This window comes from Rothia sp. HMSC065C12 (assembly GCF_001812085.1).
GTDB classification, from domain to species: Bacteria; Actinomycetota; Actinomycetes; order Actinomycetales; family Micrococcaceae; genus Rothia; species Rothia mucilaginosa.
Genome location: NZ_KV807673.1, coordinates 183,194 through 298,536, shown reverse-complemented (window position 1 = coordinate 298,536; position 115,343 = coordinate 183,194). Strand labels below are relative to the sequence as shown.

The following is a 115,343-nucleotide window of genomic DNA, read 5'->3' as shown; positions in this document are numbered from 1 at the left end:
ACGTGCTATTTTACGCAGATGGGTGCGTTTTCAGGACGGTTTCAGGAATCATTCCGGGCACTTTCGGGGCGTCTTGAGCACGCGAAAACCCCCGGGAGGCGCCCGCAATTCAGCGGCGGGCGGAACCTTCCGAGGGTTTCAACGGGATATTTCTAGGGCTTTATCCGGGGCATCACTTAGGGCGGTATTACCTAGGGCAGCGGGTGGGTGTACGACTCATCAAAGAACAGCTGCTCCAGCTCCACCGCGCGGCTAAAGAACTCGCGGGCGCGCTGCGCATCCGACGGGCCCACACGGTCCAGTTCGCGGCGCAGGAAATCAACCAGCTCACGGAACTCCGGGTAGTCGTGCAGGGTAATCCACTCGTGGTGCACAAAAGAGTCGGGGCGCTTGGCGGGAGCCTTCGACGCCCAATCCAGGTACAGGCCCTCGCAAACCACCAGCACCGACAGAATCGCCGCGTAGCTACCGCTTGCCGCCGCGTCGAGGAAGAGACGCTTGAAGCCGGTAGTCGCCTCCGTATCGGGCATGGAGTCACGCTGATGCTCAGTCACGCCCAGAGTCTCAAAACAACGCAGGAAGTAGGTATTCTCGTCCCCCGCGATTTCGCCCGCAAACTTGGAGAGGCGCAGACGACCCGCGAGAGTATCGGCGTTAGCAATCGCGCCACCAATCAGGGCGAGGAAGGTATCGAGGAAACGGTAGTCCTGCACCAGGTACCCCGCCATGACCTGCGGGGCAATCGAGCCGTCAAAAAGCTCAGCAACAAAACGGTGATTCGTGGCGGCAAGCCAGGTGGCGAGGTTCTCCTGACGCAGCGTCTCCGTGAACGAATCGGTGCCGATCAAATCGGTGAAGGGTGCGGGCATGATGGGTGCCTTTCACTATGTGGCATACCGTCGCTGGTATGCGTATGTGTGCGGGTGTGTTGGTGCAGCCTCAGGCGTTGGGGCCGGCGCCTCAGCGAATATAGCACCGTGACGCCAAGGCGCGCCCGGTTTTGCGCCCCGGTGCCCACAAATTTTCGTTCTTTTCGATTTTTTGGATGGGTGAGAGCGGATGATGCCGGTCAAACTCGCACGATTGGGGTTAGATGAGAGCCCATGGGAACACGTGAGAAATCATGCGTTCGAGTGGGAGCACGAGGGCAGAGGCGCGAAAAAACGGGGTGCCACTCCCCCAGCCAGTACAACCAACCGGAGGGCGGCACCCCGCCTCATCTCTGCAACCTCAACGGGTCGCCTTAGTGATCCGCATCGTCCTCGGAATCATCATCACCGAAGAAATCATCGGTGTACGAATCGCCCAGCGGCAGACCCAGCGAATCCTCCAGCGAAGAACCCGCCGCAGACTCGCCACCCAGCTCAGCCATGATGCCGTCCAGCAGCTCATCCGGCTCAGCAGAGGCAGCCGCAGCCGCCGCGGCAGCCAGAGTCGAAGCCGACGCCGCACCCGCAGAACCCGCATAGGCACCCTCGGCGCCCAGCTCATCCGGCAGCTCTTCAGCCTCAGCGCCGGGGGTCTTCGCCTCCTCATGCGCCGCCAGCAGGGTACGCGCCTCACCAATGACCGTAATCGAACCGGTAATCAGCACGCCCGCCGACTCCTGCTCAAAGAGGGCGTTCTCCATGGCGGTGGCAATCGCCTCGTCCAGGTGCTCAAACACCTCGATCGAGTCTTCATCCAGACCCGCATCCAGCGCCAGCTCGTGCAGACGCTCCGGCGCAATCGCACGCGGCGAATCCGACGCCGCCAGGTACAGGCGGAAGGTACCGTCAGAAGCGTCAACGTACTCTTCGCGCATGGTCTCAAACATGCCCAGAGCATCCTTCTCACCCAAAATACCGACCACGGAATGCAGGTGCGACAGCTTGAACGCCTCGGTCAGCGCAGCCGCGGACGCACGCACGCCGTGCGGGTTGTGGCCCGCATCCAGGATGGTCAGCGGCTCGGTGCGCACAACCTCCAGACGGCCCGGCGAGCGCACCGTCTCAAACGCGGTACGCACCACGTCCTCGGGCAGCTGACGCTGACCGCCGAAGAACGCCTCCACGGCGGCGAGAGCCACCACGGCGTTCTGCGCCTGATGCGCACCGTGCAGGGACAGCGGCACATCCGGGTACTCGCCCGCCAGGCCGCGCAGGGTCAGCAGCTGACCGCCGACCGCAAGCTCACGGGAGACAACGCCGAACTCCACGCCCTCAAAGGCGAAGGATGCTTCCTTCTCGCGGGCGGAAGCGAGCAACACGTTCGCCGCTTCCGGGTCCTGTGCCGCAGAAATCAGGAAGCCGCCGGGCTTGATGATGCCGGACTTTTCGGTCGCGATCTCAGCGAGGGTTTCGCCCAGCATGTCGGTGTGGTCCAGACCAATCGGGGTGACCACGGAAACCACGCCGTCGGCAACGTTCGTGGAATCCCAGGTGCCGCCGATACCGACCTCGAGCACCACCACGTCCACCGGCTCATCCGCGAAAATCGCGAAGGCGAGCACGGTAACGGACTCGAAGAAGGTCAGGGCGGGCTCGCCGCGGGAGGTCATCTCCGCGTCCACAATCTGCAGGTAGGGGGCGATTTCCTCCCAAATACGCACAAAGGTGGCATCCGGTACGGGCGCGCCGTTAATGCAGATACGCTCGGTGACGCTTTCGAGGTGCGGGCTGGTAAAGCGGCCCACGCGCAGGTCGTGGCCGAGCAGCAGCGCCTCAATCATGCGGGCGGTGCTGGTCTTACCGTTCGTGCCGGTGATGTGGATGACCGGGGCGGCGCGGTGCACGTCGCCGAGGATTTCGACGGCGCGGGCTACCGCGTCCAGGCGCGGTGCCATCTTGTTTTCGGGTGCTCGCGCCAGCAGTTCACCGTAGACCCGCTCCACGCCCTCGGGGTCGGGAATTGCGGGGTAATTCTTCTCGCTCATTGTTCTCCTCACTGGGATAGCCGGCCGGTGCCGGCAGGGGCCCACCGTGCGGCGGGATAACCGTGCGGCGGGATAGACGACGGGCCGCCCCGCCCAATCAAGGGGGCGGGACGGCCGTACGGTTCAGGCGTTTTATGCCTTGGCTACGCTAATGCTCAGCTCGGCTGCTTCGCTCAGCTGCAGGGACACGGCGAGGGTTTCGCCGGTCACCAGTGCTTCGTTGGTGCGCAGAGCTGCCAGAGTTTCCTCCGGTGCCGCGATGCTCAGGTTGATGCGGTCCGCAACATTCAGGTCGGCGTCCTTACGAGCCTGCTGAATAGCGCGGATGGTATCGCGGGCGATACCCTCGGCAACCAGCTCGTCGGTCAGCTCAATGTTGAGGACCAGGAAGCCGCCGGGCAGAACCGCAGCCGCAGTGTGCTCAGCACCCTCAGCATCAGCGGCAACCACGGTTGCCAGCTCGTATTCGCCCTCTTCCAGAGCCAGGCCGCCGTCCAGAGCTGCCACGCCGACCAGGACGGTACCGTCCTCGGTCACGGTCCAGTCACCGGACTTGGATGCCTTAATGGCAACCTGCACCTGCTTGCCCAGGCGCGGACCTGCCGCACGTGCGTTGACCTTCAGCTGCTGGGAGATGCCGTAGTCGGCGGGGTCGACGGTGTCGGCGCTGACCAGCTCCACCTGGCGCAGGTTCAGCTCGTCCTCGACGATGTTCGCGAAGTACTCCGCGCCCTTCTCACCGAAAGCGGTACCCAGGGCAGCGAACTGCTCGGGTGCAATAGCCACGGTCATCTTCTGCAGCGGCTGGCGCACGCGGATCTTTTTTTCCTTGCGCAGTGCCGAACCGGCGGAGCAGACCTCACGCACGGTCTGCATGAGAGCCAGCAGGTCAGACTCATCAGCGAAAGCGGATGCCTCGGGCCAGTCAGCCAGGTGCACGGAGCGTTCACCGGTGAGGCCGCGGTAGATTTCCTCGCTGCTGAGCGGCAGCAGGGACGCGGCGACCTTCGACACGGTCACCAGTGCGGTGTAGAGGGTGTCGAATGCGTCGGTGTCTTCGTTGAAGAAGCGCTCGCGGGAGCGGCGCACGTACCAGTTGGTCAGTGCGTCGGCGTACTGGCGCAGGGATTCGCAGGCGTTCCAGATGTCGTAGGAGTCCATCGCTGCGGTGACCTGCTCGATGAGTTCGCGGGTCTTGCCGAGGATGAAGCGATCCATCACGTGCTGCGAGTCGTACTTGAGCTTTGCGCTGTAGCCTTCGCCGTTGTTGGCGGCGTTAGCGTACAGGGCGAAGAAGTGGTAGACGTTCCACAGCGGCAGCATGACCTGGCGAACACCCTCGCGGATGCCCTGTTCGGTCACGATCAGGTTGCCGCCGCGCAGGATCGGGGAGGACATCAGGAACCAGCGCATTGCGTCGGAGCCGTCGCGGTCGAGGACCTCGGAGACGTCCGGGTAGTTACGCAGGGACTTGGACATCTTCTGACCGTCCGAGCCGAGCACAATACCGTGGCTGATGACGTTCTTGAACGCGGGGCGGTCGAAGAGCGCGGTCGCCAGCACGTGCAGCACGTAGAACCAGCCGCGGGTCTGACCGATGTACTCGACGATGAAGTCTGCCGGGTAGTGGTTCTCGAACCATTCCTGGTTCTCGAAGGGGTAGTGCACCTGTGCGTAGGGCATGGAGCCGGAGTCGAACCAGACGTCGAGCACGTCTTCCACGCGGCGCATGGTGGACTTGCCGGTCGGGTCGTCCGGGTTCGGGCGGGTCAGCTCGTCAATGTACGGGCGGTGCAGGTCGGGTTCGCCGTCCTTGTTCAGGGGCAGACGGCCGAAGTCTGCCTTGAGCTCTTCGAGGGAGCCGTACACGTCCATGCGCGGGTAGTTCGGGTCGTCCGAAACCCACACGGGGATCGGGGATCCCCAGAAGCGGTTACGGGAGATGGACCAGTCGCGTGCGTTCTCAACCCATTTGCCGAACTGGCCGTACTTCACGTTTTCCGGGATCCAGTTAATCTGCTTGTTCAGCTCGTACATGCGGTCCTTGAAGTCGGTGACCTTCACGTACCAGGAGGTGATTGCACGGTAGATGAGCGGGGTGCGGCAGCGCCAGCAGTGCGGGTAGGAGTGCACGTAGGACTTCTCGCGGATCAGCACATCGTCTGCCTTGAGAGCGTTGATGATGGTGCGGTTCGCGTCGAATGCCTGCACGCCTGCAATCTCAGCCAGGGCGGTGGAGCCGGAGGCGGTAGGCTCGGCGAAGAGGTTCAGGAACTTTGCGCCTTCGTCGAGGGAGAGGATCACGGGGATGCCGTAGCCTTCACAGACCTTCTGGTCGTCTTCACCGTAGGCGGGTGCCTGGTGGACGATGCCGGTACCGTCACCGGTGGTGACGTAGTCGGCGACGAGGATCTGCCAGGAGGTTTCGGTGCCCCACTTTTCGGCGTCTGCGAAGTAGTCCCAGAGCGGGGTGTAGCGCACGTGCTCGAGCTGGGAGCCGGTGTAGCGTGCGGTGACGGCTGCGTCTGCGTCCTTTTCGGGCTGGTCGCCTTCGTAGCCGAGGTCCTTGGCGTAGGAGCCGAGCAGGTCGGAGGCGATTAGGAAGGAGCGGCCCTCGAACTTGCCTGCGCCGGGTACGACGGAGTATTCAATCTCGGGTCCGACGGCGAGCGCCTGGTTGGTGGGCAGGGTCCAGGGGGTGGTGGTCCATGCGAGTGCTTCGACGCCGTCGAGTTCTGCGGCGACCTTCTCGTCAGCACCGAGGGCGGTGTCTGCGGTGAGGCGGAATGCGACGGTGACGGTCTGGTCCTGGCGGTCCTTGTACACGTCGTCGTCCATGCGCAGCTCGTGGTTGGAGAGGGGGGTCTCGTCCTTCCAGCAGTAGGGCAGCACGCGGAAGCCCTGGTAGGTCAGGCCCTTGTCGTAGAGGCGCTTGAACGCCCAGATGACGGACTCCATGTACTCGACGTTCAGGGTCTTGTAGTCGTTTTCGAAGTCGACCCAGCGTGCCTGGCGGGTGACGTACTTTTCCCACTCGTTGGTGTACTTGAGCACGGATGCGCGGGCAGCGTCGTTGAAGTTGTCGATGCCCATTTCGAGGATTTCGCGCTTGTCGGTCATGCCGAGCTGCTTCATTGCCTCGAGTTCTGCGGGCAGGCCGTGGGTGTCCCAGCCGAAGCGGCGTTCTACCTTGTGGCCGCGCTGGGTCTGGTAGCGTGCGACGAGGTCCTTGGCGTAGCCGGTGAGCAGGTGGCCGTAGTGGGGCAGGCCGTTAGCGAAGGGAGGGCCGTCGTAGAAGACGAATTCGTTTTCTCCGTTTTCGCCTGCGGGGCGGTTCTCGACGGATGCGGAGAAGGTGTTGTCCTTCTTCCAGTAGTCGAGGACTGCCTCTTCGAGTGCGGGGAACTTGGGCGATGCGGTGACGCCGCTTCCTGCGGCTTCGAAGGCGCTCGCCTTGGGGTAAACATGGGACATGTGTTTGTGCGCCCTTATCTGTTGTTCTCAACGCTGAGAGGTTGGGGCGACAGGGTACGTAGCACTCGTCGTCCGCACCGTTTCAGCGGGTGAGGATTGACATGACGGGTGCAAGGACGCCTAGGCATCGCTGACTTGCCCGGGTTGTGCCGGGGGTCGGGATGCGGCGCGGTACCACCTTGCTTACTGATTTAACAGCTCAACGCACCGAACCCTCCCGGGGCTAGCGGGGTGTCGCGTGTCCGCGATACCTAGCCACCGGAAGAGCGGCGCGTTGGGCGGGTATCAGTCGCTTATTACAGCTATATCGGGCTTAACCGTCCGGTTCTACTGGGACTACATCTCTTCCGCTAAGACACCCTCGCCGCAGCGATTGGCGGGTGCCCGCAGGTGCGGTCCGTTCTTCCGAATTGCTCGCCGGTGATGGCCGGGTCGTTGCAAACACTAATAGTTTATGTGGCTTTTGTGCCTGTATGCAACCCCGCGGGGTGTGGGTTTGAACAGTACTATTCAGATGCGCCGATGCCGGGGACACAAAACAGAATGGTTCTTCGTTCGGCGATATTTAGAGCGAGTAGGGGGCTTAAGGGGTCTTGCCTCACCCCACGCTCGGGCGTGTTTAAGGATGTATGTTTTTGCATTCCCCCGGTGTTGCTTTAAGTGGGTTTCGATTTTTTCGTGGGAGCCCATGGGATTGCAGTCAGTGCAACCACAAGATATGGGGTGAACACCGATGTAATTCCACTAGATATTCACCCCTGCACGTTTTCATCTCTTCAACACCCCGTGTGGGAACCGGTTTTTCTGAATGATTCAGCAATGCATAGCGGGTGAATAGAGTGCATATTTGGGAATTGTTGAGCGGGTTTCCCCTTATTGAATCGGGTATTTCTTCTGGGCTTTTGAAGACTTTCTTACGACCAGAAGGTTGAGCCAACCACCCTCCTCTCCCCCACCCTTGGAAACACTGAGGCGCAGCTCTTTCATTTTCCAAGTCATAAATATGATTGAAATCACTTAGCTCAACATGCACGCAACCCTCTCACGGAACAGTTGCCTCCATCAAACAGCTCCTCACTAACAGGGTGTAGCCGCAATACTTTACAGTGATTGATATCTTGAGTGATCCATAGACTCACAGAGATTACTAAGGTGTATTTTCGTACATTTTGAGTTCAAAATAGTCTAAAATGAATCGTGCAACACATCAATGATGATTCGATAGTATTACCTACCCTCTCACCGGGGTGTGAACATAGCAGTCTCAACGATGAGTTCACCGCGTATCCGTTCGCTCCACCAGCAGCATGTACGCGCCCGAGGTCACTTCCGGATTTGGGCTGAAACCGCGGCATTTGCCCGAAGTTTTATCCCCTTTCACGGCCTCACCCAACACGCCATACAACCACGCGCCCGCCGCCGGGTGCCCCGAGCCCGCCTCGGCATAATTCAAGGAGTTCACCGATGCTCTCACCCTCTTCGAGCACCCGTTCCGCCGCTTCCCGTCTAATGAACCGCCGCGCCCTACTGCTCGGTGGCGCGGTTTCCCTCATGGCCGGTTGCGCCTCCGATATTCGCCCGTTGAGCGAAGAAGCAAAAGCGAAGGTCGGCTCCCCCACCCCTTCCGCGAGCGCGACCGCTTCTGCGTCTAGTTCGCCGTCTGCTTCACAGTCTGCTTCGGCGACCGCATCAGCAAGCGCTAAGAGCAGCTCGTCCAGCGCGGCACGCGTACCCGTATCTGAGGATGCACTCGTTGAGGGTTGGGAAAAGTACCCCGGCCCTCTGAAACTGACCGGCGAATACATGGGCGAGTACCAGTCCGCAACGGATTCTTCCCCTGCGAAGAACGTACCTAAGCCCCTCAAGACCGTTCCGCACCGTGAAGAACCGACCTTCCAGGGCGCCTACGAGACGTTGCGTGCCTACTACAGTGCTCAGATCACTGCACTCAAGGATGGCCACTATGCAGATCAGGCGATTGAGCTGACCTACCCGGCAGACAAGAGCGCCATCGACGAGGTTAAAGCAGTCAAGGAACTGTATGAGCAGAACGGCTGGTACATGGACTTCACGTGCAGCATTTCCATGCGGAATACGGAGCCTCGAACCGCTCTGAAGAACGGTGACGGCTACGTAGAAATCATGATGGACGCCAAGTATTCTGCCACCGCCATCCATCAGCCGGACGGCACCGAACGCAAGATACCGGCGATTACTCAGGTGGCTATTCCGCACGTGATGCTCTACACCGAGGGTAAGTGGTGGCGAATCGGCAACGATTATCTGAACGAGCGTCTGAATGGCGGCAAGGGCTCTTCCGACTCTTCTGGCTCCGGAGGTTCCAGTTCTGCCGGTTCTAGCGGTTCTTCGTCCTCGGGTCGCGGCTCCACTAAGGTCTAAATCCGCAGGGGTCTAATACCCTAGTCGAGAGCAGCCCGTCTCATCAATTCCATATGCACTAGCCCAAAGTCGAGGAGGCGCACCCCCCTGCACCTCACCGACTTTGGGTTATTGTGCCTTAAAGACAATGTCCAGGGTTTTTTGACGAAGTTTTAAAACCAGTCTTCTATAGTAAGAAGTGGATACTTCGTATCGCCGCAGTTCACGCTCCGGCACACCTGTATCCCGGTACCCCCCCCTGTACCGCGCACCATACAAAAACGATGAGGCGGATCCTTTCGTACGCATCACAGCGTTGTGAAGCGAGCTACCTCGATCAACCACTTTCAGGAGATACCATGTCCTTCCGGCCGAGTGCACACACCAGCTTCTCTGCTAACGACCGAAACGGATTGACCCGCCGCACCGTTCTTTTTGGCGGTCTGACCGCCGGTGCTTTGACTCTAGCAGGATGCGCCTTCAACAAGGATATTCGCCCCACCGGTAGCGGCGACACTTTCTCCGGCTCCCCGAGCGCCTCCGCCTCCCCCTCTGCGTCGGCTTCGCCTTCTGAGTCTGTCTCGGCTTCGGCATCCGCTTCGTCTTCGTCCTCGTCAAGCCGTAGTAGCGCGAAGATTATTCCGTCCGACGAGTTCTTGAAGGACTATAAGAAGTACATTGGCGACGTCAAGTACGAGTACAAGCCCGCCATTGCGCACTATGTTGAGCCGACCGACACCTCCCCCGCGAAGAACGTTCCGATCCCGGTCATTGATACGGTGGCTCAGCGTACCGTCAGTCTCGAGGGCGCCTACAAGACTCTGGCTGCTTACCAGAGCGCGTACATTGCCGCGATGTACAACGGCGACCTGCAGTACCTCAAGGGTCTGGTCCACGGCGCTGACAGCGGTCTGGTCAACAATCTGAAGGCTATTGCTAAGCTCTACGCTGCGGGTGGTTGGACTAAGGACTACGAGAGTAAGCTGAGCATCCGTGACGATCTCGATGCGAAGGCTCTTGCCTCTTCCGATTTGGCTGTTGTGGCGTTCCCCTGCCGGGATGTTGTCAAGGAGTACACCATCTACCAGAAGGGCACGGGTGAGCCTCAGAAGGCAAGCACCCTGGATGTCGTGATTTACGTGGTGTACGCCGAGGGCAAGTGGCGCGTGACCAGCCGCGAGTACTTTGTGTCGGAGTACAGCGACCGATTCCGCAAGGTCTTTGAGGGCCCCTCCTCATCGGCTTCGGCAAGCAAGTCCAGCGGTGGCGGCTCCGGCAGCTCCGGTGGCTCTAGCTCCGGTAGCAGTAGCGATTTCAAGGTCTAGGCTCTGAGATTCTAAGCTCCAAGATTAGGATTTGAGCGCAGCGCCCCTGATGAAAGCGGGGCGGGTATCAACTGATACCCGCCCCGCTTTCGTATGTTTTTGTGCCGCGGCGTTCCGGCGCAGCAATATAACCCGGCACAGCAACAGCCCCGCTCCTCGGCAACTAGGAAAACCAAGGATGCGGGGCTGTGCAATACTATCTAGCGCACCGCCTCTAGGAGGTGGAACGCTCACGCAGACGCTCGTGAACCTCGCTCACAAAGCGGTTCTGATCATCGCGAGCATAATGCACGACCTCACCGATGACGGTAATAGCCGGCGCCCTAACCGATGCGCAATCTGCCTGAGCGTTCTCAAGGGTCGTGACAGTCACGCGCTCCTTCTCAGAGAAACCGTTCTCAATGGTTGCCAGCGGCGTGTCAGCCTCAATCCCACGAGAGAGCAGAGACGCCACCGTATCGGGCAGGGTACGAACGCCCATCAGCAGCACCACGGTGCCCTGGGCGCGCAGGGTCGCCTCAACCGCCGACACTTCGGTCTCCGACAGGCCGGAGTGACCAGAAATGACGGTGAAAATCGAGGATACCTTACGCAGGGTCACCGGAATCGCCGCACGCGCAGGGACCGCGATGGCGCTGGTAATGCCGGGGATAACCTCAGCCTCCAGGCCTGCGGCGATGCACGCATCCAGCTCTTCAGCACCGCGACCGTACACGTACGGGTCGCCACCCTTCAAACGCACCACGGTCTTACCCGAAAGCGCGTAATCAATCATGAGCTGCTGAATGCGGGACTGCGGAACAGCGTGCTTACCGGGAACCTTGCCCACATCAACAATGAGGGCGTTCGGCGCGTACTCACCGTACTCCTGCGGGGCGAGGTGATCCAGAAGAACCACGTCCGCCTCACTCAGGGCACGTGCCGCACGCAGGGTCAGCAGGTCAGCGGCACCGGGGCCGCCACCCACAATGTAGACCTTGCCGGGGTTCTCAGCAGGCTCGCCGGGCAGAAGGATGCCGCGTTCCGTCACGCTATCGTCCAGGGTGTGCCCGGGCGCCCCGCCCGCGAGGATTTCGTCAATAGTGGCGAACTCGCGGGGCGGGAACGGAGGAATCTTCGGGCACATACTACGCTGCCGGGACCGGGTTGAGGTCACTGGGCTTGCCCACGGGAATCTTGGCACCGGTCAGCAGGACGGTGTTGGACTCGCCAGCTTCTGCCGCCGCAATTTCCTCGGGGGTTGCGGGGCGAATCTGCTCGCGCTCCAGCACGTACAGGTGCGAACCCTCGTCGCTGCCGTTGGGCTCGTTGATGAAGGCACGGAAGCGGCGCAGGCGGCGCTCGTCGCGCAGGGTTGCCGCCCACTCGTCCTCGTAGGAGTCAACGTGACGCTGCATGTCGCGCTCCAGGTCCTCGCACACGCCCAGGGAGTCCTCAATGAGGACGGACTGCAGGTGTGCCAGACCGTCGCCGTGCTCCTCATCCAGATCCTCGAGCCAGCGAGCGGTACGCTGCAGCTTGTCTGCGGTACGGATGTAGTACATCAGGTAGCGGTCAATGTAGCGGATGATGTCCTCGCTGGAGGCGTCCTTGACGAAGAGGCGACCGTGAGCGGGGTTCGCACCACCGTTACCACCCAAGTACAGGTTCCAGCCGTTGGTGGTTGCAATCAGACCAACGTCCTTGCCCTGTGCCTCAGCACATTCACGGTTACAACCGGAAACACCGAACTTGAACTTGTGCGGGGAACGCAGACCGCGGTAACGGTTCTCGAGCTTGACTGCCATACCGGTCGAGTCCTGAACACCGAAGCGGCACCAGGTCGAACCCATGCAGGACTTCACGTTACGCAGGGACTTACCGTATGCCTGACCGGATTCGAAGCCAGCATCCACCAGACGCTCCCAAATGTAGGGCAGCTGCTCCAGGCGAGCACCGAACATACCGATACGCTGTGCACCGGTGATCTTCACGTACAGACCGAACTCTTCAGCGACCTCTGCGATGACACCCAGCTTCTTAGCGGGAATCTCACCTGCGGGAATACGCGGAACGACGGAGTAGGTACCGTTCTTCTGCATGTTCGCCAGCGCACGGTCGTTGGTCTCCTGAATACCACCGCGGCCTGCGTCCAGGACGTAGGAGTTGCGGAAGGAGGAGAGAATCGACGCAACGGTCGGCTTACAGATAGCACAGCCGTCGCCACCGCGACCGAAGCGTGCCAGCACGGAGTCGAAGTCGTCCAGGCTGGTCAGGCGCACAGCCTCAGCCAGCTCAGCACGGGAGAAGTCGAAGTGCTCACACAGTGCCTTGGAGACGGTCAGACCCATCTTCTTCATCTGCTGTTCCAAAGTCTTCTGCAGCATCGGAACACAGGAACCACACTGGGTACCCGCGGTGGTGCAGGACTTCAGGGACGCAACATCGTGGTTGCCGTCAACGATTGCCTCGCGGACAGCACCGAAGCTGATGTTGTTGCAGGAACACAGGATTGCGTCGTCGGGCAGTTCGGTGTCGGGGATGCCGTCGCCGCCGCCAGCTGCGGTCAGGTAAACGTTCGGCTCAGCGGGCAGCTCGCGGCCAAGCAGGGGCTTGAGGGAGTCGAAGGGAGCGGTGTCACCGACGAACACGCCACCGAGCAGGGTCTTTGCGTCGCCGCTGGTCACGATCTTCTGGTACATGCCGCGTGCGGGGTCTGCGAACAGAACCTCGAGGCAACCCTCGGTGGTGCCGCGGCGGTCACCGAAGCCAGCGACCTGAACGCCAGAGAACTTCAGCTTGGTTGCGATGTCGAACTCTTCAACCTGAGCTTCTTCGTTGTCGTTGAGCAGGTTAGCTGCAACAGCGTCAGCCATAGCGTTAGCCGGTGCGACCAGACCCCAGGTGCGGCCCAGCACGCAGGCGACCTCACCGATAGCCCAAATGTGCTCGTCGGAGGAGTGGCATGCGTCGTTGACGAGAATACCGCCGCGCTCGCCCAGTGCCAGGTCGGCGTCGCGTGCCAGCTCGTCGTTGGGGCGAATACCGGCACCGAAGACCACCATGTCGGCGGGCAGGGTGCGGATTTCTGCATCCTCAGAGGGAGAATCTGCGATGGAGACGGAGACGACGTTGCCGTCAGCATCCTTGTTGATGCCGGAGATGTACACGCCGGTCTCAATCTCAATGCCGGTTGCCTTAATCTGGGCGTTCACGGCGTAACCGCCACCCTGGTCAACCTCAACGGAGAGCAGCCAGGGTGCCACGTCCAGAATGGTGGGCTCTGCGCCCAGGTCCTTCAGACCCTCAGCTGCTTCGAGGCCGAGCAGACCGCCACCGACGACGATACCGCGGGGTGCGCGGCCCAGGGTGGACTGCAGACGGTTGACCTCGGAGACCATGTTCTTCACGTCGTCAATGGTGCGGAAGACGTGTGCGGCATCCGAGTTAAGAATGGGGATACGAACCGCGCGAGAACCGGTCGCGAAGACCAGCACGTCGTAGGGGTACTCGTTGCCCTCGGTGTCGGTGACGACGCGGCGGGTGCGGTCAAGCTTCTCTGCGTGGCAGTTGTTGACCAGGTTGATGTTCTCTGCATTCCACAGTTCGGGGTCACCGAGGGTCAGGTCCTTCTCGGTGTCCTTGAAAATCTTCTCGATAGCAACGCGGTCGTAGGGGATGTAGGGCTCATCGTTGAGGACGGTGATGGTGTCCGCTGCGCGACCGGCAGCTTCAGCGCCTTCGTGGTACGCGCGTACAAAACGCCACGCAGCGGGGCCTGCGCCGACAACGAGAATGTTGCGGGGGGTGTGCGACATGGATTTTCCTTCCTAGTTGTAATGCAGGTAGTTCATGGCACTTATCTACCCTCAGTGTGCGGCTGGATCGTGCCCGGTATTGGAACTCCTAGTTTCCGTACCGTTGGGCTCGTACCTGATGCGTACCGAGTAGTTGGAGCGCCCGCTTCTTTAGAATGCATCTGAAAATTACGAAACATTTTTGTGTGGGATTATGTTGTTTTCTTCAGGCAGTCAAAAGGCGTTTTAAACTACGACTTTTATCGTACACTCTAGCGCGGGGTCGCAGCATCGAAAATCCGTATTTTTTGGGAAAATTTTCCAAAAAATCCGCGGAATACCGGGCTGGAATAGGGTATTCTTACCTTATCTAAACCTAATTTAGGTAAGGCTAATCTATGAAATTTGAGAGCATCTTTTAGGGTAAAAATAACCTTTAGCACCCTCCGCGCGCCCCATTTCCAAATGTGGGTTTCATAAGGTAAACTCCAAACAAAGAACACACGAACCGCTATTGTGTCCTGCACCCCGCGCGGCGCAGACCACCACTTCGAAAGGAAACCCCCATGGCTGAGAACTGGGTACGCATCTGCGCCGAATCTGACCTCGAAGAAAACTGGGGCGAAGTCGCCCTGGTCGACGGCTACCAGTACGCCATCTACAAGACCAAGCACGGCATCTACGCTAGCGACCACCTCGACCCGCACAGCCAGGCACTGGTCCTCGCACGCGGCATCGTCGGTGAGAAGAACGGCAACCCCACCATCACCTCCCCCCTCTACAAGGAGGTCTACGACCTGACCACCGGTGAGTGCGTCTCCGACCCCTCCTACTCCATCAAGGTCTACCCCGTAGAGGTCCGCGACGGCGACGTCTACCTCAAGACTGCCTAAGCACTCAGCTACTTCAGCTACATACAAAAAACCTCGGGAGAATCACCTCCCGAGGTTTTTTGTATGGATTTTCAGAAGCCCCTCATCAGGTGAGTGAACAGCGAGCGCACTAGCCTGATTTTAAGTCATCTAGGCGGCATCCAGCTGGGCAATAGCGGCATCCATGCGGTCAATAAAGCACTCCGCCACCACGGCAGCAGAAGCACCACCCTGCGCGTTCACCAGCGGCGCGGCAACCTTCACCGGCACACCGGTCGACTCAGCATCACGGCGCATCTTACCGGAGAAGAAACCATCCGCCAGCAGGTAAGTCGCGGCAAACTTAGGCTGATGTTCGGCAACGACCTCGTGGAACTTTGGATCGATAGCGGCAATAAAGCCGTGATGTACCGGAGCGTTCAGCTCGTCAGCCAGCAGCTCAGCGGCACGCTCCATATCGGCACGACCATCGGCGCGGGAAGAACCAGCGGCACCCTGCACCACAGGGCCGTCGCCGGGAGTCCAACCAGCCTCTTCCAGGCGGGCGCGGGTCAGAGCGGCAAGACGTGCATCCGGTCCCAGAGACTCGCCAATACTAATACGCTCAATACCGCTATTGCGTGCGGCACGACGCAAATCCACCTGAGTGTGGAAGCCGGTCGACAGCAGAATCGGCACGATCACGCAGGGCTCATCATTGGGCAGAGAGGCTGCGGCATCATCAACGCTGGGAGATTCCACATCCACATATGCGGCGTGGACACGGTACTCCACACCGTCATTACGCTGGGCAAGCAGGAACTTGATCTGCTCACGAATCAGCGTGATAGCTTCACGACCGGCGACCGAGTCAGTGCCGTGCGAAGTTGCGATTACATTCAGAATAGTCATATTTCCATTGTATGAAAGGAACACCCCGCTCCCCCACTCATGAACACGAGTGGCGAAGCGGGGTGTTGCACGAAGGCTAAATTTTAGCTCTTGCGGCGGCGAGCCACGACCAGTGCGGTACCCGCAGCCAGGGTGATAGCACCAGCTGCTGCGGCGAACATAGCGCCGGATGCGCCGGTCTGTGCCAGCTTGGAGGAGGAGCTACCGGAGGTCGAGGAACCACCTGCGGAAGAACCACCGTTAGAGGAACCGCCATTGGAGCCGCTCACACCCAAGTTGTCGGAGGCACCGGAACCAGCATCAGAACCGCCGTTGGAGCCACCCTTGTGGCCGGCTGCGTTCTGGTCTGCAGTGCTGCTCTCAGAAGCGGAAGCGCTCGCGGATGCAGACTCGCTTGCGGACATACTCGAAGAAGCAGACGCACTAGCCGATGCAGTCACCGATGCGCTGCTGGAGCTGCTTGCGGAGCTCGACGCGCTCACAGACGCGCTCGAAGAAGCAGACGCGCTAGCGGACGCCGATGCAGACGCGCTCACCGAGGGGGTCACGGCGGGAACGCTCGGAACTGCGGTCGGGGAAGCGCTCACCGATGCGCTCGGGGTTGCAGAAGCACTCGGGGCTACAGAAGGTGCCACGGATGCGGTCGGCAGAGACGGCGAGGTGGGCTCCTCCGAAGGCACTGCGGTGGGTTCTGCAGTCTTGGTGGGCTCAGCAGTCGGTTCTGCAGTCTTGGTGGGCTCAGCCGTTACCGAAGGCTCCACAGTGGGTTCTGCAGTTGCCGAGGGCTCTGCGGTCGCAGTGGGCTCAGCAGAAGGCGCGACGGTCGGTGCAACAGTCGGCTCAGCGGTGGGAGCAACAGTCGGCGCGACGGTAGGCTCAGCAGAGGGTGCCTCGGTGGGCGCGACAGTCGGCTCAGCAGGCTTAGTGGGCTCAACGCTCGGCTCTGCAGTAGGAGCAACGGTCGGCTCGGGTGCCTTAGTCGGCTCAGCAGTCGGTGCCACGGTCGGAGCTACGGTGGGAGCAACGGTAGGCTCAGCAGACTTAGTGGGCTCGGGAGCCGGGGTCGGTGCCGAGTTCGCTGCCAGGCGGTTCAGCCACAGCTGATCCTCGTAGGTGTTCGGGTTCTCGAAGCTGGTCGGGTAGATAATATCGCCGTTGGGCAGTTCGAGAGCGTTGTAGCCGCCGCTCTTGTCGGTCTTGCGCATCGAGGAGAGCACCACCTCGTTCACCTTGTTCAGGGTCTCATCCATGAACACCAGGCGGGAGCCGGATGCGTCCACCACAACCACGTTACCCGCGCGGGTCAGGAACATGGTGGCAACCTCGGTCTTCTCGAAGCCCTCAAGAGTTGCGGACTCGCGGACCACGCTGAAAGTGCCGTTCTCGTACTTGAGGATCTGCACCTTACCGCCGTACCAGTTGTTCCAACGGTAAATGTAGCCCTTGGGGCTGACCAGGGTCGAGGGCAGGGCGGTGTCGTAGCCTGCGGGTGAAGAGTTCGGCACCAGGGACACGCCGTTGCTGCTCATGTGCAGCAGGTGACCCTTCTGAACCACCTTTTCGCCGGCCGCATCGTAGATGGAAGTCGACGGCGCGTACACGAAGCTGCCGTCGGGCAGCGGTGCGAGGGTCACGGTGTTGTTGGAGAACGAGTCGCCGTAGTACTCGTCGAGCGAGTAGGCGTTCACAACCTGCGGGTCGATAGAGTCGGGCTTCGGCAGAGCCTGCGAGGTTGCCTTGCCGGATGCGTCAATGATGGTGAGCTTGCCGCCGCCCTGGCCGTCAATGCTGACGATACCCCAGGTGTTGTTGGCGGGGTTGTAGCCGATTGCCTTGACGGTGGTGGTGCCGAGGTCTGCGTTGGAGTAGGTGCCGGAGGAGACGAGCTTACCTTCAGCGGTTACGGTGTACAGCTCGGGCTTGTTGGTCTCGCTGTTGATGACGAGCATGCGGTTGCCGTCAGCATCCACCGCGAAAACGCCCTTGTTGGCCTTCAGTACGCCGGTGTCGGTCATCTTCAGGTTGGAGCTGGTCAGCACGGTGTAGGTGGTGTCGCCGCCGAAGCTCGGGGGTGCCACGTGCACGATGTGGTTCTGGCCCAGACGTGCGGTGTTCTGGGGCAGGTTCACGCCCGCACCGGTGTTGTAAGACTCAGCGACGCTGTAGGCGCTCTTGGGGGTGCTAGCTGCGCTGCCGGTGTAGGAGATGCTCAGCGGGTCGAGGCTGGCGCCTTCGTTGTAGAAGTCGGAGAAGGCGTGGTTACCGTCGGCGGTCAGGTTCGCGGAGATGCCGCTGATGCTGACCACGCCATCCTTCTCGCTCTGCTTGGCGGTGCCGGTGCTCAGGGTCGCCATCTTGACTTCCATGGGGCCCTCGAACTTGCCGGAGGCGTAGTTCTTGGTGCGCACGGTCATGTAGAGGGAGCCGGTGCCGTCAGCGAGGTTCAGTTCCACGCGGGGGTTGGAGAAGGTGAGGTTCAGGGCGCAGCCGGTTTCGGGGTCCTGACCTTCGGCGCAGTGGCCGGTGAACCAGAGGCGACCGGCAGCCTGCAGGGTGACCTGCTTACCGTCTTCAGAGACGGTGGTGGAGGTCGGGGTGAAGGTGAACTGCTTTGCAGTTGCGTCCCAGGCTGCGCCGTCGGTCATTTCGCGGGGCATACCGTTGTAGGACAGGAAGGAGGCGCGCACGCCCCAGCCGAAGGACGCGCCTGCAGTTGCCTGGTCGCCTGCAGCGACGTTCTGTGCGGCAACGTTCTGGGCAGCGATATTAATGTTCTCGGCGAGAACGGGTGCCAGGGGCAGGGCGACAGCGCCAGCGACAGCGAGGGCGCAGGCTCCCTTGGAGAGGCGGGGGCCAGATGTGAAAATCTTCATTGGTGTGTATCCATACTATCGACACTGTTAGGACAGGCTTACTATATCGATAGCGTGAGTATTTCTCAACATCAGGTTCCAAGAAACCGTTTTGTGACAAACCACCCCACAGCACACCGACAGAGCAATACCCCCTCAACAGGCACCAGGGGCCGCCACTACCCCAACCCCTACGCGACTAATCCTTCTTCGAAGCGTGCATACGTGACATACCCAAAGCACCCAGAATCAGACCGCCACCCAGGGTCACCAAAATCGGCAGAAGCGGCGAGCTCTTATCCATGGTGCGGGTAATCTGCGCCTCCGTTGCCTTCACACCATTCGGCGATCCAGAATCAGTACGAACCTGAGAGGAAGAACCGTTCAGAATCGCGGCACGGCGAGACTGAGCCGCCGAATCGGTACCCGAAGGTAGGTTAGAATCGGGGGTCGCGACCCGAACAGGCTGCGCCTCCTCAGTGCGGTACCCCAGAGCCGAGGAAGACTCGGTAGCGGAACCACCCGAGGGGCGCGGAATAGAAATCGTGGCGTCATTAGTACCCGGAGCCATGGCGGTATCAGCCTGAATACCGCGGGTCCTAGACTTAGAACCCGCAGCGGGTGCCTTCGCGCCGGATGCGTTCGCAGTCTCAGAGGCAGTCGAAGGAGAGGCGGAAGAAGCCGCAACCGGCTTCCCCTCACTCTTAGACGAAGGACCGGACGACGACCCGCCATTCTCAGAGGATGCCTGAGTCACCGTAAAACGCACCGTATTGAGCTGAAGGTTACCGTCACCGGCAGCATCAAAAGCCGCCACCAGGTACGTCTTACCAATCTGTAGGGACGCACCGGGCACACCAATCACCGCTTCGAAAGCGCCCGCAGAAATCGATTCCGGACTAACGTGCACAATGGCGAGCGCGTCACCCACAGTGTTGCCGTTGGAGTCGATTTCCATGACGATCAGGTCGTAACCCTTGTCATTCTGGGGGAAGTTCGTGGCACGGACCGTAACAGGCTTCGTATCATCCCGAGAGTCACCCTGCGAGTCCTGAATGGACAGGTACGCCTTGCCCTTGCGCTGATTCATCGGGTCATACACGCTATTGTCTTCGGAGATAACGTACTGGCCAGAATCCTTGTTCTGCGGGTTGTCTACGGTACGGCGGACCGTGTCAGTAGCGGTAGGCGAAGGCAGGCTCACTGCCCCGGGGCTGGGGGTGGCAGTCTCTTCGGGGGCTCCTCCCTCTTCACGCTCAATATCGACCGGCGGCTGGGTGGGCTTTACCTTACCGTTGCGCGGGTCAGCAGCCTGGACCAGGCGGTTCCCCTGCTCGGTCACAAAAAATTCGTAGGAGGCGCCGTGGACCGTATCCTCCAGAACGATCACGTACACGACGTTCGAGTCCGTTGCCGGGCTCATCAGGAGGTTCAGCTCCCCTTCCTTGGTTCCTTCAGAGAGGGCCGGGTTCTCCAGGACGGAGCCACCGTACTCACCGGAAGGGGTGTAAAAGTTCACGTCAACTAGAACGCTGGAGGCCTCCAAATCTTCGGGGAAGCCTGTCCAGCGTAGCAGGTAACCATCATCCTTGAGCTGCGCCTTCATGGTGATTGTGGAGGCGGCACCCTGAACCTCCGGGTTCTGTTCAGTTTGATTCGGGGTCGCGTCCAGGGTCGTAGTTTTTTGCACGGCAGAGTGCGTCGTGACGGGCGCTTCCGTTGCGACAGAGGGTACAACAAGCCCGCACTGAAGCCCCGCAACCAAAATGGTTGCGGTGACAATACGGTGCTTCGCTGAATAAATACTCATGCAATGCGTCTTTTCATGGTGGAAATGTGCGTGCTACTGCCCGTTCCTCATGTGCCGCGCGGACCCCCGAGTGCGCCATGCACCCGGATTCGTCGTACCACACTCCGCTTCATATTTCAGGTGAAGAAGACCTGACAACAGCTCGCATCTATTTATCGGTTATTTCAACCCTATCACGAACCTTAAGGTTCATTCACGCGAGGGTAGAGTTTTTTTGAACACCCTGAATGCACGACTCGCCCCCTGGAATCTGCACCAACAGATAGCGGGGGTGAGTGTCCCTCATGAAACAACGAACATACTATGCGATGCCGTCAAAAAGCACGGATTAGGGGCGTTAGCCGCCGAGGACTCCCCTGCGGTGAGCCAGCCACGCGGCACCAACCACCAGCGCCAAACCGGTGCCTCCAAGAGCCCAGAAAGCTACACCGTGCTGCGCGACCTCTTCACTAGCGGGAGACTCCGCCGAAGCTGCAGCCTTCACGCCATCCTGACGCTCAGCATTCGCGGTGGAGTGCACCTGAGTGGTATTCGAGTTCACCGTAGCTGAACGATTATTAGACTCCGAATGAACCACGGAAGGGAAACTCTTATTGCCATTACCAGAAGCTGCCGACGCTGCCTTTTCTTCATCCGTCAAAGCATCCAGCTTCGCGGTAGCAGCGATAGATGCCGGATCAGAACCCGAACTGTACGCCGAAATCTGATTGGTGCGAGTCGGCTCAAAAGCCGAACGCGGAGCCATCGTACGTGCCTGAGCCAAAGCCTGCAGAGCCTGACGCTGACGCTCAGCCTTTGCTTCCTTTGCCTTGGACATGGCGCTCACCGCATCCAGAGTGGAGCGGGGTGCGCTCGCGGCAGACTGACCCGAGCCCGACTGGGTGTCATCAGAACGAGTCGAGACGGCGCTAGTAGCAGCCGAGGGGCTACCCTGAGTGGTACCGGTCGCCTCGGCCGCATTGGTGCTGGACGTGAGCGATGCGCTTGCATCCTGGCGGGGCAGCTCATCCTTCGTCAAGGAGGATGAGTTGCCGGTCGCCTCACCACTGACCTTGAATCGCACCGAGACAACTTCTTCCGCGTACTCAGTATCGTCCGCATGCACCAGGTAGGCGGTGTACACCGAGCCGGTCTTCAGAAGAGAGCCGGGCATGCCGACCTCTTCCTTGAACGCGCCATTCATAATGCGATCAGAGCTGATGTGTGTAATGGACAGCGCATCACCCTTATGGTTGCCACTCATATCGGTTTCAACCACGATCAGGTCGTAGCCAGCCGCATTCGCGGGCAGACGCGCTGCGCTGATAGTCACCGGCTTGGTTTCCTTATCAGAGCGAACCTCAGCATAGGCGACCTTCAGTTCCGCAACACTCAGGGTCTGAGTATCGCGAGAAGAGGTCAATCCGCCGGAGACCTGCTCCAGCTTCTGCGTGTGGGTTTCGAGGTTCGGGTTTTCAGCAGACTCGGAAGGCACCTCAGTCTTAACCTTATCCTTGCTACCCTTCTGATCTGCAGCCTGCTGGTTCTTCTGCTCCTCTTCACGAAGCTTTTCCATCGTCTTTAGCTCGTCAATGGTCGGCACCTGGTGGGCGTTTTCCTTCTTGTCCACCATCACCTCGTCAGAGTCATCCTCAATCGGGATAGCGTGCGGAACGAGGGAACCCTCAGAAATCATGAATTCGCCATAGCCCGCGTCGGAGGTCGTCAGGTCCATGACGCTCATGGAGTAGTAGCCCTCCTGGGGCATCTGCGGCATCTCAAAGGTGACGAGCATCGAGCCGTCGTCCGCACGCTCAACCTGCATTGCGGAGGGCTCGTAAGTGTCAGACCCAAGCAACGTGCCAGTGGCGTCGTAGTACTGCATTACCAGGTACACCCTAGAGGCATCGCCCACGTAGCCGCCCTCATAGAGGGGGGCGAGCTTAATGGTTGCCTGACCGTCCTTGATGGACTGAATCTGAATCTCAATAGTGTCGACCTCAATTTCGAGGTCTTCATAGGGGCAACTCGATTCAAATTCGCTATTAACCAGAGCCGCCAGGCAATCATTCACGTTAATTGCTTCAGCCTCTACTGCGGAGGCGCCAGGAAGCACAAAAGCGCTTGCACCTAAAGCGGCTGCAAGCGAAAGAGCATGAATGCGTTTCGGAAGTCGAGTGATAGTCATGTGCGCCATTTCGATCGATGTAGGCGCAAAGCCTGGACTAGGGAAGGCTCACCACAAGCCCGGTGTTTCTATCCAAGTATTTGCGCACCAGTACGTCGGTTACACCCTAGCCTAACACGGATATTGCACTTAATGTTGCATTGCATTCATGTGCTAAAACTTTATGTCGCAATAATTACCGAAATAAAAGGGAATTAATTACTTTACTGAGATATAAATAACGCAAAATTCGAATGTCAAAATATATTCTCTAAAGTGCACCAAAAAGAGATTTTTACACCGCCCCAAGGCGCACCAGACCACCGCGCAATAGAGTCAAACATCCGGGCACGCAGAAGGCGCCCCACCGAACACGCACCCATACGGCACGCACCCGACAGAGCGCCTCCCACTCAACAACTCCCCTACAGAGAGCCACGCCTCACAGCGCTAAGCAACAAATAGCTGACCTACTCAGCACCCAGCTCCTCAGCACCCTCAAGGCGGCGACGATACACATTAACCGCAACAGCAGTACCCACAAAGGCAACCGAACCCAGCAGAGCAATACTCAGCGGCAAGGTACCCTCCGGCAGCGGGCCATTATCCTGAGCGCTCGCCTCCAGCTTCGAACCGGCAGAATCACCGCGCGACTTCGAGCTACGCGTATAGAAACTACCCGAACCTGCAGCACCCACATTCTCCTGAGGCGAAGCAACAGTCACCGTCTCCCCCTCAGCAGACTGGTAACCCAACAGGTTCACCACGGTACGCCCCGGCAACATCACCGCATAACCAGACATCACCATCGTCGAAGGAACCACCGCAGTCTCAGCCACAGAACTACGAGCCTGCGCGGTAATCGCACGCGCCGACTGCTGCGTCTGCACAATATAGCCCAGAGCGCTATCCACCGACGGGATCTTAGCAACAGAATCAGTCACCAAATCTTGAGCATCCGCAGAGGCATCTGAAGAATCCACAGTGCTCACGCGACCCGAAGGGGCCGATGGGCTCACACGCTGATTCGCATCAGAAATCATCGGAATCTGCGGGTGAACAACAGTATTCGTAGGCTTCGGAGCCGGATCAACAGGAACCGCACGCTGAATCACACTCACACCAAAAGCACTGGTCGCCATGAGCTGCAGCTCCTCAGTGGAGTTACCACCCACCACAACCACACGGTAGCGCTTACCCGCATTCAAAGAGGTACCGGGAACCTTCAAATCAGCAGAGAAAGAAGCATCAGTCACCTGCTGAGGGCTCACATGCGTGGTCGCCAGCGGTGAACCCACGGCACCGCCGTCAGCAGGCATTTCAAAGACCATCACGTCATAGCCCAGGCCGCTCTCCGCAACGTTCCTAGCGCGCACGCTAATCGGCTGCAGCTCATCCGATCCGCGCAGCTCTGCGGTAGAAATTTCCAGGGTCGCCTCACGGGTCTCCGCAGGAGCCCGATCGGAGCGGGAGTGCACCAACAGACGATCCTCGGTCACCTCAGCGGGTGCCGCATCATTGGTAGAAGAACTCACCGAAGCAGAAGCACTGGCAGACGCACTCACCGAGGCGCTAGCAGATGCACTCGCAGAAGGACGAGCCGAAACTTTCTGCGATGCAGACGGCGCTTCAGAAGGTACCGGGGCGACCGTCGGGCGCGGGCTATCCTTCGCGGCACTCGGGGATGCGCTGGGGCTCAGGGACACCTCGGGGGCAGGATTCGCCTCCACGCGGTTAGCACGGGGAACACCGGGGGTGTCCGGGAAGAAAATGTTCTGGCTGCTAGCCATAATCTCGTCGACTGTTACACCGTACTCGGGCATAAACTCAACGGAGACAGTCTCGCCGTTGCTCAGATTCTCAATTTCCACCATGTACGGCTGCTCAACGTTGAGGCGCTGGTGGATGCTCAGCTCAATATTGCCTTCTTCATTCTTTGAGGCAGTCATCTGGGCTGCGGGTACGGTCATGGTCGCCACAACGCCATCTTCAACGGAGATGGCGGACAGGCGAACCCTCAGATTCTCCAAAGAGGTTACACCGGTCAACGACAGCAGGGTGTAGTCATTGCTCTGAGCAACCAGGTCCAAGGTAATGTCGTGGCTAACCACATCGGCGGCAACGGCGATGGGAAGTTCAGGCTTCGGGGTCTGCTGAGTCTGCGCGTGAGCGGCAGAGGCAAAGGTGGCGGGGGCCAGAGTTGCAGGCGCGACGGAGCCACCCAAACCGAGGGCGGCAGACGCTACTAGCGCCGCGCCGCGAGCAGTTCGCTGCGTGGAAAACATGGTCACCTATTTTCGTGAGTGAGTGTGATGAATCGTCGTGTGACTCCTGCGCCCAAAGGTCGGAAGTAGGCGCAGAATAACGGTTCTCTGATATCGGTGACCGGAGGCGCTTCACAGCGACTCCTCACCTCGGGTGAACGAGGTGGTAAAGAGTGATAGTACCGTCTATGACAGCACTCTAAATTATAGGTATAACCTTAGAAAAAGTTAAAGATGTAGGGACGCCCGAATCTTGCATTTCGGACATCCCTACATCTATATGCGTATTTTGCCTAGTGGGGCAATAATTACCCCGTTTTAGCGGCGAGAACTGAGCTGCATCTCACTACGGCGACGGCGGCTCAAACGCATACCGGCAAGCAGTGACAGCGATCCAGCGGCACTAATGACCAACATATTGGAGGCGCCGGTAGCCGCCAACTGCTCGCGCTTCTGCTGGGCACCGGAGGCAACCTTCTGGGAGCCAGATGCCTGTGCTTCGGCCTTCTGCGCGTTGCCCTTCTGCGCTTCAACCTTCTGTGCAGAGGCGTTCTGTGCAGGGACATTCTGCGCGGGAGCACCCTGATCACTAGCCGGAGCGTCATTCTTCTGCTCAGCGCCGCTCTCCCCCGCTTTCTGCTCGGTAGCAGAAGCCTGATCAGCCGCAGGCTCAGTAGGCACCGAAGCATCGACCGCGGGAGTCTCGACCGCGGGAGTGTCGGCTGCGGGAGCCTCGACAGTGGGCGTATCCTGCTCAGGGGTAGTGGGCAGGCTATCCACGCTATCGCGCTCGACGGTAAAGCCGCCATTGACCATACGCACGGTGCCCTGCTCATCCTCAGCCACAGCGCTCACACGATAGGTGGCACCGGACTTGAGCTCCGAGCCGGGAATCTGCACCTGTGCGGTGAAAGCACCGGAGTCGTCAATCTCAGAGACGTCAGCCGACGCAATCACGCCGCCGGTAGCCACTCCGTATTCATCGATAGCGCTAACCATCAGGTGCACCGAGCTGACGCCGGTGAAGCCCTCTCCACGCAGGGTCAGGGTCTTTGCGGAATCGTTTTCGGGAACTACGGTTTCTTCTACGTGCAGGCGGGCGGTCATCACGGGGCTAGCGGTGTCGTTGGTCTGTTCTTCGGTAGTGTCTTCTTTGGTGGTGTCATGGACGCGGTCAAAGAGGGTGTTACGCGGCAGGTCGTAGTGGCGGCGCGGATCATCCTCGGGCAGCACGTGGTCGAACTGCTCGGCAGTATTCGAGGAGGCCACCTGCTCGGACTGAACACCCTGAGTCGGCTGGGTAGCCTGCTCGGGCTGCGCTTCCTCTGCAGACTGCTTCTTCTTGAACTGTGCCTGCTCCGCCATTGCACGCTCAGCGGTGGCAACCGGAGCGGAGCCATTCTGTACATTCCAACCATTCATGAAGGGAACCTCAACTTCCTGGGCGGTGTAACCATTAGCTGCAGAGGGAGCCACCTCAACGCTCAGCACGTAACGCAGATTCTCGTGGACGTTCTGAACTTCTTCCAGCATGGATCCGGGCACCTCAATGCCATCCAGGAGGGTACCGTTCACAACGTCGGCGCGCGCGGGAGAAACAGCCAGCAGCATGCGGTTACCCTGGCTATCCAAGGCGTAGACGTAGGTCATCACTTCAAATGCCTGCGCTTCACCCAGGCCGGTGACCTTGTAAACCACCAGGTTCTTCTCCTGTGGAATTTCCATCTGGCCCGAGAGAATCTGAGCATTCAGCGGCTCATCCTGAGTATTTGCGGGCAGCAGCTCCAGCGGTGCAGAGGAGTTGTAGGAGGGATCCTCCGTCGCGTAGCCCTTGGCAGGGTCAACCACGGCAGTTGCGACGACGTACTGCTGGTTGGGGTCGAGGGTACCTGCAGGCAGGGTCAACTGGGTGCTGAAACGGCCACCGTCCACATCGAGTTCGGGCACGAGGGTCATCGTCACTGCAGAGCCGCGGCCCAGTGCGTAGAGGGGGTACTGGCGGTATTCGCTCACGTACACTGCCACACCGTAACGTTCAACGGCACCGCCGGTAAAGCCTTCACCGGTGACGGTGATGCTCTGGGAACGTGCCGGGTTAATGACGACGCCCTGCTCGACGTACACCTGCGGGGAGGTTTGGGTGGCAACGTTTTCGATGGGGGTTGCGTTTGTTGCGGAGGGGGGATTGTCGGGTTCTACCGCAGTCGATGAAGCAATTCCGCCGGTATTTTGCACCTGCACATCTGCGTGCGCAGTACCAACACCGGTAACGGACAGGACGGATGCAGCAATAGCGGCTGTTGCTCGGGTTTTTGAGTGAGCGGGTTCGGGCATGGAACACACCTTTTCTGTGAGTGTGAACGATACCCTCCGGAGGGTGCCACGGATTGAAGATGGTTGGGTACCTCTTCGGGAATGAACGCTATAACGCACGGACTAGTCATAACATTCATGTAATGGTGGAAGTTGCCGCGAAGGGAATCGCTCTATTTATCGGTAATTCCACACTAACAATACTTTTTAGGTTATTGCTGTAAATACGCTTTACGTCCTGACTATTTTCTTGTGCAATAACCCACATGGAATATTTTTTACTCTCCGGAACAGTATCAAGAGCACTCAAATTGCATGGACTAGGCGAAATTTTTCAACTCTCCCTTGAGGTTCAAGGTTTTATTGCATGCATATGCAGTTTTAATGGATTTGAGATAAAAATATTCTGCACATTCATGCATTTAATTTATTTCTTTTAAGTGAAAAAATGCAGGTCACAGCGCCTTTTCCCGCACATTGATTAAAAGCGTACGTACCAATAACCACGCACAAAATAAGTCGACAAAATCATTCCGCTACACCACCCCACCCCAGCACCCTCAGTAATAAACTCCCTATGAATCGGTAATACGAACGACTCTCTTGCCACGCGTATGGCCAGCCTTCAAATCGCGGTATGCTGCACGGACGCCCTCAATCGTGAACCCGTACACGCGATCCAGCCGAATTGACACCTTTCCCTCGGTAACCAGCTCGGCTAGGGCTTCAAAATCCCCGTGTTCCGAGTGGCGGGGGCCCGTAAACTGCGCTCCCCTGATCATGACCTTGGGCGAGGGAACGAGAGTTCCAATGTCTTTACCCTTCAGACCCAGCGAGAATGCCAAGCTGACGTAGTCGCCACCATAGCAGTCCAGGAACTTCGTCACGCGGCCCTCAGCAGCCTTGAGCACACGCTCCCTAACGCCCTCACCGTAGGCAACCGGAACAGCACCCAGTGACCTAACAAATTCGGCATTCACAGCCCCCGCGATTCCGACGACCCGTGCGCCACGAGCCACCGCATACTGCACGGCGGTGGACCCAATTCCGCCCGAGGCTGCAGAAATGACCACAGTATCGCCCGCACCCACGCCAATATGGCGGAAGGCGCCTCCCACGGTCAAGGCCGCGACACCCATTGCAGCGGCATGGTCAAAATCGATGGAGGCGGGCTTAAGCGCAATATCACCGGTATTCACGCAAATTTCCGTAGCTAGAGACCCCCTCTTGGTACCCAGACCGGGGGCACTAACAATGGTTCCGAAGACCTCGTCACCCACAAGATAACCCGATACACCGGGTCCCACCTCAGTCACAGTGCCGGAGAAATCGCGCCCCACTCCGCGAGGAAACTGTGCTTTCTTCGATTCAAACCAGCGGCGGGGGTTCCTGATTTTCATGACGCGCGAGAGCATCTTGAGCTGAGGAGAACCCTCAAAGATTTTATAGTCCACAGGGTTCAGGCCGACCGCATGAACCGCAATCTTTACCTGCCCCTCTTCGGGGTTCTCCCCCGGTACGTTCGCGAGCTTCAGATTCTCCACGGGCCCAAAGCAGTCATACTGCACCGCCTGCACGCTCATCGTTTCTCGTTCCTTTCTTCCCAATTCGGGACTCCAAAACTCACAGGCTCAGGAAACCTGCAACAAACAAATCTGCACCGGCTTGTCCAACTATCGCGATTGTTACGTTCCGCAAAATACCGCTTTGCACGTTGTTCCCACTGGTCTGAACACACAGAAACGCCCCGCGGTCTCCAGGAATATTTTAATCCCAAGGAAACCACGAGGGCGTTTCATAAGACTCTATGTGAAAGGATAAACCTTAGAGGCTGCGGCGGCGCAGGAGCATCAGTGCAGCACCAGCAATCAGAGCTGCGGCACCAACGCCAGCGATACCTGCAACACCCTCAGCACCAGTGTGAGCCAGCTGCTGCTTCGAAGAGGAAGAAGAGGTCGAAGACGAACCCTGGTAACCGGAGGTGCTCAGGCCGTGACCCTTCGACGAGGTAGCAGCAGATGCGTTGCCAACCTTAGCCTTGGGTGCCTGAGAAGAAGGTACGCGGGTCTCGCTCACCACAACAGAGCCATCTTCGCGCATCTCAGCGGTGAAGACACTGGTGGTGCCGTCGCCATTATCGCGAACGGTGGTGTTGTCACCCTCGGTAGCTGCCGGCAGGGTCGGCGCCGGGTGGTCTGCATCGCTCACAACAGCAGTGGTTACTGCTACCTGGTGTACCAGACCGTTGGGGTCGCTGGTTGCCACCATTGCGTATGCGTAACCGGGCTGCAGGCGCTCGGACAGGATGCTGACCTTCGCACGGAAGGTACCCTCCATGATTTCGGAAGCAGGCACATCGTAGGTTGCCAGAGCCTCGCCGGTGATGTTGCCGTCAGCATCCAGGCGGTAGATGTTAATCTGAACGCCCTGAGCAACAGACTCGTGGGTGAAGCCGGAACCATTGATAGTCAGAACGTTGTACTGGTCGTTCGGATTCAGGGATGCATCCTCGGTGGTGAGGGTTGCGTTCTCGGGTGCTGCGGGAGCCTCAGGAGCGGGGGTCTCGTCAGCCTTGGGGGTCTCAGCCTTGGGTGCCTCCGGAGCAGGAGTTTCTTCCTTGGGGGCCTCGGTCTTGGGAGCCTCGGGTGCCGGGGTCTCGTCAGCCTTCGGGGTCTCGGGCGTCGGGGTTACGGGAGCGGGAGTCTCGTCAGCCTTGGGGGTCTCAGTCTTGGGAGAGGTGGACTCAGTGACCTTGAAGGAGGAGAGAGCCACAAGCTTCTGCTCGGGCTGACCCAGCGGGTTGCTGACAGCAACCAGAGCGTAGGATGCGCCGGCGGGCAGTTTGCTTGCCTCAACAGTGAAGGCGGTCTTGAAGGAGCCGTCCTGAATCTGGTCTGCAGACACGGAAACGGTTGCGATAGCATCGCCGGTGACCTGGTTGTTTGCATCCAGTGCGTAGATGCTGACCTGAACGCCGGGGCCAACCTTCTCGCCGTAGAAGCCGGTTGCAACAACGCTCACGGTGTTGAACTGTGCGTCACCGGGGAAGTGAGCGTTCTCAATAACGACGGAGGGGTCAGCCTGCTTTGCCTCGGGGGCCGGGGTTGCAGGGGTGGTGGGCTCGGGGGCTGCCGGAGCAGTGGGGGCAGGAGTCTCAGCCTTGGGAGCCTCGGATGCGTCTGCCTTAGGAGTCTCTGCCTTGGGTGCCTCGGTTGCCTCAGCCTTGGGAGCTTCAGCCTTAGGTGCCTCGGTAGCGTCCGCCTTGGGGGTCTCAGCCTTAGGAGTCTCTGCCTTAGGAGCCTCAGTAGCTTCAGCCTTGGGTGCTTCGGTTGCCTCAGCCTTAGGAGCTTCAGCCTTAGGTGCCTCGGTTGCCTCAGCCTTAGGAGCTTCGGTTGCCGGAGCAGTGGGGGCAGGGGTTTCAGCCTTAGGTGCCTGGGTTGCCTCAGCCTTAGGGGCCTCAGCCTTGGGGGTCTCGGTTGCGTTGCCGCCAGACAGGGAAGAAGTCTGCGCAGTTGCCTTCTGATCGACAACCTGCTGCTGCTGATCAGCGGGTGCTTCTGCCGCGAAGGTTGCCGGGATTGCTGCCACGGAACCAGCCGTAAAGGCTGCCGCTGCTGCGATCTTGTAAACGCGACGGGTAGTCTTCGACATTTTTCCTCGATCTCTGATTATCGGTGTTGAACCTACCGTGGTGCGCCCCCGTCTTTGAAGGTGCAGTAGGCCCATACATGGGTGTGACTGCTAAAAGGCTAGCATTTGCCTCTGAATGTTTAGCCCGCTTACCACCGCCTTTGCGCAACTGTAATGAAATCGTTATAAAACCACCCCTCAAGTTGAGGCTTAATGCAGACCAATTTGAAGATTTTATGGTCATCTATTGACACACGGGGGCATATAACCCTGTCTTTTGATTGCATTTGAAGAAAATATGGGGTTTTCCATAGGTATTTTTAACTCGCCATTTTCACCCCGGTGAACCTTAAAGTCTCACGTACCACTTCACAGTTCCCTCAAGTTCTCCTTCATGCCTCTCCCCTGCCCTCCAGAACCCCTTAGGTACCTCCTGTATACCTTCTATATAGGGCCCCGAGAACACAGAGAAAGCCCCGCCCACATCCAACACACGAGGATGCAGGCGGGGCTATCAAAGCCTCGCTGAGGCTCAAGCGTCACGGCGCGCCGCGAGCTTAGCCCTCCTTGCGAATCACCTTGAACTGACTCGGCTGGGCCACCGGGCGAATCGTAATACGGTCAAGGTTCACATGGTGCGGAACGTTCAACGCAAAGGTCACGGTCTGCGCCACGTCCTCTGCGATCAGCGGCTTCTCAACGCCCGCGTAGACGCGCTCGGCTGCTTCCTTGGACCCCAGGCGGTTCAGAGAGAACTCTTCGGTGTGCACCATGCCCGGGCAAATCTCAATCACGCGAATATTATTCTCCGCCTCCTCCAGGCGAAGCGCCTCGGTCAGGCCGCGAGCGCCGAACTTCGCCGCGTTGTACCCGGCGCCTCCCTCATAGCCGTGCTCGGCAGCGGTGGAGGTCAGGTTCAGGATCGTGCCGTAACCATTCTGGCGCAGCGCCTCCGCGAAGGCACGCACCATATGCAGAATGCCAAGAACATTCATCTGATACATCTTCAGATAGTCATCAGGCTTACCCTCTGCAACCTTGTCCACACCGATAGCACCGCCAGCAATATTGACCAGGGCATCAATGGTGCCCTGCTCTTCCAGAATCTGCTCGGCTACGAACTGAACGGACTGCTCATCGGTCACATCGCAGGTCACCGGATGAGCGCCGGTCTCCGCATAAAGGGTGTAAAGACGGTCGGTACGACGAGCCAGGGCGTAGACGGTCCAGCCACTTGCTACTAGCTGCTGTACGGTGGCTCGGCCAATACCGCTGGATGCGCCGGTCACCACGGCCACTTTGCCGTCACCGGTATGGGGCAGGAAAGGAGATGCAGGAATGTGGGTGTTCTCAGTCATACTTTAATCCTAGTAGAGTGATGCCCGCGGGTGCTCAGTTCGAGCAGACTCGCGGGCATATATTTTGAAATTTTCGATAGTGAGATAGGTATCCGCCGCCGTTCAGAACAAACGATACAGACACCATCACCCGTGCTACTTGCGGCGGCGCGGCAGACCCCAGCGGCTCCTGCCGCCGTCACGGAATCCGAGGCGATGCTCAAAGTACACGGGCGAGCTACTGCCGGTCTTAATCGTGTCCGGAGGGACCGTACCTTCACGCGCAGACAGCAGATAAAGAACCGCAGCGCCGGGCATGAACATAATCAGCGGTAGCACGAAACGCATACGCGCCTCACCATAGCCGCTACGCACCGTCAAATGCCAGACGCACAACGCAACCAGCACCAGGTGCAGTATCAGCAGAACAGTTTCAGACGTGCCCAAACCAAAAATACTCAGAGAACTCATTGGCAACTCCTCAAAGGTCGTGTACTTTCAGTCTACGCCGTGCCCGCGCCCCTGAGAAGGATTCGCCAACTGTTGATACTGCGGATTTTCGCGCCTACACTGCAGGTAACCGAGAGCGGCTTATTAGGGGGCTCTCTCCCCATTTCCGTTTTTCACTGAGCTCACCGCTGAATCACCGATTACTCCTCATATTGGGAACCTCCACATGACAGCAATACCGCACCAGCGCATCACCTCTCTTAAAGAGCAGCGCCAAGCACTCCAGCAGCGGGCGCGCACTATCCGTGCCGCCACCGGAACCCCCTACAGTTCTGAGGTGCATCTGCTGCTCGGGCAGAGCTACCTCGACCCCGCCAGCTGGCAGGAAATCACCGCCTCCAGAGGGGTACGCGCCGCAGTACGCAGGGCACAATTTGTGCGCCGATACAAGCCCCTCCTGGCACGTCTAGAAGCCGCAATCAAGCAGTACGAACAGGCAAGCACAGCGCAGAATTCCCCTGGAGCTGAGAGAACGCCGTGAATATGAGAAAATAGCCGTTATGGCTGAAAACATTTTGGGCTCAGACTCGCCCGTACAGATTAACGTTCCCGACCGCCCCGCCCTCGAAGGCCTCGAAGAGAAACTCTCGCAGCGCTGGGCCGACGAGAAGACCTACGCATTCGACGAGAACACCACTCGCGAACAGGTCTACTCCATTGACACCCCGCCGCCGACCGCATCCGGCTCCCTGCACGTGGGTCACATGTTCTCCTACACCCAGACCGACGTCATCGCACGCTACCAGCGCATGACCGGCAAGAACGTGTTCTACCCCCTCGGCTGGGATGACAACGGCCTGCCCACCGAACGCCGCGTTCAGAACTACTACGGCGTTCTCTGCGACCCCTCCGTGGCAGACAACGACTCTTTCCGCGACCTGATCACCTGGAAGGCAGACGGCACCCCCAAGCCCGACCGCAGCCAAGCAAAGTGGCCGCGCATTTCCCGCAACAACTTCATCGAACTCTGTGAAGAACTCGCGGTTGAAGATGAGAAGGTCTTCGAAAACCTCTTCACCACCCTGGGTCTGTCCGTTGACTGGTCGCGCACCTACCGCACCATCGACGCGCACTCCCGCAAGGTCTCCCAGCTCGCCTTCCTGAAGGACCTGGAAGCAGGCAACGCCTACATGGCTGAAGCACCGACCATGTGGGACGTCACCTTCCGCACCGCAGTGGCACAGGCTGAGCTGGAAGACAAGGAACGCCCCGGCGCGTACCACCGCATCAGCTTCCACCGCCCCAACGGCGAGAAGGTCTGGATTGAGACCACCCGCCCCGAGCTGCTGCCCTCCTGCGTGGCTCTCGTGGCGCACCCGGACGACGAGCGTTACAAGCCGCTGTTTGGCACCACCGTCACCTCCCCGCTGTTCGGCGTTGAGGTCGAAATCAAGGCGCACCCGCTGGCACAGCCCGACAAGGGTGCCGGTATCGCCATGATCTGTACCTTCGGTGACACCACCGACGTCACCTGGTGGCGTGAACTGCAGCTGGACACCCGCGCCCTCATCGGTCGCGACGGCCGCTTCTCCCGCGAAACCCCCGAGTGGATCACCTCCGCTGAGGGTCGCGAGCGCTACGAGCGCATGGCTGGCGCCACCGTCTTCACCGCACAGAAGACCGTCGTGGAAATGCTGGTTGAGGCTGGCGAAATGGACGGCGACCCCAAGCCGATTACCCACCCCGTGAAGTTCTACGAGAAGGGCGACAAGCCCCTCGAAATCGTTGCTTCCCGCCAGTGGTACATCCGCAACGGTGGCCGTGACGCTGCACGCCGCGAGAAGCTCATCGAGCGCGGCCGTGAGATGAACTGGTACCCCTCCTTCATGCGTAGCCGCTACGAGAACTGGGTTGAGGGCCTGAACGGCGACTGGCTGATTTCTCGCCAGCGCTTCTTCGGCGTTCCCTTCCCCGTCTGGTACCCGCTGGACACTGAGGGCGAGCCGGACTACGAGAACCCGATTCTGCCTTCTGAGGACATGCTGCCGGTTGACCCCGCCTCTCAGGCTGCTCCCGGTTACACCGAGGATCAGCGCGGCGTAGCGGGCGGCTTCATTGCCGACCCGGACGTTCTGGACACCTGGGCTACCTCCTCCCTGACCCCGCAGATTGCGACCGGCTGGGGCGTGGACCCGGACCTGCACGCAAAGACCTTCCCCATGGATCTGCGCCCGCAGGGTCACGACATTATCCGTACCTGGCTGTTCTCCACCGCTGTTCGTGCGGAGACCCTGGCTTCCTCCGTGCCGTGGTACAACACTGCGCTCTCCGGCTGGATTCTCGACCCGGACCGCAAGAAGATGTCCAAGTCCAAGGGCAACGTTGTGGTCCCCAACGAGGTTCTGGAGAAGTACGGTTCGGACGCTGTGCGCTACTGGGCTGCTTCGGCTCGCCTGGGTGCTGACACCGCCTACGACGAAGGCCAGATGAAGATTGGCCGCCGCCTTGCCATCAAGCTGCTGAACGCATCCAAGTTCGTACTGAACCTGGGCGCTACCGAGAAGTCCGTCATCACTTCTCAGGCTCAGGGCCGCGTGCTCATCAACGCCCTGGACCGCTCCTTGCTGGCTCGCCTGGCGTACCTGATTGAGGAAGCAACCGCCGCATTCGAGAAGTACGAGTACGCTCGTGCCCTGCAGATTTGCGAGAGCTTCTTCTGGTCCTTCACCGACGACTTCGTTGAGCTGATCAAGGACCGTGCGTACGGTGCTCGCGGCGAGCAGGAGCAGGCTTCTGTTCTGGCCGCACTGGCAACCACCCTGGATGCCCTGCTGCGCCTGTTCGCACCCTTCCTGCCGTTCGTGACCGAAGAGATTTGGTCCTGGTGGCGTGCAGGTAGCGTGCACCGCGCCGAGTGGCCGCAGGCACTGCCCATTCTGGAGGGTACCCTGCTGGCTGAGTACTCTGCACAGAACCCGACTGCTGGCATTTCTGCTCAGTGGGTCCTGGCTGACGCTGACCCGGCTCAGATTGAGTCGCTGAAGCAAATCCTGCCGGATGTTGCTGAGGCTCTGGGTGGCCTGCGTAAGGCTAAGAGCGACGCGAAGGTTAAGCAGCGCACCGAGGTTGAGTCCGCAACTATTGCGGCTCCCCAGGCTCAGCTGGATCGCATTGCTGCTGGCATGGCTGATTTGAAGGCTGCCGGTAACGCTCGTGAGCTGTCCCTGGTGGCGGCTGAGGGCGAGCTGGAGGTTCGCGATGTGGTGCTCGTTGTTGAAGAAGCAGCTGAGTAATCACGTCTTAGCGTTTATCGCTTGATTTTATGACGCCGCTTTGGTGTTGGTAACGGGGCGGTACTGGTTTTCAGTACCGCCCCGTTTTCTGTGCCTGCTGTTTGTTGCAGCTCGCCGGGTGTGAGATTCCGACTGCGGACCTATACGGTGCTGACTTTGGGTTTTATTTCTGTGGGGCCCGCAAGTACCTGCGTCTGATTCGAAGAGCTTTCCTTAGCTTCCTTCCCCAACGATGTGGGTTTAGCCTGCTAATCTGTGGGGATTCTGTGGGATTTCCAACCCCTTTTTATATTCATCAATGTGCAAAGAGCATAATCAACCTTATGAGATTGACTGTCACTTTATGTATGATTGTTGATGCGAGGGTTTTACCATCAGGAACAACCCTCTATTCAACTTCAGCAACAGACAAATTACCGGTACGAGTAACGACATACCCCGACCAACCGCACGACAGTAAACCACCCGTCAGGCGCAGCGATGCGTCCTGACTCTGACCCGCGCCAAAGTAGGCGCACCCATAATTACTATGAATTCACGTTCTTCATCTTCCGGATTACCGCAAGAGCCTCAGGCGAGGCAGAGCTCAACCCCGAGCACGCCGCCAGGAGCGCAAGCAAACATTTCCCCCGACCAGCTTCAGCACTATCACACGAGCCTGAACGAATACATCAGCCAGGCACGTGAGCACGCCCAGGCGTTGCGTGCCAGCTACACCAACGAGGTGTACGAGCTCTGGCATCAGCATATTTCCACCAGCGCCGCCACCGATGAGGCGAGCATCGCCTCCGGCTCGTTGACCGCTCAGCAGCTTGAGGAGCTGACCCGCAAGTGGGTGCGCCTCATGCGTGAAAGCCGCGACATGCTGCATCACGAAAGCACTATTGCTGCGGCACGCGCCGCGGTTGAGACTAAGCCCCTCCCCGAGTAGGAATTCTCACTGTGGGAATTCCCCACGCAGTACATGCCTGCACAGTACATGCCTGCTTTGGGAAGGTACAAATAGGGCTAGCACTCCCCCTGTTTCTTCTATTGTTCATTTCCCCCTTTATTCAACGCACTTTCAGCGCACGCTCTGTACGTTGAAGCACCCCGCGATTCCGTCGCAATTCCGTGGCGGGGCGATCGAACCAAGCGATTAAGCCCTGCCCGGAATGCGTACTTCACACAACCTGCCCCCTTGCTATAGTTATGGATATTCAAAGACCCTAACTATGTTGCAGAAAGGGCGGGAATGTCCCACCAAAAACGCGTCCTGCGGCCTATACGTAGCGATGTTGCTCCCCCAGTTACTTCCCCACCGGTTTACCGTGGTGATATTGACGCGCGCGGCACGGCGCAAGACCTCGTCCCGCGCAGCTTGTGGGTCGATTTCTGGGACACTCTCTTCTTCATCTTCGCCGGCATCGCGGCCCTCGTGCTGACCTTCATGATTCTGGCGAATACGGTTGGCCATTCTTTCTGGGGTTTCCCTATTGCCTTCATTTTCTGGGCGGTCACCGCGTACCTGACGCTACCGCGTTTTCACGCCATCATGACCCGCATCTATGTGCCCGACTACTTTATTGGGCGCACCCGCACCCCGGACGGCCTGCTCGGCGACCCGGTCAATATCGGTCTGATTGGTACCGAGGAGCAGATTCACCAGGTCATGCAGGACGCAGGCTGGACCCGCGCTGACAACGTCCCCCTCGTCTCTTCCTGGAAGATTATTCTCTCCACCGTCACCCGCCGCTCCTACGCGGAGGCGCCCGTCTCCCCGCTGAAAATTTTTGGTAAGACGCAGGCTTTCGCCTACCAGAAGGAAGTGGACGGCAACCCCGAGAAGCGCCACCACGTGCGCTTCTGGAAAACCCCGGACGGCTGGCTTCTGCCAGGCGGTCACCAGGTGGATTGGTTGGCGGCGGGCACGTACGACTCTGGTGTGGGTTTCAGCTTCTTCACCCTGCAGGTCACGCACCGCATTGATGCTGAAACCGACTTTGAACGCGACTACATTGTGGAGTCCATTCAGTACGCCCACCCGGAAACTCACGTTGAGATTCTGCACGATTTTTCCTCCGGCTACCACGCCCGTAACGGTGGCGGCGACGCGATCCGTACGGACGGCGCACTCCCGGTCATCGTCCTGAACAATGAGGGCCTGGAGCCGCAGGAGCAGGAAGAAATTCACCTCTCCAGTGCGCACGACCTGGCGTACCGCATGCCGCTGAGCCTGCTGGTTGGTTCGGGTATGCTCATCGCTGTGACCCTCGCCGACATTGTCAACAGCGTCATTTTGGCGCTCAGCCGCCCGGCACTTCGCGCCAAGCTGTTGGAGGAAGGCTCCGGCAACGATATTGAGCTGCTGGACCTCTTCGATCAGGTGGATAGCAACGTGCTGCTCACCATTACCGGCACCGTGCTGGTGGGTTTTGTAGCAATTTATTCGGCGGTGCACCTGTTCCTGCTGTGGAGCACGCTACGCGGCTCCTCGAAGGCCCGCCGTCTGGCTCTGCTGTTGACTGCGTTGAACTTCGCAGCGATTACCGGCGGTGTGCTGTGGGGCCACCAGTCCCTGCCGCTGTCCACGATTTTCTTCCAGCTGGGTGTTGCGGTGTTTGCGATGCTGGCGTTCACCTCGGATGCGGCGGTCCAGTACACGGCAACCCGCACCTTCCACATGCGCGATACGAAGATCGTGCAGCGCGCAACGCACCCGAAGGTTCTCGAGCACAGGGCACAGCGCAAGGCTCAGAAAGCCCAGAAAGCGCAGAAGACGCACAATGCGCAGAAGGCACGCAAAGCTACCTCTGCAAGCAACGCTCACCGCGCGTAGATTGCACGTTTCAGCGCAACATAGTGAATAGAAAAGTACCGCCCGGTCAGTACATGATCGGGCGGTACTTTTTTGCTCTGCAGCCGCAGACTCTACCGGGCCTGCGCGCATTGCAGGAATCTCAGCACATTGCAGGCTTCTTAGGCTTCACCCTTTTCGCCGTGGAAAATCGGGCCCACGTTACGGGGGCGCTTGAGCTCAAAGAAGCCGGGGTAGGAAGCCAGCGCCAGGGCGCCGTCGAAGAGCTTACCTGCCTCTTCACCGGCGGGGCTCGGGGAGATGACCGGGCCGAAGAAAGCGGTGCCGTTAATGGAAATCAGCGGAACACCCACATCGGTGCCGCCCACGGTCTCCAGTGCCAGATCCAGGGAGGCGCGCATCTGCTCATCGTACTGGTCGGTGAAGGCGACATCCACCAGCTCTGCGGGCAGGTTGACCTCTTCCAGCGCCTTGACGATTGCGTCGCGGTAGGAATCAGCCTTGTTGTCGTTGTGGTGAATCTGCTCGCCCAGAGCGTCGTAGAGGGGCTTGATGACCTCGTTGCCGTGCAGCTCGCGCACAGCGGTAATGAGGCGGGCAGGCGCCCAGGACTTGTTCATCGCTGCCTGGTAGCTGGCGGGCAGGTCGCGGCCCTGGTTGTGCATGGACAGGGAGAAGGGACGCCAGGTCACCTCAACATTACGGACCTTCTGCACCTCGCCAATCCAGCGGGAGGTAATCCAGCACCAGGGGCAGATCGGGTCGAACCAGAAATCAATCTGTGCGGGTGCGTTCTCAGTCATGAGTGTTCCTCTCTCATACGGTTGCGCCAGCCGCTTCTATGAGCCGGCGCTTATTCTTCGGTACACGCTCATCAGGACATGCCAGCGAGAGCAGTACCTGCTAGTGAGCCGTCACCCCGTATAACCGGGGCGACGGCTTCTTTATTCCCTAGCCTGTTCGGCTGGAAGTATTCGGTTATGCCGCCTGACGGTCCGCGGCCTTCAGGGAGGCGGTCTTCGCCTCCCCCTTCACGGTGCGGGTGGTCTCGGTTTCGGGGTCGGGCGCCTGCAGTACGTAGCGAGGCTCCGCACCGTTAAGCACGGTGTCCTCACCGATGACGATGGACACCACATCGGTGCGGTCCGGGATGTCGAACATAATCGGCTGCAGAATCTGCTCCATCATGGCGCGCAGGCCGCGGGCACCGGTGCCGCGTTCGGCGGCGAGGCGGGCAATAGCCGCGATCGCAGCGTCATCGATGACCAGGTCCACGCCGTCCAAGGCGAAGAGGTGACGGTACTGCTTGAGCAGCGCGTTCTTCGGCTCGGTCAGCACGCGAGCTAGCTCTTCTTCGTTGAGCTCGCTCAGGGTCGAGATGACCGGCAGGCGGCCAATCAGCTCGGGGATGATACCGTAGTGCGCCAGGTCCTCGGGCATGATCTGGTCCAGCGGGTTCTTCACGGAACCGCTCAGTTCAGCAGCGAAACCGATGCCACCGGCACCCACGCGGGCCGCGATGCGGTCGTCGATATTGTCGAAGGCGCCAGCCACGATGAAGAGAATGTTCGAGGTATCAATCTCAATGTTCGCGTGCGCCGGGTGCTTGCGGCCGCCCTCCGGGGGTACGGTCGCCACGGTGCCCTCAATAATCTTCAGCAGCGCCTGCTGCACGCCCTCACCGGACACGTCACGGGTGATGGAGAGGTTCTCGCCACCCTTACGGGCAATCTTGTCGATCTCGTCAATGTAGATGATGCCGCGCTGAGCCTTGGCAATATCGCCGTCAGCGGCGTTGATGAGGCGCAGCAGAATGTTCTCCACGTCGTCACCCACGTAGCCCGCCTCGGTGAGGGTGGTTGCGTCGACCAGGGCGAAGGGCACATCCAGCTTCTTCGCCAGGGTTGCCGCCAGGTAGGTTTTACCGCAACCGGTCGGGCCGAGCATCAGAATATTCGACTTGCCCAGCTCCACCTGCTCCCCCGCGGTCGCCGAAAGAATGCGGGAGGTCAGCACCGGGTTGTCAATATCGTGGATGCGCTTGTAGTGGTTGTACACCGCCACCGCCAGGGTGCGCTTCGCCGCGTCCTGACCGATGACGTAGTCGTTGAGGTAGCTGTAAATTTCGCGCGGAGTAGCCAGCTGAGATGCAGGCGCCGCCGCGGAGGATTTCACCTTCAGACGCTCTTCAGCGAGGATCTCTTCGCACAGCTCCACGCATTCGTCGCAGATAGAAACATTCGGGCCGAGCACAATCTTAAAAACCTGCGCGCGAGTCTTCTTGCAGAAGGAGCATCGCATGCTGGCGTTGGGCTGTTCGGGAGGCACAATGACGTCTGTGGCCACGAAAATTCCCTTTCGATCGGCGTGGTGAAATCGGCGCAGAAGGGTCAGTGACCTGATGTCTGCGGTGATTTCTCAGGAGGAGCACCGGCGGGTGGTGGGCGCCCTAGTTTGAGTGAGAAAACGGTATGAAATACTCGAATTTTCTCCTTTTCTAAGGCTACCGGAGTTCACCCCGGAACCAAGAATTACGCACCGCAAATGAACGGACTTACCGGGCATATGACAAAGCGCGTCTTTTATGACGGCGGCAGGAACTTCCACACCCCGATATGACGGTGATTCACAAGGGTAAAGTGCAGGTCAGAGTCACCTACTGAAGCACCACACGGAGACCCACCAAATACACCCACGGTGCACAAAAAGAAGCGGCACCGCACCGCGCACCAGCCCGAAGGCTCGCACACGGGGCAATGCCGCCCCTCCCCCGAAAAATACTCGGGGATATTCCTCAAAACTAAAGTTTAGGTGTGGGAAATAGCGGTGTTGGTCGCAGGCTTACGCAACTTACGAGACTCCAGCACCTTGTCGACCAGGCCGTACTCCAGAGCAGCAGCCGCAGTCAGAATGTTGTCACGCTCAATGGAACGGTCAACTTCCTCGTAGGTCTTGCCCGAGTGCAGTGCCAGGGTCTGTGCAGTCCACTCACGCATACGCATAACCTCGTTCGCGTGAATCTCAATGTCAGATGCCTGACCGCCCTGCTGGCCGCTCAGCGCGGGCTGGTGAATCAGCACGCGAGCGTTCGGCAGTGCCAGACGCTTGCCGGGGGTACCGGCAGCCAGCAGAACCGCCGCAGCGGATGCCGCCTGACCCAGGCACACGGTCTGGATCTCGGGGCGGATGAACTGCATGGTGTCGTAGATAGCGGTCATTGCGGTGAAGGAGCCGCCGGGCGAGTTGATGTACAGGGTGATGTCACGCTCGGGGTCCTGTGCCTCCAGCACCAGCAGCTGAGCCATGATGTCGTCAGCGGATGCGTCGTCCACCTGGGTGCCCAGGAAGATGATGCGGTCCTCGAACAGCTTTGCGTACGGGTCCTGACGCTTGTAACCGTAGGGGGTGCGCTCCTCGAAGCTGGGGAGCACGTAGCGGTTGCTCGGCATAGCCGGCGCCGAGGTGGTGATATCGTTCGGCAGGTAGTTCATGTGCATCTCCCTTATGCGTTCTTCGATTCGGGCAGCTTACCGGCGGTGGTCGCAATGTGGTCGAAGAAGCCGTACTCCAGGCCCTCTTCCGCGTTGAACCAGTTGTCGCGGTCGTTATCCTTCAGGATGGTTTCCAGGCTCTTGCCGGTGCGCTCAGCGGTAATCTCTGCCAGGCGCTTCTTCATGTCCAGAATCAGCTCAGCCTGGGTGCGGATATCAGATGCGGTACCGCCAATACCACCGAGGGGCTGGTGCATGAGGATGCGGGCGTTCGGGGTTGCGTAGCGCTTGCCGATGGTGCCTGCGGTGAGCAGGAACTGACCCATGGATGCTGCCATACCGGTCACCACGGTCACCACGTCGTTCGGGATGAGCTGCATGGTGTCGTAGATTGCCATACCAGCGGTCACGGAGCCGCCGGGCGAGTTGATGTACAGGTAGATGTCTGCCTCGGGGTCTTCAGCCGAGAGCAACAGCATCTGGGAGCAGATGAGGTTGGCGTTGGAGTCGCGCACCTCGGAGCCGAGCCAGATAATGCGCTCCTTCAGGAGGCTGTTGTAGACGTAATCTTCCTGGGCACCAACGATGGGGGTTGCCATAGACGGCGCGGGCGCCACGCCGGCTGCCTGGGAGGCGCCGATGGGCAGAGGCATGTAGCTGGACATTCTTCCTCTTCTTCTCTAATGGGTCTTCGCTGCATCTTTGCGCGATTTACGCGCCGGAGCGCACGCGAAAAGTTTCGTTGCTACTACCTTACCGATAGTTGCTCTCCCCCGCTTCCCTTCGGGTTGTTCGTTCGCCAGGGGGTGAAGCAGAGGCGAAAACCTCGGTACGGAATAACTTGAGGGCGGAATAGTTTGGGGTGAAAAGAGCCTCAGCGGGCACCCAACCGGTAATTCGGTGGATGCCCGCTGAGGCTACACGTTTCAAGCAATCAGCGCACGCCCTCTAGCGGGGTGGCTTCTTGCAGACCGTGGCGGGGATTTAGGCAGCTGCCTCTTCGCCCTCGCCCAGGTACTTGGACAGGTCAACAACGTTGCCCTTGGTGTCCTTGACCACTGCGGTCTTCAGCACTGCTGCCAGAGCCTTGGAGCGGCGAACCTCGCCGACCAGTGCGCCTGCCTGGCCGGAGCCGTCCAGCATCTGTGCGAACTGGTTGGGGTCCATGCCGTACTGGGAGCTCATGGTGATGATGTAGTTGATCATCTCAGCCTGGTCGACGGTCACTTCTTCCTTGTCCGCAACAGCGTCGAGAACCATCTCGTTCTTGAATGCGGTCTCGGTGTTCTCGCGAACCTCGGCGCGGTGCTCCTCGGTGTCGTGGTCTGCTTCAGCGTTGGGGTTGTTGAAGTGCTGCTCGAGCTGGTCCTCGATAACCTTCTCGGGGACGGGGATCTCGACGAGCTCAACGAGCTTTGCGAGGACCTTGTCGCGTGCCTGGGTGCCCTGCTCGGCAACCTTAGCTTCTGCAACCTGCTTCTTGATGTCTTCCTTCAGCTCGTCGATGGTGTCGAACTCGGAAGCCAGCTGTGCGAACTCGTCATCAGCTGCGGGCAGCTCGCGCTCCTTGACTGCGGTGAGCTTGACCTTGATGACTGCCTGCTCACCTGCGTGCTCGCCGCCGGAGAGCTTGGTCTCGAAGGTTGCGTCCTCGCCAGCGGACAGGCCGGTCAGAGCCTCGTCGATGCCGTCGAGCATGGTGCCGGAACCGATCTGGTAGGACAGGTCGTTTGCTGCATCTACCTGCTCGCCGTCGATTTCTGCGGCGATGTCGATGGTCACGAAGTCCTTGTCAGCTGCGGGGCGCTCAACGGTCTTCAGGGTGCCGAAGCGCTCACGCAGAGCGTCCAGTGCCTGAACCTCGTCCTCAGCGGTGACCTCTACCTCGTCAACCTCAACCTCGAGGCCCTCGTAGTTGGGCAGCTCGATTTCGGGGCGGACGGTGACGGTGATGGTCAGCTTGACGTCTGCCTCACGGTTCTCGGTGGAGGGCTGGGACTGAACGTCCAGCTCGGGCTGTGCCAGGGGGGAGAGTTCGTTCTCGCCCAGTGCCTGTGCGTAGTAGTCGTTCAGAGCGTCGTTCAGGGATGCCTCGACGATGTAGTCGAAGCCCGCACGCTGCTCGATGAGCTGCTTGGGCAGCTTACCCTTGCGGAAGCCGGGAACGCTGATCTGACCCGAGAGGTTCTTGTAGGTGCGGTCCAGGTAGGGCTTGAATTCTGCGAAGGGAACCTCGACCTCAATCTTTGCGAGGGTCGGGTTGAGCTTCTCGACGGCGGTCTTCACGTCCGTGATCTCCTCATATAGTTTCGGTGCGGCACGAATCGTGTGTGCCGCGGTTGCTTAGTGGAAAGAGCGCCACGACCTTGTAGCGTCGCGGCAACCGTTTCACGTCGGGGCGACAGGATTCGAACCTGCGATCTCCTGCTCCCAAAGCAGGCGCGTTAGCCAAGCTACGCCACGCCCCGTGAAACCGACCGTGTTGCGCACTTGCGTGTTTAACACAGTCAGTGCCCTAGTTTACCTGTTTTCCCGCTAAATGCCCAACACAGCAGCTCGTGCGCGGTTTATTTCCACTGAGCGCGTACTCCCCTAATAAGGATGCGCAGACCGGCACAAAAAGAGGAGGCGAGCGCCCGCAAGAACCCGCAAAGCCAGCACACAAAACCGTGCCAACACGCCAAAGAGTTTGACAGCACAGATGGAACCTCGCTACTATGGTCAAGTTCCAATTCGGGGATGTAGCTTAATGGTAAAGCCTCAGTCTTCCAAACTGATTACGCGGGTTCGATTCCCGTCATCCCCTCCATGAAAAAGGCTCCGACGCAAGCGTCGGGGCCTTTTTACATTCCGGGGATTCCGGGAATCGCTTACGTCTAAAAGTTCCGAAAGCTTTCGAAACTTTTAGACTCCAGCCCGTCATCCCTCGAGAACTAATCTCCGGGAATCCCTTCCGCATGCGGATTTGTTTCCTCGCGCGCTCGGAATCCGCACGCTCCACCCTAACTTATATATACTTCTCAAGCACCTGCTGCGCCGAGACAATCGTGGCGAATTCATCGCGCAACGCCGCAATATTGTAGAGGTGCACCATCTCCGGGGAAAGAAAATCACCGGCACCATCAGAAAGAGCAAAGGTTACGCAGGCATCCTCAACAAGAGTCACCTGAAAACCATAATTTGCCGCCATCCGCACAGTGGTAGACACACAATGCGGCAGCGTACAACCCATCACCATGAGCCGATCAATCCCGCGTTCACGCAGATAGGCAAGCAGATTTGTACCAATAAATGCGCTATTCACATTTTTTGTAAATACCTTCTCCCCCGCACGAGGCTCAAATCCGCTCTGAAACCTAATATTTTCCTCATCGTAAAAGAAGGAGCTCGAATCCGTTCCCCGATGCTGAATATGGATTATTTCGCGCCCTGAACAGCGGAAATCCTCCATAATCTTCTGCATCTTCTCTTCCGCACCGTCATTATTTCTAGCCGGTAGCTGCGGATGCAGAAACCCCCTCTGAACATCCACCACCAATAGAGCCTCAGCCATTGTTCTTCTCCTCCTGTAGCTACTTCTGGCAGCCGGGGCACCAGTAGAGTTTGCGGCCGGCGATTTCTTCCATGCGGATGGTGGTTCCGCAGCGGCGGCAGGGCTCGCCGTGGTGCATGTACACATAGTTGGCGTGGTCGGGCCACGCTTCGGTTTCGGGTACGCCGGGGCGGTCTTCGGGCTCGGTGGTGATGATGCGCCCCACGCGCACGCCGATGACCAGCAGGTGCTTATTGTCTTCCCAGAGTCGCTCCAGCTCCTCGTCACTGAGGCTCTTGCCGGGGCGTAGCGGATCAATTTCCTGGCGGTACAGCGACTCAGCGCGGAAGATATTGCCCACGCCGGAGATTGCCGCCTGATCCATCAGAATCACGCCAATCGGGCGGGAGCTCTTGCGTGCCGCGCGGTAGAACTGTTCGGGGTCGGCATCCGGGTTGAGCGGGTCGGGGCCGAGCTTGGAGCGGACGGTGCGCACCTCCTCCGGGGTGAGGGTACGGCAGATAGTAGGGCCCACCAGGTCCGCCCAGCCATGCTCCGAAACAATACGGCAACGCACCGTACCCTTCGGTTCGGGAGGACCGGCGTAGGGTTCCCCCTCCCCCGCCGCGTATTCTTTTTCGCCGATCTTGCGGGGCGCGCCAATGCTCGAAGCACCCGTGAACGTCTCATCCCCACCGAAGCTCCAGTTACCGTAAATACCCAGGTGCACGTTCAGGGTCAGGTCGTTCTCGAAGGTCACGAACAGGTGCTTACCGTGCGCGTACGCCCCGGTGATGGTGTGCCCATCCAGCAGGGCGGCACCCTCGGCGTAGCGGCCCTGCGGGGAGGAAACCTGCACGCGCTCGCCGGTGAAGACGTCACTGATTTGGCGGGCGATACGGTGGATGGAGTGGCCTTCGGGCACGGGTTCTCCTCGAAAACTTGTCGGCTAGAAATAGTGCGGATTATATAGGGTGCAAAGACGACTGAGGCGCATAGCCTGCACTATGCGCCTCAGATTTTAGAGCTTAGGCAGCGTCAATCTGCTTGCCGGCAATGTCGCCGGTCTGCTCGTACTCAGCCAGCTGACCGATACGGCGTGCGTGACGCTCCTCGTTGGTCCAGGGGGTAGCCAGGAAGACCTTGATGATTTCCAGTGCTTCTTCCTTGCTGTGCTGGCGGCCGCCCACAGCTACAACCTGTGCGTTGTTGTGCTCGCGAGCCAGTGCCGCGGTGTCGTGGTTCCATGCCAGAGCCGCGCGGATACCATCAACCTTGTTCGCAGCCATCTGCTCACCGTTGCCGCTACCGCCCAGCACAATACCCAGGGAGTCCAGGCCAGCCTCGCGGTCACGCTTCACGCCAAGGGCTGCGTTAATGCAGAACGAGGGGTAGTCGTCCAGCGGGTCGTAGTCGGCGGGGCCGTGGTCAATCATTTCGTAGCCCTCAGCGGTGAGGGACTCGATCAGGTAGTGGCTCAGTTCGAGGCCAGCGTGGTCGGTTGCGATGTGTACGCGCATGGTACTCTCCTGGTGATTTTGTCTTGGTGTGACGTGCGTTTGTGCGTTCGTGGGAGGCACCGGTTCTCAGTTCTGAGCGCCGTTGCTAGAGTGCGCCGCGCATCCATCAGGTGGGATACGCTTCCCCGTTTGGGTTTTTTCTGTCTTAACTGTATCGAATTCGCGCGGGTTCGGGTAATGCGAAGCCTTCTAGACCCCCACCTATACGGTAGACTGTGGGATATGGCACTTTTTGGTGTCCCGATTCGCCGCGCCCAAACTTGAACGCCTCCAGCGCTACGTATGCAGCGTCGCAGGAGCCGCGCACCTCGGGAACCAGCGCACCATGACAGGGCGTGTCAACATGGCACGCTATTCACATCTAAGGAGAGGGAGCTGTATGCCCGGCCTGAACCTAACCCGCAATGAGGCAACCGAACGCGCATCCATTATTAAGCGCGTGCACTCGTACCGTATTGAACTCGACCTGCCGAAGGACAAAGACGTCTTCTCCTCGAAGGTTGAAATTCGCTTCGACGCGCAGGAAGGTGCCTCCACCTTCATTGACGCCATCACCTCCTCGGTCAAGTCCATTAACCTCAACGGCGAAGAGCTGAGCACCGACCTGGCGGACGGCGAGCGCATCCAGCTGCCGAACCTTGCTGCTGAGAACACCCTGGTCATTGACGCTGAGATGTTCTACACCAACACCGGTGAGGGTCTGCACCGTTTCGTGGACCCCGCCGACGGCGAAGTGTACCTGTACTCCCAGTTTGAGGTGCCGGACTCCCGCCGCGTGTTCCCCGTCTTCGAGCAGCCCGACCTGAAGGCTGAATTCGAGTTCATCGTGCGTGTTCCCTCGCACTGGGTGGTTGTGTCTAACCAGCCCGAGGTGAAGGTTGAGGAGAAGGAGTGCGGTTGCGGCCGTGCGAAGACTTGGTTCTTCAAGCCGACCCCGCGCATGTCTTCGTACATTACCGCGATTGTCGCTGGCCCCTACGAGAAGGTCACCAGCGAGCTGACCAACTCTGAGGGTCGCGTGATTCCGCTGGGCGTGTACGCTCGTAAGTCCCTCATGCCGTTTGTGGATGCTGAGGACATGTTTGAGCTGACCCGTCAGGGCTTCGAGTTCTACGAGGAGCAGTTCAAGACCCCGTACCCGTTCGAGAAGTACGATCAGCTGTTCGTGCCCGAGTTCAACGCTGGTGCAATGGAGAACGCTGGCTGTGTGACCTACCTGGAGACTTACGTCTTCCGCTCCAAGGTTGCGGAGGCCCTGCGTGAGCGCCGCGCTATCACCGTTCTGCACGAGCTGGCTCACATGTGGTTCGGCGACCTGGTCACCATGAAGTGGTGGAACGACCTGTGGCTGAACGAGTCTTTCGCTGAGTTCATGTCGACCCTGGCTGCTGCGGAGAACACCCGCTACGCGAAGGAGGCGTGGGCCACCTTCGCCGCGTCGGAGAAGACCTGGGCGTACCGTCAGGATCAGCTGTCTTCGACTCACCCGATTGTGGCTGAGATTCGTGACCTTGCCGATGTTCAGGTGAACTTCGACGGCATTACGTACGCGAAGGGCGCTTCGGTGCTGCGTCAGATGGTGGCATGGGTTGGCCAGGAGAACTTCATGGCTGCTCTGAAGGTGTACTTCGATAAGCACAGCTGGGGCAACACCGTTCTGGATGACCTGCTGGTTGAGCTGGAGCGCACCTCCGGCCGTGACGTGCGTGCGTGGAGCGCTAAGTGGCTTGAGACCGCTGGCGTGAACACTCTCGCCGTTGAGATTGAGAACGACGAGGCGGGCAACATTTCGAACCTGGGTATCCGCCAGTCCTACGCTGAGGGCTTCGAGACCCTGCGCCCGCACCGTGCCGTGATTGGTTTCTACAACCTGGTGGACGGCAAGCTGACCCGCACCGACCGCATCGAGCTGGACATTGACGGCGAGCTGACCGTGGTTGAGGAGGCTATCGGCAAGAAGCGCCCCGACCTGCTGCTGCTGAACGATGAGGATCTGGCGTACGCTAAGATTCGCCTGGACGAGCGTTCCATCGAGACCGCTATCAAGCACCTGGGCGACATTGATTCGTCCGTGGCTCGCGGCGTGGTCTGGGGTTCGCTCTGGGATACCGTGCGTGACGCTCAGATGCCGGCGCGTAAGTACGTTGACCTGGTGCTGAACAACATCGGTAAGGAGACCAACTCCACCGCTCTGCGCACCCAGATCAACAACCTGTCCGCTACCCTGCACTCCTTCGTGGCTCCCGAGGCTCGCGAGGAGACCCGCCACCGTGCCGCTGACCGTCTCTGGGAGCTGGCATGCGTTGCAGAGCCCGATTCGGATGCTCAGCTTCAGCTGCTGCAGGCGTTCATCAACCAGACCCGCACCGAGGAGCAGTACGACAACGTGCAGCGTCTCTTCGAGGGTGAGCTGACCCTTGAGGGCCTGGATATTGACGCCGACCTGCGTTGGAACCTGGTGTGCCGCCTGGCTACCGGTGGCCGTTTCTCCGCCGAGCAGATTGCTGCGGAGCTGGAGAACGACAACACTGCAAACGGTCAGCAGTACGCCGCTCAGGCATACGCGTCGATTCCGACTGCGGAGGCTAAGGCTGAGTACTGGAACAAGATCATGGTGACCGGCGAGCTGTCGAACATGATTCAGCGTTACGCTATTTCCGGTTTCAAGTCCGGCAAGCCCGAGCTGATTGCCCAGTACAATGAGCCGTACTTCGAGCAGATTGAGGGTATTTGGCGTTCGCGTTCGCACGAGATTTCCATGCAGATTATTGGTGGCATGTACCCGAGCGAGCCGACCGCTGAGCTGCTGGAACGTACCGAGGCGTACCTGGCTTCTCTGCCTGAGGATGCTGCGGCTCTGTACCGTCAGATTGCGGAGGCACGCGACGGCGTGGCTCGTGCACTGAAGGTTCAGGCTGCTGACATTTAACAATGCTTATGAGCTGAGGCGGGTTCGCCACCTGCTCTCATAGGTTTTTGCTCATAGGTTTTTACTCATGGGTTTTTATTCGTCCCCTTCTACCCCGATTCGGGGTGGGAGGGGACGTTTCTATATGGGGTTTATGCCGGTTCTATTTTGAGTTGTGCCCCAAGTTGCACACCGGTTTGCATACAGGTTTGCGCACCGAGTCTAATTCTTGTCACTGCGGTGCATATTTTTTGTTATTTTCATTTGAATATCCCTCAAAAGCTCTCTACTTGGGGTTGCGCCTATCGTATACTGTTGTGCATGCCTTCTATCAAGTCTCCTATCGCGAAAGTTTCTCTGACCGGCACAATCCTTGCTGTGGTTGCCGCCGGTTCCTTTGGCGTGTACTCCGCAGGAGGCTTCATCGCGCCCGGTGGCACCGCCGCTACCGCTGCTGCGGGCGCCGAGCCTACCCAGTCGGCGCAGGAAAGCCCCAGCGAGTCCCCCTCCCCCGAGCCGACTCCGGAACCGACCACCCCGGCGCAGAAGATGGAACGCACCGCGCAGAACGCCTTCGGCAAGGAGGGCGCGCAGGCAACCGGTGAGATTCAGGCGCCGTTCCCCACCTCCGCTGATGCCGCCGACATGCTGGTTCAGCAGTTCAAGGGTGGCGTGGTCATGTACACCCCCAAGTACGGTCCGGTTGCGGTGGAATCCGGCGTCTACGAGCACTGGTGGAAGCAGCGCGGGTACAGCGACTTTGCCGGTTGGGAGGGTCTGCCGGTGAGCTGGCGATCCAAGAAGGGCGTTCTGTACACCAAGTTTGAGAAGGCTGAACTCTACTGGGATAAGGCGAACGGTCTGCCGCGTAACACCAATGTTCTTGGCGCTAAGGATGCCCTGGTGATTGGTGACTCGCAGGTGACCGCAACCTCCTGGGTTGGTTTGGGTCTGAAGCAGGCAGGTTTCGTCCCGTACCTGTTCCGTTGCGGCGGCATCGGTTTTGTGACTGCCCGCGAGGGTGTGTGCCCCTCCTACTATCAGGGTGTGATGGGTGGCCGTTGGGCTCTGCCGAGCGGTAACCCCGGCGTGATTTACCTGGACGCCTCCGGCAATGACATTTACATTCACGAGGATGAGACGAAGGCGCGCGAGCACGTGAACGCTCACCAGACTCAGGTCATTGAGCAGCTGCGACGTATGTACCCGTCGTCGAAGATTGTGTTCGGTGGTGTGGTGTCTATGGATGAGGCGTCTGCACCGGATAAGCAGGTGGCGCATAAGCGTCACGTGGCAAACGAGGTGGCAAGGCAGGGTGCCCGCGAGACCGGCGTGCTGTTCATGGACACCTCGGGCTGGCAGAGCCTCTACCTGGCTGAGGGTGACATGGCTGATGGCGTGCATCTGAAGGAGAAGGCGCACCATAAGCTGGCGGGCCCCTTTGCGACTCGTCTGCGTGAACTGCTCGGCACCGCGTAAACTAACTGTGTAATCAGCCGAGTACATCAGCTTCGATCAACGCATATAGCATTAGAATGAGGCGCCGGGAGGATTGAATCCTTCCGGCGCCTCATTCGTTTGAGTGGGTTACCCACCGCAGCTCTCAAGTTGGTGTGCGGGTTTTATGCCGCGACGTTTGCCTGGCGTTCCTTCGCCTCGGCCTTCTGGTGTGCGAGCACGCCCTCCGCAAGGCGACGCTTCTGACGCTCACGAGCGGCTTCCTTCTCACGCTGCTCGGCAGCCCAGGCGACCGGGTCAATGTCAATCGACTCGTAGTGCCATTCGCCAATGTAGTCGCGAATCGGGGCGACCCAGGTGACGGGAATGCCGCGGCGCAGGTACACCTCGTGGTCGGTGTCTTCAAAAGCGTGGATAATGCGGTTGCCGTCAGCAATCAGGGACTCAATGATGGAGTCTTTCCATGCGGGGCTGTTGGAGCCGTCGTTGCCGGGCTTAGCGAACACGTGCTTGGGTTCCAGACCTGCGCGGGCGATGAACTGGTTCAGTTCCTTCATGTAGGTGCCGTCTCGGCCGGTAATTACTACGACCTCTGCGCCGGTGTCTGCCGTGATTTCGCGAACACGGTCGGCAACTTCAACATTGACCGTTGCGTTACGGATGGCCTTGAAGAATCGGCGGTTGCTTGCGAAGAAACCGGTCAGGTACTTGTCCATCTGATCTCGGTTGCTGGCAAGGGTACCGTCAATGTCGACTGCAATCAGATCCATATAGGTCTCACTTTCGATCCGTACGGGAAGAATGCGCCTGGTGAGGGCGCGGCGGAAGAGTTCCCGTGCGGTGTGGCTGGTAATCGGTGTGTCAAAGACGCCCCGGTGAAAGGGCGTAGTCTTTCTAGAATACCCTATTTTCGTAAAGTAATGCCCTATCGAATGTCATTATTACAACTACCCTATTGATGTCATACAGCATAGAAAACCGCTGGTGGCGCAGGCAAAGAGCCCACACCACCAGCGTAAAGAGTCTAGAAATGTCTCGAGGAAAGTTAGAGTAGCGAACCGGACCCGCGGCGCACCAGCACCATACCGGCGGGCGCCACAATGCGCAGCCACTCCTCCGAACCAACATGCGCAGCGAACAGCGGCAGATCGCCCGTGAAGCCTTCCGGGATGAAACCAAACACGCGCAGGGCGAATGCCGCGCCGGTCGGCACAAGCACGGTATCGAACTCAGGTAGGTACTCCAGCACCATATCGGAGGACCAAATACGCGAGCGCACCGTAGAAAGCACAGCAGCGCCGGGGTTCTCGGGCAGGGCGCGTTCTACCGCCTCCAGGCCTTCTGCGGTGGCGCGGTGGAATTCTTCAACCGGGACGGTACCAACCTCGTACCAGCCGCTGAGCGGGGCTGACTTGCCAGCCCAGCTGGCGTTGACGGTCACCGGCGGCATGAACAGCACCAGCTGCGAGTTCTCTTCGTTACCCTGTTCTTCTGCCTGCTTCTGCAGACGCGCCAGTCGGTCCAGTAGCGCCTGCGCCTGTACGGTCATGTCCAGGGTCGAGTCAGCCAGCAGGTGCAGGGCGCGCAGACCCATAATGACCGGGGTGTCCGAGGAGGCGTCCTCCGGCTCCAGGGAGCAGGCGAACACCGCCACCACGCGGCCGCGCGCGGTCAGGCGGATAGCCGCATCCGGGTTGACCGCCAGAGCACGAGAAATGTAGGTGGCAAGATCCTTGACGACTGCGGCACCCTGGGCACCGCCGGGCAGAATCAGGTAGGGCTCCTCCACGCCTTCGTGGGGGTTGTACTTGAGCTCAATGGGTGCTGCCGCGTTCGATGCGCTGTTCTGGTCGGGAGCATTCTCCTGCACGGGGGTATTGTCAGGGATAGTTTCAGACGGCGTAGTCATTTCTGCTCCTTTTCGGCGTTGGCCTGCTCGGTGGCAAGTTGGTGGGTGATATATGCGATGGTGTGTTAGGCAGACGTTCCGGATCAACAATCCGAGTCATTGTTCCTAGTCAATGTTCCGAATCAACCTGTCGTGGTTGTCTCAGAGTATGCTCTCCCACTCTACGCCAGAAACCGGTTCATTGAAAACGTGCGAGAATAAAACCATGACCAAGCCCACTGTGACCCAAAACCTCATGCGGATGCTGGACCTCTCCCCCGTGGAGGCGGCGCCCGCCTCCTTCGGTAGTGATGAAGTGTCTACCGGCGTGACGCTCACCCGCGAGCAGCCGCGTACTTTCGGTGGTCAGGTTCTTGCCCAGTCGATTATTGCCGCCGACCGCACGGTGGAGGGCAAGGACATCCACTCGATTCACGCCTATTTTCTGCGTCCCGGCGATATTGAGCGTGAACTGTTCTTCGCCACTCAGCGTCTGAACGATAGCCGTTCCTTCTCGACCCGCCGCGTGCAGGTGTTCCAGGATGAAGCGCCCATGTTCTCGGCGATTATGTCTTTCCAGGCGGATAGCCGCGGCCCGGAGCACACCGCAGTGACCATGCCGGAGGTTCCGGACCCCGAATCGCTGCCGATGGTCAGCGACTACCTGGGTGAGCTGCCGCATCCGATTGCGCAGGCGGTGGCGTGGGAGCGCCCGATTGATATGCGCCACGTGGGCGCACCCCTGTACACTCAGCCGGATTCCTCCTCGACCCAGCCGCGTGCCTGCGTGTGGTTCAAGACCTTTGACCGCCTGGTGCACGCTGATGGTTCTGAGGCCTCGGAGGCGGAGCACCGCGCCGCTATCGCCTACGCTTCGGATTACCTGCCGCTGGAGCCGGCTCTGCGCCGTCACGGCAAGTTCTGGCTGGAGCCGGGCCTCAAGAGCGCCTCGCTGGATCACGCGATGTGGTTCCACCGTTCGGCGCGCGCCGATGAGTGGCTGCTGTACGTGCTAGATTCTCCGAGCGCGCAGGGTGGCCGTATGCTCGCGCAGGGTTCGATTTTCAATCGTTCCGGTGAGCTGGTGGCGACCGTGGCGCAGGAAATGATGTTCCGCCTGCCGGAATATCGATAAAGCAGAGCACCGCTAGGACTACCGGAAGGCGTCAGGCGAACCTGGCAGAGCATACAGAAAGACCGTGTGAGGTGGTTGTCTCACACGGTCTTTCTTATGTTCTAGTGTACGGTCTAGAAGCCGTTTGGAAGCTCTTATTTAGCTTCGCCGTCAATCACACCGTCCGGGGAAATGTGCACGGTGCTCTTGGTGCGGCGGGAAACAAAGAAGTCACCCACGAATACCAGACCGGTCACCAGAAGACCCAGTGCTGCCATCCATACTGCCGCCACGCCGTAGATTATCGGGAACAGCACCACGAGCAAGCCCAGAATAAGGGTACCAATAGCAGAGAGCTGCAGGTGGCGTCCGGCGGCGTAGCTCAGGTATTTCACGCCCTGGGCAGTCATCAGACGAATCAGCGCCCACATAATCATCCACGTACCCACAATGGTCGGGATGAAGGTTGCCTGTGCACCCACCGAGGCAGTCAGCAGAATCAGGCCAGCCACCACGGTCAAGATGCCGTCAACCAGGTCCCAGCCGGTACGTGCCTGCTTTGGCGTGCCGAAGTAACGTACCAGTTCAAACACGCCACCAAGCCACACCGAAATGGAGAACACATAACCCAGAACTACCAGCGGAATAGCGGGATTGGCGAACATGTAGATTGCCGCTGCAATCAGCAACAGACCGGTAACCAAGGACATCCAGTTATATTTTGAAAGCATAATGCTCTTCTCTTCGTAATCACATGTGTCAGTTGTACTTACGCACATACCCATTATAAACCGTAAATATGAAGTCCGCCACGATATATCGGTCGCCACTGAGCGAACTATTTCTACCGACGAATAACCCACCACGTAGCGGAACAACACGTGAGATAGCAGGACTATACCCCTTCCCCAGCAGACACAGCAAAGCCCCGCCTCCTCACGCTTCAACAGCGCAGGAGGCGGGGCTTACTACCGAACCAAACCCTATCGGGTCAGCTTGCGGTGCACCACGCGGTGCGGCTTAGCAGCCTCGGGGCCGAGGCGCTCAATCTTGTTCTTCTCGTAGGACTCGAAGTTACCCTCGAACCAGTACCACTGATCCGGGTTCTCATCGGTGCCCTCCCACGCCAGGATGTGGGTTGCCACGCGGTCCAGGAACCAACGGTCGTGAGAGACGACCACTGCACAGCCGGGGAATTCCAGCAGCGCATTTTCCAGGGATGCGAGGGTCTCAACGTCCAGGTCGTTAGTGGGCTCATCGAGCAGCAGCAGGTTACCGCCCTGCTTGAGGGTCAGCGCCAGGTTCAGACGGTTACGCTCACCACCGGAGAGCACACCCGCCTTCTTCTGCTGGTCCGGGCCCTTGAAGCCGAACGCGGAAACGTACGCACGCGAAGGCATTTCAACGTTGCCAACCTGGATGTAGTCCAGACCGTCAGAGACGACCTCCCAGAGGCTCTTCTCCGGGTCGATGTTCGCGCGGTTCTGGTCAACGTACGAGATCTTCACGGTCTCGCCGACCTTCAGCTCGCCGCCGTCCAGGGGCTCCAGGCCAACGATGGTCTTGAACAGGGTGGACTTACCCACACCGTTAGGACCAATCACACCCACGATGCCGTTACGGGGCAGGGAGAAGGACAGGCCGTTAATCAGGGAGCGACCGTCGAAGCCCTTCTGCAGGTTCTCAGCCTCAATAACGACGTTACCCAGGCGGGGTCCCGGAGGAATCTGAATCTCTTCGAAGTCAAGCTTGCGGGTCTTCTCAGCCTCCGCAGCCATCTCCTCGTAGCGTGCCAGACGAGCCTTCGACTTAGCCTGGCGGCCCTTAGCGTTGGAGCGGACCCAGTCCAGTTCCTCGCTCAGGCGCTTAGCGAGCTTAGCGTCCTTCTTGCCCTGAACTTCGAGGCGGGCGCGCTTCTTCTCCAGGTAGGTGGAGTAGTTGCCCTCGTAGGGGTACAGGTTACCGCGGTCAACCTCGGCGATCCATTCTGCCACGTGGTCGAGGAAGTAACGGTCGTGGGTAATCGCGATGACGGCACCCTCGTAGGACTGCAGGTGCTGCTCCAGCCAGAGCACGGACTCTGCGTCCAGGTGGTTGGTGGGCTCGTCGAGCAGCAGCAGGTCAGGCTTCTGCAGCAGCAGCTTGCACAGTGCCACGCGGCGGCGCTCACCACCGGAGAGGTGGGTGACGGGCATGTCAGCGGGCGGGCAGCGTAGCGCCTCCATTGCCTGCTCCAGCTGGGAGTCGAGGTCCCATGCGTTGGCGGCATCGATAGCTTCCTGCAGCTGACCCATTTCTTCCATGAGGGCGTCGAAGTCAGCGTCGGGCTCAGCCATGAGGGCGGAGATTTCGTTGAAGCGGTCCAGCTTGGACTTGATTTCGCCCACGCCTTCTTCAACGTTGCCCAGAACGGTCTTCTCTTCGTTCAGCGGCGGCTCCTGCATGAGGATACCCACGGTGTAGCCTGCGGTCAGGCGTGCCTCACCGTTGGAGGGCTGGTCGAGGCCAGCCATGATCTTCAGGATGGTCGACTTACCCGCACCGTTCGGGCCAACCATACCGATCTTGGCGCCGGGGAAGAACGACATCGTCACGTCGTTAAGGATGACCTTGTCGCCCACAGTCTTGCGGGCCTTGATCATCTGATAAATAAATTCAGCCATAGTTACCTATTTTAGCGTGATTCTGCGGCGCGCTGACGACTTAGTCAAATATTCCCCACCTTCAAGCATGCACGATTTTTAGTCACCTTCAGCCTGCGCGCGTTTACGTTCATAGGAGCGGGCGGCTCGGATGCGGTCACCACAACGCACGCTGCACCATCTACGTCGCGCATGGGTTCGTAACATGATGCGGTCGCAGTCGGGTGCTTCGCATTCAGAGAGTTTATCTGCTTCTTCGCCAGTCAGTAATGTGATGGCATCATAAGCGATGCGGGCGATGGCGTAATCCACCTCTTGGGTGAGGGGGTCTTCAATCCGCCGCGTGTACCGCCGGTTTTCTGCATCCCACGCTAGAGCGTTCATGGTGAGCGCTTCATGCGCTGTCTTATTAACGGCGTGAAGCGCACCCGGGTAGGGAGCGCGCTGCTCTAGGTACGCGTCAAACAGTTCTTTGATGACGTATCGAAAGCTGATGAATCTGCTGGCGCAATAGGCTTGTAGCTCATACGAGTTATTCACGATGTGGTGTTCGTGCGCCCATTCAGTGGCTGTTTCTGGGGTTCTGAGCAGATCGTATTGTTCGCCACCGGGTGTTGTATAGAGCGTATTTGCTAACGCTATGCAGGGGTGTTCTTGGCTTCCGGGTGCCGCAGGAAGGCGGGCGGTTCGGTGAGATTTTTCCATACTTCTCATGGTATCACTTGTATTTTTCCGTGAATATACCTATTGTTAATCACGGCAAAAATACATTTTATCCATGAGAGGAATACTTTTATGCCTGCAATTAACGTCATCACCGGCCCCACCGTCCTCATCGAATACGCGGGTTTGCGCTTCCTAACCGACCCCACCTTTGACGCACCTCAGGACTACGACTTGGGCATTACCGTTCTCAAGAAGACTGCCGGCGCACCCATCGCCCCTGAGTCAGCCCTCCCCATCGATGCAGTCCTGCTCTCGCACGACACCCACCCCGACAACCTTGACACCAGCGGTCGCGCCCTCCTCCCCAAGGTCGGTCACGTCATCACCACCGAAGACGGCGAAAAGAATCTTCAGGCAGAAGGCCTCACCAATGTCACCGGCCTGGCACCCTGGGATACCTTCATCGTGGCAAAGGGATCCACTGAAGTTACCGTCACCGCAATGCCTGCACTTCACGGCCCGAACATCCCCGAAATTCAGGAGGTAACCGGCCCCGTTATTGGCTTCCTCCTGCAGGCCGCAGGAGAACCGACCGTATATATTTCTGGCGACAACTCCGAACTTCACGTTGTAGAGGAAATTGCTCAGCGCATTGCGCCCGTTGATGACGCTATCCTTTTTGCGGGTGCAGCACGCCCCCTCGGACCCGAGCTCAGCGTAACCATGACCGCCGAAAATACCGCAAAGGCGGCAAAGCTTCTGGGCGCCCAGCGGGTGTACATTGCTCACACTGATTCCTGGGGCCACCTGGGTGAAGACTTGCAGGATACGATTCAGGCCTTTACCCGCGAGGGAATTGACCACAAGCTCATGAATAAGTAGGGCACTAAAAAAATCTGGGGTGTATGCAAACCACTGCATACACCCCAATTTTTGTATCAGCCCTTAGGTATCAACACTGTAGAACCACCAACAACCGGATAGACTCGAAGCTATGAGTACAAGCCCCTCCCCCAAACTTCTGGCGCCCGAAGACCTCGCACATGCCGTTGACTGCCTCGCGCTCGCCATGACGCTGGCAACGCGCGATCAGCCGTTCGGACCCGAGCACACGGTGTACCGGGTGGGCGGCAAGATATTTGCCATGTACACGGAGGGCATCGGCTACCCCATCGTGAACCTCAAAACCGACCCGGAAGAATCCGAGGTGCTGCGGCGTATCTACCCGAGCATCATCCCGGCATGGCACATGAATAAGCGGCACTGGATTTCCGTGGGTGCCGGCGAAGGCATAACCGAGCGGGTGCTAGAAGAGCTGGTGGAGGATGCGTACCTGCGCGTCATGTACTCACTACCCAAGGCGAAGCGACCCATCGAGTTCCGCGAGCGCCCGGTACCCGAAAAGCACTAGACAGAGAAACATGACGAGCATAGAAGGAACGACTTACCAAAGGCAACGTTTAACAGCGGAGCGGGTGAGCACCGGTCCGGACCACCGGCTTGCTCACCCGCTTTGCAAAGCACTTTCCTATCCACGGTTAGGAGGGTCATCAACCACAATGAACGCTCGAACCACCAAGCTCCCATCCCATATATTGCGGGGTTTAGTACCATGCACCACATGTGTGAATACGTGATAGTTGAGTCGGCACCCTTGCCAGACCTCCTATGCAGAGGAGGCGCTGACCTGGGTGCACTGAATATTCCCTTGAGTGACTCAGCTACGTCATGCGATGCAGCTGAGAGGGGATCGCTGTCCCCGCCCGAACTACCGACTCGGGCGAAGCGTGCTCTCGGGAACAATAATAACCTTTTTGCACCCTGGTGTCACTTTTGGATTGAGGTATTCCACCGGTTCCTATTGAGCGTATTTCAGGTGTTTTATAGTGCCGAACCCACATATCCAATCACAGCGAAATACCTGCGGATTTTAAGCCCCGAAAAATCAAGGAGGGGCCGCCCTAAACCCTCCTTATTTTGCCTCCACATGGGCTAATACCCACTTAAAGCAATATACAGAAAAGTTAGTGCGGCCCCTCACTATTTGAGATAAAAATGAGATAAACCCCTACTCAGAGCGATTACCGATGGGGTTTACCTATTAATTCCCCAGAGTGACCGGTTACTCGCCGCGACCCGTTAGTCGCTGAACTCCACCTTCTCGAAGCTCATGGTGCCATCAGCGTGAGAAACAACAGTATTCGGGTCACGCTCACGACGAGCCGCCGCGTACGCATCATGGCTTGCCTCATCAACCCAGCGGGTCACCACGAAATAGTCGCCGCCCTCATCCAGGGGGCGCCACAGCTCAAAACCCTCAAAGCCGGGGAAAGAGTCAGCGATGTGGCGGGCAGCGGCAAAGCGCTTCTCCAGCTCAGCACGGTTGTCGCCAACGACAGCCAAACGGTGAACCTTAACAACGGACATGTGTCCTCCTTCTGTTGAGTACGTGCTTTCAACGATGAAAGCGGGTTACAACCTCGCACCAGCTATAGGTGAGCTATGTTCTTAGCGAGGTTAACCTCAGAATAACGGTTCACGGGCACAAAAAATAGGGGTTAGCGCCAACTAACAGTTATATGACGCTAACCCCCATTCAGAGAATCACGAGGCACCCACAGGCACCCGTTCGAAGCTTAGGATTCCGGCTGGATCTGCACAGTATTAGGCTGCACGGTATTAGACTGTGCAGTATCAGGCTGTGCCGCCTGAGCCGCACTATCAGCCTGTGGTGCGGGGCTCTTCTTCGCCTTCTTCTGAGCCGCCTTCGCCGGGTTCGCAAAATGCACCCCGCGCTCAGCCAAGAAGCGGCGATCCTTCTTATCCCACTGCTCCACCGGGTACGCCTCCAACAGGTCCGGGCGGCGCTCCAGGGTGCGCTCAATCTGACGGTCACGACGCCAACGCGCAATCGCACCGTGATTACCCGACAGCAGCACCTCCGGCACCTCACGCTCACGCCACACCGCGGGCTTCGTGTACACCGGATACTCCAGCAGACCGCCCGTATGCGACTCCTCCTCCAGGGAGGCGGGGTTACCCATCGCGCCCGGAATCAGGCGGGTGATAGCCTCAATCATCGCCATGACCGCAACCTCACCGCCGTAGAGCACGTAATCGCCCAGGGACACGGGCATCACGCGGAAGCTCTCCTGCGCCCAGTCCAACACACGCTCATCAATGCCCTCGTAGCGCGCCGGAGCGAAGACAATATGCTTCTCCTCCGCCAGCTCATACGCCATCGCCTGATCGAAAACGGCACCCGCCGGGGACGGGACAATCAGCAGCGGGCGAGTATCAGCGGGGGTATCAGCAGCGGGCCCAGTGCCCTCAGACTCGGCACCCTCAGACGCATCTTCGGTAGCGTTTAGCGGGGAGGCGGCAAGCACCTCATCCAGAGCCAAACCCCACGGCTCCGCCTTCATCACCATGCCCGCGCCACCGCCATACGGGGTGTCGTCCACCGTGCGGTGACGGTCAAAGGTGTACTCACGCAGATCATGCAGGTGCAGATCCACCAGACCCTTCTCGCGCGCCTTACCCAGCAGGGACAGCTTCAGCGGCTCCAGGTACTCGGGGAAAATCGTGACCACATCGTAGCGCACGGACTACTCCCCCGCCTGCTCAGTCGCCTGCTCGGTCGCCTGCGCAGAATCCGGCTCAGCGTTCTGGTCTGCGTCCTCGACCAGGTCAATCAAACCCGCCGGAGGGGTCAGCAGCACAAAGCCGGGCTCATCCTCGGTCGAGGGAACCACCTCGGGCACAATCTCCTCAACAAAAGGAATCATGATCTCTTCACCCGCGCCGGAGGCAAGACGCGGCGAACGAGCCAGCTTAATCAGCAGCAGATCCTGAACCGGCATGGTCTGCAGACCGGTCACCTTACCCAGCGGCTTGCCCACAGCCGGGTTATCCACGGGGCTCTCACCCTCGGGAACGTCCGCGAGCAGGTACACGGGCAGGTTCACCAGCTCCTGCTCGTAGAAGCCCTCTTCGTCGCCCTCATCCTCGGGAACCTCGTAGACCAGGCGGCTGCCGCGCAGCTCCTCAGCCTGGTTGCGGGTGGTCACCTCATCAAAACGGACCACCAGAATCTTCTTGTTCCAGCGGGCACCGGCAACCGTCAGCTCACCGGTAGGCGCCACCGAAGCAGCGGCAGAGCCGGGCTTGAAATTCTCGATACCGAGCACCTCACCGCGGGCAAAACGCTCCTGCGGGGCATCAGTAAAGAGCTGAACCGTCACCTCACCACGAATACCGTGCGGCTTACCGATACGAGCCACCACAACCTGCATAATTTTCCTCCGCTGGATACAAGCTAAAAACCTACGCCGCGCACGTGCACGGCTCCCACTATTCTACCGGGCACTCCGGACGGGCGCATTCTGCCGCCAGCCCCACCCACAGGCCCCGGGTACGCGAACGCCCCCGCCTCCGGAAAAACCGGAAACGGGGGCGTTTCAAACGTTACGAGCTAGCGTCGCTTCTTGTCGGTGTCGATAATGTCGATACGCATCGGCTCGCCATCAGAAATAGCGTCCATCACCAGACGGATGCTCTTGGCGGTACGACCAGACCTGCCGATAACTCGGCCCAGGTCATCCGGATGTACGCGGACCTCAAGGGTTTCACGGTGACGCTGAGTGCGCAGGCGCACCTTCACTTCCTCCGGACGATCGACAATCCCTCGAACCAGGTGTTCGAGTGCGTCAGCCAACATAATTACTCAGCTGCTTCCTCAGCCTCAGCCTCGGGTGCTGCTTCCTCAGCAGCCTCTTCAGCCTTCTCAGCCTTGGGGGTGATAGCCTCGGGCAGGATTACGGAACCCTTTTCGGGAACAACGAACTCAGCCTTAGCCTCGACGGGCAGAACCTTGGACTCTGCCTTCTCGCCCTTGAATGCAGCCCAGTCGCCCGAGAGCTTCAGCAGAGCCAGAACCTGCTCGGTCGGCTGTGCGCCGACGGAGAGCCAGTACTGAGCACGCTCAGAGTTGATCTCGATACGCGAGGGGTGCTCGGTCGGGTGGTAAATACCAATCTCTTCGATGGTCTTACCGTCGCGCTTGACGCGCGAATCAGCGACCACAACGCGGTAACGAGGATCGCGGATCTTACCCATACGCTTGAGACGAATCTTAACAGCCACTTTAGTGGTTACTCCTGTTTCATAATTTGGTGCGAGGCACGCGGTTCAGCACCCGTGGGGCGGGCCATTCACGGCGCCTCTATGGACACAACGGCGCGCGAAGAGAGGGGTCGCGCGTCGCCGGGTACTCAGTTAGGGTATCAGAGCCCGAGATTTTAAGCTAGCGACACGGAAAAATAATTGCCACAGGCACCGAACATCACTTTTAAACAGCGTTCTGTGCCCGGTAGCCCCCTGCGCAACCGCCCTGTAGCCGCCGCTAGTCGAGGTTGCTCATCTCCAGAGTCTCCCCCGTCTCCAGGGCGCGGTAGCACTCACGCAGACGCTCCACCATCGACGGACGCACGTAGCCCTCCAGGTTCTCCGGAGCAACCCACTCATAGGTCACCAGCTCAGCATCCTGCAGGGTAATCTTCGTATCCGCCGCAATCACGCCGCCGTCATACATGTAGTAGGTCGAATCGCCCCACACACCCAGCGACAAGCCGTGGAAAATCAGCAGCACACGACCCAGCTTCACATCCAGGCCCAGCTCCTCCACAATCTCACGCTCACAACCGGGCTTGGGCGCCTCGCCAGCCTCCACGGTGCCGCCGGGAAGAATCCAGCCGTCCTTATAGTTCGGCTTCACCAGCAGCATCTCGCCGCGCTCATTACGAATCAGCGCGCCCGCCGCCAAACGGCGCGTAGGCAGGGTCGCGATAAAAGCCTTCAGCTCTTCATCGCTCAGATAGGAATCCTTCATGGCTTCTTTCCTTTAGCGGTCGGTTTTCTTCGCAGCGCGCTGCCTGATGCTACGCACTATACCCAGGGCACGCTCATGCAGTCCAGAGGGTGCCTGCTCCGTGGACGGGGCGGCATCCTCCACCGTGCGGTAGTGGCCCTCACGCAAATCATCAATCAGAGTGCGCTTCTTGGTCGAGGGCTGCTCCCCTGCGGTGTCACCCGGATGCACCAACTCAGCATCCGCCACCGGGCGGGCATGCTTCTTCATCTGAGTCTGCTCAAATGAACGCAGAACCGTCGGAATCAGAGCCGACTCAACCGTAGCGTTCAGGGCGAAGAGTGCTGCCGCCACCGAGAACTTACGGCTCGCCTTACCCTGAGCACGGCGGCGGCGCGCCACATTCGCCAAGGTCAGAGCGATAGCGCTCTGAGCCGTCACATCCGCACCCAGGACAAGACCCACACGGCGGGTCTTCGCACGAATCTGCTCCGGGGTCAGGCGCTTGCGGCGCGAACGAGGCGCGGGACTCTGAGCGGAAGAGCCCTGAGCGGAGGTGCTCTGCGGTGCGGGGGCCTGGGGTGCAGGACTCTGATCTGCAGAGCTTGAGGAAGCATCGGGCACGGTCTCAACGCTCGGGGCGGCTTCGTTCTGAGGTGCGAGCGCGGCAGAAGGCTCGGGAGCCTGCTGGCTTACCTTTGCCTCGTGCGATGCCTGCTCCTCGGTAGGCGAAGAGTCAGCCTCGTGCAGGGCGCTGTCAAGAGACAGGTAGCCCTCTTCGGTCTCCACGAAGGAATCCGGCGCAGAACCCTCCGGCGAACCCATGTGCGTGTACTCGTAGGGGATGTGCGCGTTGTTGAGAGCGTCCATCCACTCGGAGAGGGTCACGCGGCGGCCGGTCGCCACCAGGCGGTAGCTACGGTCCAGGGGCGAGGTGTAGCCGCCCGGGTAGGGTTCAATCTCCTCATCGTCAAAAGAAGCATCCTCGGCGGGAGTACTCTCGGAGAAGGTAGCCTCAGCATCAATAGATTCGGTCGCATCGGCGGATTGCGCGAGCTCCTCATCCTCGTTGCCGAACACGCGAGACGTGCTAATCGACGCCACATCAAAACCGGTGGTCGGAACCAGCGCCAGCTCCGTGGGAACATCCAGCAGCTGCAGCACCGACTCCAGCGCCAGGATATTGCTCGTATCGCGCAGGTACGCGTTCAGGCGGCGGCCGGTAATGGAATCAGCCTCCACACCAAACATCGCCATGACATTAGCGATGCCCTGCTCGATTTCTTCCTCATCGGAACCGAAAATCTTCGAACCCGAAAGCTCCGGGGCGCTACCGGGAAGCTCCGACAGCAGATCCTCCAACACGCCGCCAAAACGTGCGACTTCCTCACGGCTGAGGGCACGGTTCAGGCGCTTAGGCACACGCTGCCAGGTGAACTCCTCCACGATATTCTCGTAGGGTTCACCGAACGCCTCCAGGTACCACTCCTCATCCGAGTAGGGTTCGCGGGCGGGCTCCTCATAGACCACCAGGTGCTGCTGGTTCGCGTTACCCTCAGCAATCAGGGCGTTGCAGTTCAGCAGGCCCAGCAGTGCCATCAGATCCACCGGGTCGGCAGAAATGAGGGTCCACTCCCCCGCCGGCGCGGCAACAACCTGCCGGGTACCGGCAGGAAGGTACGCCAAAAGAAGCCCGGTAATCATGTCAATGGGCAGGTCAACGAGCATGGCGGCGTCACCGTCCACCAGGAACTCCAGCTCACCCTGACCACCGGGAAGCTCCTCCCACACGGTCGCCTCACCCTCGAGGGCGGCACCGGTAACCGGCAGCTGATCCACCAGCTGCGCCACGTAATCCTCAACGGGGGTACCCACGTACAGGTGGCCGTCAGCGACCTCCAGCACGTTCATGTAGCCCTCATCATCCACGGCGCACAGCACATAGAGCTGCACCTGATGCTCACCCATCTCGTAAGCAATCAGCTCCGGGGAGGCGGCGGTCGCCTCAATGAGGGCGGCAATCAGCTCCTCATCGGTGGTGGAACGAGCCATGATGCGGCGGCGCTGAATCTTCTCCTCCAGCTCCATGGTCTGCTCGATGCGCTCATTGCGCTGCTTCTCGGCGGTGCGCTCCTCATCCTGGGCGCGCAGGTACTCGGGGCTATCCGACTCACCGCTACCGGCGGGTGCGGGGGCGTCATCCCACATGCCGGTGAGCTTATCGACGGTCCACTCTTCGCTCTCCAGGGCGGCGGCGAGGCGGTCAACCCTCGTGCGGTCATTCCAGGCGCGCTGCTTATCGGGGTCTTCCGCCTTCACCTCATCGTGCATGCTGCGGGCTTCACGAATGAGGTTCAGAATGGTTGCGGCAACGTCGTCGACCGCGGGGTCGTCGCTCTCGCTCGAGTAGACGAGGTCGCCAGCCAGTTCGGCGGAGTGCTCACCGTACTCGAGGGCAATACGCGCCCAGACGGGGGTGTACCCGGGAAGGATACTCGAATCATCGTCGAAGCCGTCCGCAAAGTCGTGTGCGATGCCGTCTTCAAGATCGCCCGCGAGGTCTTCCGAGAAGTCGCCTGCAGGCTCTTCTACAGACTCAGCGGCAGATGCACCGGCAGGGTCCTCTACAGCATCATCAGCGAAGGCGCGCTGAGACCACGGCGTGACCTGCTCATTCAGCTGATCATCCGCGTTCTCTCGATCCCAATTCTGCTCGTTCTGAGCCATTGATACCTTCCCTTCACACACCCATTCATATGCCCAAACCGGGCACCATACCGGTACGGGTGCGCCCCGTCACTACGTGCGCACCCGTACCACCCCTTACCGGGGCTCATATTTGCTCTTACTGCAGGAACTTCTCGAAGCCCTTCGGCAGGTTCATGCTGGACAGATCCATCTCCTGGTTCTGAGCCTGCTGACCGAATGCAGCACCGGCGCGAGCCTGCTGCGCCTTAGCTGCTGCCGCCTCCTGCGCCGCACGCTTCTGCGGGTTGCCGGAGCGAGCCTTCTTCTTCTTGTTGTTCTTCGCGTTCTTACGAGCGCCACCGGCCGCAGCCGCCATGCCGGGCATCTGCATACCACCGGGCATGCCGGGCATCTTGCCCGAAGCGAGCTTCTTCATCATCTTCTGAGCCTGAGCGAAACGCTCCATCAGCTGGTTCACCTCAGACACAGTCACACCCGCGCCCTTAGCAATACGGGCACGGCGAGAACCGTTAATGATGCGCGGAGCCACACGCTCATGCGGGGTCATGGAGCGAACAATCGCCTCCACGCGGTCAATCTCGCGCTCATCAAACGCTTCAAGCTGCTGACGCATCTGAGCCGCACCGGGCATCATCATGAGCAGCTTCTTCATGGAACCAAGCTTACGAATCTGCTGCATCTGAGCCAGGAAGTCCTCAAAAGTGAAGTCTTCCTGATCGATGAACTTCTTCGCCATGCGGTCGGCTTCAGCCTTATCCCACTGAGCTTCAGCCTGCTCAATCAGAGTCAGGATGTCACCCATATCCAGGATGCGGCTTGCCATACGGTCCGGGTGGAACTGCTCAAAGTCAGTGACGTTCTCACCGGTGGACGCGAACATAATCGGCTTGCCGGTCACCGAAGCCACCGACAGCGCTGCACCACCGCGGGCGTCACCATCAAGCTTAGACAGGACCACACCGGTGAAGTCCACGCCCTCGTTGAAGGCGTTAGCGGTGTTCACGGCGTCCTGACCGATCATCGCATCGATGACGAACAGAACTTCGTGCGGTTCAATAGCGTCACGAATGTTACGTGCCTGCTGCATGAGCTCAGCGTCAACACCCAGACGACCCGCGGTATCGACAATCACCACGTCGTGCAGCTTAGCGCGAGCCTCAGCCACACCGTCACGCGCCACCTGCACGGGATCGCCGGTGGGTACGTCAAACTCGCTGGTCACACCGGGGTGCGGCGCGTACACGGGCACGCCCGCACGCTCACCAACAACCTTCAGCTGGGTCACCGCATTGGGGCGCTGCAGGTCGGATGCAATCAGCATCGGGGTGTGGCCCTGGCCCTTCAGCCAGTGAGCCAGCTTGCCCGCCAGGGTGGTCTTACCGGCACCCTGCAGACCCGCCAGCATGATGATGGTCGGGCCGCTCTTCGCCATGTTGATGCGGCGGGTCGAACCGCCGAGGATGCTCACCAGCTCCTCGTTCACAATCTTGACGATCTGCTGGGAGGGGTTCAGCGCCTCGGAAACTTCCGCACCAAGAGCGCGTTCCTTCACGTGGGCGGTAAATTCGCGGACCACGGGGACGGCGACGTCAGCGTCGAGCAGGGCGCGGCGGATTTCGCGGACGGTTGCATCAATGTCTGCCTCGGAGAGGCGGCCCTTGCCGCGCAGGTTCTTAAAAGTTGCCGTCAAGCGGTCGGAGAGAGAATTGAACACGAGCCGTGATCACTTTCTTAACGTTGAGGTGGCCCCCAGCCGCGAAGGCGAACGGGGATGGTTAGTCAGTCTTTAAGGATACAGGATGCGCGCTTTCTCCCCCGCCTCCGCTGTGGATAAGTGGCGCCGGTTCACCCTGAGCTCAGGATTTATGCCCAGGATTTACACTCAACGTCCCCTCCCGCACCCCTCAGCAAATGTGCGGCAGGTATCAGACTTACCCCCGTGTAGAGGCGCAACAGAAACCCTCAGCAGATGTTCCGCACCCCGCCTCAGCATGCTCAACACGTCAGATAGATTAGATTTTCTAGACAGCCTGGGTTAGAATTCTAAAGGTGTTACGCACAAATGCGTGATACGCCCGAGTGGCGGAATTGGCAGACGCGCCTGACTCAAAATCAGGTTCTTCGGAGTGTGGGTTCGAGTCCCACCTCGGGCACCAACGCAAAAGCGGCGGGAAAGATTCAAGCTTTCCCGCCGCTTTTCTGTATCCGCTTCTGTACCCCACCCGCACATCGGATGCGGCAACAATAAAGGCACAAGAAAGATAAAGACACAATAAAGCTAAAGACGTAAGAAACCGCCGCCCGGCCGTGAGAGTTCACGACCGGGCGGCGGTTCTATATACCTAGCGTGCAGGCTGAGGATTACCCTCAGCTACACATCGAAAAAGATTGGTGAGCGGCTTAGCGCTTGACCTCGTCCTCCTCGTAAGGACGCAGAGCCTCGCGCTCGCCCTCAGCACCGTGGACGCGGTGTACCTGAACCATGTTGGTGGTACCTGCGCGGCCTGCGGGAGCACCGGCAGCAACGACGACCAGGTCGCCAGCTTCTGCCAGACCGTTCTTCAGCAGGTACTCGTCCACGAAATGGAACAGACCTTCCTGATCGGTGATCATCTCAACCTGCTCAGCGTCAACACCCCACAGCATGGACAGGAAGGAGCGAACCTTCGAGCTGGTGGTGAACGCAACAATCGGGGTCTCGGGACGCAGACGTGCCAGACGACGTGCAGAGTCACCGGACTGGGTGAAAGTAACGATGAGCTTTGCGTCCAGCTGGTCAGCGATGTTCACTGCTGCGCGGGTGATTGCGCCACCGCGGGTGCGGGGCTTGCGGTCCAGCTCGGGCACGCGGTACAGGCCGCCCTTTTCGGTATCCTGAACGATTGCAGCCATAGCCTGCAGGGTCAGGATCGGGTACTTACCGACCGAGGTCTCACCGGAGAGCATCACAGCGTCTGCACCGTCGAGGATTGCGTTAGCGCAGTCAGAAACCTCTGCACGGGTGGGGACGGGGTTGTCGGTCATGGACTCGAGCACCTGGGTTGCCACGATGACGGGCTTTGCCCAGCGGCGTGCCATGTCGATAGCCTTCTTCTGGACGAGGGGAACCTCGGAGAAGGGCAGCTCAACACCGAGGTCACCACGAGCGACCATGATGCCGTCGAACTTGTCGATGATGTCCTGCAGGTTCTCAACTGCCTGGGGCTTCTCGATCTTGGCGATAACGGGTACGCGGATACCCTCTTCTTCCATGATCTTGTGGACGGGGTCAACGTCTGCACCGGTACGGACGAAGGAGAGCGCAATGATGTCTGCACCCATCTTCAGTGCGAAGCGCAGGTCGTTTGCGTCCTTCTCGGTCAGCGCGGGCAGGGAGACTGCTGCGCCGGGCAGGTTGATGCCCTTGTTGTTGGAGATGGGGCCACCGACGACCACGCGGGTGCGAACGCGAGTGGGGGTTACCTCAATAGCTTCGAGGCGGATCTTACCGTCGTCGAGCAGGAGCTTGTCGCCGAGCTTTACGTCGCCGGGCAGACCCTTGTAGGTGGTGCCACAGATTTCTGCGGTACCTTCAACGTCTTCGGAAGTGATGGTGAAGTCTGCGCCGGGCTCAAGGTATTCCTTGCCGTTTGCGAAACGCTCGAGGCGAATCTTGGGGCCCTGCAGGTCGGCGAGGATAGCAACGTCCTTACCGAGCTTTGCAGACTCTTCACGGATGGTGTCATAGCGTGCCTGGTGCTCGGCGTGGTCACCGTGGCTCATGTTCAGACGGGCGACGTTCAGGCCAGCCTTGATTGCCTCGGAGATCTTCTCGGGGGACTCGATTGCCGGACCGATGGTTGCAACGATTTTTGCGCGCCTCATGTACCTAACCTTTGTGTGTTGTTTCATGTGACCCCTGAGGGCTCACACTGATTTTCCGGGGAAGACTAACGTCAAATTCCCAATTATTCCCACGTGTTCTAACAGGTAACCACATGCCGGATGCGTGGGACTCTTTCTCAATTATAGGGGTTTTGCGCCCTCTTGGGTATGCTTCTCCCAACTCTTTCCACCAAAGAAATTGTGTTTCACGTCGCATTTTATACACCCCTTCCCCACCTACTGTTCACCTCACCCAAACCCACTTCACAGTCCCCGCGCCTCCATGTCGCCCAGAAAGTAAATTAGGGTGCTTTTTACCTATAGAAAATGGGCACTGTGCAATATTTAGTCACACTCGAGAACCTTCGGGCGTGTTTCAAAAACATAGAGACACTCAGAGTGGGCTATGAGAAGATAGATGGGGTATCCAAAAGCTGGGCGATTTCACATTTTCGCGCGCCTAGCCTATATTGGAACCCATAATTAGTATTTGAAATGCGAAATATATCTGGAAGGTTCACAGATGACTACTCGCGTGCTGATTATCTTCGGCTCCACCTACGGCTACACCGAACAGTACGCCACCTGGCTGGCAGAAGATCTGCGTGCACTCCCGCAGGCCCCCGAGGTTGAGACTGTCCCCGCCTCCAAGGTCACCCCCGAGCAGGCTGAGGCATTCGACGCTTTCGTCATTGCCGGTAGCGACTACGGTGGATTCCTCAACGGCGCACCGGCACTTCGCAAGAAGATCCTGCCGATCATTGCGCCCAAGAAGAACCGCACCGCGTTCTTCACCGTCTCCTTCACCGGTGAATACTCCAAGAAGCTACTGGACAAGGCTGTCGCCAAGAGCTACACCCCCGAACTGACCGAAGGTCGCCCCGTCTACCACCTGCGTGGCGGCATCGACTTCGACAAGATTTCGCTGGCTCACAAGACCGCCCTGAAGGGCCCGGTGCGCGCATGGCTCATGGCGAACCCGCACCCGAACGAGGGCATTCAGCAGATGCTCGAATGCTACAAGACTGGCAAGGCTGAGTACATCGATCGCGAGACCCTCAAGCCGCTGATTGAGGACATCGCAAAGTTCCTCTAAGCCTTTCGGGAAACACAAGCTTTCGCCTCTTCCCACCCGTCTCTTTCAGCCGGACACCAGAACCTGAAAGAGCGGGCGGGAAGAGCCGAGAAAAACGTGCCAACAGGCACCATATACGTGGTCGATGACTCTTCATCTCTCCTGCATCGACCATGAAACTCCGGGTGCCGGTGCGAGGCCGCGCCAAATACAGTACCCGGAACATGAGGGGTGGGTCTTTGTGTGTGCGGCCCACCCCTTTCCTTATGCCCACAAACCAAAGCCCCGGCAGCGTAGCCTCCGACAGAGCAGTCCACAGAGTGAAATTCGCAACGCCTCGGCGTGTCGCGTGCCTAAAATTTTGTCCCAAAAACTTGAGCCAATAAATGCACCGACAAGCCACAAAGTAAAACAGACACCCCAAAGATTCCAGGTTACTGTGCACTCTGCGAAAGATATGCCGCCAGAATGACACCCCAAATCATTGCGCACATCGGTGCAGGTACCGTACGCTGTTAGCTGTGTCAGCCGCTTGACATACCCGGCAACCGACACACATCACTTCAACTACCCCACATATTCACTCGTGCCAGAAGCCCCCGCACAGGGCCACATCGGCACATCCACCTCTCAAACACAGGCAAAATCTATGAAGAAACTCCAGACTGCCGCGCGCTCCGCGGCAGCCCGCTCCATCATGGCGTCCGCAGGTGCACTCTCCCTGGTCGCCGCATCCCTCACCTCCGTTCCCGCCGCCTTCGCCGCTCCCAGCGCGAGCGCAGCCGCAGAGGTCAACCCCAACGCATCCTACGAGGAGCTCACCTACGCCCCCGCCCCGGATGCATCCCTGGTCAAACGCTCCAACCCCGCCATGGGTGCGGGCGAGCGCGAACGCCTGGGCACCGCCAACGCGCGAACCGGCGCCACCTCCCCCGCTTCCACCGCGACCCTGAGCGGTATTTCCGCGACCCAGAGCTCCGCGCAGGGTCTGGGAGCTGGTCGAGCTCCGGCAGCCGGTCAGGCACTGGCACCCGGTCAAGCGCTGGCACAGGGCCGCTCCGCATGGACCCCCTCCGGCGGCACCCTCGGTATGGACGTCTCCTCGCACCAGCAGAACGTGGACTGGGCGAGCGCCTACGCCGCAGGTTCCCGCTTCGCCTACGTGAAGGCAACCGAGGGCACCTACTACACCAACCCCTACTTCGGTCAGCAGTACAACGGCTCGGCGCAGGTCGGCATGGTGCGCGGCGCCTACCACTTCGCAAACCCCCGCACCTCCTCGGGTGCCGATCAGGCACGCTACTTCGTGCAGAATGGTGGCGCGTGGACTGCCGACGGCAAGACCCTGCCCGGTCTGCTGGACATCGAGTTCAATCCCTACCCCGCCTACGGCAACACCTGCTACAACATGACCCCGGCGCAGCTGACTGCCTGGACCCGCGACTTTGTGGACACCTACCGTTCACTGACCGGTCGCGCCCCGATGGTGTACACCGCAACCTCCTGGTGGTCGCACTGCGTGGGTTCGCCGCAGTTCGGCGCTCTGCCGCTACACCTGGCAAGCTACTCGACCGTGGTCGGTGCGATTCCGGCGGGTTGGAGCGGCTACGACATTTGGCAGTTCACTGACTCGGGCCCGTTCGTGGGTGACTCGAACTTCTTCCCCGGCACCGTGAACGATCTGAAGGTTCTGGCAAAGAACCCCAACGCGGTGCACCGCAACTGGTCGAACGGCCAGGATCGCGCAGCGGAAGACCGTTCGGCAGAAGACCGCGCGGTACAGGATTCGAACGTGGTGACCACCGCGACCGGTTCCATTGATATTCGCACCGGCATCGGTAACTTCTGGAATAAGAATCGTTCCTTCTACGGCAACCCGATTGGCACCGAGTACTCTCTGGGTCACGGCGTGTATGCGCAGAAGTTCACCAACGGCAAGACCATCTACTGGACGAACTCTCACGGTTCGCACTGGCTGGTCACCAACGGCGGCCTGGATTATAAGTTCCGCTCGGACGTGGCACGATTCCGCGGCCTGACCACCGACGAGGAAACCCGCTCCGACACCATCGCAGTCTCCTTCGCTAACGGTGAGGGCGCCTACTGGTCCAACGCGTACGGCACCCACATCATCAATGAGCGCGGCTCCATCTACGCGACCTGGCGTGCAGCTGGCATGAGGGGCGTGCCTACCACTGACGAGCAGAATCTGGGCAACGGCATCATCAAGCAGGAATTCACCGGCAGCACCACCTACGTGTGGTCCGCACAGACCGGCACCCACCGCCTGCACACCGGCGGCGCGTTCTACCACCGTTTCCTGCAGCACCGCGGCACCTGGGGTGCACCGGTGACCGATGAAACCGCCACCTCCACGGGTGCTCAGGTGCGATTCGCCTCCGGCAAGGTACTGCTCTGGTCTGATGCGTACGGTGCGTACGAGACCAACGGTAACGGCGCAATCTTCAAGTACTGGGAGAAGAATACCGCTCGCTACGGTGCGGCACGCGGCGACGAGTCCTACGCGAACGGCGTGTACTACATGGACTTTGAGCGTGGCACGATCCGCTGGACCGCGCGGCGCGGTATCTACTAAGAGCGTGGCATTTACTCAACGGCGCGGCAGCTAATAAACACTGCAACGCGCATATAAAAACGAGGGGCACCTGGCAGAGGTGCCCCTCGTTCTTTTGCTACAGGAAGCATCTTCTGAACAACACAAAAATCAAGATGCGTTCTGCAGCGGGTGGGTTACCGAGTGAGTAGAGAACCCGGCTATGTTACCCGTGCCGGCAGGTAAATTTATAGCGTGGCGGGCGAACCACCACGAAGTCATGCAGTGTCCTAAAAGCCCCGGATTAGTGTGGCGGACATAGTCCCCATTGACTATGTCCGTGGGGCCCACACTAATCGTTGGTGAGACCTCAATCCGAAGGTGTCTAGAGGGGCGCCTGGCCGGAATTAAGGACTCAACGGTGAATAACGGCACGGTACGAAGATGCTGAAATTCACCCGGGTATGGCGTTCTGGGAGAAGGAATCGATATCTAGGAGGGCCGAAACCTTCACACGTCATATCCCGTTACATCTAGGGTAGGTGCAGGGGCGTTCGAAACCTATCTCTTCGGCAAATATTACGCTTCAACCAGTGGTTGAATGTTTACAATACAAGTATGCATTTTGAGGCCTATAGATGTCAAACAAAATGCTATATTGAACTAATTTTGTGAAAATTTTGAGATATTCCCCGATATTTTCAAAAATAAATTCCCGCGTATATTACGTTTAGGTGCCTAGTACTCACAGAGGTTTTCAGCTCCTCACGATAACGGCTCTCAAAACTCGGAACCCTAAAACGCCGCGTTAAAAACACTAAGGCGCACCCCGCGTCGTATGCACAGCAGAAAGAGTACCCATACTCCCCCGCCACACGGGATGCGCCCTAGGCGCTATAACCATCGAAACTACCGGCAGGTCCCCAGCCGAGTGAGACCTTGAAGCCCTACCGGGCGCCTCGAACCATCCGCCAGCCTAGAGGCTAGCGAAGTCCAGAACCATACGGCCGGTAATCTTACCCGCCGCCATTTCCTCGAAGACAGCCGGTGCCTCGTCAACCTCACGCAACTGAACCACCGGAACCACGATGCCGTCAGCACCAAACTGGAACGCTTCCGCCAGATCCTGACGGGTACCCACCAGGGACCCCACCACGCGGATGCCATCCAGAATGATCTTCACAATGGACAGCTCCATCATCTCCGAAGGCAGACCAACAGCCACCACGGAACCGCCCGCACGAACCGACTCGACAGCCTGGTTGAACGCAACCTTTGACACCGCGGTCACCACAGCAGCGTGAGCGCCACCGCCGGTCAGCTCGCGAATACGAGCCGGAACATCCTCAACCTCACGGCCGTTGATGACGTGATCAGCACCGGTCTCACGAGCCAGAGCCAGCTTGTCGTCGTTGATATCAACAGCGATAACCTTGGCACCGAAAACCTTCTTAGCGTACTGAACAGCCAGGTTACCCAGACCGCCCGCACCGTAAGCAACCAGCCACTCACCGGGGCGAACCAGCGACTCTTTAATTGCCTTGTAGGTGGTCACACCAGCGCAGGTAATGGAGCTTGCCTGTGCCGGGTCAAGGCCCTCGGGAACCTTCACAGCGTAATCAGCGGTCACCAGGGTGTACTCACTCATGCCGCCATCAACCGAGTAGCCTGCGTTCTTCACCGAACGGCACAGGGTCTCACGGCCCGAGGTGCAGTACTCACAGTGGCCGCAGCCCTCGAAGAACCAAGCCACCGATACGCGGTCGCCTTCCTTCAGGGACTCAACACCCTCGCCGACCTTGACGACACGACCGATGCCCTCGTGACCCAGAATACGACCCGGAACCTCACCGAAATCGCCGGAAGCCACGTGCAGGTCAGTGTGGCACACGCCCGAGTACTCAATCTTCACGAGCGCCTGGCCGTAACCGACAGCCGGAACGGGAACCTCACGGACAACAACCGAACCGTCAACCTTCTCAGGGACAACAACAGCCTTCATGGTTTCCTTGCACATGACCTAAACTCCTTAGTCATCGGTGGCCGCGCTCAAGCCGCAATCTGCAATCTGCAATCTGCGCTTTGCAACCTAGCGGGGTGAGCGCGCGTATTCTTTACATTTCCACCGTAAAATGATGAGCCGCCAATCTAAAGGACCTTCCCCGAATATGACAGAGGGGTTAGATAGAGGCGTTCTCACGAGCAAGGATGAGCTTTCGATAAGGTCTATTCCGACCAATGCGCTAAACCGCCAAAGGTTGATATGACGCTATGACGAAACAACACAGAAGATGAGAATGCCTCCCAAATAAGCGGTTTGGGAGGCACTCAGAAAAAATTTAAATATTAAGTTTGAGGCGCATACCACCCTAAAGAAAGGGTTCAATCTGCACCTATACGATTCCTACAGGCTCACAGGAACTCTTAGCCGATGAGACTTAGCTGCCTAGAAGCAGAAAGCAACCTCAATATAGCCAGCGCCACGCTCACCCGGACCATTCGGAGCGTTCAACGCCCAACCCAAATCCATGATGCGCACCGTAGAATCCATGAACGTACCGCCGCCAGCGCCACCGCCAGCCAGCTGCACCGAACCCACCGCATAGCGGGCACGAGCCGAATCGTTATTCCACTTCTGCGACACCACACGAGCCGAAACGCTCAACGCAGCACCGGAACCGCCGCCGCCATAACCGGCGCCACCGCCTCCAGAAACCACAGACTGGTAGCCGTTAAACAGCTCACCAGCGTTCGACGGGCGGTTATCGGTACCCTCCGGAGTCTGATCCCACTGGTACGAATAGCTCGCCACACCATCGGCGCCCTTCGCAGGGAACCCGCTCGCACCCGCCGCACCGGCAGTCGCAGTGCTCATCAGCTTCTGGGTGGAGGTGCTCGAAAAACCAATCACCGGACCATCAACAGTCGGCGGGTTCAGCTTCTCGCCGCCAGCGCCGCCCACACCACCGGCGGCACCCGAACCCGGGTTCACCGTCAGAATCGGATTAGACTGCGCCTCATACGAGGTGAAACCAACAAAACCGGGCGAACCGTCGCCGTCACCCGAACCAGCGCCACCACCGGTGCTGAACTGGTGCTCGCCACCGGAACTATCGAGCGAATAGTGCGCGGTCGGGCGCACAGCACCCGCATTCGCGGGGTTCGGCAGAACCGTCGCATACGACGCCAGAACGCCAGCACCGCCGCCGCCACCGGCAACAATCATGGGCACGCCATCCACCTCAATAGCGGACGAACCACCGCCGGACGCCGAATACAGCACAGCGCTCATGCCACCGCGACCGGTCACACCGCCAGAAATGCGGGTCAAATCATTAATCGCAGAAACAACGTTGGCAGGAACCGGCGAAGAAGCCTTCGAGGAGCCGCCCACACCGTAGCCGTCGCCACCCTCAGCGGGCTTCAGCTCACCATTACCGATACCGCCCGAACCGGCAGTCAACGTAATAGTCTGGCCGCCGCGCACAGCCATAGAACCCTCCACCATGGCGCCGGAACCGGCATCAGCCACAGTGTAGTTCGTGCCGCCAGCACCGCCCACAGCGGTAAAACGCATACGCTTAGCGCCCGCAGGAACCGTCAGCACGGCAACCTTCTTCACGCCATCACCGGCAGTGACCATCGTCGAATCCTCGTAAGGGCCGGTGCACTCGCCTTCCTCATCAGAAGCCGCATACGCCGGAATCACCGACGACGTCACAACAACCGGAGCAGCCCACGCCGCACCAGCCACAAGACGACGACGGGTCAGACCCGGACGAGAAGAAGGAGAAACGGGACGCGAAGAATCGCCGGCAGAAGAGCTCACGATAAAAATCCTGTACGTTGAGTGGGTGTTTCTAAACGCAGACGCGACGGGCACTCAAAGAGCCTCATGCCCCTTTACGCGGGAACCCGCCACACGCAATACCTCTATTATGCCTTCTCAACAGCCCAAATCCACGCAGGGTCCCGGCATATGCCACCATGAGAACATCCACCAGCAAGAAACAGACAGCAAGCACAAATAGCGGGCATAAAAAACCGCCGGACGGGGGCACTCCCCCATCCGGCGGTTTTTCTATGAAATTTAGATAGAGCTAGAAGACGAAAGCTAGAAGATGAAAGCTAGGAGCTCTTCGTCGAAGACTCAGAAGAGTCAGAATCCTCGGCGGGCTCTGCCTTCTCAGACGCCTTCTCCTCAGCACCCTCTGCAGACTCATCTGCGGCAGGCTTCGGAGCGAACTCCGCAGGAGCCGGCTCAATACCCGCTGCAGCCTTCGCCGCAGCGCGACGACCAGCCACCACAAAACCAGCAGCACCCAGCAGAACCAGCAGCAGAGCCGTCCACACGTGAATACGAACGCCCCAGAGCATCTCTGAGGTATCGATGCGCAGGAACATCTCAATGAAGAGGCGACCCACGCCGTAGTAGAACACGTACAGCCACAGGGTCTGACCCAGCTTCAGTACGCCCTTCTTGCCCAGCCACAGCAGCAGCGCCACGCCCAGCAGGTTCCACAGTGACTCGTACAGGAACGTCGGGTGGAACAGCGTACCCGCCGGATACTGCGAGGGGAAATTACCACTCGAAGTGCTAATCTCCAGGCCCCACGGCAGAGTCGTCGGCTTACCGAACAGCTCCTGGTTGAACCAGTTACCCCAGCGGCCAAACGCCTGAGCCAGCAGAATACCCGGCGCTACCGCATCCGCAAAAGCAGGGAAATTCATCCCGTAGCGGCGGCAACCATACCAGGCACCCAACGCACCAACCGACACGGCACCCATAATGCCGATGCCGCCCTCCCAAATCTTCAGGAAAGCCCACGGATCAGCAACATTCGGACCGAAATAGCTACCCGGGTCAGTAATCAGCACGTGGTAGGCGCGGGCACCAATAATACCCGCCGGAATAGCCCACATCGCCACGTCAAAAACGCGCTCAGGGGTACCGCCCGCCGCCTTCCAACGGCGAGAACCCAGCCACAAGCAAACCGCCATACCCGCAAGAATACACAGGGCATAAAAATGCACACGGAACGGGCCCAGCTGCAGGTACGAAACGCTCGGCGAAGGAATCGAACCCAGCGGAATCGAAGCCAGCACGTTAGCTACCGGCACGCTCGCCAGCGACAGCACATCAGACATTAGCCTTCACGCCCCGCCAGCTCACGGGTCAGCTTAGCCACCGCCTCAACACCGCCAGAAGCCAAAGCCTTCACCAGCGCGGTACCGACAATCACGCCGTCCGCATACTCGCCGATCTCCTCAACGTGGGCACGAGTCGAAACGCCCAGACCCACGCACGCACGAGGCGCACCGGCAGCCTTAATGTCCGCAACCAGGGTGCGAGCCGCCTCCGACACGGAGGTGCGGGCACCGGTCACGCCCATCACCGACACGGCGTACACGAAGCCGCTCGACGCCTTCGCAATAGTCGCCAGACGCTCCGGCGAAGAAGACAGAGCAGCAAGGAAAATACGATCCAGACCGTACTCGTCAGAAGCCTCAAACCACGCCGACGCCTCATCAGGCACCAGGTCCGGGGTAATCATGCCCGCGCCGCCGGCAGCCGCCAAATCACGCGCAAAGTTCTTCACACCGTACGCCAGAACCGGGTTCCAGTAGGTCATCACGACAACCACCGCGTCGGTCGCTTCGGTAATGCGGCGGACCGCCTCAAACAGCTGAGGAAGCTTGAAACCGTTCTCCAGAGCCACGCCGGTAGCCTTCTGAATCACCGGACCATCCATGACCGGATCAGAATAAGGCACACCCAGCTCAATAATGTCCGCGCCGTTATTGCCCAGAGCAATCGCCGCGTCAATCGACTCATCCAGGGTCGGGAAGCCCACCGGCAGGTAGCCGATCAGCGCCGCACGGCCCTGCTTCTCGCACTCAGCCAGACGAGCCGCCAGAGGCGACTGCGCATTCGGAGCGGGGAAAGAACCATCCAGCACCGTAAAAGGTGCCGACTGAGAAATAGCGTCCTGGTAGCTCATTACTTAGCCTCACTTTCAGCCTGTGCGTTCTGTGCAGCGGATGCGGCAGCTTCCTTATTACCGGTCATCAGGGTCGAGGACGGAATCGCCTTACCCAGACCGAACCACTTCAGCGCGGTCTCCATGTCCTTATCGCCACGACCGGACAGGCAGACAATCATCGTCTTCTCGCGTGCCGCCTCCGGATCCTCAGCAGCCCAACGCTGGCACACGCGCAACGCGCCCGCCAGAGCGTGCGAGGACTCAATCGCCGGGATAATACCCTCGGTGCGGCAGAGCAGGCTCAGCGCATCCATCGCCTCAGTATCGGTGACCGGCTCGTAGGTCACGCGACCAATATCGGACAGGTAGGAGTGCTCCGGACCCACGCCCGGGTAATCCAGACCAGCAGAAATCGAATGGGATTCAATGGTCTGACCGTCCTCATCCTGCATCAGGTAGGTCATCGCGCCGTGCAGCATGCCCGGGCGGCCCAGAGTAATGGTCGCCGCGTGACGGTCGGTCTCCACGCCGTCGCCGCCAGCCTCAAAACCGTAAATCTCAACCGACGAATCGTCCAAGAACGCGTGGAACAGACCGATCGCGTTCGAACCGCCACCCACGCAGGCAGCAATACCATCGGGCAGGCGGCCAGTCTCAGCCAGAATCTGCTCGCGCGCCTCCTCACCGATAGCGTCGTGGAAGAAACGCACCATCGCCGGGAACGGGTGCGCACCCGCAGCGGTACCCAGCAGGTAGTGGGTGTTCTCAACGTTCGCAACCCAGTCGCGCAGCGCCTCATTAATGGCGTCCTTGAGGGTACGGGAACCGTTCTGAACCGCAATCACCTTCGCGCCCAGCAGCTGCATACGAGCCACGTTCAGCGACTGACGCTCAGTGTCTTCCTCACCCATGTAGACCACGCACTCCATACCGAAGAGCGCAGCCGCGGTAGCAGTCGCAACACCGTGCTGACCCGCACCGGTCTCAGCAATCAGACGGGTCTTACCCATACGCTTAGCCAGCAGAGCCTGACCAATCACGTTATTAATCTTGTGGCTACCCGTGTGGTTCAGGTCCTCACGCTTGAGGAACACACGCGCACCAGCATGCTCAGAGAACTTCGGAACCTCAGTCAGCAGCGACGGACGGTTCGAATACTCAGCAGAAAGACGCTGGAACTCAGCAATGAACTCGGGGTCGTTCTTCGCCTCGTTAAAGGTTGCCTCCAGCTCATCCATGGCGGCAATCAGCGACTCGGGCATCCACCGCCCGCCGTACTCACCAAAATAGGGGCCGGGGGCATTCTTCAACGACTCGCCGTTGAGGAAAGCATCTGCCAGGTTCTCGCTCATCACTATTCCTTCCCTGGATGGTTGCCGCCGGATGCGCACCGCGGGTAGGGCGGGGCATCAGGCCTGATCACAGCGAAACACCACGCCAACCGCGAATAGGTGGGCGGTGTTCGCACATATCCCCCTATAGTACCCGTGCGCAGGCGGTGACCTGTACCCCGGAGTGCACATGACCATTCCTAGGACATGTGACGTTCGCCGGGGTGGGTGCGCGGCGGACTACAGCAGCTCGCGCAGCTCCTCCATCTGCTGAGAAAGCACCGTCGACACGCCACCGCGCATCGACACCCCGTACAGGGTCTCCGCAATCTGCATCGTGCGCTTCTGATGCGTAATCACAATCAGCTGCGAACGCTCCCCCAACTCACCAATCACCTGCAGCAGGCGCGAGAGGTTGCGGTCATCCAGCGCCGCCTCAACCTCATCCAGGGCGTAGAACGGCGACGGGCGAGACATATAAATCGCAATCAATAGCGCCAGCGAAGCAAGCGAACGCTCACCGCCAGACAGCAGCGACAGGCGCTTAACCTTCTTACCCGCCGGGCGCGCGTGAATCTCCACACCCGAATTCAGCGGATCGGAGGGGTCGTCCAGCTCCAGGTGGCCCTCGCCTCCCGGGAACAGGGTCTCAAAGATGCGGCGGTAGTGGGTGTTAATGTCCTCCATCGCGGCGGTGAACACCTCCGCAATATGGCTGCTGACCTCGTCCATGACCGTGTTCAGGTCGCGGCGGCTCGCCTTCAAATCCTCAATCTGCTGATTCAGGTAGGCGTGGCGTTCGGACAGCGCCTCGTACTCCTCCAGCGCCAGCGGGTTAATGGCGCCCAGCGCCTCCAGTTCGGCGCGGGTTGCCTTGAGGCGAGCGCGCACGCTCTCGGTGGAGGCTTCGGTAGTCTCTGATGCCGTTTCGGGAGCGGAATTTTCGGAGGCTGCGTTTTCGGAAGTCTCATCTGCGGGCACGTCAACCGGCAGCTGCTCGGAGTACTCCTCCTCCAGCTGCTCCAGGGTCAAACCGGTCACCAGGCGGGCACGCTCAGCCAGCGCCTGCACACGCTCCTGCACGCGCGCCGCTTCCGTCTGGGTGCGCGCCAGCAGGGTCAGCGCCGCCGCGTGCGCCGCCTGCAAATCCTGCACCTCATCGTTCGTGCTGGTCAGGCCCTCCTGGGCGTTCTTCAGGGCGCCGCTCAGCTCGTGCAGCTGCTGCTCACGCTCGCTCACCTGCTCGGCAAGCACCTCACCCAGACGCTGGGCGCGGCGCTCAATGGTCGCCGCGGGAGCCTGCTTCCCCGTGCCCGCCAGGTAGGAATCCTCGCGGGTACGCGCCGACTCGTAGGCGGTGCGCGCTTCGGCTACGGATTCCTCCGCGGCGGTGAGGCGCTCGTTCAGGCGGGCGCGCTCATTCTGAATATTCTGCGCGGAGGCTTCCAGGGACTCCGCCTGGGCGCGGGCGCGGGCATGCTCGGCGCTCGCCACGCCCGCCGCCTTCGCTGCCTCGCGTTCTGCTTCGACCGCCGATTCTGCCGCGGTCTGAGCCTGCTGAACGGTCTGTTCGGCTTCGTCCAGTTCGGCGCGGGTGCGGGTCACGACCTGGGAGGCGGCGCGGTAGGCGGCGGCAAGTTCCAGGGGGCTGGCGCCCTCAGCCGGGTAGAGCAGGCTGTAGCGGGTGTGCTCGGTGCCTGCGGGGTCAAAAATACGCCAGATAGTGCGCTGACCTGCGAGGGTACTCTCTGCGAGCAGGTGCAGGGCTTGCTCTGCGGAGGCGGCATCCGGCGCGAACAGCACGCCCGCCAGGCGCTCACCCAGCGCCGCGGTGACGCGCGCCAGGGCGTCCTCGTCGATACCGGCGAGTGCGGCGGCGTCCTCGCTGAGCGGTTCGATCATCTCGGTGGCGGGGCGGATACCCAGCTCGCGCAGTTCGGTGGCGCAGGATTCGGGCAGGGTGGATTCGGGCAGTTCTGTTGAAGGTTCCTTCGCGGCAGATTCGCTGCTTTCATCACCCTTATCACCGCGCAGCTGCGACACCTCGGCGCCCTCAACCGGCACGCTCAACGCCGCGGTCGCCAGTGAGGTCAGCGCAGCAGACGCCGCACGCGCGTACTCGGGGTCAATCTGCACGGCGTCCAGCACGCGCAGCAGGCTCGTGCCCTCGCTCGAAGAATCCATGAGCTCGCCGGTCTCGGGGTCGAACACCGCCTCAGCAGATTCAGCGTCCAGTTCGGCGGGTGCTTCGCCCAGGCTCTGGCCCAGCGCCTCACGCAGAGTTGCGGCACGTTCAGCCGCCGCCGCGTAGGCGCGGGTCGCCTCCACCGCAGCGGCGCGGGCGGCATCCAGCCGGGCCTGCGCGCGGGCACGAGACTGCGCCGCCTCACCCGAGGCGCGCTCAGTCTGCGCCACCTCGGACGCCGCCTTCTCAACGTTCTTCAGCGCCGCATCGTAGCGTTCCTCAAAGCTGGCGTAGCTTTCCACCGCGCGCTCTGCCTCTTCGCGGCGCTCCTCCAGCAGTTCCAGGGCGCGTTCGTATCCGGCGCGGGCGGCGGCGGTTGCCTCGGTCAGTTCCACGCGGTAGGTGCGCACGCGCTCGGCGGCGATGGACTGCACGGTGCGCACGCGCGCGGCGGACTCGCGCAGGGTCGACACGGCCTTCTGACAGGCGGTGACCTCGGCGTTCAGGCGGTTCTGCTCCTGCTGATGCTTCGCGGATGCGGCGCGCGCCGCCTCCAGCTGTTCTTTCAGGGTTTCGGCGCGGCGGGTACCTTCCGCCTCGGAGGCGAGAGCCTGCGTCTGCTCAGCCTGCAGAATACCCAGCTGACGGGCCAAAAGTACCGCCTCCAGCTGGCGGATGCGCGCCTGCAGCTGGCGCGCGGTCGCGGCGGATTCTGCTTGCTCACTCAGCGGCTGCAGCTGCGAATCCAGCTCGGCAACCAGGTCGCTCAGGCGGGTAACGTTCGATGCCACAGACTCCAGCTTGCGGCTGGTCTTCTCCTGGCGGCGGCGGTACTTGACCACGCCTGCCGCCTGCTCAATCATGTCGCGGCGCTGCTGCGCGGTGACGTGCAGGACCGCGTCCAGCTGACCCTGGCCGACGAGCACGTGCATCTGCTGACCCAGACCCGCCTCCGAGAGCAAGTCCTGAATGTCGGCAAGGCGCGCCGGGGAGCCATTAATCTCGTACTCGCTGCCGCCGGAGCGGAACATGGTGCGCGAAATCTGCACCCGATCAGCGGGAATGCTGAGGGTGCCGTCAGAATTATCGAAAGTCAGGGTGACTTTGGCGCGGCCCAGGGGCGCACGCTGGGCGCCGTCGCCCGAACCAACCTCGCCGGAGCCCGCGAAGATAACGTCCTTCATGCTGCCGCCGCGCAGGCTCTTAGCGCCCTGCTCGCCCATAACCCAGGCGAGCGCATCCAGCACATTGGATTTGCCGGAGCCGTTGGGTCCGACCACCGCGTTAATGCCGGGGGTGAACTCAAAAGTGGTGGCGGAGGCGAAAGACTTGAACCCGCGCAGGGTCAGCGACATCAGGTGCACAAGGGGCCTTTCTGCAGAAGAACTGGTGTGTGCCGGGCACGTTCTGTGGTGCATGGCGGCATCCCTCTAGTGTACGCGGTGCGGCGGGCGGGCGGCGTGAACGTGCACGGGGTGAAGAGGGTTCAAAGTTCCTCATTATGCATCATCTTACGCGCGGGGTGAACGGGCGCGTTCATATTGGGTCTACGGATACGGGTTCGCCCGGTCGGTGCGGTAGATTGGAATGAGCATCACGAATTCTGCGGGGCCGCTGTTCGCATCCCCGCGTTTTTCTATGTATCCCACTGACTTCTATTTTCAAGGGCCACACCATTGTTGAATGCATCCGCCGATAAGGTCGGCACGAACTCTGACATTCGCCACGCTAATGCAGCTCTGCTGTCTATTACCCATGAGCTGCCTCCGGAGGTCGTCACGAGCGACTACTTCGATGAGCAGCTGGCCCAAACCTATAAGCGTCTGCGTATGCCCAAGGGCCTGCTGGAGCGCCTTGCCGGTATTAGCACTCGCCGCGGCTGGGCTGAAGGCCAGACCTTCGAGGACGGCGTGGTTGCCGCAGCCGAGAAGGCTATTGCGGAGGCGGGTATTGACCGCTCCCAGATTGGCTTGCTGATTAACGCTTCGGTGACTCGCGATAACTTTGAGCCCGCCGTTTCGGTGGGTGTGCACGACCGCTTGGAGTTGCCGCGTCACGCCCTGAACTTCGATATTACGAACGCCTGCCTGGGCTTTGTGAACGCGATGACTGTCGCCTCCACCATGATTGATGCGGGCGCTATCGACTACGCCCTGATTGTCGCTGGCGAGGACCCCTCCCCGTGGCACCGTACCGCGGTGCGCATCCTGAACAACCCCGATTCGACCCGCGAGGATGTGCTGGCTCAGTTCGCGACCCTGACCCTCGGTTCGGGTGCGGCGGCGGCTGTGATTGGTCGCGCTGACCGCCACCCGGAGGGGCACCGCATCGTTGGTTCGGTGTCCCGCGCGGGCACTGAGCACCGTAACCTGTGCATCGGTGGCGAGGCGGATCAGGGCATGAACACTGACGCCGAGGGCCTGCTCAAGCACGGCCTGGAGCTGGTGGCGCAGGCCTGGGAGCAGGCGCATCAGGACGGCTGGGAGTGGAACGATATGACCTCCTACGTGACCCATCAGATTTCTAACGCCCACACGAACGCCATTATTGAGGCGGTCGGTATTGAGCGTGAGCGCATCCCTATGACTTTCCCGAAGTGGGGTAATGTGGCTGCGGCGGCTCTGCCGATGACTCTCGCCGAGTGCGCGCCGACCTACACGGAAGGCGACCGTATTCTGTGCATGGGTGTGGGTTCTGGTCTGAACACTGCCCTGCTTGAGATTCAGTGGTAACCCGTTAGCCAGCAGCCGTTAGCCGGCACCCCGTTAGCTTTTGCGGTAGACATTCACCGATTCGATCCGGAAGGATTCCCAGCATGCGCCATTTGAACTTCCCTAAGGCTCAGCCCCCGTATAACCCGGAGGAATGGGCGGGCGTGAACCCGCGCTACTCCCATCTTCTGGAGGTGCCCACCTCCGCCCCCATTGAGCAGCGGGCGCAGCAGGCTGGCGCGCGCCGCTGGCACTACCTGGATAACCTTCCGGTGCTGGTCGAGCAGGGTTTGGAGCCGATTGGCACGATCCTGTGCGTGCACGGTAACCCGACCTGGTCGTACCTGTGGCGTACCGTGCTGGATGCGGGTGTGAATGAGCGCGCCCCGTGGCGTGTGGTTGCGGTTGATCAGATTGATATGGGTTATTCGGAGCGCACCCACCTGGATTTGGAGGGTGAGCGCCGCTCCCTGACCGACCGTATCGCTGACCTGGGTGATTTCACGAAGGCGCTGGGCCTGGATGAGACCGATAAGCCGGTCGTGACTCTCGCCCATGACTGGGGTGGGCTGGTGTCCTTTGGCTGGGCGCTGGAGCATCGTGAGATTCTTTCGGGCGTGATGCTGACGAACACCGCGGTCTACCATGACGGTATTGAGAATATCCCTGCTGCCCTGCGCCTGGCGTTGGGTGTGCACGAGTGGGGTACTCACGATTCGACCGCGTTTATTGATGTGACCTTGGGTTTGGCTCAGAATGAGGGCCGCCTGCCCGCGCCGGGTTCTGTCGGTGCCGGGGCGCTTGATGGTGCCCTGCCGCAGCCGGTGGGTCAGCAGCCCAAGCGCCTGTACCCGAGCCCTCTGAACGAGGCGATTTACCGTACGTACCGTGCGCCGTACGCTCATTCGGCGTGGCGTGAGGGTGTGCGTAATTTTGTGGGCGATATTCCGACCGGCACCGATATTCCTTCCTATACGCCGATGCAGCGTATTGCCGAGCAGATCCGTGACCTGGATGTGCCCGCGTTCTTCCAGTGGGGCACGAAGGACCCGGTGTTCCAGCGCCGCTACCTGTTCGACCTGATGGAGCGCATGCCGCAGGCGAAGGTGCACCGCTACGAGAAGGCCTCGCACCTGGTCATTGAGGATTACGATATTGCCTCCCCCATGATTTCGTGGCTTGCGCAGACTTTCGGCACGCTGGAGGACGGCATGCTGGTTCCGGCGCGTAATGCGGAGGCGGAGCATCGTGCCGCCCGCGCGCGCCGCCACGGTCTTACTGCCGGCGAGGGCGCTACCGCTGAGGGCGCTGTTCCCGCGGCGTTCCGCCCCATGCTCGCAGCCCTCACCGAACGCGCCAATGACGCCTCCACCGCCGTGGTGGACATGGACCCCAAGGGCGACGGCACCTCCGTTTCTGTGACCCTGACCTGGGCTGAGCTGAACCAGCAGGTCAATGCTGCTGCGACCCGCCTGCACGCCCTGGGTGTGCGTCCGGGCGACCGCGTGAACCTGATGGTGCCTCCGGGTGCCCGCCTGACCACCCTGATTTACGCCTGCATGAAGCTGGGCGCTGTCATTGTGGTGGCTGATACCGGTCTGGGTATTCCGGGTCTGACTCGCGCGTTGAAGGGCGCTAACCCGAGCTTCCTGGTGGGTATTCCCGCCGCGCTCAGTGCCGCCCGTACCCTGCTGTGGCCGGGTGTGCGTATTTCTGTGGAGCCGCTGGGTTCGGTGCAGGAGAAGCTGTTGGGCGTTGCCGGTTCGGTGTTTACCGCGCCCGCCGCTGACGGTACTCCGGGTGCGCCGGTGCCCACCCCGACCGTGGTGGAGTTCCCCTCCCCCGTGCCGGATGCTGATGCGGCGGTGCTGTACACCTCCGGTTCGACCGGCCCGGCTAAGGGTGTGGTGTACACGCAGCGTCAGCTGGCGGGTATGCGCGACGCCATTGCGAATACGTACGGTTTTGCGCCCGGTAGCGGCCTGGTGGCTGGCTTCGCGCCGTTTGCACTGTTGGGCCCGGCGCTGGGTGCTACCAGCGTGACCCCGACGATGGATGTGACCCGCCCGAAGACCCTGACGGCTTCTGCCCTGGCGTCTGCTGCGGCGGCTATTGATGCGTCGGTCGTGTTTGCATCCCCCGCCGCCCTGGTGAATGTGGTGGCAACCGCCGATGAGCTGAACGCTGAGCAGCGTGCGGCGTTGGCCAAGGTTCAGACTGTGCTGAGCGCTGGCGCGCCGATTCCCGTGCCGCTGCTGGAGGCGCTCTCCACCCTGGTGCCGAACGCCTCCCTGCACACCCCCTACGGTATGACCGAGGGTCTGCCGGTGACCGATGTGTCTTTCGAGATGATTCGCCAGGCAATTGCTGAGGGCACCCCGAATGCTGCCGGTGAGGTGCTTGACCCGTTCGCCCGTGACGGCGTGTGCGTTGGTTTCGCGGTGTACGGTGCGGCGGTGGCTATTGCGCCGCTGTTGCAGGACGGTTCGGTGGCGGATGAGCTGACCCATGAGCCGGGTGTGACCGGTGAGATTCTGGTGTCGGCACCGCATGTGAAGGACCGCTACGACACCCTGTGGGTGACTGAGGAGCAGTCCATTAGCACTCCGGGTTGGCATCATACCGGTGACGTCGGGCACCTGGACGCTTCGGGTCGCCTGTGGGTTGAGGGCCGCCTCGCGCACGTGCTGCTGACTTCGCAGGGTGTGCTGACCCCGGTTGCGGCTGAGCAGTCCGCCGAGTCGCTGCCCGAGGTGCGCCGCGCCGCCCTGGTGGCGGTGGGCCCTGCCGGTACTGCCGCCCCGGTGCTGGTCATTGAGGCGTCCGCAAATACTGCCGCGTTGGAGGCGCGCCAGTCGGCGTCGGGTCTCAAGCGTGCCCTGCTCGATCGCGTGCCCGGCGCGCGCCGCTTCCCCATTGCGGAGGGTGTGGCGCCCTTCGAGCTGTCGCAGCTGGTGCGCCAGAAGGTTGCCGAGGATACCGGCGTGGAGCTTGCCGCGGTGCTGGTGGTGCACGAGCACCCGACCGATATTCGCCACAATTCGAAGATTGACCGCCCCGCCCTGGGTGAGTGGGCGTCGAAGGTCCTTGCGGGGGCGTAAGCGCCTGCCGGATCCCTAAGTCTAAGGAGTATGATGTCCCCTCATTCTTCGCGTGAGTCCTCTTCCCACGAGCCCGCACCCCGCCTGTCAACTTCGCATGCGGTGACCTCCCCGACGGCTCGGTTCCGCAAGCCTGCGCAGCCGCTCGCGGCACGCTACACTGACCCCGCCCCGCGTTCGCTGCGCCCGGTTGAGGAGCCCGATTTCGCGCCGCGTATTGGCGAGCGCATCCTCTTTACCGGTGCGAGCGGCCTGCTGGGTCGTGAGAGCGTGCTGGCGTTGCTACGTGCCGGCTATGATGTGCGCGTTTTTCAGCGTGGCGATTCGGGTATTGCGGCGCTTCTGCCCGATTCGATTCGCCCGCGTTTTGAGCAGGTGCGCGGCGATATTACGAATGCGCAGGCTGTGGATCTGGCGATGACCGGTGTCAACGGCGTGGTGCATGCCGCGGCGAAGGTTTCGGTCAGCGGCGAGTGGGCTGACTATGAGCGCATCAACATTGAGGGCACCCGCACCCTGTTGCAGGCGGCGCTGAACCATTCGGTGGGTTCGTTCCTGTACATTTCGTCGCCGTCGGTGGCTCATGCTGGCGCGGCGATTGTGGGTGACGGTGCCGGCGTGGCGTCCCCGGAGCATGCGCGCGGTAACTATGCGCGTTCGAAGGCTGCCGCTGAGCTTCTTGCCCTGGAGGCGAACGGCACTGCCCTGCCCGGTGGCGGGGTTTTGCGCGTGGGTGCGTTGCGTCCTCACCTGATGTGGGGTCCGGGCGATACCCAGCTGGTCGAGCGTATTCTGGAGCGTTCCGCCGCGGGCCGTCTGCCGCTGCTCTCTGGCGGTACGGGTCTGATTGATACGCTCTACATTGATAACGCCGCGGACGCCGTGGTGCGCGGCTATCAGCGCCTCGACGCTTTTGCGGGCCGGGCGCTGGTGGTGACGAACGGCCAACCGCGCACTATCGCTGAGCTACTGGGTGGTTTCTGTGAGGCGGTGGGCGTTCCCGCCCCGCGTTTCTCGGTTCCGGCGAAGGTTGCGGCCCTGGCGGGTAAGGTCATTGAGCGCGTCTGGGAGCGTCTGCCGAAGAACGTGACCGCCGGTGATGAGCCGCCGATGACGGAGTTCCTCGCCGAGCAGCTGTCGACCGCGCACTGGTTTGATCAGCGCCGCACCCGCGAGCTTCTGCAGTGGGAGCCCGCCGTGTCGATTGAGGAAGGCTACGAGCGTCTGGGCTTGTTCTACGGGGACAGGTACAGCCGCTAGGTGCAGGCGATAGGTACAGCCGCCAGTTGCTTCTTGTTAGGGTGGTTTTCGGGTTGACTCCCCGGCCCCCGGTTTATACAACTGAGGTTTATACAAATGACGGCGTAGCTACATCCCCCGTACGGGAGGAACGTAGCTACGCCGTCATTCGCATATCTAGCGTGAGCTTGTGCCTGTCGTAAGCCTTTACCTGTCGTAAGCTTCTACCTAGCGTGAGCCTTTATCTAGCGAGAACGCGGCGCCCGCTGGCAGTGCGGGCAACGGTAGGACGAGCGGTTCTGGAAGGGCTCACGCACTATCAGGGAGGTGCGGCCCGCCTCCGCGCAACGGTGGCAAGGCTCCCCGGCACGCCCGTAGGCGTTCAGCGAGCGCTCAAAGTAGCCCGACTCGCCCAGCACGTTCACGTACAGGGCATCGAAGCTCGTGCCGCCCGCCGCCAGGGACTCGCGCAGCACCTGCGTGACCGCCTCCAGCAGTTCGCGGGTTTGGGCGGCGCTGAGGGTGCGTGCGGGCTTCGCGTAGTGTAGCCGCGCACGCCACAGCGCCTCGTCGGCGTAGATATTGCCCACGCCGGAGATGACCGACTGGTCCAGCAGCACCTTCTTAATGCCGCTGGAGGTGCGCAGGAACTTGCGGCGCACCGCCGCGGGGTCGAAGAATTCGTCCAGCGGGTCGCGGGCAATGTGCTTGACCGCCTCCGGTACTAGAAAACGCTCAGGTACTTCACCCGGCGCTGCTTCATCCGCCGCTGCTTCATTCACTGCAACTGCCGCGGGTACGTCCGGCACCAGCCGGCTAAGGAACATGCCGCCGAAGATGCGCTGGTCCACGAAGAGCAACCGCTGCCCGGTGTTTGCCCGGTTGACGCTCGCCACACCGCCGGTAGCTCCCGTGTCACCGGTAGCTCCCGCCGGTCCTAGCTCGAGCGCCACGCGCAGGTGCCGCGGCTGCTCGTCAAAGGCCGCGCGAGCCTCCGCATCATTACCCGAGTCACTGCCCGGCTCATCGCGCACGAGCAGCTGACCGCTCATGCCCAGATGCACCACGAGCGCCTCGTCGGCAAGCGTGCCATCCGACTCGCTCAGGGTCAGCCACAGGTATTTGCCGCGGCGGTATGCACCGCGCAACGTCCTGCCGGTGAGTGCCGCCTCAAAGTGGGCGGGACCGGGCAGGTGCCTGCGCAGCGAACGGGCATCGACCACGCGCACCGCCTGCACGGGCCGACCCAACGAATGGTCGGCGATGCCCGCGCGAACGGTTTCCACCTCGGGCAGTTCGGGCATGGTTCCCTCCAATCAGCGGGGCTGCAGAATCAAGAGCCCACAGAGCTAACAGACCTGCAGGATGCTTGAATGAGCCTAAACCAGAACGCGGTACGCCTGCTCAGCGGCAAGGCGCTCCGCCTCCTTCTTACTCGGACCCACACCGGTACCGGCCTGCTGGTTCGCCACAATAGCGACCGCAGTGTACACGCGCGCGTGGTCGGGGCCCTCGCCGGTGACCTCGTAGCGCACGTCTCCCCAGCCGCGGGCGGTGGCGAGGTTCAGCAGCTCAGTCTTCCAGTCGCGTCCAGAGTTCAGGACCTTCTCATCGTCGAGCAGCGGGGCAATCAGGCGCAGCACCAGGTCACGAGCCGCCTCGCGACCGCACTCCAGGTAGGTCAGGCCAAAAATCGCTTCCATGGTGTCGGCAAGGATCGAGTCCTTATCGGCGCCGCCGGTGTGAATCTCGCCCTTACCGAGCAGGATGTACCTGCCCAGATCCAGGTCGCGTGCCACCTTCGCCAACGCCACCGTAGACACCACCACGTGGTGCAGCTTCACGAGCTCACCCTCGGGCAGGTCGGGGTAGCGTCGGTACACTTCTTCAGCGATCGCCAGGGAAAGCACCGAATCGCCCAGGAACTCCAGGCGCTCGTTATGCTCCACTCCGGGATTCTCGAAGGCGTAGGAGCGGTGGGTTAGGGATAGCAAAAACGTCTCGGCGTCGATATCGACTCCGAGACGTTTACGCAACTCCCTAGTATCAACACTAGGAAATTCAGTCATAAGGATTCACCGCTTCTTAGGCGTCTGCAACCTTACGGCCCTTGTACTCCAGGAACAGGGCGTTGCCTGCAGCGTCGGTTACAACCTTTGCCTGGTGGGGCAGGCTGTAGGTCACGCGACCGTTTTCAACGGTCTTAACCAGCTGGGGCACGGATGCCTTCCACTGGGAACGGCGTGCGCGGGTGTTAGCGCGGGACATCTTGCGCTTGGGAACAGCCACAGCTATCTCACAATCTCTAGTAACAACAATTTAGTTTTCGGTATCTGCACCGAGCAGGCCCTGCAGGGCCGACCAGCGCGGATCCAACACCTCGTGATGATGCCCGGGGTCATCCTCCAGGCGCGCACCGCAATCGGCGCACAGACCCTGGCAGGTGTCCCTACAAACAGGCTGGAACGGCAGTTGAAGGATTACTGCGTCCCGCAGAGCCGGTTCAAGGTCGATGGAATCATCCTCAACGGCGTACTGCTCATCTACTTCGTCTTCGGGGCCGCCAGCCGGGGCCTTCTCAAAGACGAAAAGCTCTTGAATATTGGCCGACATCTCGTAATCAATCGGATCCAAGCAGAGGCTACACTCGCCGTGTACATCCACAACGACGGAGCCGGTAACTAGGATACCATCAACAACAGACTCCATACGAATATCGAGGTCAATATCCGAACCCTCTTCCACGCCGATGAGCGTGTTACCCAGGTCTGCCGGTGCGGGCAGGACCTCAGCGAGAGTTTCCATGGTGCCGGGGCGGTGAATCAGGTTAGTAACCGATACCACCAGCGGCGATGCGTCTGCACGTGAAATGGCGTTTCTCCTTACGAAATGTATAAACCAAAGTCCCATTTTAGGGGTCATTCGCACCGTTAATCAAGATTAAGCGCCTTTTAAATCTCTTTAAGTGGCGCTCACCTCTTAAATATTCCCTTAAGGAGGCGCCGCGCGGCATTTAATCGGCCGGTCGGGGCTACTACTGGGGGACTTAAGTGCCCGGTCGGCGGTGCGAGTTATTCTGCCGGGGCCCTGCCGGTGGGCGTGTCGGATGGGTGCGCACAAGGTGGTGTGCGCCTGGGTTGATGAAGCGTTTTTCTAGGCGTTTTTCAGGGCGCGGGCGACCGCCTCCGGCACGAAGGGAGTCACATCACCACCCAGCGACGCCACCTCACGAATAATCGTGGACGATACCGCACCGTAGCGGTCCTCACCCGCCAAGAACACCGTCTCAACCTGCGCCAGGTGGCGGTTCATGCTCGCCATCGGAGCCTCATAACTGTAGTCCGTCGCCGAACGCAGACCCTTCACCAGCACCTTCGCGCCACGCTCCGCCGCATACTCGGCAAGCAGCACGCCCGGCGGAATCGGCTCCACGCTCACACCCTCAATGCCGAGCTCCTGCAGAGACTCACGCACCAGCTGCACGCGCTCCTCCAGGGAGAAACGGTACTTCTTGGAGCTATTGTGCGCCACGCCCACGATCACCTCGTCAAAGAGCTGAGCGGCGCGGGCAATGATTTCCAGGTGGCCGTGGTGCACGGGGTCAAAAGATCCGGGGCAGAGGGCAATCATGGCGGTCCCTTCACGAATAAATATCAGACGTTGGAATGAGTAGATGCGGGTGAATTTAGGATGCGGGTTAGTGGCATGCGGACGAGCGCAGGCTGAGGTAGCAAGATCGGGCGGTGAGATGCGGCGGCAATCTTAGGCGGCGAGCTCTTCAGCGTCTTCGCCGGGCTCAAGGTTCGTGCCGGGCTCGTCGCCCGCCTGCTCCTCCACCTCGTCAGGCTCCACATAGTAGAGAACCGTCTCGCCGTGCTGACGGGTCGAAAAACAGTACAGGCCCTCGCCCCACACCGGCTCGGGGTCGCGCGAAGAACGCTCCACCACGACCACGGCACCCTCGGCAAGCTTGGGGGTGAGCGCCTCCAGCAGCTCACTGACCTGCTCATTCGGCATGGCGTAGGGCGGGTCAACAAACACCAGATCCCACGGCCCGGAGGCGGACTTCACGTAGGTCAGCGCCTGAGACTGCTGCACGCGCGCCGCAGAACCGGTAGCACCAGAAGAACCGGTGCGGCCCATCGCCTTCTCCACCGCGGCAACGTTCTTACGAATCACCGCAACAGCCTTCGGGTACGTGTCCAGCAGAGTCACGGAGGCGGCACCGCGCGAGAGCGCCTCGCAACCCAGCGCACCCGAGCCGCCGAAGGCATCCAGCACGCGGGCGCCACGAATAATGTCGTAGCTCTCTAGCTTCGAGAAGAGGGATTCCTTCACCCGGTCGGTGGTGGGGCGAGTATTATCCCCCGGAACCGAGGCAAGGCGAACGCCTCCGGCGGCACCGGAAATAATACGGCTCATAGGTCTCTCCTCTTAACTAGTGTGGTGTGTTGACGTCACGGTTTCAGCGAGTGGTGGGCAACGCAGGTTGGTGGGCGGGCAGAGGGTTCTGCCCCGTTGCGCGCTTATCCCCTGCCGAGGAACGCCTCACGGTCAGCGTCCAGGGCGCGGTCAATCGTGCGCGCCAGCGACGGGTGCTTAGCCAGCGTCGGGTCCTTCTCCACCACCGAGCGGGCATCCTCGCGGGCACGCTCAATAATGTCGGCATCGGCGAGCGCCCGCAAGAACCGCAGGGTACTCTTCGAGCCCGATTGTGCAGCACCCAGAATATCACCCTCACGGCGCTGCGCCAGGTCGATGCGGGAAAGCTCAAAGCCGTCCGTGGTGGAGGCGACCGCATCCAGACGCTCTCGGGACACGCCGCCCTCCTCCTGGCGGGTAACCAGCAGGCAGGTGCCCGCATAGCCGCCGCGGCCCACACGACCGCGCAGCTGGTGCAGGCCAGAGATGCCGAAACGGTCGGCGTCCATGATGATCATGAGCGTGGCGTTCGGGACGTTCACGCCCACCTCAATGACGGTGGTGCTGATGAGCAGGTCAATTTCGCCGCGCTCGAAAGCGGTCATGACGGCGGTCTTCTCCGCCGGGTCCATGCGGCCGTGCAGGGTGCCGATACGCACGCCGACGAGGGCGTCCTCAGCACTCAGGTAAGAGTACATTGAGGCGACCGAGGTCAGCTGAACCTTGCCATCGCTACTCGTGCTACCGCCCTGACCGAAATAGCCCTGGGCAGAGTTGCCCGCGCCCGCGCCAGTTCCAGCACCGTTCAGGCTGGATGCGCCAAAAAACGCGGCGCCTTCCTCCAGGCTGTCGCCGTCCTCCCCGATTTTGGGTACGACAACGTACACCTGGTGGCCCGCATCAATTTCTTCGCGGGCGCGCCTCCACAGCCGGGACGCCCAGGCGGGCTTCTCGGCGAGGGGCACCACGTGCGTTGAGATTTTCTGGCGGCCCGCGGGCAGGGTGTCGAGCACGGATACGTCCAGGTCACCGAACACGGTCATGGCGACGGTACGAGGAATAGGCGTTGCGGTCATGACCAGGCGGTGCGGCAGGGCGCCGCCGGTGCCGCGCAGGCTGTCGCGCTGCTCTACGCCGAAACGGTGCTGCTCGTCCACGACGACCAGACCCAAATCGTGGAAGCTCACCTCATCGGAAAGCAGGGCGTGGGTGCCAATCACGATCTGGGCGGTGCCGTCGGCAAGCTCCTGCAGTACCTTGCGCTTGGCGCGGGTACCCATGGAGGCGGTCAGCAGGCGCACACGCACACGCCCGGGTTCCGCCCCGCTCCCCGCGGGGATTCCCTCGGCGGAACCGGCGGCAGAATCGTCAGCGTCAGAGTCTTCGGGCGCCGCCATATCCCCCAGGATGTCCAGCACCGAACGCAAATGCTGCTCGGCAAGCACCTCGGTCGGGGCGAGCATCGCGGATTGGCCGCCCGCATCGGCAACCTGCAGCATGGCGCGCAGAGCCACCACGGTCTTACCGGAACCCACATCACCTTGCAACAGGCGGTTCATGGGCGATTCACTCGACAAATCCGCGGCAATCTCAGCGCCCACCTTCTGCTGCCCCTCGGTCAGCTCGTAGGGCAGAACCTGAAGCAGCTGATCGGCGAGGCCGCCCTCCACGGCGGGGCGGCCGCCCTCCACGGCGGGGCGCGGCTGGGTCAGGTGCGCGGCACGCACCGAGTGCAGGCGGGCGAGCGCGCTCTGCAGCACGAACGCCTCGCGGTAACGCATCTGCGCCTGCGCGGCACGCCAGGTGTCCTCCGAGTCGGGGGTGTGCAGGGCGCGGTACGTCCACTCCAGCGAGGGCACCTTGCGGGCGCGACGAATCGTGTAGGGTACCGGGTCTTCAAGTTCTTTGAGCGGCGCCTTTTCGAGCAGCTGCACCATGTAGCCACTAATGCGGTCGGTGGGCAGCTTCACGGGGGCGCGGTAGACGGGCACGGGGGCGGTGGCGGCGTCGGTGACGTCCGCGCCGGAGGCGTCCTTCGAGAGCAGGGCGTAGTGCGGGTTGGTGAGGGTGTATTCGCCGCGGTAGATGCCGACCCTGCCGGAGAACATCATGGTTTCGCCCTCGTGGATTTCGCGGGCGGCGGTCCAGGCGTTGAAGAAGGAGAGCTTCATCTGCGAGCCAATGAGCGCACCGGGATTCGTCATGCTGGGTGCGGGCACGCCAAAGAGGCCTCCCTGCGCAAAACTATCCTGTGCGAAGCCACCCTGCCCGTAGCTATCTGCGTAGCCGCGGTAGGAGGCGGGTTGCGCTCCCCCGCCCTGTGCCGGGTTCTGGGCGCTGGGAATCTGAGCGCTGGGAATCTGGGCGGCAGGGTTGTGCGTGGAGTTAGCGAGCGCGTTGATGCGCGGGTTGTGCATCCCGGTTGCTTGCCAGTTCTGCGCGGGCGCGCCGGATACTCCGGATGCGCCGGGGCGGTTAGCGCGCCCGGGCACCACGGATACAGGACCACCAGCCCCAAAACCTGCGGCACCAAAACCGGCGGGTGTCTCCTGCCCGGTGGCGTCGGAGAGCCGGTCAGTGATGGTCACTTCCGTGATTTTGCCGCGGCGCGCCGCCATGGTTCGGGTACTCACGTGCACCACGCGGGCGATGATGGTGACGTCTTGGCCCTCAACGAGCTCTGCGAAGGAGCTGAGCTCACCGCGCGGCAGGTACTTGCGCGGGAAGTATTCGAGCATCTCTCCGACGGTGTGCAGGTCCAGGTGCGTGGAGATTGCCTTGGCGCTGGGCGCTGGCAGATACTTTTTGAGCGGCGCATTTTCGATGCGATCTTCGGAGGCGTAGCGCGCCAGGGCACGACTCTTAGCCTCCGCGGCGGCTGATGCGGGCTTCTCAGCGGTTGCCTTCTTTGCAGAAGCTTTATGAGCGGGTGCTTTCTTCAGCGTGGTTTTCGGCGCAGGGCTTTTCGGCGCGGCGATCTTGGAGTCAGCTGCCCTCTTCACCGAAACTTTGGATTCGGTTGCTTTCTTTGCGGGAACTGTCTTCTTCGCTACGACCTTTTTGGATGCAGGCTTTTTGGGTGCAGGCTTTTCAGCTTCCGCCTCGGGCTCGATCTTCTTCGGCGCATTCTTCTGCGGCGCGCTCTTCTGCTTGCCCTCTTCGCTCGCCTTCTCTACCTTCTGCGAGCGCGCCGAAGTAGCCCGAACGGGAGTTTCGCTCTCCCGCGGGCTCGGTTCCTTCTGAGCAGGTTCCTTCTGAACTGTTTTCTTCTGCGCTGGCTTCTTCTGGGCGGGTGCTTTCCGTGCAGGTTCCCCCGGCTGATGTGCTTCCGGCTGAGTAGCCTGCCGCGCCGCCAACGCAATATCGACCAGCTCGTAGATAGCGTCATCGGTCATGGTGTGCGCAGCGGGACCCAGCGAATGCTTGAGCGTCTTGAGCGCCTTACGGTAGGTGGCGCTGGCGCGCTGTGCCGCGCGTTCGCTCAGCTCGGCGCGGCTCACCTCGCCTCGGGCGTAGGCGGCAAGATCACGCACGGTCAGCTCTGCGGTGGTGCGGAGCTGTTCATCGCTCAGTAGCGGCGCATCCTTTTTCCGCTGCCGAGCTCGGGTCGCGGAACCAGCACGGGCAGGCTCCACAACCGTTGAATCTACGGGCTCAGAATCTACGGGCTCAGAATCTACGGGCTCACCCTGCGCTACCTCAACCTTCGCGGGTTTAGAATTTGTCGGCTTAGTTTTGGCGGGAGCAGGCTCATGAAGCCCCAAGTCCAGGGCTTCCTGTTGTGGATTTACGGAACGTCGGGCGGGGCTCATGCGCTGCCCTCCGCACCGCACGCGTGGTCGGCGTGACGACCGTCCGCCAGGGAGGAAATACGCTCATCCGACCACTGACCGTAGCCCATAATCAGCTCGCGGGCGGGGTCGATGTCGGGCACGTGCACGTGCAGTGCCCAGAGTCCAGCCGCCATGTCTAGGGGCGTAATGAGCAGGCTGTCGCCCATGGCTTCAAGTTCGGGGCGTAGCTGCGCCAGGGCGAGGGGCTCGCAGGTCAGCGTACCCATGAGCTCCCAGCCGCTCTGCCCCGCGTGTTCTGCGTGCCCACCTTCTGCGTGCTCGGCAGGTTCAGCGCCCGCCTGTTCAGAACCCACTCGTGCCGCAGAACCGGCTACAGAAGTCACACCGGCAGAGGGTGCACGCAGCATGGACTCCACCTGCGCCTCGTTCAGGGTCGCCCCCTCCCAACGCGGGTTGGAGTGCACCACGGCAAGGTAGAAGCCGAGCGCACCGGCATCCACGAAACCGGCAAGCTCGGGCGAGGGCGGGAACTGCGCGGTACGTTCCAGAGCGGCACGCATCAGCGCACGTCGACGCTCTTTCAGCACCTCGTCAGCGGCTTCTGCGTCCTGTGATGCATCATAGTGTGCGTCCAGGCGGGCGAGCTCCACCATGACCGACAGCATCGTGGAGGGCACCATCTGCTCCCCCACGCTGGCACGAATACGCTCAGCCGCGAACGCCATCGCGCGCGCCTCCGCGTGGGCGTACTCCAGCTTCACTTCGCGGTGCTTCGGCAGGGAGCCGCCGGCAATCACAGCTTCGTAGTCTACTTCCAGGGCGCGCACGAGCGGCAACTCGGCAGCCGCCTCACCAAGTTCCTGGGAGAGATTGCCGGGCAGGAACCAGTAGCTGCGCACCGCCTCCAGCGCCCAGGCGCAAAGCAGGGTGCCGGAGTTGCCGCGTGCCACGCGGGATGCACGCATAATCGCGTGCTCGTAGATGCCGCCTAGCTGCACCCACAGGTGGGCGAGGGTTTCCCCGTCAGAGGTGCCCTCCCCGCCAAGAATTTCGCCCGCGGGAAGAACCTCACTAGAAAGAATTTCACCGGGCAGAACCTGCTCCATGCCCCGCTCAAACTCTTCGGTCAGGGTCAGCAGGGTGTGGGCGATATTGGAGCCGGTGTCCTTATCGGGCACGGGGAACCCGTTGAGTTCGTTGAGCGCCTCGCGGTAGCGTTCGATGGTGGTGCGGGCAGCGGTGGACCACGCTACGCCGAAGCGGTAGGCACGCACGCAGGCGCGGCGGTAAATCTCGCGCTCTTCGGTGCGCTGGTTCTGTTCTGCGTTCACGCTACCCTCCTCGTCAGTTTCGTCGGTTTCGTCAGTTTCGCGCGGTTCTCGGCTGAGTTTGTGGCTAGTTCCCGACTGATTTCCCGGTTAGTTCCCGACTGATTTCTCAGCGCCCGCGGCACGGGCGGAATCCAGCCTATTTCGTACTTCTATTCTAGGTAATTTCGGTTAAATGTACGGTATTGTCCGCTACCTATCCCGCGGGATGAAAGCACGGACTAAACATATAAACCGCACGCGCCTCGCGGCACTCGGCAACACTCGGCGGAGCTCCTACGCGGAAGCCCCGTAGTGTTCCCAGCCCATGCCGTCCAGGGAGCGGCCGTCCATGACGACCGCCGCGCCGGTCACCGCATTGTGGCGGCGCTCGGCACCGTAGAGTTCAGCGCTCAGACCGCGCTCCGGGGCGTCCGCAACGCAGGTGCCCAGGGGCACGAACTCTTCGGGCACCTCACCGGGGAAGGTCGCCAGCAGGCCGTGGTCCTCACCGCCAACCAGCACGAAGGTGCGCGCCAGGGATGCAGGGCTCTCCCCCGCCTCATTGCGCTCACCAATCGCCAGCAGCAGGCGCGCCAACGGTAGCAGCGGCTCGGCGAACGTATCCACGGCGGCACGGTCGAGGCGCATCTGCACCCCGGAGGCGGCGGCAACTCGCCCGGCGTCCTTTACGAGCCCGTCGGAAAGATCCAGCATGGAGCTTGCCTGATGCTGGCGTGCCACCTCACCGGCGGGGATGGGGCTGACCGGGTGGTGCTGTGATTCGACGGCGCGCTCGCAGACCGCAATCATGTGCGCGGCATCTTCCGGGGTGAGGGTGCGGGCGAGCTCGATGAGCCCCTCGGGAAGAGCGCCAGAGCCTTCAGCTTGCTTCTCAGCTTGCCGCTGATCCCACGCCTGGGCCACCGCACTCAGCGCCGCCTCAGCATCCTGACCTGCGGCGATGGCACGCAGCAGTGCCGTGGCGGGCAGGGAGAGCGGGTTGAGCAGCAGGCGCAGACCGGCATCGGACCAGGCGGTGGATCCCGCCAGGGCGATAGTGTCACCGGGGCGTGCGCCGGAGCGCAGCACGGCGCGATCCGTATAGCCGAGGGCGGTGACGGTCACCGACATCTCGGTGGAGTCGCCAATATCGCCGCCGCCAATCACGCATTCGGTGGCTCCGCAGGCGTTGATTCCGTCCACAATGCCGTGGGCGAAGCCGTCAATCCAGCCGTAAGGCGTGCTACCAGGCAGGCTCAAAGAGATGAAGAGGCTCGCCGGGCGCGCACCCATGGCGGCAACGTCGGCAAGGTTCTGGGTCGCGGCTTTGCGCCCCACATCGTAGCCGCTACTGCGGGCGGGTTCCAGAATGAGCTCACCGGCCTCCCCCGCCCGTGCGATGCCGCCGGGCCACAGGTTCATAAAGTCTTGGTCCTCAACGAGAGTGTCGGTGGTGACCACGGTACGCTGACCGGGCGCAGGCACGGCAAGGACGGCACAATCGTCACCGGGGCCCACCTCGAGGGGTTCGATGCGCCCCGCCTGGCGTGCCGCAGCGGCAACCTGCTCGTTGTGGGCGTTGATAATCGGCATGAAAGCGCGCAGAACGCGGGACTCCCCCAGCTTTGAGAGAGGTGTCTCTCGCATGGGGTTGTCCCGCGTTTCGCTAAAAGTCTGAGGATTCACATCCTCTATTATCGCGTATTCTTACGCGTTATGTTCGCCTTATGCTCCGCGGCTGAAGTAGCGGATTGCCAGAGCAATCAGCACCAGACCGATGAGTGAGAAGAGGATCAGCGGTGCAATGCCGGAAAGTCCGGAATCGTCCGCGTCCGCATTCTTCACGGCCTGCTCCTGGGCGGCGTTCGCGCCGTCAGCCTTTGCCACGCTCTTTGCGGAGCGGCTGGCGCTAGCCGAGGTGGAGGAGCTAGGCGACTTCGAAGCCGATACCGAGCTTGAGGAGCTCGAGGGGCTTACCTCGTGGGAGTGGTCCTCGTCGGTCTTATTGCGCGAGAGGTATCCAGCAACCCAGTCTGCCGCACCCGGGATGGAGTCATTCGAGCCGTTATTGGCTGCAATTCGTCCAAGGGTGGTACCGCCGGAACGCAACGGATCGTCATCGTCGCCATCAAGCCTGTCGCTCGGTGCCTTGCTCGGTGAAGAGCTCGAAGATCCCGAAGAGGAACTTGAGGATTCAGAGGAGTTGCCCGGTCGCGGAAGCTCAATGGAGATGATGACATCTTCCCCAGAGACTTCCTGACGATTGCCGGGGACGGTCACCGGGTTGTTCGCCGGAGGAATCGGAGCAACAGGTTCGGTCTCGATCGGGGTAACCGATTTGGAGTCCGAGCTGTCCTTGTTATCCTCTACCGGAGCTACCGGAATCACGGGGATGACCGCATCCTTGGTCGGCTCCTGCTTAGCTTCCTTGGAGGGCTCCTGAGTCGGATCCTGAACCGGGGCCGGAACAACTGGAACCTGAGAGGGCTCCTGAGTAGGCTCCGGGGTTACGTCCTTAGTCGGCTCGGGAACCGGGACGGGATCCTGGGTCGGCTCCGGATTCGGTTCCGGAGCGGGGTCCTGGGTCGGCTCCGGGGTCGGTTCGGGAGTTACGTCCTTGGTCGGCTCAGGAGTGGGCTCCGGGTTCGGTTCCGGAGTGGGGTCCGGATTCGGCTCGGGAGTGGGCTCCGGGGTGGGCTCTACCGTAGGCTCAGGGGTCGGATCCTGAGTAGGCTCAGGAGTTGCATCCTTGGTGGGTTCCGCGGTGGGCTCCACAGTAGGCGCAACGGTCGGCTCCGGAGTGGGAGCAACAGTAGGTTCTGCCGTCGGCTGGACCGTAGGCTCCGCAGTCGGAGCTACAGTCGGCTCAGCCGTCGGAGTTGCGGTAGGAGCAACACTCGGTTCAGCACTTGCGCTAGGAGCTACGGTCGGCGTAGCGGTAGGTTCAGCGGTCGCATCCTTAGAGGGCTCTACGCTAGGACTCGCCGTAGCACTCGGGCTTGCAGTCGCACTAGCAGAAGCGGTGGGCTCGGCAGTAGGCTGCGCGGTAGCGTTCGGGGTAGGAGTCGCATCCGGGCTGGGCGTAGCACTTGCGGAAGGCTCAGCACTAGCAGTGGGCTGAGCGCTCGAAGAAGCGCTAGGCTGAGCGGTGGGCTCTGCCTGCGCATTGTCAGCCTTATTGTCCCCCTGAGCGGTGGGCCATGCGCTCACGGTTGCGAGCGTGGGTACTGCCGTCTGAGAGGAAGATGCCGCGTTTGCGGTGGGGTCCAGGGTTAGGCTTGCGGTGCCGACAGGGTTGAGCGGAACCTGAGACGCAGCCTCCTGCACATCTTGAGCAAATGAGGCTACGTATGGGCTTCCGGAAGCAACCAGTGCTGTCGCCAGACTCGCAGAGACCACCTTACGGTTTCGTTTTCCCAAAGGTTGTCCTTGACTTTCTGATACGTTGTGAGTGAATAGATACCCAATCGCTAGGGCAGATTGGATATACCTTCATCTATTCTACCGAATCGGCTTTTTCTTCATTACTCATTTTAGCGCTTTCATACCAATCTTTGAGCTTCAAGATGTGCAACGACCATCAACAACATCTTTTCATTACCTAGAAGCATCATTTCATGCACTTGTGAGCAGAATTACGTTTTGCCTTATCAGTGCCAATTTAAAACTTGCACTCCACCATCCAAGCGACCCCGAGGCGAATGTAAGTGATTTTTCTCATGAGTGAAAAACGAGCGATTCTCATAAGCTTTTGGGGCTCAATACGTACCAATTACCCTTCCCACAAAGGCATTAACTTGCCCACCGCGCAAAAAGCGCCCCGGCGCGAATCCCTCAAGAATCCGCACCGAGGCGCTTTACAACAGAGGCTACTCCCCCGCCGTTACGTATTCAATAACTGAGCGCAGTCAAAACGACAGCGCGCCCAAGAACTAGCGCTACCTCAAGAACTAGCGCAGACCCAGGGGGCGTTCCATCGCCAGGGTCAGCAGCTCGCTAATCAGATCAGTGTAAGAGATACCGGTGTTCTCCCACATGGTCTTGTACATCGAAATCGGGGTGAAACCGGGCATGGTATTCACCTCGTTGATGACCAGGCGGCCGTCCTCGGTGTAGAAGAAGTCCGCACGCGACAGGCCCTCGCCGTCCAGCGCCAGGAATGCCTTCACCGCCAGTTCGCGCAGGCGCTCCTGCACGTCCTGCGGCAGGTTCGCCGGGCACACGGTCACGGCCGAGGACTCAGAGACGTACTTCGCCTCAAAGTCGTAGAAACCGTGGTCCTGATCCACAACCTCGATCTCGCCGGGGTAGGATGCGCGGGGCATCTCGCCGTGGTGACCGTCGAGCACAGCGCACTCGATTTCGCGGCCCACAATACCCGCCTCAATAATGATCTTCGGGTCGTGGCGGCGTGCCTCTTCAATCGCGGGCACGAGCTCCTCCACCGAATCCACCTTGGTAATACCGAAGGAAGAACCTGCGCGGGTCGGCTTCACGAACATGGGGAAGCCCAGCTTCAGCACGCGCTCCAGAATCTGCTCGCGGTCCTCGTGCTCCCACTGGCGGTTGGTGATGACCTCGTAGGGGCCGACCTCCAGGCCAGCAGACTCGAAAGCAACCTTCATGAAGTGCTTATCCATGCCCACAGCGGATGCGGTCACACCGCAACCCACATAGTGCAGGTCAGCCATTTCCAGCAGACCCTGCACGGTGCCGTCCTCGCCGAAGGGGCCGTGCAGCAGCGGGAACACAACGTCTACCGGTGCAGTGCGGGTAACGTTACCCTCAGTATCCACCAGGGTCAGGCGGGAATCGCCGGCGCCCATCGGCAGGAACACCTGCTGGGTACCCTCGGGGAACTCTGCGGTACCGCGTGTGCCAGCAGTCAGCTCGGCAAGCTGCTGCTCGTCGGTCAGGTACCAGCGGCCGTCACGGGTAATACCGATAGTGATGACGTCGTAGGCGGTGCGGTCAATAGCGCCCAGAACGCCGGCAGCGGTAATGAGCGAAATCGGGTGCTCGGAGGAGCGGCCACCGCACAGCAGGGCGACGGTCTTCTTCTCGGTCATATATTTCTCCTAGTCAATGTTCCCCTACCCTTAGGTCCGGAAGGTGGAACGGCAATGCGTCAATAATCCTAACGCACGAATACCGTCGCGGTCACTGATGCGTTTCTCACGCACCGGTTTTCCGCAACGGTATCCGTCCTTGGATGTTTACATTCAATCTTCTTCTAGTATGTCCTGGCACACAACCCGAATCAAGGGGTGCCAGCACACCAGAAAGCTTTAACCTTAGTGGCCCTCATGCTTGAGGCGGCGACCCAGCAGCTGAGGCGCTAACTCCTCAATGCCAATACTGCCCGAAAGCACAGCCACCACAGCCTCAACAATGGGCATCTCCACGCCGTGACGGCGAGCCAGCTCAGCCACCACCGGCGCCGATTTAATCGACTCAGCGGTCTGGCTCATATGCTCGTGCAGGCGGTCAGGGGTAACACCCTGAGCCAGCAGGCGGCCCGCCGTGTGGTTACGAGACAGCGGCGAAGAGCAGGTCGCAATCAAGTCGCCCATACCGGCAAGACCGCTCATCGTCGCAGCCTCGCCGCCCAACGCCACCGCCAGGCGGGTAATCTCCGCCAGACCGCGCGTCATAATGGACGCCTTCGAGTTATCGCCATAATTGCGGCCTTCGCAAATACCCACGCAAAGGGCAATCACGTTCTTCACCAGGCCACCAATTTCAGTACCCACCACATCCGTGTTGGTGTACGGGCGGAAGTAACCGCACGCAATCGCGTGAGCAACAGCCTCAGCCACCGGCAGGGTACGAGCCGCAACCACGGAGGCGGTAGGCTCCTCCCCCATGATTTCCTTCGCCAGGTTCGGGCCCGACAGCACGCACACGCGGTGCGGAATATGGCCAATCGCGCGCAGATCAGCACCGCGCAGAGCCATGGATTCTTCCAGTTCCTCGGTAATGACCTGCGACATGCGCAGACCCGTACCGGTCTCCAAACCCTTCGCCAAAGACACCAGCATGGCGTTCGGCTCAATATAGCGGGCGAAGCTCTGCAACTGCGAACGCAGAACCTGCGCGGGCAGGGCAAGAACCACAATATCCGCACCGGCAAGCGCCGCGGGGGCATCCGCCGTGAAGTGCATGTTATCCGGCAGCTTCATTCCCGGAAAATAGCGGGCATTCTCGCGGGTGCGCTCGCACTCAGCCATCACCTGCTCATCACGACCGATGAGGGTCACGCGGGTGTCATCGCCGCGCTCGCGGGCAGCGTCCGCCGCGATCTTAGCGAAAGCGGTGCCCCAGCTACCGGCGCCGAGCACCGCAATAGACTGTACGGTTGCCGGAGGGGTAAATTCAGGGCTTGCTGCGGGGGTGCGTCCAAAGAAGGTCACGAAAACACCTGCTTCTCTTCCTTGCGAAGTTATTGTGCGAGTCCCTGACAGGCGCCTCAGCAAATAGCCGCGGCTCCTGTCAGGGCCTCTACGATTTTCCCAGCTGGGATGCTACTTTTCGTCCGGTTCGCCGAGCGCGCCACCAACCGGACCCGAAGGGGTACCGGGTGCTTCACGACGCTTCGTGCGGGGGTTCCAACGACCCTCAGGAGCCTTCTCGCCGCGGATCTTCTCCAGCTCGGCGGTAATAGCGTCCAGCATGGCGTCGGTGACCACGCCCAGTTCGGTGCGGGTGTGCTTAGCCTCGGGGCTGGCATCCTCAACGAGGGAGGCGATATCCAGCGCTTTGCCAACCTTCACGCGAACGGTCTTGCGCGGGAACAGCGAAATCTTACGCTTCTCCTTGATGCGGCCGTCCTCGCCAGCCTCATCCACATAACCGAGAATCTGCTCGTCACCCCAGTGCGCCACCGGGTAGACGGGTGCACCAGTCGCAAGAGCCAGACGAGCCGCACCGGTACGCGCCTGCATGGGCCACAGCTGCGGATCGTGGGTGGTGGTGCCCTCCGGGAAAATCACGACGGCACCGCCAGCCTCAACAATCTTGCGGGCAGTAATCAGGGACTTACGCGCATCCACCGAACCACGAACCACAGGAATATGCGCGAGCTTGCGCATAATGTAGCCGAGCACGGGAGCACGGAACAGCGAATCCTTCGCCAAGAAGCGCGGCAGGGCGCCCTCAACGAAAGCAGGGAAAGCCACGGTCACCGGGTCAAGCTCGGTGGTGTGGTTAGCCACGATAATGTACCCGCCGCTGGAAGGCAGATTCTCGCGGCCGGTAATCTCAACGCGCGCGATGAGCTTGTACAGCCCGCGTGCGGCGTTACCGAGCACCTTGTACAGAGCGTCACCGTAAGCGGTGGGCTCAATCTCCGGCAGCGCTTGCTTTCCCTGCTGTCCGCTCATTAACCCTGAACCTCAACTTCCTCGGGCTCAACAACGACGATTGCTGCATCGGGCTTGGGAGCCTTCGACGCCTTGCGTGCCAGCACCTCAAAGTTGGCACCCAGGCCCTTGAGCTTCTCCTCGAAGTTCTCGTAGCCGCGAGCAATCAGCTCAACACCGCTCACGTGAGAGGTGCCCTTAGCGGCCAGAGCAGCAATGATGTGGGAGAAGCCGCCGCGCAGATCCGGAACCTCAATATCAGCGCCGGTCAGCGGGGTGGGGCCAGAAATAATAGCGGAGTGGCCGTAACCCTTACCCTCAAAACGGCAGGGTGCGCCGCCCACGCAATCGCGCATAACAACGATATCTGCGCCCATCTGCTTCAGGGCGTTGGTGAAGCCGAAACGCTCCTCGTACACGGTCTCGTGCACGATGGACGCGCCCTTAGCCTGGGTCAGCGCCACCACGAGGGGCTGCTGCCAGTCGGTCATGAAGCCGGGGTGCACGTTGGTCTCAAAAACGATGGGCTTCAGCTCTGCACCGGGGGTGCGCTGAGCCGGGTGGGTGAAGCGAATACCATCAGCGGTCACCTCGTACAGGCCGCCCATCTTACGGAACTGGTTCAGGAACGCAGTCATATCCTTCTGAGCTGCGCCGCGCACGAAAATGTCGCCGCCGGTAGCCAGCGCTGCAGAAGCCCACGAAGCGGACTCGTTACGGTCGGGCAGGGACGCGTGATCGTAGCCGGTCAGCTCGTCCACGCCCTCAATGACGATGGTGCGGTCCTCGTTAATGAAGATGATTGCGCCCATCTTCTGCAGAACAGCGATTAGGTCAATAATCTCAGGCTCAATCGCTGCGTTGCGCAGGATGGTCTTACCCTTAGCGCGCACACCGGTGAGCAGAACCTGCTCGGTAGCACCCACGGAGGGGTAGTTCAGCACAATCTCTGCACCCTTCAGACCCTCTTCGGGAACGATCAGGGTGGTGCCGGTTTCGTCGTCCTTCTCAACGACTGCGCCGAACTTGCGCAGTGCAGACATGTGGTAGTCGATGGGGCGGTCACCGATCTTGCAACCACCCAGGTTGGGGATGCGTGCGGTACCGAGGGTGTGTAGCAGCGGGCCCACCATCAGAATCGGGATGCGGGAATTACCACCGAAGAGCTGAATCTCCTCTGCGTTCTTTGCGGCGGTGGTTGCATCCTGTGCGGGGTTGAGTGTCAGAACACCAGCTTCGCGGTCGTAGTCGACCTTTGCACCGTGCAGCTCCACGAGGGTGGTAACGATTTCAACATCACTCAGGTCGGGAACGTTACGCAGGGTCGAGGGGGTCGAACCGTGCAGTGCTGCGACCATCGCCTTGGGCACCAGGTTCTTGGCGCCTCGAACGTGAACCTCACCAACGAGCGGAGTGCCACCTTCAATGCGAAGCTTGCTGATGTTCTCAGTCATTAAAAATCCTTTGTGGAGTCGGCTGGTTTAGGCCGAACTTTAACAGTGTGCCGATGCGCCGCGTTCTGTCGTGCCGCGCCCCTGCCGGTAGCAGGGCGAAACGGGCGCATATATTCATCATTATTCTAAGCCCTGCGTAAAGGTGCTCCAAACACTGAAGAACCTTTGGAACTCGTGACTGAGATTTTGCTCTGTTGTGTATGTGAAAAACCGCTCTGACCCCTCCTCAGAATCAGAGCTGGAAAAGACAAAAAGATACACAAATATTCACACTAATGCAAATATTTTCTGGTTCTTCGCCAAAATTTGACGTTAGTTTCTTCTTTTTGACGCACAAATTTGAACTTGAGAGCAACCTCGCCCCTACAATAGCGTGCACACTCGTGCCCGCTGAGCGGTGCCTCCACTCTCAAGGAGAAACCAACCAGCTCTCAACTGCGGCATCGGCGCCGGCATTGCCGTCACTCCATGCAGTACGGAGCCTCACGGCAGGGAACGGGCGTACATTCACTGCATACAACCTTGCGATATCGCCCAACTAAAACGGTTCGGCTTCCTGCTTCACTTCAACTTCAAAAATTCACTTCAACATCACCGTAAATATTCGAAAGTCAACCGAAAACCACGGCGTATCGCAACCAGCCACAGGTCACTTCGCGGCTGCATCCGCGAACTACCGGAGGACCCCAAATATGACACATCACAACACTGCATCACGCTTTTCACGCCGTCGCCTCGTACAGGGCGCGGCATGGAGCGCCCCCGTTATCCTCGCCAGCGCAACCGTCCCCGCATGGGCGGCAAGCGGCGAGCCCACCTGCTCCCCCGCCCTCACCCTCAAGCCGACTGTAACCGGCTACGACGACAAGGCTGGCGCATACACCGAATGGCTCGTCCCTGAAGGCGTTGGACGAGTACGATTCGACCTCGTGGGAGGCGCCGGCGGTGCCGCAACCTCCTTCACTCCCCAATACCTGACCGACGTCACGAACGCGGCCCTGGCTGGCGGCGGTGCCGGTGCACAGCTCAGCGGCGTTCTGGCGGTTAAGTCCGGCGACATCCTGCGCGTCTGGGCGGGTAACGGTGGCGTCGGCTCCGCAGCCGGCGCACAGCCCGCACTCGGCGGCGAAGGCTACGCGGCAGGCGGCGACTCCACCGGTTCTAGCAAAGCAACCGGTAGCGCGCAGGTAGTGGGCACTGATAGCGGCTACGTGTACGGCGCATCCGGCGGCGGTTCCTCCGCGGTCGAACTCGTTCGCGACGGCGCAGTCACCATTGTTGCTGTCGCAGGTGCCGGTGGTGGCGGCGCACAGCTCGGCACCCTCACCACCCACCAGGGCGTCTTCGATACTCAGCCCAAGGACCAGCTGAACCCGGCACTGCGCGTAGCGCTGGACGGCCGTGACGCATCCACCACCGCAGGCGGTAGCGCAGGCGGCGACCTGGGCACCGACAACACCGGTCAGGGTGGCATGCTCATGGCAAGCCCCTACCAGGAGTTCAAGCCCCTCGACGAGGATGACAAGACCCTCGACATGCGCTTCATGGTCACCGGCGGTACCGCTGGCCGCTCCGGCGTGGCGGGTACCCTCGGTGAGGCGCTGGTCGGCGTTCTCGACGAGAATAACGAGCTGAAGCTCATGCCCATGTCCGACCCTTGGTTCGAAACCTACGACTTCCCTCGCTACTACATGTACGAGGGTGACTCCGTGGTCGAGGGCGAGAAGGGCACCGGCGGCGCGGACGCAACCGGCTCCTACCGCGGCAAGGGTGGCTCCGGCGCACTGCTCTCCCGCACCCACGGCAAGCTCTCCCTCACCTCTGTAGCATCCGGCGGAGGCGCTGGCTACGGCGGCGGCGGCGCAGGCCTGAACATCTGGACCATCGGTGCGTACCGCGAGAGCGTTTTCGGCCGCCAGGTGCAGTTCGAGAACGAGGGCAACATCTACTCGCTCAGCGCCCTGAGCAGTGGCGGTGGCGCAGGCGGCAGCTACATTAACCACGAAGTGGTTTCTGACTTCGCACTTGCCACCGCGAAGAACGCGAACCCGACCGCGGGCGTGCGCTCCCCCGGTTCTGCGGCGCTGTACAGCTGCACCGAGAACGCAACCCTGAACACCCCCATCACTGAGGGCGCGCTCTAGATAGTCAATGAATGCGCCTCCCTGGAAGTTCCGGGGAAGCACATTCATATGTATGCCAGGTTTTTGGGTACAGAAAAGCTCGAAGGCGGCAACTGTTTCAGTCGCCGCCTTCGAGCTTTATATCTCTAGGTGTTAGAGCTCTCGGCTTAGAGTTCCTGAGTACGGGGCATCCAGGAGGGGCGCTTCGCCTCGTACGCCTCAATAGCCTCGAGATTCTGCAGGGTCAGGCCAATGTCGTCCAGGCCCTCCATGAGGCGCCAGCGCACGTAGTCGTCAATCTCGAAGGGAACAACCAGCGCGCCCACGGTTACGGTCTTGGACTCCAGGTCAACGGTGATTTCGGTGCCGGGCTCGTGCTCCAGCGCCTTCCAAATCAGCTCGATATCGTCCTGTGCAACCTGCGCGGTAACCAGACCCTGCTTGCCCGAGTTGCCGCGGAAAATATCGGCAAAACGAGCAGAAATAACGACCTTGAAACCGTAGTCGCGCAGCGCCCACACGGCGTGCTCACGGGAAGAACCGGTACCGAAGTCCGGGCCCGCAACCAGCACGCTACCGTGCTTGTAGGGCTCCTGGTTCAGGATGAACTCGGGGTCCTTACGCCAGTTAGCGAAGAGGGCATCATCAAAGCCGGTTTTGGTCACTCGCTTGAGGTAGACGGCGGGGATGATCTGGTCGGTGTCAACATTCGAAGAACGCAGCGGCACGCCAATGCCGGTGTGCTTAATAATGGGTTCCATAATGGCTCCTTAGCTATAGCGGCGTGCTAGGCCACGACGTCGGACGGGGCGGACAGGGTACCGCGCACAGCGGTTGCGGCGGCAACCACCGGGGAGACCAGGTGGGTGCGGCCACCCTTGCCCTGGCGGCCCTCAAAGTTACGGTTCGAGGTGGAGGCGCAACGCTCACCGGGTGCCAGCTGGTCGGGGTTCATGCCCAGGCACATGGAGCAGCCGGCGAAGCGCCAGTCGGCACCGAACTCCTTGAAGACCTTGTCCAGGCCTTCTGCTTCTGCCTGCGCGCGGACCTTCTGGGAGCCGGGCACAACCATCATGCGCACGTTCTCGGCGATGGTGCGGCCACGCACGATGTCTGCGGCGGCGCGCAGGTCCTCAATGCGGGAGTTGGTGCAGGAACCCAGGAAGACGACATCCACGGGGATTTCCTTCATGGGGGTGCCGGCCTTCAGATCCATGTATTCGAGGGCGCGTTCTGCTGCGACCTTGTCGTTCTCGTCCTCGAAGTCGTCCGGGGAGGGAACGGCGTGGCTCAGCGGAATACCCTGACCGGGGTTGGTACCCCAGGTGACGAAGGGTTCGAGCTCGTCAGCGTTGATGAAGATTTCCTTGTCGAAGACGGCGCCTTCGTCGGTGGGCAGGCTCTTCCAGTACTCGACTGCCTTGTCCCACTCTTCACCCTTGGGTGCGTGCTGGCGACCCTTGATGTACTCGAAGGTGATCTCGTCGGGGGCGACCATGCCGGCGCGTGCGCCCGCCTCAATGGACATGTTGCACATGGTCATACGGCCCTCCATAGAGAGGGAGCGGATTGCGGAGCCGCGGTATTCGAGCACGTAGCCCTGACCGCCGCCGGTACCAATCTGCGCGATGACAGCGAGGATGATGTCCTTTGCGGTCACGCCGGGCTTGAGGGTGCCTTCAACGTTGATTGCCATGGTCTTGAAGCGTGCCAGGGGCAGGGTCTGGGTCGCCATGACGTGTTCCACCTCGGAGGTGCCGATGCCGAACGCGAGAGCGCCGAACGCACCGTGGGTGGAGGTGTGGGAATCACCGCAGACGATGGTCATACCGGGCATGGTCAGACCCAGCTGCGGGCCGACCACGTGCACGATGCCCTGTTCCTCGTCACCGAGGGAGTGGATGCGCACGCCGAATTCCTTGGCGTTGCGGCGCAGGGTCTCGATCTGGGTGCGGCTGGTCAGGTCGGCGATGGTGCCGAAGATGTTGTCGGTGGGGGTGTTGTGATCCTCGGTGGCGATGGTCAGGTCGAGGCGGCGCAGGGGGCGGTTCTCGATGCGCAGGCCTTCAAATGCCTGGGGGGAGGTCACTTCGTGCAGTAGCTGCAGGTCGATGTAGAGCAGGTCGGGCTTGCCGTTTTCACCGGGGACGACGACGTGTGCGTCCCAGACTTTTTCTGCCAGGGTGCGCGGACGGGTGCCCGCGGTGGTTGCGTTCTGTTCGCTAGTCATGCTTTCTCCTGCTTGATGCGTTCCTACGGTGGATGCGTTCGGTGTGGTGCGTGCCGCAAGTTTGCGGAGTTGAGGGGCGGATTATGTACCCGATGGGACCCTCAAATCGGTATTTCCCTGCGGCGTGTCGCATATTTTTTCACGAATTCTTAGCCTGTGAGACGGCCCAGAAACACCCCGAACTAGCGAGTGTTTTTATGTGGGTTTACTCTATGACTCCAGGGTAATCTTGCGGGATTATTCGCATTTTTCTGCGGTTTTTCGCATATTTTCACCCATAAACCCACATAAACACTTATTATGAAAAGTTCATAATTTATCCCGTAGGGGGTGATTCCATCTTCAGCTCTGCACCCCAAAGAGTCCATGAAGTCCGGGGTATCTTTCATATTCTGAGATAGAATATAAGAATGACTCCTTCCGCCTCACGTTTTAACGCACACGGAATGCGTCACCCCAACGCATCCACACACCACAACGCACCGATCGTTGACCCCGTCAAGCCGCCCGAACACATGGCCGCCGACGAGCAGATGGTAGAGGTACACTCCCACGGCTCCTCCGGCGTTGGCGTGCTCGACAAGGCAACCCTCATTCTTGACTGCCTCGAGGCAGGCCCCGTATCCCTGGGCGACCTCGTCAAGGCAACCGGTTTGGCACGCCCCACCGCACACCGCCTCGCCGTGGCGTTGGCTCACCACCGCCTCGTAGCCCGCGACGTGCAGGGACGCTTCATGCTCGGACCCCGCCTGACCGAACTCGCGTCCGCCACCATTTCCGATGAGCTCATCACCGTGGCAGACCCGATTCTGCAGAAGCTCAGCCTCGAAGCTGACGAATCCACCCAGCTGTACCGCCGCCAGGGCGACTGGCGTGTATGCGCGGCAACCGCGGCACGCCCCACCGGCATGCACGAATCCATCCCGGTCGGTACTCAGCTGTCCATGCAGGCTGGTTCCGCCGCCCAGGTTCTGCTGGCTTGGGAAGACCAGAACCGCATTGTTGAAGGCCTGCGCGATGCGCACTTCAGCGCCGCCATGCTCGCGGCTGTGCGCCGCATCGGTTGGGCGCAGTCCGTGGGTGAGCGCGAGCGCGGTACCGCCTCGGTCTCTGCTCCGGTGCGTGCGCCCGGTGGCAAGGTGATTGCGGCTGTGTCTATCTCAGGCCCGATTGACCGCATGACCCGCCAGCCGAACCGCAACTACCCCGAGCTGGTCGTTAAGGCTGCTCAGGCGATTACGGACGGTCTGCGTGAGCTTGCGGCGTCTCAGCAGGCTCCCTGCGCTGAGAGTACTGAAGAGGACTAAGCTTCAGTAGCGTATAGATTTAACGAAAAGGATCCCTCCCCGCCTCGATTGAGGTAGGGAGGGATTTCTTTTGCGCGCTCTTGTTCTGATGAGGCTTGTCCTGATGCGGCTTCTCGGATGATACGCCGCTAAATGTCCAGCGCCTTGCGGTAGGCGTTGAGGCGCTTTGCTTCCTGCTGTACCGGGGCGACCACGCAGGACTGCACCGCCTTCTCCACGCCGGTCTGCAGGCGACCCCGCAGCTTACGTGCGTAGTAGCGTGAGCCCATGGCGGTAAGTAGCCTGCCCACACCCGCCGAGGCGATACCGAGCAGCACACCCAGCAGCAGAAGCAGGGTCGGCAGGGGCACCGGGGAGCCTTCGGGGGTCGGGGCGGGCGGCAGTTGAATCTGCAGGTACGCCAAGCCGGAAATCAGGGTCAGCCAGCCGACGCCTACCAGGGCGCTCATTAGCGCGATCCACTGCAGGGCGTTGAAGATGACCCAGGGGGCGCGGGTGCGGCCCAGACCGTAGTCGATGCGCACCATGTCGCGTTCGAGCAGTTCGGGAAGCTCCGCCTCGCGGGAGAGGGCGGCTTCCTTCATGCTGCGCTTCCACGGTTCGTCGATGCGGGCCGCCATCTGCTTGCTGTATTGGCGCACGGCGTTTGCCATGCCCGCCTTCTGCGCGGCGCTCAGCGGGGGTAGCGAGGATGCCACCAGCTCGGGTGCGTTCTCGCTATCGGAACCGAGCATACCCGCGGACTTCTCAGCCTTAGATGTGCTCTTCGTTTCGTCTTGCTGCCCCAGGTGCAGACGGCGCAGGGGGTCAGCCTTCAGGCGGCTCATCCAGCGGGTGAGGATCCAGCCGGTGCGCTGACCCGCGGCGCGGCGGTAGGAGGCGGTTGCAGCCTGCAAAACCTGTTCTGCCTGGCTGGATGAGTAGCATGCTTTCACGAGCTTCTGCTCCGCTTCGAGGGCGTAGGCTCCGGCGAGCACG

79 protein-coding genes and 3 tRNA genes (1 of these 82 cut by a window edge) are annotated in these 115,343 nt (G+C 60.5%); 21 read left to right on the top strand and 61 right to left on the bottom strand.

Annotated elements, in window-relative coordinates; genetic code table 11:
- Window positions 1-191: 191 nt before the first annotated feature.
- The 3 genes from HMPREF2836_RS03525 to ileS all read right to left on the bottom strand — a co-directional run bounded on the left by HMPREF2836_RS03525 (window position 192) and on the right by ileS (window position 6,388).
- Complete coding sequence (locus tag HMPREF2836_RS03525) at window positions 192-869, bottom strand: TenA family protein (protein ID WP_070615857.1); 678 nt, start codon at window positions 867-869, stop codon at window positions 192-194.
- Window positions 870-1,243: 374 nt separating this feature from the next.
- Entirely contained in the window at window positions 1,244-2,914 is a 1,671-nt protein-coding gene (locus tag HMPREF2836_RS03520; protein ID WP_070615859.1) for a bifunctional folylpolyglutamate synthase/dihydrofolate synthase, read from the bottom strand.
- A gap of 132 nt (window positions 2,915-3,046) precedes the next feature.
- Window positions 3,047-6,388 carry an isoleucine--tRNA ligase gene (ileS, locus tag HMPREF2836_RS03515; protein ID WP_070615860.1) on the bottom strand — a complete coding sequence of 1,114 codons (3,342 nt, stop codon included), beginning with the start codon at window positions 6,386-6,388 and terminating at the stop codon, window positions 3,047-3,049.
- Between the two features lie 1,464 nt (window positions 6,389-7,852).
- Between ileS and HMPREF2836_RS03505 the strand changes: the two genes are divergently transcribed.
- On the top strand, window positions 7,853-8,788 hold the full coding sequence (locus HMPREF2836_RS03505; protein ID WP_070629465.1) for a DUF6318 family protein: 936 nt from the start codon (window positions 7,853-7,855) through the stop codon (window positions 8,786-8,788).
- Window positions 8,789-9,126: 338 nt separating this feature from the next.
- The gene (locus tag HMPREF2836_RS03500) at window positions 9,127-10,092 is read left to right on the top strand and encodes a DUF6318 family protein (protein WP_070629464.1); all 966 of its coding nucleotides are present in this window, start codon (window positions 9,127-9,129) and stop codon (window positions 10,090-10,092) included.
- A gap of 214 nt (window positions 10,093-10,306) precedes the next feature.
- On the opposite strand, the gene cobA is transcribed toward HMPREF2836_RS03500, so the two are convergent.
- Entirely contained in the window at window positions 10,307-11,218 is a 912-nt protein-coding gene (gene cobA, locus HMPREF2836_RS03495; protein WP_070629463.1) for a uroporphyrinogen-III C-methyltransferase, read from the bottom strand.
- Window position 11,219: 1 nt separating this feature from the next.
- Window positions 11,220-13,889 carry a nitrite reductase large subunit NirB gene (gene nirB / locus HMPREF2836_RS03490; RefSeq protein WP_070629462.1) on the bottom strand — a complete coding sequence of 890 codons (2,670 nt, stop codon included), beginning with the start codon at window positions 13,887-13,889 and terminating at the stop codon, window positions 11,220-11,222.
- A gap of 545 nt (window positions 13,890-14,434) precedes the next feature.
- Here nirB and nirD point away from each other — a divergent pair.
- On the top strand, window positions 14,435-14,761 hold the full coding sequence (nirD, locus tag HMPREF2836_RS03485) for a nitrite reductase small subunit NirD (RefSeq protein WP_070615873.1): 327 nt from the start codon (window positions 14,435-14,437) through the stop codon (window positions 14,759-14,761).
- A 129-nt stretch (window positions 14,762-14,890) separates the two neighbouring features.
- Here nirD and HMPREF2836_RS03480 read toward each other — a convergent pair whose 3' ends face one another.
- The 10 genes from HMPREF2836_RS03480 to HMPREF2836_RS03435 all read right to left on the bottom strand — a co-directional run bounded on the left by HMPREF2836_RS03480 (window position 14,891) and on the right by HMPREF2836_RS03435 (window position 32,454).
- On the bottom strand, window positions 14,891-15,631 hold the full coding sequence (locus HMPREF2836_RS03480; protein WP_246822811.1) for a sirohydrochlorin chelatase: 741 nt from the start codon (window positions 15,629-15,631) through the stop codon (window positions 14,891-14,893).
- A gap of 83 nt (window positions 15,632-15,714) precedes the next feature.
- Window positions 15,715-18,504, bottom strand: coding sequence for an HtaA domain-containing protein (locus HMPREF2836_RS03475; protein WP_070629461.1), 2,790 nt, complete (start codon window positions 18,502-18,504; stop codon window positions 15,715-15,717).
- A gap of 178 nt (window positions 18,505-18,682) precedes the next feature.
- Window positions 18,683-20,173, bottom strand: coding sequence for an enoyl-CoA hydratase (locus HMPREF2836_RS03470; RefSeq protein WP_246822810.1), 1,491 nt, complete (start codon window positions 20,171-20,173; stop codon window positions 18,683-18,685).
- 457 nt (window positions 20,174-20,630) lie between these two features.
- Window positions 20,631-22,460 (bottom strand): hypothetical protein, encoded by a 1,830-nt coding sequence (locus HMPREF2836_RS03465; RefSeq protein WP_246822809.1) that lies wholly within the window; start codon window positions 22,458-22,460, stop codon window positions 20,631-20,633.
- Window positions 22,461-22,909: 449 nt separating this feature from the next.
- Window positions 22,910-24,724, bottom strand: coding sequence for a propanediol dehydratase (locus HMPREF2836_RS03460; RefSeq protein ID WP_070615882.1), 1,815 nt, complete (start codon window positions 24,722-24,724; stop codon window positions 22,910-22,912).
- Between the two features lie 297 nt (window positions 24,725-25,021).
- Window positions 25,022-27,037 carry an adhesin gene (locus HMPREF2836_RS03455; protein WP_070629458.1) on the bottom strand — a complete coding sequence of 672 codons (2,016 nt, stop codon included), beginning with the start codon at window positions 27,035-27,037 and terminating at the stop codon, window positions 25,022-25,024.
- Window positions 27,038-27,591: 554 nt separating this feature from the next.
- Complete coding sequence (locus tag HMPREF2836_RS03450; RefSeq protein ID WP_070629457.1) at window positions 27,592-28,599, bottom strand: NADP-dependent oxidoreductase; 1,008 nt, start codon at window positions 28,597-28,599, stop codon at window positions 27,592-27,594.
- Between the two features lie 241 nt (window positions 28,600-28,840).
- A complete protein-coding gene (locus HMPREF2836_RS03445) occupies window positions 28,841-30,667 on the bottom strand; it encodes an LPXTG cell wall anchor domain-containing protein (RefSeq protein ID WP_070629456.1) in 1,827 nt (608 codons plus the stop codon).
- A gap of 536 nt (window positions 30,668-31,203) precedes the next feature.
- Window positions 31,204-32,004: an SDR family oxidoreductase gene (locus HMPREF2836_RS03440; protein ID WP_070629455.1), complete on the bottom strand. Its 801-nt coding sequence runs from the start codon at window positions 32,002-32,004 to the stop codon at window positions 31,204-31,206.
- 135 nt (window positions 32,005-32,139) lie between these two features.
- The gene (locus tag HMPREF2836_RS03435; protein ID WP_005508144.1) at window positions 32,140-32,454 is read right to left on the bottom strand and encodes a hypothetical protein; all 315 of its coding nucleotides are present in this window, start codon (window positions 32,452-32,454) and stop codon (window positions 32,140-32,142) included.
- A gap of 205 nt (window positions 32,455-32,659) precedes the next feature.
- On the opposite strand from HMPREF2836_RS03435, the gene HMPREF2836_RS03430 reads away from it, so the two are divergent.
- From HMPREF2836_RS03430 to HMPREF2836_RS03415, 4 genes are all read left to right on the top strand, one after another.
- Window positions 32,660-32,974, top strand: coding sequence for a hypothetical protein (locus tag HMPREF2836_RS03430; protein WP_070629454.1), 315 nt, complete (start codon window positions 32,660-32,662; stop codon window positions 32,972-32,974).
- 19 nt (window positions 32,975-32,993) lie between these two features.
- Window positions 32,994-35,726: a valine--tRNA ligase gene (valS, locus tag HMPREF2836_RS03425; protein ID WP_070629453.1), complete on the top strand. Its 2,733-nt coding sequence runs from the start codon at window positions 32,994-32,996 to the stop codon at window positions 35,724-35,726.
- A gap of 529 nt (window positions 35,727-36,255) precedes the next feature.
- Window positions 36,256-36,657: a hypothetical protein gene (locus HMPREF2836_RS09205; RefSeq protein ID WP_141752098.1), complete on the top strand. Its 402-nt coding sequence runs from the start codon at window positions 36,256-36,258 to the stop codon at window positions 36,655-36,657.
- A gap of 303 nt (window positions 36,658-36,960) precedes the next feature.
- Window positions 36,961-38,544, top strand: a complete 1,584-nt coding sequence (locus HMPREF2836_RS03415; RefSeq protein WP_070629452.1) for an LssY C-terminal domain-containing protein — start codon at window positions 36,961-36,963, stop codon at window positions 38,542-38,544.
- 140 nt (window positions 38,545-38,684) lie between these two features.
- On the opposite strand, the gene HMPREF2836_RS03410 is transcribed toward HMPREF2836_RS03415, so the two are convergent.
- The 6 genes from HMPREF2836_RS03410 to HMPREF2836_RS03385 all read right to left on the bottom strand — a co-directional run bounded on the left by HMPREF2836_RS03410 (window position 38,685) and on the right by HMPREF2836_RS03385 (window position 44,482).
- Window positions 38,685-39,326 (bottom strand): DsbA family oxidoreductase, encoded by a 642-nt coding sequence (locus HMPREF2836_RS03410; protein ID WP_070629451.1) that lies wholly within the window; start codon window positions 39,324-39,326, stop codon window positions 38,685-38,687.
- 175 nt (window positions 39,327-39,501) lie between these two features.
- On the bottom strand, window positions 39,502-40,869 hold the full coding sequence (gene clpX, locus HMPREF2836_RS03405) for an ATP-dependent Clp protease ATP-binding subunit ClpX (protein WP_070629450.1): 1,368 nt from the start codon (window positions 40,867-40,869) through the stop codon (window positions 39,502-39,504).
- A 461-nt stretch (window positions 40,870-41,330) separates the two neighbouring features.
- On the bottom strand, window positions 41,331-42,020 hold the full coding sequence (locus HMPREF2836_RS03400) for an ATP-dependent Clp protease proteolytic subunit (RefSeq protein WP_012903382.1): 690 nt from the start codon (window positions 42,018-42,020) through the stop codon (window positions 41,331-41,333).
- A 5-nt stretch (window positions 42,021-42,025) separates the two neighbouring features.
- Window positions 42,026-42,679, bottom strand: coding sequence for an ATP-dependent Clp protease proteolytic subunit (locus tag HMPREF2836_RS03395; protein ID WP_005505718.1), 654 nt, complete (start codon window positions 42,677-42,679; stop codon window positions 42,026-42,028).
- A 319-nt stretch (window positions 42,680-42,998) separates the two neighbouring features.
- Window positions 42,999-44,300, bottom strand: coding sequence for a trigger factor (gene tig, locus HMPREF2836_RS03390; protein ID WP_070506103.1), 1,302 nt, complete (start codon window positions 44,298-44,300; stop codon window positions 42,999-43,001).
- Window positions 44,301-44,407: 107 nt separating this feature from the next.
- Window positions 44,408-44,482: transfer RNA gene (locus HMPREF2836_RS03385), tRNA-Pro, on the bottom strand.
- 267 nt (window positions 44,483-44,749) lie between these two features.
- Here HMPREF2836_RS03385 and HMPREF2836_RS03380 point away from each other — a divergent pair.
- Window positions 44,750-44,823 (top strand) — tRNA-Gly (locus tag HMPREF2836_RS03380).
- A gap of 198 nt (window positions 44,824-45,021) precedes the next feature.
- Here HMPREF2836_RS03380 and HMPREF2836_RS03375 read toward each other — a convergent pair.
- From HMPREF2836_RS03375 to HMPREF2836_RS03365, 3 genes are all read right to left on the bottom strand, one after another.
- Complete coding sequence (locus HMPREF2836_RS03375; RefSeq protein ID WP_070629449.1) at window positions 45,022-45,567, bottom strand: cysteine hydrolase family protein; 546 nt, start codon at window positions 45,565-45,567, stop codon at window positions 45,022-45,024.
- Between the two features lie 19 nt (window positions 45,568-45,586).
- Entirely contained in the window at window positions 45,587-46,471 is an 885-nt protein-coding gene (locus HMPREF2836_RS03370; RefSeq protein WP_070629448.1) for an Fpg/Nei family DNA glycosylase, read from the bottom strand.
- 103 nt (window positions 46,472-46,574) lie between these two features.
- Window positions 46,575-47,066: a ribose-5-phosphate isomerase gene (locus tag HMPREF2836_RS03365; RefSeq protein WP_049327797.1), complete on the bottom strand. Its 492-nt coding sequence runs from the start codon at window positions 47,064-47,066 to the stop codon at window positions 46,575-46,577.
- 379 nt (window positions 47,067-47,445) lie between these two features.
- Between HMPREF2836_RS03365 and pepN the strand changes: the two genes are divergently transcribed.
- Window positions 47,446-49,995, top strand: a complete 2,550-nt coding sequence (gene pepN, locus HMPREF2836_RS03360) for an aminopeptidase N (RefSeq protein WP_070629447.1) — start codon at window positions 47,446-47,448, stop codon at window positions 49,993-49,995.
- Between the two features lie 300 nt (window positions 49,996-50,295).
- Window positions 50,296-51,453, top strand: a complete 1,158-nt coding sequence (locus tag HMPREF2836_RS03355) for an SGNH/GDSL hydrolase family protein (protein ID WP_005508134.1) — start codon at window positions 50,296-50,298, stop codon at window positions 51,451-51,453.
- 143 nt (window positions 51,454-51,596) lie between these two features.
- Here the strand turns inward: HMPREF2836_RS03355 and HMPREF2836_RS03350 are convergent, their stop codons facing one another.
- Together HMPREF2836_RS03350 and HMPREF2836_RS03345 are read right to left on the bottom strand one after the other, a co-directional pair.
- Window positions 51,597-52,202: a phosphatase domain-containing protein gene (locus tag HMPREF2836_RS03350; protein ID WP_049342088.1), complete on the bottom strand. Its 606-nt coding sequence runs from the start codon at window positions 52,200-52,202 to the stop codon at window positions 51,597-51,599.
- A 275-nt stretch (window positions 52,203-52,477) separates the two neighbouring features.
- Window positions 52,478-53,341, bottom strand: a complete 864-nt coding sequence (locus HMPREF2836_RS03345) for a DUF8185 domain-containing protein (RefSeq protein ID WP_070629445.1) — start codon at window positions 53,339-53,341, stop codon at window positions 52,478-52,480.
- 205 nt (window positions 53,342-53,546) lie between these two features.
- Here HMPREF2836_RS03345 and HMPREF2836_RS03340 point away from each other — a divergent pair, with 205 nt between their 5' ends.
- Window positions 53,547-54,455: an acyl-CoA thioesterase gene (locus HMPREF2836_RS03340; protein WP_070629444.1), complete on the top strand. Its 909-nt coding sequence runs from the start codon at window positions 53,547-53,549 to the stop codon at window positions 54,453-54,455.
- 134 nt (window positions 54,456-54,589) lie between these two features.
- On the opposite strand, the gene HMPREF2836_RS03335 is transcribed toward HMPREF2836_RS03340, so the two are convergent.
- The 3 genes from HMPREF2836_RS03335 to HMPREF2836_RS03325 form a co-directional block, all read right to left on the bottom strand.
- Window positions 54,590-55,165, bottom strand: a complete 576-nt coding sequence (locus HMPREF2836_RS03335; RefSeq protein WP_135007788.1) for an HdeD family acid-resistance protein — start codon at window positions 55,163-55,165, stop codon at window positions 54,590-54,592.
- A gap of 252 nt (window positions 55,166-55,417) precedes the next feature.
- On the bottom strand, window positions 55,418-57,097 hold the full coding sequence (ettA, locus tag HMPREF2836_RS03330; protein ID WP_070599850.1) for an energy-dependent translational throttle protein EttA: 1,680 nt from the start codon (window positions 57,095-57,097) through the stop codon (window positions 55,418-55,420).
- 78 nt (window positions 57,098-57,175) lie between these two features.
- On the bottom strand, window positions 57,176-57,781 hold the full coding sequence (locus tag HMPREF2836_RS03325) for a CGNR zinc finger domain-containing protein (protein ID WP_070615918.1): 606 nt from the start codon (window positions 57,779-57,781) through the stop codon (window positions 57,176-57,178).
- 90 nt (window positions 57,782-57,871) lie between these two features.
- Between HMPREF2836_RS03325 and HMPREF2836_RS03320 the strand changes: the two genes are divergently transcribed.
- Both HMPREF2836_RS03320 and HMPREF2836_RS03315 read left to right on the top strand, forming a co-directional pair.
- On the top strand, window positions 57,872-58,624 hold the full coding sequence (locus HMPREF2836_RS03320; protein WP_070615920.1) for an MBL fold metallo-hydrolase: 753 nt from the start codon (window positions 57,872-57,874) through the stop codon (window positions 58,622-58,624).
- A 112-nt stretch (window positions 58,625-58,736) separates the two neighbouring features.
- The gene (locus tag HMPREF2836_RS03315) at window positions 58,737-59,153 is read left to right on the top strand and encodes an MmcQ/YjbR family DNA-binding protein (protein ID WP_070615922.1); all 417 of its coding nucleotides are present in this window, start codon (window positions 58,737-58,739) and stop codon (window positions 59,151-59,153) included.
- Window positions 59,154-59,881: 728 nt separating this feature from the next.
- Here the strand turns inward: HMPREF2836_RS03315 and HMPREF2836_RS03310 are convergent.
- The 8 genes from HMPREF2836_RS03310 to ffh form a co-directional block, all read right to left on the bottom strand.
- On the bottom strand, window positions 59,882-60,169 hold the full coding sequence (locus HMPREF2836_RS03310) for an antibiotic biosynthesis monooxygenase family protein (protein WP_049327787.1): 288 nt from the start codon (window positions 60,167-60,169) through the stop codon (window positions 59,882-59,884).
- 209 nt (window positions 60,170-60,378) lie between these two features.
- Entirely contained in the window at window positions 60,379-61,347 is a 969-nt protein-coding gene (trmD, locus tag HMPREF2836_RS03305) for a tRNA (guanosine(37)-N1)-methyltransferase TrmD (protein WP_070615924.1), read from the bottom strand.
- A 3-nt stretch (window positions 61,348-61,350) separates the two neighbouring features.
- On the bottom strand, window positions 61,351-62,037 hold the full coding sequence (gene rimM / locus HMPREF2836_RS03300) for a ribosome maturation factor RimM (protein ID WP_070615926.1): 687 nt from the start codon (window positions 62,035-62,037) through the stop codon (window positions 61,351-61,353).
- 179 nt (window positions 62,038-62,216) lie between these two features.
- Complete coding sequence (locus tag HMPREF2836_RS03295) at window positions 62,217-62,462, bottom strand: RNA-binding protein (RefSeq protein ID WP_070615929.1); 246 nt, start codon at window positions 62,460-62,462, stop codon at window positions 62,217-62,219.
- 2 nt (window positions 62,463-62,464) lie between these two features.
- Entirely contained in the window at window positions 62,465-62,887 is a 423-nt protein-coding gene (gene rpsP / locus HMPREF2836_RS03290; protein WP_049358453.1) for a 30S ribosomal protein S16, read from the bottom strand.
- A 259-nt stretch (window positions 62,888-63,146) separates the two neighbouring features.
- A complete protein-coding gene (locus HMPREF2836_RS03285; protein ID WP_012903358.1) occupies window positions 63,147-63,632 on the bottom strand; it encodes an NUDIX domain-containing protein in 486 nt (161 codons plus the stop codon).
- A gap of 12 nt (window positions 63,633-63,644) precedes the next feature.
- Entirely contained in the window at window positions 63,645-66,338 is a 2,694-nt protein-coding gene (locus tag HMPREF2836_RS03280) for a hypothetical protein (RefSeq protein WP_070629443.1), read from the bottom strand.
- Window positions 66,339-66,456: 118 nt separating this feature from the next.
- Entirely contained in the window at window positions 66,457-68,034 is a 1,578-nt protein-coding gene (gene ffh, locus HMPREF2836_RS03275; RefSeq protein ID WP_005505683.1) for a signal recognition particle protein, read from the bottom strand.
- A 359-nt stretch (window positions 68,035-68,393) separates the two neighbouring features.
- On the opposite strand from ffh, the gene HMPREF2836_RS03270 reads away from it, so the two are divergent.
- Window positions 68,394-68,476 (top strand) — tRNA-Leu (locus tag HMPREF2836_RS03270).
- A 244-nt stretch (window positions 68,477-68,720) separates the two neighbouring features.
- Here the strand turns inward: HMPREF2836_RS03270 and pyk are convergent.
- Complete coding sequence (gene pyk, locus HMPREF2836_RS03265) at window positions 68,721-70,184, bottom strand: pyruvate kinase (RefSeq protein ID WP_070615941.1); 1,464 nt, start codon at window positions 70,182-70,184, stop codon at window positions 68,721-68,723.
- Window positions 70,185-70,707: 523 nt separating this feature from the next.
- Between pyk and HMPREF2836_RS03260 the strand changes: the two genes are divergently transcribed.
- Together HMPREF2836_RS03260 and HMPREF2836_RS03255 are read left to right on the top strand one after the other, a co-directional pair.
- Entirely contained in the window at window positions 70,708-71,280 is a 573-nt protein-coding gene (locus HMPREF2836_RS03260; RefSeq protein ID WP_049354549.1) for a flavodoxin domain-containing protein, read from the top strand.
- Window positions 71,281-71,908: 628 nt separating this feature from the next.
- Entirely contained in the window at window positions 71,909-73,855 is a 1,947-nt protein-coding gene (locus HMPREF2836_RS03255; protein ID WP_070629442.1) for a GH25 family lysozyme, read from the top strand.
- Between the two features lie 934 nt (window positions 73,856-74,789).
- On the opposite strand, the gene adhP is transcribed toward HMPREF2836_RS03255, so the two are convergent.
- The 6 genes from adhP to HMPREF2836_RS03225 form a co-directional block, all read right to left on the bottom strand.
- Window positions 74,790-75,830 carry an alcohol dehydrogenase AdhP gene (gene adhP / locus HMPREF2836_RS03250; protein ID WP_005505671.1) on the bottom strand — a complete coding sequence of 347 codons (1,041 nt, stop codon included), beginning with the start codon at window positions 75,828-75,830 and terminating at the stop codon, window positions 74,790-74,792.
- A 429-nt stretch (window positions 75,831-76,259) separates the two neighbouring features.
- Window positions 76,260-77,642 carry a phosphoenolpyruvate synthase gene (locus HMPREF2836_RS03245; RefSeq protein WP_070629441.1) on the bottom strand — a complete coding sequence of 461 codons (1,383 nt, stop codon included), beginning with the start codon at window positions 77,640-77,642 and terminating at the stop codon, window positions 76,260-76,262.
- Window positions 77,643-77,941: 299 nt separating this feature from the next.
- Window positions 77,942-78,961 (bottom strand): prolipoprotein diacylglyceryl transferase, encoded by a 1,020-nt coding sequence (gene lgt, locus HMPREF2836_RS03240; RefSeq protein ID WP_070629440.1) that lies wholly within the window; start codon window positions 78,959-78,961, stop codon window positions 77,942-77,944.
- Entirely contained in the window at window positions 78,961-79,815 is an 855-nt protein-coding gene (gene trpA / locus HMPREF2836_RS03235) for a tryptophan synthase subunit alpha (protein ID WP_005505666.1), read from the bottom strand. The genes lgt and trpA overlap by 1 nt, the downstream gene beginning before the upstream one ends.
- On the bottom strand, window positions 79,815-81,149 hold the full coding sequence (gene trpB, locus HMPREF2836_RS03230; protein ID WP_070629439.1) for a tryptophan synthase subunit beta: 1,335 nt from the start codon (window positions 81,147-81,149) through the stop codon (window positions 79,815-79,817). The genes trpA and trpB overlap by 1 nt, the downstream gene beginning before the upstream one ends.
- A 219-nt stretch (window positions 81,150-81,368) precedes the next feature.
- Complete coding sequence (locus HMPREF2836_RS03225) at window positions 81,369-84,668, bottom strand: chromosome segregation SMC family protein (protein WP_246822812.1); 3,300 nt, start codon at window positions 84,666-84,668, stop codon at window positions 81,369-81,371.
- Window positions 84,669-84,989: 321 nt separating this feature from the next.
- On the opposite strand from HMPREF2836_RS03225, the gene HMPREF2836_RS03220 reads away from it, so the two are divergent.
- From HMPREF2836_RS03220 to HMPREF2836_RS03210, 3 genes are all read left to right on the top strand, one after another.
- Window positions 84,990-86,045 carry a 3-oxoacyl-ACP synthase III gene (locus HMPREF2836_RS03220; RefSeq protein WP_070629437.1) on the top strand — a complete coding sequence of 352 codons (1,056 nt, stop codon included), beginning with the start codon at window positions 84,990-84,992 and terminating at the stop codon, window positions 86,043-86,045.
- Window positions 86,046-86,128: 83 nt separating this feature from the next.
- Window positions 86,129-89,125: an alpha/beta fold hydrolase gene (locus tag HMPREF2836_RS03215; protein ID WP_070629436.1), complete on the top strand. Its 2,997-nt coding sequence runs from the start codon at window positions 86,129-86,131 to the stop codon at window positions 89,123-89,125.
- Window positions 89,126-89,158: 33 nt separating this feature from the next.
- Window positions 89,159-90,385 (top strand): NAD-dependent epimerase/dehydratase family protein, encoded by a 1,227-nt coding sequence (locus HMPREF2836_RS03210; protein ID WP_070629435.1) that lies wholly within the window; start codon window positions 89,159-89,161, stop codon window positions 90,383-90,385.
- 224 nt (window positions 90,386-90,609) lie between these two features.
- On the opposite strand, the gene mutM is transcribed toward HMPREF2836_RS03210, so the two are convergent.
- From mutM to murA, 14 genes are all read right to left on the bottom strand, one after another.
- A complete protein-coding gene (gene mutM / locus HMPREF2836_RS03205; RefSeq protein ID WP_070629434.1) occupies window positions 90,610-91,668 on the bottom strand; it encodes a bifunctional DNA-formamidopyrimidine glycosylase/DNA-(apurinic or apyrimidinic site) lyase in 1,059 nt (352 codons plus the stop codon).
- A gap of 75 nt (window positions 91,669-91,743) precedes the next feature.
- Window positions 91,744-92,433, bottom strand: coding sequence for a ribonuclease III (gene rnc / locus HMPREF2836_RS03200; RefSeq protein ID WP_012903342.1), 690 nt, complete (start codon window positions 92,431-92,433; stop codon window positions 91,744-91,746).
- 16 nt (window positions 92,434-92,449) lie between these two features.
- A complete protein-coding gene (gene rpmF, locus HMPREF2836_RS03195) occupies window positions 92,450-92,653 on the bottom strand; it encodes a 50S ribosomal protein L32 (protein ID WP_005505656.1) in 204 nt (67 codons plus the stop codon).
- Between the two features lie 30 nt (window positions 92,654-92,683).
- Window positions 92,684-93,292 (bottom strand): YceD family protein, encoded by a 609-nt coding sequence (locus HMPREF2836_RS03190; protein WP_049337938.1) that lies wholly within the window; start codon window positions 93,290-93,292, stop codon window positions 92,684-92,686.
- Window positions 93,293-93,517: 225 nt separating this feature from the next.
- Window positions 93,518-93,994: a pantetheine-phosphate adenylyltransferase gene (coaD, locus tag HMPREF2836_RS03185; RefSeq protein WP_060824643.1), complete on the bottom strand. Its 477-nt coding sequence runs from the start codon at window positions 93,992-93,994 to the stop codon at window positions 93,518-93,520.
- A gap of 132 nt (window positions 93,995-94,126) precedes the next feature.
- Window positions 94,127-94,786 carry a 16S rRNA (guanine(966)-N(2))-methyltransferase RsmD gene (gene rsmD / locus HMPREF2836_RS03180; RefSeq protein ID WP_070615964.1) on the bottom strand — a complete coding sequence of 220 codons (660 nt, stop codon included), beginning with the start codon at window positions 94,784-94,786 and terminating at the stop codon, window positions 94,127-94,129.
- Window positions 94,787-94,890: 104 nt separating this feature from the next.
- Window positions 94,891-98,598, bottom strand: coding sequence for a helicase-related protein (locus HMPREF2836_RS09100; RefSeq protein ID WP_083309151.1), 3,708 nt, complete (start codon window positions 98,596-98,598; stop codon window positions 94,891-94,893).
- A complete protein-coding gene (locus HMPREF2836_RS03170) occupies window positions 98,595-99,911 on the bottom strand; it encodes a DAK2 domain-containing protein (RefSeq protein WP_070629433.1) in 1,317 nt (438 codons plus the stop codon). The genes HMPREF2836_RS09100 and HMPREF2836_RS03170 overlap by 4 nt, the downstream gene beginning before the upstream one ends.
- 273 nt (window positions 99,912-100,184) lie before the next feature.
- Window positions 100,185-101,537, bottom strand: a complete 1,353-nt coding sequence (locus HMPREF2836_RS03165) for a thiamine-phosphate kinase (RefSeq protein ID WP_070629432.1) — start codon at window positions 101,535-101,537, stop codon at window positions 100,185-100,187.
- A 78-nt stretch (window positions 101,538-101,615) separates the two neighbouring features.
- Entirely contained in the window at window positions 101,616-103,310 is a 1,695-nt protein-coding gene (locus HMPREF2836_RS03160; protein ID WP_070629431.1) for a hypothetical protein, read from the bottom strand.
- 530 nt (window positions 103,311-103,840) lie between these two features.
- A complete protein-coding gene (locus HMPREF2836_RS03155) occupies window positions 103,841-104,959 on the bottom strand; it encodes a D-alanine--D-alanine ligase family protein (protein ID WP_070629430.1) in 1,119 nt (372 codons plus the stop codon).
- 225 nt (window positions 104,960-105,184) lie between these two features.
- Window positions 105,185-106,303, bottom strand: coding sequence for an NAD(P)H-dependent glycerol-3-phosphate dehydrogenase (locus HMPREF2836_RS03150; protein WP_070629429.1), 1,119 nt, complete (start codon window positions 106,301-106,303; stop codon window positions 105,185-105,187).
- Window positions 106,304-106,414: 111 nt separating this feature from the next.
- Complete coding sequence (locus tag HMPREF2836_RS03145; protein WP_005507450.1) at window positions 106,415-107,272, bottom strand: lysophospholipid acyltransferase family protein; 858 nt, start codon at window positions 107,270-107,272, stop codon at window positions 106,415-106,417.
- Window positions 107,272-108,705, bottom strand: coding sequence for a UDP-N-acetylglucosamine 1-carboxyvinyltransferase (murA, locus tag HMPREF2836_RS03140; protein ID WP_005505632.1), 1,434 nt, complete (start codon window positions 108,703-108,705; stop codon window positions 107,272-107,274). The genes HMPREF2836_RS03145 and murA overlap by 1 nt, the downstream gene beginning before the upstream one ends.
- A 692-nt stretch (window positions 108,706-109,397) precedes the next feature.
- On the opposite strand from murA, the gene HMPREF2836_RS03135 reads away from it, so the two are divergent.
- Window positions 109,398-110,849: a transcriptional initiation protein Tat gene (locus HMPREF2836_RS03135; protein ID WP_070629428.1), complete on the top strand. Its 1,452-nt coding sequence runs from the start codon at window positions 109,398-109,400 to the stop codon at window positions 110,847-110,849.
- Between the two features lie 146 nt (window positions 110,850-110,995).
- On the opposite strand, the gene leuD is transcribed toward HMPREF2836_RS03135, so the two are convergent.
- Both leuD and leuC read right to left on the bottom strand, forming a co-directional pair.
- Window positions 110,996-111,589, bottom strand: a complete 594-nt coding sequence (leuD, locus tag HMPREF2836_RS03130; protein WP_005505627.1) for a 3-isopropylmalate dehydratase small subunit — start codon at window positions 111,587-111,589, stop codon at window positions 110,996-110,998.
- A 26-nt stretch (window positions 111,590-111,615) separates the two neighbouring features.
- Entirely contained in the window at window positions 111,616-113,058 is a 1,443-nt protein-coding gene (leuC, locus tag HMPREF2836_RS03125; RefSeq protein ID WP_070629427.1) for a 3-isopropylmalate dehydratase large subunit, read from the bottom strand.
- A 410-nt stretch (window positions 113,059-113,468) separates the two neighbouring features.
- Between leuC and HMPREF2836_RS03120 the strand changes: the two genes are divergently transcribed.
- The gene (locus tag HMPREF2836_RS03120; RefSeq protein WP_371325920.1) at window positions 113,469-114,365 is read left to right on the top strand and encodes an IclR family transcriptional regulator; all 897 of its coding nucleotides are present in this window, start codon (window positions 113,469-113,471) and stop codon (window positions 114,363-114,365) included.
- Window positions 114,366-114,493: 128 nt separating this feature from the next.
- Here the strand turns inward: HMPREF2836_RS03120 and HMPREF2836_RS03115 are convergent, their stop codons facing one another.
- Window positions 114,494-115,343, bottom strand: the final stretch of a protein-coding gene (locus HMPREF2836_RS03115) for a GTPase (RefSeq protein WP_070629426.1). The gene runs 1,031 nt beyond the window's last position; only the last 850 of its 1,881 coding nucleotides appear in the window; the start codon falls outside the window, past its right edge; it ends in the stop codon at window positions 114,494-114,496.

Bases quoted from the DNA above. Each gene is read 5' to 3' on its own strand.
- HMPREF2836_RS03325 (WP_070615918.1), bottom strand. From the start codon at position 57,781: ATGGAAAAATCTCACCGAACCGCCCGCCTTCCTGCGGCACCCGGAAGC.
- murA (WP_005505632.1), bottom strand. From the start codon at position 108,705: ATGACTGAGAACATCAGCAAGCTTCGCATTGAAGGTGGCACTCCGCTC.
- HMPREF2836_RS03155 (WP_070629430.1), bottom strand. From the start codon at position 104,959: ATGACCGAGAAGAAGACCGTCGCCCTGCTGTGCGGTGGCCGCTCCTCC.
- HMPREF2836_RS03455 (WP_070629458.1), bottom strand. From the start codon at position 27,037: ATGCCCGAACCCGCTCACTCAAAAACCCGAGCAACAGCCGCTATTGCT.
- leuD (WP_005505627.1), bottom strand. From the start codon at position 111,589: ATGGAACCCATTATTAAGCACACCGGCATTGGCGTGCCGCTGCGTTCT.
- HMPREF2836_RS03475 (WP_070629461.1), bottom strand. From the start codon at position 18,504: ATGAAGATTTTCACATCTGGCCCCCGCCTCTCCAAGGGAGCCTGCGCC.
- HMPREF2836_RS03480 (WP_246822811.1), bottom strand. From the start codon at position 15,631: ATGACTATTCTGAATGTAATCGCAACTTCGCACGGCACTGACTCGGTC.
- valS (WP_070629453.1), top strand. From the start codon at position 32,994: ATGGCTGAAAACATTTTGGGCTCAGACTCGCCCGTACAGATTAACGTT.
- HMPREF2836_RS03435 (WP_005508144.1), bottom strand. From the start codon at position 32,454: ATGAGTTCTCTGAGTATTTTTGGTTTGGGCACGTCTGAAACTGTTCTG.
- rimM (WP_070615926.1), bottom strand. From the start codon at position 62,037: ATGCAGGTTGTGGTGGCTCGTATCGGTAAGCCGCACGGTATTCGTGGT.
- HMPREF2836_RS03375 (WP_070629449.1), bottom strand. From the start codon at position 45,567: ATGGCTGAGGCTCTATTGGTGGTGGATGTTCAGAGGGGGTTTCTGCAT.
- HMPREF2836_RS03465 (WP_246822809.1), bottom strand. From the start codon at position 22,460: ATGACTATCACTCGACTTCCGAAACGCATTCATGCTCTTTCGCTTGCA.
- ileS (WP_070615860.1), bottom strand. From the start codon at position 6,388: ATGTCCCATGTTTACCCCAAGGCGAGCGCCTTCGAAGCCGCAGGAAGC.
- nirD (WP_070615873.1), top strand. From the start codon at position 14,435: ATGGCTGAGAACTGGGTACGCATCTGCGCCGAATCTGACCTCGAAGAA.
- pyk (WP_070615941.1), bottom strand. From the start codon at position 70,184: ATGAGGCGCGCAAAAATCGTTGCAACCATCGGTCCGGCAATCGAGTCC.
- HMPREF2836_RS03350 (WP_049342088.1), bottom strand. From the start codon at position 52,202: ATGGATCTGATTGCAGTCGACATTGACGGTACCCTTGCCAGCAACCGA.
- HMPREF2836_RS03215 (WP_070629436.1), top strand. From the start codon at position 86,129: ATGCGCCATTTGAACTTCCCTAAGGCTCAGCCCCCGTATAACCCGGAG.
- HMPREF2836_RS03500 (WP_070629464.1), top strand. From the start codon at position 9,127: ATGTCCTTCCGGCCGAGTGCACACACCAGCTTCTCTGCTAACGACCGA.
- nirB (WP_070629462.1), bottom strand. From the start codon at position 13,889: ATGTCGCACACCCCCCGCAACATTCTCGTTGTCGGCGCAGGCCCCGCT.
- HMPREF2836_RS03260 (WP_049354549.1), top strand. From the start codon at position 70,708: ATGACTACTCGCGTGCTGATTATCTTCGGCTCCACCTACGGCTACACC.
- HMPREF2836_RS03310 (WP_049327787.1), bottom strand. From the start codon at position 60,169: ATGTCCGTTGTTAAGGTTCACCGTTTGGCTGTCGTTGGCGACAACCGT.
- cobA (WP_070629463.1), bottom strand. From the start codon at position 11,218: ATGTGCCCGAAGATTCCTCCGTTCCCGCCCCGCGAGTTCGCCACTATT.
- HMPREF2836_RS03415 (WP_070629452.1), top strand. From the start codon at position 36,961: ATGTCCCACCAAAAACGCGTCCTGCGGCCTATACGTAGCGATGTTGCT.
- HMPREF2836_RS03345 (WP_070629445.1), bottom strand. From the start codon at position 53,341: ATGACTACGCCGTCTGAAACTATCCCTGACAATACCCCCGTGCAGGAG.
- rsmD (WP_070615964.1), bottom strand. From the start codon at position 94,786: ATGAGCCGTATTATTTCCGGTGCCGCCGGAGGCGTTCGCCTTGCCTCG.
- HMPREF2836_RS03255 (WP_070629442.1), top strand. From the start codon at position 71,909: ATGAAGAAACTCCAGACTGCCGCGCGCTCCGCGGCAGCCCGCTCCATC.
- HMPREF2836_RS03335 (WP_135007788.1), bottom strand. From the start codon at position 55,165: ATGCTTTCAAAATATAACTGGATGTCCTTGGTTACCGGTCTGTTGCTG.
- HMPREF2836_RS03395 (WP_005505718.1), bottom strand. From the start codon at position 42,679: ATGTCCAGCTACATGCCTCTGCCCATCGGCGCCTCCCAGGCAGCCGGC.
- HMPREF2836_RS03165 (WP_070629432.1), bottom strand. From the start codon at position 101,537: ATGCGAGAGACACCTCTCTCAAAGCTGGGGGAGTCCCGCGTTCTGCGC.
- HMPREF2836_RS03280 (WP_070629443.1), bottom strand. From the start codon at position 66,338: ATGGCTCAGAACGAGCAGAATTGGGATCGAGAGAACGCGGATGATCAG.
- HMPREF2836_RS03400 (WP_012903382.1), bottom strand. From the start codon at position 42,020: ATGCACATGAACTACCTGCCGAACGATATCACCACCTCGGCGCCGGCT.
- adhP (WP_005505671.1), bottom strand. From the start codon at position 75,830: ATGTGCAAGGAAACCATGAAGGCTGTTGTTGTCCCTGAGAAGGTTGAC.
- HMPREF2836_RS03430 (WP_070629454.1), top strand. From the start codon at position 32,660: ATGACAGCAATACCGCACCAGCGCATCACCTCTCTTAAAGAGCAGCGC.
- HMPREF2836_RS03505 (WP_070629465.1), top strand. From the start codon at position 7,853: ATGCTCTCACCCTCTTCGAGCACCCGTTCCGCCGCTTCCCGTCTAATG.
- HMPREF2836_RS03525 (WP_070615857.1), bottom strand. From the start codon at position 869: ATGCCCGCACCCTTCACCGATTTGATCGGCACCGATTCGTTCACGGAG.
- HMPREF2836_RS03225 (WP_246822812.1), bottom strand. From the start codon at position 84,668: ATGTCGCTGACCCTGCGCGGGTTCAAGTCTTTCGCCTCCGCCACCACT.
- rnc (WP_012903342.1), bottom strand. From the start codon at position 92,433: ATGACTGAATTTCCTAGTGTTGATACTAGGGAGTTGCGTAAACGTCTC.
- HMPREF2836_RS03120 (WP_371325920.1), top strand. From the start codon at position 113,469: ATGACTCCTTCCGCCTCACGTTTTAACGCACACGGAATGCGTCACCCC.
- HMPREF2836_RS03355 (WP_005508134.1), top strand. From the start codon at position 50,296: ATGCCTTCTATCAAGTCTCCTATCGCGAAAGTTTCTCTGACCGGCACA.
- HMPREF2836_RS03145 (WP_005507450.1), bottom strand. From the start codon at position 107,272: ATGAGCGGACAGCAGGGAAAGCAAGCGCTGCCGGAGATTGAGCCCACC.
- trpA (WP_005505666.1), bottom strand. From the start codon at position 79,815: ATGAGCTACCAGGACGCTATTTCTCAGTCGGCACCTTTTACGGTGCTG.
- HMPREF2836_RS03450 (WP_070629457.1), bottom strand. From the start codon at position 28,599: ATGAGCGTGCAGGCGGTGCAGTATGACTGCTTTGGGCCCGTGGAGAAT.
- leuC (WP_070629427.1), bottom strand. From the start codon at position 113,058: ATGACTAGCGAACAGAACGCAACCACCGCGGGCACCCGTCCGCGCACC.
- HMPREF2836_RS03410 (WP_070629451.1), bottom strand. From the start codon at position 39,326: ATGACTGAGAACGCACCCGCACAGATTGATTTCTGGTTCGACCCGATC.
- HMPREF2836_RS03440 (WP_070629455.1), bottom strand. From the start codon at position 32,004: ATGACTGAGAACACCCACATTCCTGCATCTCCTTTCCTGCCCCATACC.
- HMPREF2836_RS03445 (WP_070629456.1), bottom strand. From the start codon at position 30,667: ATGTCGAAGACTACCCGTCGCGTTTACAAGATCGCAGCAGCGGCAGCC.
- HMPREF2836_RS03295 (WP_070615929.1), bottom strand. From the start codon at position 62,462: ATGTTGGCTGACGCACTCGAACACCTGGTTCGAGGGATTGTCGATCGT.
- HMPREF2836_RS03320 (WP_070615920.1), top strand. From the start codon at position 57,872: ATGCCTGCAATTAACGTCATCACCGGCCCCACCGTCCTCATCGAATAC.
- HMPREF2836_RS03135 (WP_070629428.1), top strand. From the start codon at position 109,398: ATGACACATCACAACACTGCATCACGCTTTTCACGCCGTCGCCTCGTA.
- HMPREF2836_RS03315 (WP_070615922.1), top strand. From the start codon at position 58,737: ATGAGTACAAGCCCCTCCCCCAAACTTCTGGCGCCCGAAGACCTCGCA.
- coaD (WP_060824643.1), bottom strand. From the start codon at position 93,994: ATGATTGCCCTCTGCCCCGGATCTTTTGACCCCGTGCACCACGGCCAC.
- HMPREF2836_RS09100 (WP_083309151.1), bottom strand. From the start codon at position 98,598: ATGAGCCCCGCCCGACGTTCCGTAAATCCACAACAGGAAGCCCTGGAC.
- HMPREF2836_RS03365 (WP_049327797.1), bottom strand. From the start codon at position 47,066: ATGCGCGTACACATCGCAACCGACCACGCTGGCCTCGAACTGAGCCAC.
- HMPREF2836_RS03285 (WP_012903358.1), bottom strand. From the start codon at position 63,632: ATGAAGGATTCCTATCTGAGCGATGAAGAGCTGAAGGCTTTTATCGCG.
- ettA (WP_070599850.1), bottom strand. From the start codon at position 57,097: ATGGCTGAATTTATTTATCAGATGATCAAGGCCCGCAAGACTGTGGGC.
- HMPREF2836_RS03460 (WP_070615882.1), bottom strand. From the start codon at position 24,724: ATGTTTTCCACGCAGCGAACTGCTCGCGGCGCGGCGCTAGTAGCGTCT.
- HMPREF2836_RS03340 (WP_070629444.1), top strand. From the start codon at position 53,547: ATGACCAAGCCCACTGTGACCCAAAACCTCATGCGGATGCTGGACCTC.
- mutM (WP_070629434.1), bottom strand. From the start codon at position 91,668: ATGCCCGAACTGCCCGAGGTGGAAACCGTTCGCGCGGGCATCGCCGAC.
- HMPREF2836_RS03520 (WP_070615859.1), bottom strand. From the start codon at position 2,914: ATGAGCGAGAAGAATTACCCCGCAATTCCCGACCCCGAGGGCGTGGAG.
- HMPREF2836_RS09205 (WP_141752098.1), top strand. From the start codon at position 36,256: ATGAATTCACGTTCTTCATCTTCCGGATTACCGCAAGAGCCTCAGGCG.
- HMPREF2836_RS03210 (WP_070629435.1), top strand. From the start codon at position 89,159: ATGTCCCCTCATTCTTCGCGTGAGTCCTCTTCCCACGAGCCCGCACCC.
- pepN (WP_070629447.1), top strand. From the start codon at position 47,446: ATGCCCGGCCTGAACCTAACCCGCAATGAGGCAACCGAACGCGCATCC.
- trpB (WP_070629439.1), bottom strand. From the start codon at position 81,149: ATGAGCGAGAACCTGGCAGATGCTTTCCTCAACGGCGAGTCGTTGAAG.
- lgt (WP_070629440.1), bottom strand. From the start codon at position 78,961: ATGTCTGATGTGCTGTCGCTGGCGAGCGTGCCGGTAGCTAACGTGCTG.